We start from the raw sequence: 112,825 nt of genomic DNA on the forward strand, positions 1-112,825 counted from the left end.
GGCGTGCGCCCATCAGGGGGTCGAAGCCCTTCTTGGCCAGGTGCTTGCGCAACGTGTCGGAGAAGGTGACTTCCACCTTCTTCTCGGCCAATTGGGTTTCCAGCTGGAGCAGGAACTTGTCCACCACGCGCAGGATGATCTGCTCGTCCAGCGCCTTGAAGCTGACCATGGCGTCCAACCGGTTGCGGAACTCGGGCGTGAACAGGCGCTTGATGTCACCCATCTCGTCGCCCGCCTCGCGCGGGTTGGTGAAGCCGATGGTGGCCTTGTTCATGGTCTCGGCCCCCGCGTTGGTCGTCATGATGATGATGACGTTGCGGAAGTCGGCCTTGCGCCCGTTGTTGTCGGTCAGCGTGCCGTGGTCCATGACCTGCAACAGCACGTTGAAGATGTCCGGGTGGGCTTTTTCGATTTCGTCAAGCAACAGCACGCAATGCGGCTTCTTGGTGATGGCCTCGGTCAGCAGGCCACCCTGGTCAAAGCCCACATAACCGGGAGGCGCACCGATCAGGCGGCTGACGGCGTGGCGCTCCATGTACTCGGACATGTCGAAGCGGATCAGCTCAATGCCCAGGATGTAGGCCAGCTGCTTGGCGGCTTCGGTCTTGCCCACGCCGGTGGGGCCGCTGAACAGGAAGGCACCAATCGGCTTGTCGGGCTTGCCCAGGCCGGAACGCGCCATCTTGACGCTGGCGGCCAGCACCTCCAGCGCCTTGTCCTGACCAAACACCACGCTCTTCAAGTCGCGCTCCAGCGTCTTGAGTTTGCCGCGGTCGTCGTTGGACACGTTGGCCGGGGGAATGCGGGCGATCTTGGCCACGATTTCCTCGACCTCGGTCTTGCTGATGGTCTTCTTGCGCTTGGACGGTGGCAGCACACGTTGGGCGGCCCCTGCTTCGTCGATGACGTCAATGGCCTTGTCGGGCAGGTGGCGGTCGTTGATGTACTTGGCACTCAACTCGGCCGCGGCCTGCAGGGCGGCCACGGCGTACTTGACGTTGTGGTGCTCTTCAAAACGCGATTTCAGACCCTTGAGGATGTCCACCGTCTGCTCGACGGTGGGCTCCACCACATCCACCTTCTGGAAGCGGCGGGACAGCGCAGCGTCCTTCTCGAAAATGCCCCGGTACTCGGTGAAGGTGGTGGCCCCGATGCACTTGAGCGCCCCGCTGGACAAGGCGGGCTTGAGCAGGTTGGAGGCATCCAGCGTCCCGCCCGAAGCCGCACCCGCACCGATGAGGGTGTGAATTTCGTCAATGAACAGGATGGCGTGGGGCTTGTCCTTCAGGGTCTTGAGCACGCCTTTCAAGCGCTGCTCGAAGTCACCGCGGTACTTGGTGCCCGCCAGCAACGCACCCATGTCCAGGGCGTACACATTGGCCTCGGCCAGCACATCGGGCACCGTGCCCTGGGTGATGCGCCAGGCCAGCCCTTCGGCAATGGCGGTTTTGCCCACGCCGGCCTCACCCACCAGCAACGGGTTGTTCTTGCGGCGACGGCACAAAATCTGGATGACACGCTCCACCTCGTAATCGCGACCGATGAGCGGGTCGATCTTGCCGTCCTTGGCGGCCTGGTTCAGGTTCTGGGTGAACTGCTCCAGCGGTGAGGCCTTTTCATTGGCTTTTTCACCCTGCTCTTCGGCCTCGGGGGCGTTGTCCGCCGACTTGGTGGGCTCGGGTGGGTCGGACTTGCGGATGCCGTGGGCAATGAAGTTGACCACGTCCAGGCGCGTCACGCCCTGCTGGTGCAGGTAGTACACGGCGTGGGAGTCCTTCTCGCCAAAAATGGCCACCAGCACGTTGGCACCGGTCACTTCCTTCTTGCCGTTGCCGGTGGACTGCACGTGCATGATGGCGCGCTGGATCACGCGCTGGAAGCCCAAGGTGGGTTGGGTGTCCACTTCATCGGAGCCCGCCACCTGCGGCGTGTTGTCCTTGATGAAGGTGGTGAGCGACTTGCGCAGGTCGTCGATGTTGGCCGAGCAGGCCCGCAGCACCTCGGCGGCACTGGGGTTGTCGAGCAGGGCCAGCAGCAGGTGCTCGACCGTGATGAATTCGTGGCGTTGTTGACGGGCCTCGACAAAGGCCATGTGCAAGCTGACTTCAAGTTCCTGGGCAATCATGGGCTTTTCCTCGGTGGATGGGATGGAGACTGGAAGTCTTCAAACAGGGGGAACTCGATGGTGGGGACAAAAAACACTTATTCAATCGGCTCGTGCATGCATTGCAAGGGGTGACCCGCCTGACGGGCGGCATCCAACACTTGTTCGACCTTGGTGGCCGCAATGTCCTTGGGAAACACCCCGCAGACACCCCGCCCTTCCAGGTGGATTTTGAGCATGATCTGGGTGGCAGATTCCCGGTCCTTGTTGAAAAACTCCTGCAGGACCAGCACCACAAACTCCATGGGCGTGAAATCGTCGTTGAGCAGCACCACATGGTGCATGCGCGGCGGCTGGGTGCGCAACGTCTGGCGCTCCAGCACCGCAGAATCCGAGCTCCCGCCGTCGGGCGGCAGGGGGGTGGTGCGAGGGATCTTGGTGGCCATGAAAACCATTCTATCCACGGAAGAATGCCCTCATGGGCCAAGCCGTCCGCAGAAGCAAAAAGGCCGCGTCAACGGGCGTTGACCGCGGCCTGCAAGACACGGAGATCAAGGGTTTTCCCTCTGGGAACGCCCCCTTTTTCCCCTCGTCACATGTTGTCGATCATCACCTGACCAAAACCCGAGCAACTCACTTGGGTAGCCCCTTCCATCAAGCGGGCAAAGTCGTAAGTGACCCGTTTGGACGCAATGGACTTTTCCATGGACCGAATGATCAGGTCTGCCGCTTCCTTCCAGCCCATGTGGCGCAGCATCATCTCGGCTGACAGGATTTCCGAGCCGGGGTTGACGTAGTCCTTGCCCGCGTACTTGGGGGCCGTGCCGTGGGTGGCCTCGAACATGGCCACGGTGTCGGACAGGTTGGCCCCGGGCGCAATGCCGATGCCCCCCACCTGGGCCGCCAGGGCGTCGGAGATGTAGTCGCCGTTCAGGTTGAGGGTGGCGATCACGCTGTATTCGGCGGGCCGCAGCAGGATTTGCTGCAGGAACGCGTCGGCAATGCTGTCCTTGATGATGATGTCGCGCCCGGTGCGGGGGTTCTTGACCTTGCACCACGGCCCGCCGTCAATGAGTTCTGCGCCAAACTCCTTCAACGCCACGCCATAGGCCCAGTCGCGGAAGCTGCCTTCCGTGTACTTCATGATGTTGCCCTTGTGCACGATGGTGACGCTGGGCTTGTCGTTGTCGAGGGCGTACTGAATGGCTTTGCGCACCAGGCGCTCGGTTCCTTCGCGGGAAACCGGCTTGATGCCGATGCCCGAGGTGGCGGGAAAACGGATCTTGCGCACACCCATTTCGTTGGTCAGGAAGTCGATGAGCTTCTTGGCCTTTTCACTCTCGGCTTCGTATTCGATGCCCGCATAGATGTCTTCCGAGTTCTCGCGGAAGATCACCATGTTGGTCTTGTGCGGTTCCTTCACCGGGCTGGGCACACCGGCAAAGTACTGCACGGGGCGCAGGCACACGTACAGGTCCAATTCCTGGCGCAAGGCCACGTTGAGGGAACGGATGCCCCCGCCCACCGGGGTGGTCAACGGCCCCTTGATGGACACGACAAAGTCACGCACCGCCTGCAAGGTTTCTTCGGGCAGCCACACGTCGGGGCCATACACCTGGGTGGACTTTTCCCCTGCATACACCTCCATCCAGTGGATCTTGCGTTGGCCGCCGTAGGCCTTGGCCACGGCCGCGTCCACCACCTTCAGCATCACCGGGGTGATGTCCATCCCCGTGCCGTCACCCTCGATGTACGGAATGATCGGCTCGTCAGGCACGTTCAGCGACATGTCGGCATTGACGGTGATCTTCTGACCTTCGGCGGGTACTTTGATGTGCTGGTACATGAAAACAGGTCTCCTGGCGAGCTGCTGGGGGGTGTGAGGCGACAAATTCTAGTCGTGAATGTCGCTGCGAAACCCCTGCCCAAATGGCGCACAATGCTCGCCCAGACCCATCCCAACCGTGCTGTATGTACCGTCAAATCGCCCGTTGTTGCGCCTTGTTGTTGACGCTCAGTGGAACCGCGTGGTCCCAGGGGCAACCCCAGCAGAACCTCCCCCGGGTGACCTTGAAGGCGGGCATGCACCTCATTCAGGCCCAGGTGGCCGCCACCCAGGAAGAGCGGGCCGTGGGCTTGATGCACCGCCAGGACATGGCCCCCAACGAAGGCATGTTGTTTGTGTTTGAGCAGCCTGCGAGCCAGTGTTTCTGGATGAAAAACACCCTGCTGCCGTTGACGGCCGCCTTTGTGGCCGATGACGGCACCATCGTCAACCTGGAAGACATGAAGCCCCAGACGCTGGACTCGCACTGCTCGACCAAACCGGTTCGTTACGTGCTGGAAATGCACCAAGGCTGGTTTGCCAAGCGTGGATTCAAGGCCGGAGCCAAGCTGGGTGGCCCACCGTTCGAGTCAGCTCGCCACTGACCAGCACCAGAACGGGTCACGCCCACAAAAAAAAGCCCGAAGACCAAAGGTCTCCGGGCTTTTTTGTTGGTTGTCGCAGTCAGGCCATGGAGGCGAGCGCCGCATTCAGCGTGGCGCTGGGGCGCATCACCGCCGCCAGTTTCTCTGCGTCGGGCATGTAGTAGCCACCAATGTCCACGGGCTTGCCTTGCACCGCGGCCAGCTCGGCCACGATGGCCTGCTCGTTGTCGGCCAGTTGCTTGGCCAGGGGCGCAAACTTGGTGGCCAGTTCGGCATCCTCGGTCTGCGCGGCCAGCGCTTGTGCCCAGTACAGCGCCAGGTAGAACTGGCTGCCGCGGTTGTCCAACTGGCCGGTCTTGGGGCTGGGGTTCTTGTTGTTGTCCAGCAGTTGGCCGGTGGCGGCATCCAGCGTCTTGGCCAGCAGCTTGGCGCGGGGGTTGTTGTTCTTGATGCCCAAATCTTCCAGCGACACCGCCAGCGCCAAGAATTCGCCCAGCGAGTCCCAACGCAGGTGGTTTTCCTCCACCAGCTGCTGCACGTGTTTGGGCGCAGAACCACCGGCACCGGTTTCGTACATGCCACCACCGGCCATCAGGGGCACGATGGACAGCATCTTGGCGCTGGTGCCCAGTTCCATGATGGGGAACAGGTCGGTCAGGTAGTCGCGCAGGATATTGCCAGTGGCGCTGATGGTGTCCAGACCGCGGATGACGCGCTCCAGGGTGTAGCGCATGGCACGCACCTGGCTCATGATCTGGATGTCCAGACCGGTGGTGTTGTGCTCGTGCAGGTACATCTTGACCTTGGTGATCAGCTGGGCTTCGTGCGGACGGTACTGGTCCAGCCAGAACACCACGGGCATGCCGGAGTTGCGGGCACGGTTGACGGCCAGCTTCACCCAGTCGCGGATGGCGGCGTCCTTGCACTGGCACATGCGCCAGATGTCACCGGCTTCCACCTCCTGGCTCAGCAGCACTTCACCGGTGTTGATGTCGGTGATGTTGGCCACACCGTCTTCGCTGATTTCGAAGGTCTTGTCGTGCGAGCCGTATTCCTCGGCCTGCTGGGCCATCAGGCCCACGTTGGGGACCGTGCCCATGGTCTTGGGGTCGAACGCGCCGTGCCACTTGCAGAAGTTGATCATCTCCTGGTAGATGCGGGCAAAGGTCGATTCGGGCATCACGGCCTTCACGTCCTTCAAGCGGCCATCGGCACCCCACATCTTGCCGCCGTTGCGGATCATGGCGGGCATGGAGGCGTCCACGATGATGTCGTTGGGTGAGTGGAAGTTGGTGATGCCTTTGGCAGAGTCCACCATGGCCAGCTCGGGCCGGTGCTCGTGGCAGGCGTGCAGGTCGCGCTTGATTTCGTCGCGCTGGCTTTGCGGCAGGTTCTCGATCTTGGTGTACAGGTCCACCATGCCGTTGTTGACGTTCACACCCAGCTCTTCGAAGGTCTTGGCGTGTTTCTCGAACGCTTCCTTGTAGAAGATCTTGACGCAGTGGCCGAACACGATGGGGTGGGACACCTTCATCATGGTGGCCTTGACGTGCAGCGAGAACATCACGCCGGTTTTGCGGGCGTCTTCGATCTCTTTTTCGTAGAAGGCCAGCAGGGCCTTCTTGCTCATGAACATGCTGTCGATGACTTCGCGGTCCAACAGCTTGGTCAGGGGCTTCAGGACGATGGTCTTGCCGCTCTTGGTGATCAGCTCCATCTTCACATCACGGGCCTTGTCCAGGGTCAAGGACTTTTCGCCGTGGTAGAAGTCGCCATGGTGCATGTGCGACACATGCGAGCGGGAGGCCTGGCTCCACTCGGCCATGCTGTGGGGGTTCTTGCGGGCGTATTCCTTCACGGCCTTGGGGGCGCGACGGTCGGAGTTGCCCTCACGCAGCACCGGGTTCACCGCGCTGCCGATGCACTTGTTGTAGCGGGCGCGGATGTCCTTTTCTTCGTCGGTCTTGGGGCTTTCCGGGAAGTCGGGGATCTTGTAGCCCTTGTCTTGCAGTTCCTTGATGGCGGCCTTGAGCTGGGAAACCGAAGCGCTGATGTTGGGCAGCTTGATGATGTTGGCTTCGGGCTTGAGCGTCAGCTTGCCCAACTCGGCCAGATGATCAGGAACGCGCTGCTCTTCGCTCAGGAACTCGGGGAACTGACCCAAGATGCGCCCAGCCACCGAAATGTCACTGGTCTCCACCGTCACCCCGGCCGGCGCCGCAAACGTGCGGACGATGGGCAGGAAAGAGCTGGTGGCCAGCAGCGGGGCTTCGTCGGTCAGGGTGTAGATGATGGTGGATGATGAACTGGACATGGGTTGGCTCCGTTGATCGTTGTAGGCATTCGCCTGGCCGGGTGGCGGTCAGTTGAATCGGTGGATCGTGGGCAATTTTGCTTTCAACGCTCTGACCCGAACTTCATTTTTTGAACTGAAATTTCATATTTCGAAATTCCCAGCGAAAAATTTGAGTTTTTTTGCCCCGGCCCCGCTCAACCCGGACAGAACCGGCGTGCGCAGGCAAAAAAAAGCCCGGGAACAAGCCCCGGGCGTTTGGACTGAAGGATCAGCCTGACTGGCCTGGATCAGGCGAAGTTGGCTTCGGCAAAACCCCAGTTCACCAGCTTGTCCAGGAAGGTTTCCACGAACTTGGGACGCAGGTTGCGGTAATCGATGTAGTAGGCGTGTTCCCACACGTCCACGGTCAGCAGGGCCTTGTCGGCGGTGGTCAACGGGGTGCCTGCTGCGCCGGTGTTGACGATGTCCACCGAGCCGTCGGCCTTCTTGACCAGCCAGGTCCAGCCCGAGCCGAAGTTGCCCACGGCGCTCTTGACAAACGCTTCCTTGAACGCGGCGTAGCTGCCCCACTTGGCGTTGATGGCGGCAGCCAACGCACCGGAGGGTTCACCGCCGCCATTGGGCTTCATGCAGTTCCAGAAGAAGGTGTGGTTCCAGATCTGCGCGGCGTTGTTGTAGATGCCGCCGCTGGAGGTCTTGACGATCTCTTCCAGGGTCTTGGTTTCGAACTCAGTGCCTTTTTGCAGGTTGTTCAGGTTGACCACATAGGCGTTGTGGTGCTTGCCATGGTGGAACTCCAGCGTTTCCTTGCTGTAGTGGGGTTCCAGGGCGTCAATGGCAAACGGCAGCGGGGGAAGGGTGTGTTCCATGTGGACCTCTCGTGGTGGTGTTCTGCAACTAGGGAAACAAAGATTGTAGGAAAGGCGGTATGGCCCTTCACAACACTCGCAAATCAACCTCACCATCGGCAAGGTGAGCCACCAGGGCTTGCCCAGGGGCGGTCTGCGCCGCGCGGGTCACCGCCTGCCCGTCGGGGCCACTGAGCCAGGCATACCCACGTTGCAGCACCAACGCCGGGTCCATGGCCGCCAGCGCCACACCCAAACGGTCCAGCCGGTGGTGCTGCCCTTCCAAGTGGCGCTGAATTTTGTCAACAAAAACAGGCTCTAGCGCTTTTAAGTATTGGACTTTTTGCTCTGCTTTCAGGTGCACGGCGTGTTGCAGCGATTGCGCCAGCGTTTCCAGCCGCAGCCGCTGGCGCGCCAGCAGTTCGGACGGCTGACGCAAGCGCTGCGCCAGTTGATCCAGCCGCTGAGCCCGCTGATCCAAAGCATCTTCGGTCGCGCGCAGCAACTGCTGCTCAAACGCCTGCACCACGTTGAGCAGCGTGGCCCGGTCGGTGGCACACAACTCTGCCGCCGCGGTGGGGGTGGGTGCGCGAAGGTCGGCCACAAAGTCCGCCAGCGTGAAATCGGTCTGGTGGCCCACACCACTCACCACAGGCATGGGGGCTCGCGCCAGGGTGCGCACCAGTTGCTCGTCATTGAACGCCCACAGGTCTTCCAGCGACCCGCCGCCACGCACCAGCAGCAACACCTGCGGGTGGCCGGTCTGTGCATGGCATTGGTAGGCTGCCTCCAGCGCGGCGCACAGCTCAGCCGGTGCCCCCGCCCCTTGCACCGTGGCCGGAAACACCGACACCGGGATGTGTGGCACCCGCCGCTGCAAGGTGGACGACACATCGCGCAACGCCGCCGCCCCCAGCGATGTCACCACCCCGATGGAGACCGGAACGGGGGGCAAGGGGCGTTTGCGGTCGTCGTCGAACAGCCCTTCCGCCTCCAGCTTGGCTTTCAGCCGCAAAAACCGCTCCAGCAATGCGCCCTGCCCTGCGGGCACCAGCTTCTCCACGATCAGCTGCAGGTCACCGCGGGGGCCATACAGGTCCAAGCGCCCGGTGACCTCCACCCGCTCGCCGTCGGCGGGCAGGCGAGCCAAGGTTTCGGCAGCCCGGCGAAACATGGCGCAGCGCAGCTGGGCGTCATCGTCCTTGAGGGAAAAATAGCAGTGCCCGCTGCCAGCCCGGGTGAATGACGACACCTCCCCCACCACCCGCACGGGATTGAAGCGGGCCGCCAGGGTGTCGGCCACGGCACGGACCAGCGTCCCCACCGGCCAGGCGGCTGAAGACAAGTCGGGGGGCATGGGGGCGGAAAAACTCATGTTCAAAACGGGCTGTGCAACGGAAAAAGGAGCATGAAAGTGTGCGGCCACGGGCATCGGGCAAGGGGCTCTGTCCACAGCCAAGGCTTTGCGGCGGTTCAGAAAGCAGAGCAGGCGATACAGCCCGAACCGTGATCCTAAGCTATTGTTTTTTAAGCGTTTTACCTTTGCCTGTTTTTTAACCAACGTGTTCAAACCCGCGCAAATGCTGGCTTTGAAGCGGTTGTTCTGAGGGTTTTCAACAAAGTTATCCACAGAAAATGGGGAGCATGTCCTCGACCGGGGTGGGGCATGCCGTGGGCCATAATCCGCGCAGCTTCATGCACCCGGAGAGAGTCCCTTGCTGTCCATCATCCAAGCCGCTGGCTGGCCCATCTGGCCCCTGATTCTGTGTTCCATCGTGGGCTTGGCCCTGGTCATTGAGCGCTTTGTCAGCCTCAAGACCAGCCGCATCGCCCCCACCAAACTGCTGGACGAGGCTTTGACAGTGTCCGAACACCGCCTGCCACCGTCCGACATTGTTGACCAACTGGCCGCCAACTCGGCGTTGGGCGCGGTCCTGGCCGAAGGTTTTCGCGAGTGCATTCGCAACCCCCGGGTGGACGAAGCCAGCCTGCGCTCCACCATGGAAGGCAAAGGCCGGGAGGTAGCCGCTGACCTTCAGCGTTACCTCGGAGCCTTGGCCACCATTGCCTCTGCCGCCCCGTTGCTGGGTCTGCTGGGCACGGTGGTGGGGATGATTGAAATTTTCGGTGCCCAGGTGGGCAGCGCCGCGGCCGGACAAGGCACGGCCAACCCCATGCAGCTGGCCAGTGGCATTTCCATTGCGCTGTACAACACCGCGTTTGGCTTGATGATTGCCATCCCCACCCTGCTGTTCTGGCGCTACTTCCGCTCTCGCGTGGACCGCTACTTGCTCACCATGGAGCTGTCGTCCGAACGGCTGATGCGCCACCTGCTGCTGATCAAGGGGCACTGAGCCATGAACTTCCGTTCAGGCCACCAGGATGAGCCCGAGCTCAACCTCATTCCCTTCATCGACATCCTGCTGGTGGTGCTCATCTTTCTGGTGCTGACCACCTCCTACAGCCAGTTGTCCGAGCTGCAAGTCAACCTGCCCGTGGCCGATGCCGAGCAGACCCGTCAACGGCCCCACGAAATCAACGTGCAAGTGGGGCGGGACAACCGCATTTCGGTGGACAAGACCGTGCTGGATCGCCCCTCCGTGGCCGCATTGTCCGAGGCCCTGGCGGAAGCCGCCAAGGATGACCGGGCGTCCGTCATCGTCATTGCGGCCGATGCATCAGCCACCCACCAGGCGGTGGTGAGCGTCATGGACGCGGCCCGCCGCACGGGGCTGAACCAAATCACCTTCTCCACCCAGTCGTCAGCAGAGTCGTCGTCGGTCGGCCATCGGCCCTGACCCCCCCTCCCCCAACGCCATGCCCGACCACCCCACCTGGCAATCCGGGTTGCTGAGGGCTTGGCAGCGCCGCGGCGGCCTGGCCCGCCTGTTGTGGCCGCTGTCGCAGGTCTACCACGCGCTGTGGCGGCTGCGCGAATGGCGTTACCGCATGGCCTCCAGGCCGCAGCCCCTGCCCGTGCCCTTGGTGGTGGTGGGCAACGTGGTGGTGGGCGGCGCAGGCAAAACCCCGACCACCATCGCCCTGGTGCAACACTGGCTGCGCCAAGGGCGCCGCCCGGGCGTGGTGTCCAAAGGGCATGGTCGCCAACGACCCGCGGGACAACCTGATGTCCCCGTCCTGGTCCGCACCGACTCGCCCGCGGTGCAAGTGGGTGACGAGCCTTTGCTCATCCACCAAGCCACCGGGGTGCCCGTGGTGGTGGGCCCCGACCGGACGACCTCGGCCCAACACCTGCTGGCCCAACACCCTCAGGTGGATGTGCTGATTTGCGACGATGGCCTTCAGGACCTCTCGCTGCAACCTGACGTGCGGATCTTGGTGTTCGACGACCGCGGTATTGGCAACGGCTGGTTGCTGCCCGCCGGGATGCTGCGGCAACCGTGGCCCACGCCCACCACCCGCCCGGGTGATGTGGCACTGTTCGCGCCCACCGACGCCCCTGGCTTACCCCCCAACGCCACCGAAGCCCCCCCGCTCCCCCCTGGCATGCCGCTGTTCCACGCCCGCCGCGCACTGGCCGACACGGCACGCAACCCCCTGGGGCAGCGGGTGGCGCTTCAAACCCTTCTGGACGACGCCCCATGCCACGCATTGGCGGGCATCGCCCGCCCGGATGCGTTCTTCGACATGCTCCGCGCCCGCGGCGCACGGCTGTCACACACCTGGGCCTTGAACGATCACCACGCTTTTGATTCCGAATTCAATAGCAAACTATTCAATCAAATAAAGAGCGAGAGGCTATTTTTGACTGAAAAGGACGCGGTCAAACTGTTCCCGTTCCTGTCCTCCACGCCTGCCCATGGGCCGGGCTCAGCCCCCCTCGGCCCGGACGCCTGGGCGGTGCCGTTGGTGCTGGAGCCTGAAACCGACTTTTATGCCGCGGTGGACGCACGGCTATCATCGCCCCATGGACCCCAAACTGCTTGAACTCCTGGTCTGCCCGGTGACCAAAGGCCCGCTGCGTTTCAACGCCCAACGCACCGAATTGCTCTCGCTCAGTGCCCGGCTGGCCTACCCCGTGCGCGATGGGATTCCCATCCTGCTGGAACAGGAAGCGCGATCCATCAGTGACGACGAAGCCGAGTCCGTGCGTCAGGGCGGCAGCGCCTCCACCGCCCTGCCTGCGGCCTGACCATGGTGAGCGACGCTCAGGGCCACTGCGCCGCTGCCTCGGATTTCTGTGTCCTGATCCCGGCACGCCTGGCCTCCACCCGCCTGCCCGACAAGCCCCTGGCCGACATCCACGGCTTGCCCATGGTGGTCCGGGTGGCCCGGCAAGCCGCCTTGTCAAACGCGTCACGCGTGGTGGTGGCCACCGACCACCCCCGCATCGTCGACACCTGTCAGGCCCACGGGGTGTCCGTGGTCATGACCCGCGCCAATCACCCATCCGGCAGCGATCGGCTGGCCGAAGCCTGCGACCTGCTGGCCCTGCCTTCCGACGCCACAGTGGTCAACGTCCAGGGCGACGAGCCCCTCATCAGCCCCGCCCTCATCAACGCCGTGGCCCGCACGTTGCAGGAACAAGTGAACTGCGTCATGTCCACAGCAGCCCATCCGGTGGCCGACGGGCAGGATTTCATCAACCCCAACGTGGTCAAGGTGGTCACCAACCGGCACGGGCATGCGCTGTACTTCAGCCGCGCGCCCATCGCCTGGTGGCGTGACGGCATGCAGCCCCCCAATCCGCCTGTATGGACGGCCGATTCGGCGCCCCGCCTACGGCCGTTGCGGCATGTGGGCATCTATGCCTACAGGGCGGGTTTCCTCCGACAGTTTCCGTCGCTGCCCTCGTGCGACCTGGAACACACCGAGATGCTGGAACAGTTGCGCGTGCTGTGGCATGGGGAGCGGATTGCCGTGCACCTGTCCGACACCGCGCCCGCGCCCGGCGTGGACACGCCCGAAGACCTGGCACGGGTTCGTGCATTGCTGGCCCCCCTCGCCTGACCGGTTCCGCGGCATTCCCTGCCCATGCCGTGTAAGCCTCCTCTGTGGAGAGGCGTGTTAAGCTGCTTTTTGATAGCTACGCTGACAAACTCACAAGGACACACATGAGACTCATTCTTTTGGGGGCTCCCGGTGCTGGCAAAGGCACCCAGGCCGCGTTCATCTGCCAAAAGTTCGGCATTCCCCAAATCTCCACCGGCGACATGTTGCGCGCCGCCGTCAAGGCGGGCACGCCCCTGGGCCTTCAGGCCAAGGCCGTGATGGAATCGGGCGGTTTGGTCAGCGATGACCTCATCATCAACCTCGTGAAGGAACGCATTGCCCAGTCCGACTGTGCCAATGGCTTCCTCTTCGACGGATTCCCCCGCACCATCCCCCAAGCAGACGCCATGAAAGCGGCCGGTGTCAAGCTGGACTATGTGCTGGAAATCGACGTGCCGTTCGACGCCATCATCGAGCGCATGAGCGGACGCCGCTCGCACCCCGCATCGGGCCGCACTTACCACGTCAAGTTCAACCCCCCCAAAACCGAGGGTGTGGACGATGTGACCGGCGAACCCCTGGTGCAACGCGAAGACGACAAGGAAGAAACCGTCAAGAAGCGCCTGGACGTCTACAGCTCACAAACCCGCCCGCTGGTGGACTACTACCGCAACTGGGCAGCCGCAGAACCGGAGGCCGCACCCCAATACCGCGCCATCAGCGGCATGGGCTCGGTGGAAGACATCACGGCCCGCGCATTCGCTGCATTGAGCAACTGAAGCGCTCACCCTGACGCCACAAGGCGCCACCCCGGCAACGGGGCGGCGCCTTTTTTTCATGGGCGTTGCTGGGCCAAGTGCAGCACCAGTTCCAACCTGGCCTTGAACGGCGGCAAAGCCACCGCAGGAATGGCCGCCCCCGCCCCCTCCACCACGGAGCCCGCTGTGCAACGGGTCGTCCGCCACACCGTCACCCCTCGCACCATCGCGCGCGTCAACCCAGGCATCCACGCCTGGTGAATGGTGCCGTTGCCCGTTCCGGCCACCACCAGGCCTTGCACCGCATCCGCGGCACCCGTCGGCGCGGCATCCACAAGGGATGCCAACATCGAAGCGCTCGCCCCTCCATGGCTGAACACCACCTCCACCCGGGGCCACGGCGGGTCCAGTTTCGCCAACGGCACACAGGTTCGTGACACGCGAGGTTGGTCGCCAGACCACCGCACCTGCGCCTCTTCCACCCAGCCCACAACGCCCGCTTCACCGGAGCTGAAGGCATCCACTTGGTAAGGGTGTACTTTGGTCACGCGGTCCGGCGCGTGAATGCGTCCCGAGGCCACCACCCACACCCCTTGGGCCTCGTCAGACACCGCCACCGCCAGCGCATCCAACAGATTTTGCGGGCCATCTGGACACAATGCCGAGGCAGGCCGCATGGCGCAGGTCAGGACCACGGGCTTGTCCGCGGGCACCACCCGAGACAGGAAATAGGCGGTTTCTTCCAGGGTGTCGGTGCCATGCGTGATCACCACGGCCCCCACGGTGGGGTCTGTCACAGCAGTGTGGACGGCATGCGCCAAGGCCATCCACGTGGTCTCGTCCATGTCTTTGCTGTCCAGCTGTGCCACCTGAACAGCCTCAACCGTCCATCCGTCCAACAGGCTGAGGTGTGCTTGCAACGGGGTCAGCAAGTCGTCCACCGACACCTCGCCCGCCCGGTAACCCACGTTGTCCCCCGCCACAGTGGATCGCCCCGCAATCGTGCCGCCCGTGCCCAAAACCAGCAAACGCCGTTGTTTCATGCTGTCTCCATTTTCAAAGCTGTTAAAAAATACAGATACTGTATAAAATCACAAAACACCCACCCCATGGAGCCCCATCATGGACGAACCGTCTTGCGCCACCGTCAAGCTGACCAGCCGGCAGCAGCAAATCCTGGACCTCATCCAAAACGCTGTCAGACGCACTGGAGCCCCCCCCACTCGCGCCGAAATCGCCGCGGAGTTGGGCTTCAAATCGGCCAACGCTGCAGAAGAACATTTGCAAGCACTGGCCCGCAAAGGCGTCATTGAACTGGTCAGCGGAACGTCACGTGGCATCCGCCTCAAGTCGGACACACTCCGATCCATCCACGAGTCCAGGCTTCAACAGATGACCCTACCCGCGCCCGGGCTGATGCAGCTGGTCCTGCCATTGATTGGACGGGTTGCAGCGGGGTCGCCCATTTTGGCTCAAGAGCACGTGGATCAAACCTACCATGTGGAAAGCAGCCTTTTTCCGCGCAAACCCGACTACCTGCTCAAGGTCCGAGGCATGTCCATGCGAGATGCCGGCATCATGGACGGAGACCTTTTGGCCGTCTCCATGACCAAAGACGCCAAAAATGGCCAGATTGTGGTGGCCCGTTTGGGTGACGATGTCACGGTCAAACGCTTCTGGCGTGGCGCAACGGGCATTGAACTGCATGCCGAGAATCCTGATTTCCCCACCATCCATGTTCAAGCCAACGATTCGTTCGAGATCGAAGGCTTGGCCGTGGGGCTCATCCGCAACAGCATGCTGATGTAACAAACAACAGTCTCTGAGCCCTTGGGTCGTGAAGGCAACCCCAGCAAGGCACAATGTGACACATGAACATTGTGATCCTGGATGACTACCAAGATGCCGTGCGAAAGCTCGCCTGTGCAGAGAAACTGGAGCAATATCCCGCCAAGGTCTTCACCAACACGGTCAAGGGCGTGGGACAACTCTCCGTGCGGTTGCGTGATGCAGACATCCTGGTTCTCATCCGAGAACGGACCCCCATCACACGGCAACTGGTCGACAAACTCCCCAAACTGAAGTTGATTGCGCAAACAGGGCGGGTGGGACGACACATCGATGTGGCCGCTTGCACCGAGCGGGGCATTGCGGTGGCTGAAGGCGTCAGCTCACCGGTTGCCCCTGCCGAACTCACGTGGGCATTGATCATGGCAGCCAGCAGACGGCTGCCACAGTACATTGCCAACCTCAAACACGGTGCGTGGCAGCAAGCAGGCCTGAAATCCCAGTCCATGCCAGCCAACTTTGGCCTGGGCCAAGTGCTCCGAGGCAAGACGCTGGGCATATGGAGCTACGGCAAGATTGGCTCCATCGTTGCTTCTTACGGCATGGCATTCGGAATGCGCGTTCTGGTTTGGGGCAGCGAATCTTCACGCGAACGTGCCATGGCCGATGGGTATGCCATCTGTGACTCCAAAGCACAGCTTTTTGAAGAGAGCGATGTCTTGTCTCTTCACCTTCGTCTCTCTGAAACCACCGAACACTGTGTCACCGCAGACGATTTGGCACGCATGAAACCCACCAGCCTGTTGGTCAACACCTCTCGTGCCGAGATCATCGAAGCCGATGCACTGTTGACGGCACTCAACCGAGGCAACCCCGGCATGGCGGCCATAGACGTCTTTGAGACTGAACCCATTCTCCAGGGGCACGCATTGTTGCGATTGGAAAACTGCATCTGCAGCCCCCACATTGGCTACGTGGAACAGCAGAACTACGAGTTGCTGTTCAGTCACGCCTTTGACAACGTGGTGAACTTCATCAAAGGCACACCCACGAACATTGTGAATCCGGGAGCCATGCAACTCAGTCGCCGAACACCTTGAAGTCGGCAGTCCAACCACATCGACACGGGAAAGAGCTCTTCCTCCGCGGAATCCTTTGTCACCTCACAAGCGTTCACCACTCTTGCGAATGACCAACGGTTGGTCCACGAGCGCCGAAAAGTCCAGCCCACCCAGGGACGCATCGTCCCGCCCGGAGGTTGGTTCAGCAGGTTGAGCTCCCCCCACGCCACCACCATGCACATTCGCTCGGCGTGGCACAGAGGCGCCTGACGCCGTCAAGCCATTTGCGGAAATCTCAGCACCCAAATCCAGATCAATGACGCCCGCCACGGGTAAAGATGCGTCCGGGAGGTCGAATGCAGTCGACAAATCAATGTCCAAAGGGGCATTCACGACGACAGGCGCTGACAACACGAGATCGCCGTGAACGCTGTTCGACAATCCGTCACCCCGAATCACCTGCGACTCGGGTCGAGCTGCAGACGTGGGCACAGAGATCGGCAACGGAGAAAGCTCTGTTTCTTCTCCGGACTCTGTGACTCCGCTTTCACCTGCGACGGCTTTGTGACTCTTTGCCTGCCCCCCAACGGCGAGTTCGTCGTGGGGCACATTCAACTCACGGGCCACCGAGTACAACAACAGCAACTCGCGATACGCCTCCAAATCGAACACCATGTCTTGATCGGCCATTTCTTGGCGAAAAATGGACCTTTCAATGACATCCAAGACCTCGGGACGGGGCCACAAGCTCTGTATGCGGCTCATGGCTGACTCATAGCGCTCCAACCCCCGTCGCGAGTGAGAGTAAGAATCAAACCCCGGAGCCCCACCGCGAAACAAGCGGTTGAACTCCGTGCGAAGACTTTCATACTCGTCACGACGACCCAACTCGTGGTAGAGCTTCAACAAGTCAAGATACGCCAGCGGGCTGGGCTCATGGCTGTCGGAGAGGTGATTGACAAGCACCTCAACCGCATGGTCTGCCTGCCCGAGAGAAATGAAGAACTCAACCTGCTGCTGCAGATCCAGCAGCTCCTCGGTCGCCACCGAGCGTCCACCGTCCGCCAACGTGCTGGCCAAGAAGTCTGACGGAGAAGAAACATCAGGCCGCGACTCAAGAAACTCCGATGGGTGCCCCGTCTCCAGTTCATGCTCCCTTTCAAAAGGGGTGGCTCCAGGGTCCGGCAACAGGGTGTCGATGTCAATGTCAATCTGCGACTCACCGCCCCCCCTCTTTGGGGTCGATTTCGCCAAGCCCATTAATTTTGCGGATACCCTCGCACCCAGGCCTGCGGTTTGGACATTCTCTGTATTTTTTGGCACACCGGGACGCTGCCACCAAACGCTCCGGCCACCGGCATCCCGTTGACGACGCCACAACAACCCCATGCCCAATGCAGCGGCCACAAATCCGAAGATCGCGGACAACGTGAGTGGATGGGTATACACCGCATTTTTTGCCTCTTCCGCTTGCAGCAGGGCGTTTTGTTCTGCTTGACGAGCAGACGCAATGGCTGCCTTCAGTTGGCGAGTTTCGGCTGCTGATGCTTGTGCCTGAGCTTTGACTTGTACCACCGACTCAGGCGAGTCGTTCAATGCGTTCCATAAGGCCGCTGCAGCCGAACGACGGTTTTCCAATGCAGGAGAAGACTCCTCAGCATCGGTTGCGCCCAGATTCAACTCCGGGGACATCCGCAAAACGGGGGTCGAGCCAGACACAGCGGTCAGCAGTTCAAGCGGATCCAATGTCAAGTGCGCCACGGCAGCCCCGGGGGTTGCAGGCGAATTGGATGGACGACGCTTGACGCGACCATCCAGCCCCGCGCCTTGCCGTGCCACAGGAGCCCCCACAGAACGATCACCAGACTCCGATCGATTTCTCGCGCCCATCCCGATGGGAGCAAGTAACGGTGATTGACCCGGACCAGACGCAGTGGGAGAAATCGCCGCACCCGTTGCCCCAACCCCAGGGGCCTTAGGAACAGGTGTTGACCCCAAATCCACCGAAGGCAATTCAGCAAGCAACGTGTATGAGCGGGAGTACTGATTCCCACACCCTGCCACGGCTTCCAAGCGGACAAACGGCTCCAGCAACGGCGTTAAAGTTCTGACCTCCACGCGTGTGGCAGAACCACCACCCGACGAATCGGCCAAAGCTTCAATCCGAACTTGGGCTGCAGGCAGCAAATTGTCAGCAAAATAGACCCTGACAACTGGGCACAACGGACTGATTGACTCCGATGCCGCAGCAGTGACAGGCAACACCACCCTCAGCGGACGCCCAATGACCGCGTGGCCCTCAAGCGCCCCCAGAGACAGTGCAGAGCTACCGGCAGAAGCCAAGCACACCCAACTGCCGACCAGCACCTTTCTCACCATAGACCCTCGCCCTTCATATGACGGGATTCTGACACAGTAGACCTGCACGGACATGTGCAAGGTTGGCCTTGTTGACGAAAAGGAGAGATCAGGGGGCCGTTCTCCGCATCACTGACACCCTCGAGACACCAAACCTCGTCCTCTCAGGGGTAACGCGATGGTCTCGATGGTGACAATCCAAGGAACCCACAGTCACAGACAGGACAGCACATGGATGAACCCATTCTGACAATGGAAGAACGCGAGGCCATCAACTCCGGTCGGTGGTTCTGCGCACTCTCCCCCTCACTTCGACACGACATCCTCCGATGCGCTTACGTCAAACGATACAAAGATGGCGATCTTATAACCGCCAGGGGCGACCCGCCCTCGGAGTGGACCGCTGTTGCCAAAGGCGCCGTCCGAGTGAGTTCCACATCCCTGTCGGGGAAGCAAATCACACTGACCTATGTCGAGCCAGGCGTGTGGTTTGGGGACGTGGCCATCTTCGACGGCAATCAGCGCACGCACGATGCCTATGCACACGGAGTCACCACACTTTTGTGTGTCGCTCGAACGGATTTCCAAAAGATTCTGGCCACCCATGTGGAGCTCTACGAAGCGCTGATGCGCCTTCAAGCTCGGCGCATTCGAACCCTGTTCGGACTGGTGGAAGACCTGAACACGTTGCCGTTGAGATCCCGGCTCGCCAAGCAGCTTCTGCACTTGGTCAGGAGTTATGGCGTTCCTTGCTTGGCCGACGGAAGCGAAACCCGGATTGGCCTGCAGCTGGCACAGGAAGAGTTGGCGCAACTGCTGGGAGCTTCAAGGCAAAGAGTGAACCAGGAACTCAAAGCAATGGAAAGAGAAGGTGCCATTCGGATAGAGCCAGGGGGCTTGGTGGTACGGCAGCGGGAACGACTGTTGCAGATTTCAGAAGCAGAAACCTGAGTCACCTCCGTCCTTACACCAGCGGAAATGCCGCATGACGACTGCTCAACACCCCCTTTCGAGAACTTGCCAACGTGAAAACCTTTGACTCCATCCACCTCGAAAAGTGGCTTCAGAAACATGTGCCCTCATTTCAGGGCCCACTGAAAATTGAGTCTTTTGCAGGAGGGCAATCCAATCCAACCTTCAAACTCATCACCCCGAGTCAGTGCTATGTCATGAGGTCAAAGCCGGGCCCAGCATCCAAGCTACTGCCCTCTGCACATGCAATTGAGAGAGAGTTCCGAATCCTTCAAGCGCTGCATGGATCGACTGTCCCGGTCGCACAACCTTATGCCCTTTGTGAAGATGAATCTATCATCGGTCGTGCGTTCTATGTCATGGAATTCTTGAATGGGCGCGTTCTTTGGGATCAAGGACTTCCTGGGCTACCTCAAACGGAGCGACGTGCCATTTACCTGGAGATGAACCGGGTAATGGCTGCGTTGCACACACTAGACCCTGCGTCAATGGGCTTGGCAGACTTTGGAAAACCCGGCAACTATTTTGAACGGCAAATCAGTCGGTGGACCAAACAATACCAATCGTCAATCACCCACCCCATAGAAGCGATGGACGCGTTGATCGATTGGCTTCCCAGACACATTCCAGCCAGCGCACGCGATGAAGACCTGATTTCAATCGTGCATGGGGACTACCGATTGGACAACCTGATGTTTGCGGTAGACCAACCGAAGGCCATGGCGGTGTTGGACTGGGAACTTTCGACCATTGGACACCCCTTGGCGGACTTCAGCTATCACTGCATGTCTTGGCACATTGAGCCAGGTGCTTTTCGAGGCATTTTGGGACTGGATCTTCCTGCACTTGGAATTCCTCAGGAAGATGAATACATCCAGCGCTACTGCGATGCCACCGGTTTTGTGACACCCCACACGCTGCAAGCCGACTGGAACTTCTACCTCGCTTACAACATGTTCCGCATCGCCGCCATTCTGCAGGGCATTGCCAAACGAGTCGAAGCGGGAACGGCCTCCAGCGCACAAGCATTGAAGTCTGCCGCCGGAGCCCGCCCATTGGCTCAAAAGGCTTGGCAGTACGCCCAACGCTTTGGCGCTTAAATCACCTCATTTCCACTCCGCAAGAGAACATCATGAATTTCGACTACACCCAAAAAGTCAAAGAACTGCAATCCAAGTTGCTGGCGTTCATGGATGAGCATGTTTACCCCAATGAAGGCCGTTTCTTTGCTGAAATTGCCGCCAATCGGGCCACCGGCAACCCGTGGATACCGACCACATTGATTGAAGAGCTCAAGCCCAAAGCCCGAGCCGCAGGCTTGTGGAATCTGTTTCTTCCCCAATCCAAACGAGCACCAGAAGGTCTGTCGAACCTGGAATATGCGCCGCTGTGTGAAATCATGGGAAAGGTTCCGTTTGCAGCGGAAGTCTTCAATTGCTCCGCTCCTGACACGGGCAACATGGAAACCCTAGAGCGCTACGGTACGGACGCACAAAAAGACGCGTGGTTGGAACCCTTGCTGAAAGGCGAGATTCGTTCGGCATTCCTCATGACCGAGCCAGAGGTAGCCTCTTCCGATGCAACCAATGTTCAATGCCGCATTGAGCGCGAAGGCGATGAATACGTCATCAACGGACGCAAATGGTGGTCTTCTGGTGCGGGAGATCCGCGTTGTGCTGTGTACATCTTGATGGGCAAGACCAATCCGGATGCAGGTCGACACGAACAACAGTCAATGATCCTGATCCCCTCCAGCGCCCCAGGGGTGGAGGTGGTTCGCCCCCTGAACGTGTTTGGCTACGACGACGCCCCTCACGGACACATGGAAGTCCTGCTGAAAAACGTCCGCGTGCCGGTGAGCAACCTGCTACTGGGAGAAGGCAGAGGATTCGAAATCGCTCAAGGCCGACTGGGTCCAGGCCGAATCCACCATTGCATGCGATCCATCGGTGCAGCAGAGCGTGCATTGGAGCTCATGTGCAAACGACTCAACACAAGGGTAGCCTTTGGAAAACCCATTGCGGCACAGTCCGTCTGGCACGAGCGCATTGCCGAGTCTCGGTGTCTGATCGATCAAGCGCGCCTGCTCACACTGAAAGCCGCCTACATGATGGACACCGTGGGCAACAAGGTTGCACGAACTGAAATTGCAATGATCAAAGTGGTCGCCCCGTCCATGGCAGGAAAGGTGATCGATTGGGCAATCCAGGCCCACGGCGGAGGGGGGGTGAGCGACGACTTCCCGCTCGCTTATGCATATGCCAATCAACGAACACTGCGCCTGGCAGACGGTCCTGACGAAGTCCATAGAAACGCCATTGCCAAACTTGAGCTCGCCAAGTACCTGGTGAATCCCAAAGAGGTTCAGATGCCTATTACCCGGGGCTGCTGATGTAACAGGAGTTGGCCCTCTTCCGACTCCCGCCCAACTCATCTCGTTGGGCAATACCAGCGTGATTTGGGACACACAAATCAAAAGGGCTTAGCTTCTTTCGAAGCTAAGCCCTTGATTTCTATGGTCGGCGTGGCGGGATTCGAACTCGCGACCCCTTGCACCCCATGCAAGTGCGCTACCAGGCTGCGCTACACGCCGTCAAGCCTCATATTATAGCCATGTTTTTTCCATCTTTTCAACTTTCAGGCCAACAAGTCTCGAATTCTTTGCAACTCATCCACCAAGCCTTGAAGACTGGTGCTGGCCGATGCAGAACTTGACTCAGCCCCCCTCCCGCACACATCCGTAGAGGAAGAGCCGCCTCCTCTAACCCCATGTGATTCCACCTCCTCATGCACGGGAGTAGCCCATTCTTGGAGCTGATTGCGCGCGCCACTGATGGTGAAACCCTGCTCGTACAGCAGTTCTCGAATCCGGCGCACCATCAACACCTCATGGTGCTGGTAATACCGGCGGTTGCCGCGCCGCTTCATGGGTCTCAGCTGGCTGAACTCCTGCTCCCAATAGCGCAACACATGCGGCTTGACACCACACAATTCGCCAACCTCACCAATGGTGAAGTAGCGCTTGGCAGGAATGGGAGGTAGTTCGTTGGAGGTCATCGAAGCTCGCTCTTCACAACAGAGGAGTCTGCAACGGTCTACATGACATGCAATCAGTGGTCACCCTGCACAAACTCCTTGAGTTTTGGACTGCCATGGAAGGTGACGACACGCCGAGCCTCAATCGCCACAGGAGCCCCTGTTCGAGGGTTGCGGCCGGGCCTTGAAGCCTTCACCCTGACTTGGAAATTCCCGAAACCAGAGATTTTGACGTCCTCCCCCTCAACCAAGCTCTTGGCAATCAGGTCAAAGAATGCATCCACCATGTCCTTGGACTCCCGCTTGTTCAGCCCAATGTGCTCGAACAGCAACTCAGCCAGCTGCGCTTTGGTCAACGCGGGGGTTTCAAGGCTTTCGATTGAAAAGTCCATCAGGGCTCCCCTGTCCAGCATCAGGCTCGAATGCGAGCATCGACCTGCTGCCCCAAGTGGGCAATCAACTGGGTCATTGCTGCGTCAATTTCGACATCGGTCAACCCGCTATCTTCACGATTGAACACCAACCGCAAAGCCATGCTCTTATCGGAGGACTGGATTGACGACAATGCCTCCACCTTAGGGCGATAGATGTCGAACAAGGTTGCGGACTGCAGCAGACCTTGCAGAGGCGCGGAATACACAGCTGCCATCAGTTGATCGTGCGTGACCGACTCAGAAACCCACACCGCGACATCTCTCTCAACCGCCTGGAATTTGCTGTACGGGTGGAACACCGCCACCGGACGCTCGATGACAGCATCCAAGTTCAACTCAAACAGAATGGGGGCCTGTGGAAAGCCCAATGACTGGCGCCACTTCGGATGAAGCTCCCCAACATGTCCGACAACCACCCCATCGCGAATGACCTTGGCACATCGACCCGGATGAAACGTCGGGTGAACCGCCGCCGCAAAGTCAACCGGAACAGGAGAAAACAATTTCTCAACGTGCCCTTTCACATCGAAGAAGTCGTGCAAACGCCGATCTCCCTCCCAGTTCAAGGCTTGAGCAGTGCCATAAACCAAGCCAGCCACGTTCATGGGTTGACTGAATCCTGCAACCGTGGTGTCAGAGTCAACAATCGATGCGTCCTTCGAGAAAACCCGTCCAACCTCAAACACACACACGCGATCGGCTTTCCGGTCCAGATTGAACTTCGCAACCTGTAGCAAAGACCCCAGAAGAGACGAGCGCATGACGCTCATTTGGCTTGCAATCGGATTCAGGAGCCGAATGGGTGAAGCGTTGCCATGCAACTCAGTTTCCCAACGCTCGTCGACAAAACTGAAGTTGATGGTTTCCTGATAACCCAGGTCCGCCAGTGTGCGCCGAATGGTGTGCGGCGAGCGACGGCATTCTTTCTGCATCCGAGCCGAGATCGGAGCCTTCGGGGCAGTCGTGGGCAGGTTGTCATACCCAACCACACGCGCCACCTCTTCGATCAAATCCTCTTCAATCTGGAGGTCAAAACGGTAAGAAGGCGGCTGAACAGTCAACACACCTGCACCTTCGGTCACGTCCAATCCCAAGCCACGCAAAGCGGCTGCACAGACACTTTGCGACAGCGACATGCCAATCACCTTGCAAGCCCTGTCCACACGCAGTGTCACTGCCTTGCGCTCAGGCATGCACGGCTGCTGGTCGTCCACGGGACCAGGCTCACCACCGCAGATGTCCAAAATGAGCTGGGTGATCCGCTCAATGTGCTCCACAGTGCCTTGTGGATCCACTCCGCGCTCAAAGCGATGGCCTGCATCGGTTGAAAAGTTGAATCGTCGCGAACGGCCAACGATCGCCTTGGGCCACCAGAAAGCAGCTTCGACATACACATTCCGTGTGTCGTCCGAAACAGCAGTGGAGTCGCCCCCCATGATGCCTGCAAGCGACTCGACTTGCTGCGCGTCAGCGATCACACCAACATGTTCATCCAGCTGCACCGTGTTACCGTTCAGAAGCTTGAGCGACTCACCCTCTCGAGCCCACCGGACCTCCAAGCCACCCTGGATGCGATCAAGATCAAAAATGTGAGTGGGACGCCCCAGCTCAAACATCACGTAATTGGAAATGTCCACAAGCGCACTCACACTGCGCTGGCCACAGCGTGCCAAGCGCTGCACCATCCACGCAGGTGTTGCCGCCTTGGGATTGATGCCCCTGATCACGCGCCCGGAAAAGCGCCCGCACAAATCAGGCGCCTTGACTGACACGTCCAAACGCTGGTCATGCAACGGAGGCACCGTGGTGAACTCAAGGCTGTTCAAGGGTGCCCCGGTCAGCGCTGACAACTCGCGCGCGACACCAAACACACTCAGGCAATGAGCCAAGTTAGGCGTCAGTTTCAAGGTAAACAGCACGTCATCCAACATCAGATGCTGGCGAATGTCCTGTCCGATGACGGCATCTGTCGCCAACTCCAACAGACCCCCTTGGTCCTCAGACAAGCCCAGCTCGGAGGCAGAACAGAGCATGCCGTGGCTGTCGACACCGCGCAACTTGCCCAACTTGATTCGAAACGGTTGCCCATCGGCACCGGAAGGAAGTTCTGCACCCACCAGCGCACAAGGGACGCGGATTCCCGCGCGGGCATTCGGTGCCCCACAGACGATCTGCAATGGCTCGATTGCGCCCACGTTGACGCGGCACACCCGCAAACGATCGGCATTGGGATGCTGCTCGGCAGACAGGATTTCACCAACGACGATGCCGGTGAACGACGGCGCGGCGGGGACAAGCTCTTCAACCTCCAAACCCGCCATGGTCAGCGTGTCGGCCAGTTGCTGTGTCGACAAGGGCGGGTTGCAGAAGGTTCGCAACCAAGACTCGGGAAATTGCATGATCAGACTGAAATTGGTTTACTGGAATTGCCGCAAGAAGCGTACATCGCCATCGAAAAACAAACGCAGATCACTCACGCCATACCGAAGCATCGTGAGTCGATCCGTGCCCATCCCGAACGCAAAACCAATGAATTGCTCGGGATCCAAGCCCATGTTGCGCACCACGTTGGGGTGAACTTGACCCGATCCTGCCACCTCAAGCCAACGCCCTGCCAATGGACCCGTCTGGAACTGGATGTCCACTTCTGCACTGGGCTCAGTGAAAGGGAAAAAACTGGGACGGAACCGCAACACCAAATCATCCGTTTCGAAGAACGTGCGATAAAAGTCTGTGAAAATGACCTTCAGATCCTTGAAGCTCACTGCTTCACCGATCCATAGACCTTCGCACTGATGAAACATGGGCGAATGGGTTGCATCGCTGTCCACCCGATAAGTTCTGCCTGGTGCGATCACCCGAATCTCGGGCATGCCTTGCCCTGCATCCAGGCGGGCACGGTGTCTCTTCACATGCTGAACAGCGTATCGAACTTGCATGGGACTGGTGTGCGTCCGCAGCAGCAGCGGCTGGCTTTCAGTTCCACCTTCCACGTAAAACGTGTCATGCATGGACCGAGCAGGGTGGTCTTCCGGAGTATTAAGCGCCGTGAAATTGAACCAGTCGGTTTCAATTTCGGGACCCTGTGCCACATCAAACCCCATGGACCCAAAAATCGATTCGATTCTCTCCAAGGTCAAGGTCACAGGATGCAGCCCCCCGCTGCATGCCTGCCGGCCAGGCAGCGTCACATCCAAGGCCTCCGCCTTGAGTTGCCGCTCCAGTTCCGCATCAGCCAAAGCCTGGCGACGCTCAGTCAGCGCATGTTCAATCTGCAGCTTGGCTTGATTGATGAGCGCGCCACGTGCCTTCTTCTCATCCACCGGCAAGGATGCCAAGCCCTTCATCCATTCCGTGATCTGACCCACCTTGCCCAGAAACTGAGCCTTGGCGTTTTCGAGATCTGCTGGGGTCTGCGCATGGGCAAAGAGAGCCCGCGCATTTTGGACAACGGTATCCAACTCGTTCATGTGATCACTCATCAAAGAAAAAGGGCCAGTGCATGTTCAGCCCTGGCCCTTGTTCAAGGCGCGTGAACTGCGGCAAAGAAGCCGCAGACGCGAAATATCAGGCTGCAGCCAACTTGGCCTTCACCTGAGCCACGATGCTGGCAAAAGCAGCCTTGTCATTCACCGCGAGGTCAGCAAGCACCTTGCGATCGATTTCAATGGCAGCCTTCTTCAGACCATTGGCAAACTGACTGTAGGTCAGGCCCAGCTCACGAGCACCGGCGTTGATACGGGCGATCCACAGCTGACGGAACACACGCTTCTTGGCACGACGGTCACGGTAAGCGTACTGGCCCGCCTTCATCACCGCCTGCTTGGCGATGCGGAAAACGTTACCACGACGACCACGGAAACCCTTGGCCAGAGCGAGAACTTTCTTATGACGGGCACGGGCCGTCACACCACGTTTGACGCGAGGCATGTATTACTCCTTGTTCGTCAGTTGATCAAATGCCCATGCCGGGCAGCATCTGTGCCATGTGACCCATGTTGGTCTCGTGGACAGTCACCGCACCACGCAGGTGGCGTTTGTTCTTGGTGGTCTTCTTGGTCAGAATGTGACGTTTGAAGGCTTGGCCGCGTTTAACGGTGCCACCGGGACGAACGCGAAAGCGTTTCTTCGCGCTGCTCTTGGTCTTCATTTTGGGCATTGAATGCTCCTTTTAACGTTGTGCTCGTGAGGCGCCGCGAACCTGACGCGGACTTGCTGGCCCCGAGCCACTGATTGACAACCCGACATTGCGGGCTGCCTTGGTCAGGGCAACATACCCCCTGACCATTCGGAGCGGGTGACCTGCCCCACTCCAAATTCTGATCACGCCACGGTTGCCGCCACCGGCACATCCGTCGTTTTTGCAGCGACAGCACCCGGCTTCTTGCGCCCCGGGGCAATCATCATGATCATCTGCCGACCTTCAAGCTTGGGGAATTGCTCTACCAGAATGGTGTCGCCCAAGTCATCACGAATCCTCTGCAGCAAAGCCAAGCCCAACTCCTGGTGGGTGATTTCACGGCCACGAAACCGCAAGGTGATCTTGCACTTGTCACCATCCGCCAGAAAACGGCGGATGTTGCGCATCTTGATGTTGTAGTCACCGTCATCGGTACCAGGGCGAAATTTGATTTCCTTGATCTCGATGACCGTCTGCTTGGCCTTGGCTTCTGCAGCCTTCTTCTGCTCTTGGTACTTGAACTTGCCGTAGTCCATCAGCCGACACACCGGCGGATTGGCCGTGGCCGCGATTTCCACCAAATCAACATCCAGATCACCCGCCATCCGCAAGGCTTCTTGCAGACTCACGATGCCCAGAGGCTCGTTCTCTGGACCTGAGAGACGAACCTCGGGAGCCATGATTTCACGGTTCAGGCGGTGTTGTCGCTCTTCCCGCTGTCGGCGGTCACGAAAATTGGTAGCTATGGTGGTACTCGCTTCTGGTCAACTGATGAAAACTCGTGCGGAACCGCTGGATGGCTTCAGGCCTTATCCTGAATGTGTTCGACAACCAACCGCACAAAATCCTGCAGAGGCATAACCCCCAGGTCTTTGTTGCCACGGGCGCGAACGGCGACAGTCCCAGTTGCCTTTTCTTTGTCGCCTGCGACCAAGATGAAAGGCACCTTCTGCAACGAATGCTCCCGTATTTTATACGTGATCTTCTCGTTGCGCAGATCAGCCGCCACCCTAACACCTTGATTTCGCAGCGTTTTGACCACATCTTGGACGTAGTCCGACTGCGCATCCGTGATATTCAGCGCCGACACCTGCACTGGAGCCAACCACACAGGCAACGCACCCGCATGCTGCTCAATCAAAATGCCGATGAAACGCTCCAAACTGCCGACAATGGCCCGGTGCAGCATCACCGGTCGATGCCTTACGCCATCTTCACCCACGAACTCGGCATCAAGCCGCTCCGGCAAGTTGGGGTCCACCTGAATGGTGCCACACTGCCAGGGGCGACCCAACGCATCCTTGAGCGTGTACTCGATTTTGGGGCCATAGAAGGCCCCCTCACCCGGGAGGTACTCGAACTCACAACCAGACGCCCGCAGCCCCTCAGCCAGAGCAGCTTCGGCACGATCCCAGCTTTCCTCTGATCCGATTCGCTTTTCAGGCCGGGTTGAAAGCTTGTAGATGATGTTGGTGAAGCCGAAATCCCGGTACACCTTTTGAAGCAACGACGTGAAGGCCTTCACCTCAGACTGAATCTGGTCTTCGGTACAAAAAATATGCCCGTCATCCTGGGTGAAACCACGCACCCGCATGATGCCATGCAACCCACCTGTGGGCTCATTGCGGTGGCACTGGCCAAACTCTCCGTAACGCAGCGGCAAATCGCGATAGCTCTTGATGCCCTGCTTGAAAATGAGGATGTGCCCCGGACAGTTCATCGGCTTGAGCGCGTAATCCCGCTTTTCTGACTCGGTCGTGAACATGTTCTCACGGTACTTGTCCCAGTGACCCGTCTTTTCCCAAAGCGCCTTGTCCAGGATTTGAGGCCCCTTCACCTCCATGTAGCCATTCTCACGGTACACCCGGCGCATGTACTGCTCGACCTCTTGCCACACAGTCCATCCCTTGGGATGCCAGAACACCGTTCCGGGTGAGTGCTCATCCAGATGGAAGAGATCCAGCTCGCGCCCCAACTTTCTGTGGTCACGCTTTTCAGCCTCTTCAAGCATCGTCAGATACTGCTGCAAATCATCCTTGGTAGCCCAGGCTGTACCGTAGATTCGCTGCAGCATCTCATTGCGGTGATCCCCACGCCAATAGGCACCGGCCACCTTCATCAGCTTGAAATGCTTCAGCTTGCCTGTGCTGGGCACGTGGGGTCCACGGCACAAATCCTCGAACGCCCCCTCCCGGTACAGACTGACATCCTCACCAGAAGGAATGCTGGCAATGATCTCAGCCTTGTAGTGCTCCCCCAAGCCTTTGAAATACGCCACCGCCTCATCGCGAGGCAGTACTCGACGAACAACCGCCTCGTCTTTGTTGACCAACTCCACCATGCGCTTCTCAATGGCAACCAGATCGTCTGGCGTGAACGGGCGTTTATATGAAAAGTCATAATAAAAGCCATGCTCAATGACCGGACCAATGGTCACCTGAGCATCGGGAAACAGATCCTTGACTGCGTAGGCCAACAGGTGCGCCGTGGAGTGCCGAATCAACTCCAGGCCGTCTGAATCCTTGGCCGTGACAATGGCCAAACTGGCGTCTTGGTCGATGCGAAACGAGGCATCCACCAACTTGCCATTCACTCGCCCTCCGAGTGCAGCCTTGGCCAAACCAGCACCAATGGATGCGGCAACCTCGGCCACGGTGACAGCCTCAGGAAACTGGCGTTGCGAGCCATCGGGAAGCGTGATGTTCAACACAGAAAACTCCAGAAAACAAAAACGCGGCTCTGGGCCGCGCTGATTGGAAGAACGAGCAGGCGCGAACTGCAACCCTTACCGGGCAGTGCCAATCTCCAGGGTAGTTCGCGGTGTCATAACCAGATTGCCTTTCTCGCTCTTACAAAGTTCTATGCGCAGATTGTCCCACAAAGTCGCACCGCGCCACGCGAGTCATCAAAATACATAGCAGCGAATTCAATCAAACAAAGCGTAAACCGCCAAAAACACCAAAAGCCACCGCAAAGGGTGGCTTTCAGGTCTCCTCCCCCTCACAGATGGAAGGGGATTCAGATCAGTGGAATTGCTCTTCTTCTGTGGAACCGGTCAGGGCCTTCACGCTGGAGGAACCGCCTTGGATCACGGTGGTCACGTCGTCGAAGTAGCCAGCACCCACTTCTTGCTGGTGAGACACAAAGGTGTAACCCTTGTCGCGTGCAGCGAACTCGGGCTCTTGCACCATGTTGGTGTAGTGCTTCATGCCTTCGCCGCGAGCGTATGCGTGAGCAAACTGGAAGGTGTTGAACCAGTTGATGTGGATACCAGCCAGCGTGATGAACTGATACTTGTAACCCAGAGCCGACAGTTCCTCCTGGAACGAAGCAATCTGGCTGTCGGACAGGTTCTTCTTCCAGTTGAAAGAAGGTGAGCAGTTGTAGGACAGCAGCTTGCCAGGACAGGAAGCGTGCACGGCTTGGGCAAATTCACGAGCAAAGCCGATGTCGGGCACACCGGTCTCACACCACACCAAGTCGGCGTAAGGAGCGTAGGCCACTCCGCGGCTGATGGCTTGTTCCAGACCATTCTTCACGCGATAGAACCCTTCCTGGGTGCGCTCACCCGTCAGGAACGGTTTGTCATTGGCATCATGATCAGAAGTCAGCAAGTTGGCTGCCTCTGCGTCGGTACGAGCCAACACAATGGTGGACACCCCCATCACGTCGGCAGCAAAACGAGCAGCAATCAGCTTTTCGATGGCTTCTTGCGTGGGAACCAGCACCTTGCCACCCATGTGACCGCATTTCTTCACGGCGGCCAGCTGATCTTCGAAGTGAACGCCTGCGGCACCCGCTGCGATCATGTTCTTCATCAATTCAAAGGCATTGAGCACGCCGCCAAAACCGGCTTCCGCATCAGCCACGATGGGGAGGAAGTAATCCACAAAGCCTTCGTCGCCGGGGTTGATGCCACGGCTCCATTGGATTTCGTCGGCGCGCTTGAAGGTGTTGTTGATGCGACGAACCATGGTGGGCACCGAGTCGTACGCGTACAACGACTGGTCGGGGTACATGGTTTCCGAGGTGTTGCCGTCAGCGGCGACTTGCCAACCGGACAGGTACACAGCCTCCAGACCGGCCTTAGCCTGCTGCATGGCTTGGCCTGCGGTGATGGCGCCGAAGGCATTGACGTAGCCCTTCTTGGCGCCGCCGTTCACTTTGGCCCACAGCTTTTCTGCGCCGTTCTTGGCCAAGGTGTACTCAGGTTGCAGGCTGCCACGCAGGCGAACCACATCAGCAGCGGTATAACCGCGCTTCACAAGTTTCCAGCGGGGGTTCTCAGCCCAGTCTTTTTCGAGGGCAGCAATCTGTTGTTCGCGGGTCAGTTGGGTCATGGTCAAACACTCCTGAAGTTGAAAATTGACGTTCACAGCAGCGTGGCTGCATGGGCTCTACTTTAAGTCTTATAGAAGACCTTGCCGCATCTTCTATCTTATATAAGACATAAGATTTATCAAAGAAAAATCAAAGACTTGGCACGTTATTTTCTCAATGCAAAATCAAGATCGTATAGAGAAATAAAGAGAACCCACTTGCCCTCTGCAAAATTTCACTATGTGGCAAACATCCGCCGATATGAAAAATGAACACTGACACTTCAAAATGGGTGGCCTACGGCTCCCTGGCGCTCAGCATGTCTCTGGTTGGCAGCTACGTTGCGCTCTCAAAGCCGCTCTTGGCGACCTTTCCGGTTTTTTTGCTGGCACTGCTTCGCTTCGGCATTGGCGCCATCGCGATGGCGTCATGGATGAAAAAACCTGCACATGAACGTCCCCTGCCCTCATCCACACGATGGCTGCTCTTTCTTGAAGCGTTTTTTGGCAACTTTCTGTTCTCGGTTTGCATGCTCTTCGGCATGCGTCACACCACCGCCGTTGCAGCAGGCATCATCATGTCGGCCATTCCTGCAGTGGTCGCCGCATTGAGCTGGCTGTGGCTGAAGGAGCGCATCAGCTGGAGGAGTTGGTCCGGCATTGCCTGTGCCGCTGTCGGCGTGGCGCTCTATTCCGCCACCAAACACCCCCAGCCCTCCGACGAACTCAGTCCATTGGATGCGCATTCCACATGGTTGGGCAATCTTTTGATCCTCGGTGCGGTGGTCTGCGAGGCCACCTATGCGGTGATCGGAAAGAAACTGACTGGAAGCCTGAGTGCCAAGCGGATCTCAGCCATCATCAATCTCTGGGGACTGTTGATGGTCTTGCCCGCTGGACTCTGGGCAGCACGTGAGTTTGCCTTTGTGTCAGTGACCCCTGGTGTCTGGACCTTGCTTGCGTTCTACGGTCTGGCCGCCAGCATGTGGACGGTTTGGCTTTGGATGACAGGATTGAAGTCGGTCGACGCCAGCCAAGCAGGGATCTTCACCGTCATGTTGCCCATCAGCTCAGCCCTGACGGGTGTCCTGGCGCTCGGGGAAGAACTCTCAATGGGTCAAATCGTGGCGTTCTCCATTGCGCTGGCAGGCGTCACGATCTCCACGCTCCCCACCGACAAGCCGAAACCAGCGCAACACTGACGCCCAATCAAGCGCACCACAGGCCCGACGGCTGGGTGATCCCCATCCAAAGGGCCCAACCAGAGGTGGCAACCAAGGCCAAACCCGCTAGCCGGATTCCCCAATCGCCAGAACGGCCTCGGCCACTGAGACGCAACAGCAACCAAGGCCCCACTGTGAGCGACAGCGAAGTGCCCAAAGCGAATGCACTCATGATCACGGCCCCGTCCACCACGTCCGCAGACAAAGAGGCGACAAGCAACGCCGAATACAACAGCCCGCAGGGCATCAACGCCCAACCAAATCCCAACACAACGGGGGCACGGTGCCCCAACTGCATGAGCGTCGGCTTCACATGGCGCCAAACCGTTTGAGCCAGACCATCAATCCACACGGGCTGACGCCCCAGCCACAACAGCACCCCTCCGAGCACAAAGGCGGCAACATGCAAGCTCGTCCAAACCGGACGCAGCACCGCGGTGTTTGAGCCAAACCATGCAAGCCCTTGCACCGTTCCGGCGGCCATTGCCCCCATGAACGCATAGCCAAATGTTCGGCTGATTTGAAAGAGCAGCAGGGACGCAGTCGAATGAGGCCCCGCCAAACGAGAGATCCCCGCACATGCTGCACCACACATGGCCACGCAATGGGGACCCCCAACCAATCCCATGGCCAAGGCTGAAATCAACATGGAAGCCTGCATGGCGCGACTGTACCGGACGGGGGACTCCCGTGATGGGAGAGAGGACGTTCAGATGATCTTGGAAAAGCGAGCCCGGTCTTGATCAACTTGGATGTAGCGATCAAAGGTCATGGCAATGGCTCGAACGAGGTACCACCCAGAAGCAGTCACCTCGATGCCACTGTCATCCACGTTGACCAACCCATGCGAAGCCAAGTCAGCCAGTTTTTCCAACTCTCGAGCAAAGTACGACTTGAAGTCAATCAGGTGACCCAACTCAATGGACTCAAACTGAACCCGACCTTGACACATCAAGGCCATGATCACGGACCGCCTGACCAGGTCATCGCGAGAAACCGCGAGACCTCTCACGATGGGCAAGCGCCCTTGATCCAGGGCATCGTAGTACTCGTCCAAAGTTTTGGCATTCTGGCTGTATGTCGCACCAATACGCCCAATGGCCGACACCCCCAAGGCAATCAAATCACAATCTGGCTGCGTGCTGTAACCTTGAAAGTTTCGATGCAACCGTCCCTGCCGCTTTGCAACCGCAAGAGCGTCATCCGGCAGGGCAAAGTGATCCATCCCCACATAGACATAACCACTCTCGGAGAAAGCGTCTAGCGATGCCGACAGCATGGACAGCTTGTCAGCTGCACTGGGCAATTCGGCCGAGACGATGCGCCGTTGTGGTTTGAAACGAGTCGGCAAATGTGCGTATGCATACAGTGCGATTCGATCCGGACGCAACTGGTTGACCTGGGCCAAGGTCCTTGCAAACGACTCGGGGGTCTGCATGGGCAGCCCATAGATCAAATCCACGTTCAGTGATTCGAATCCAATGTCCCGCGCAGCTTCAGCCAAAGCAAACACCTGTTCGGCAGGTTGAACCCTGTGAACAGCTTTCTGCACGGCCGGGTCAAAGTCCTGGACGCCAAAACTCAGTCGATTGAACCCTAGCGCATGCAAATGCCGCAAGCGTTCCACGGTGACCGTACGGGGGTCCACCTCAATGGAGTACTCCCCCCCCGGAACAAACCCAAAGCTGCGCCTCAACATGGCCATCAGATCGGCCAGCTCTGCATCACTCAAGAACGTGGGGGTCCCTCCGCCGAGATGCAACTGGGATACGCTGTGCCCTTTGCCGAAGTGGGACACATGCAAGTCAACCTCGCGGGACAGGTAGCGAATGTACTCGGCTGCCTTGTCATGGTGCTTGGTGATGACCTTGTTGCAAGCGCAGTAGTAGCACACCGACTCGCAAAAAGGAATGTGAACATAGATCGACAAAGGGAGCGCCATGGACCCAGCCCGCCTCTGCTCAAGCGCCTGAATGTAATCTGTCTCAGTGAACGCCTCTACAAAACGATCTGCCGTAGGGTATGACGTGTACCTGGGACCAGGCACATCGAAGCGCTTCAACAATTGTTCAGAAATGACATGAGTCACGTGTATCTCCAACTGCCTCAAATGTGCCAGCTGTGACAGCAAGCTCACTTGACGTGCATCAATGCACTGCAGCGAAGACAACCCTTACGCAAACCTTATCTGCCAGTTTTGTCCGGTCATGACACTGTGCGACACCGTTTCACGGTACGATGCCACCCAGTGACTTGATGTACGCTTGACCTGAATCAAGGCTCTCCATGGATCTAAACACAATCAAAGTTGCCTGTTCAAGCTGTAATTTGCGTGAACTGTGCCTGCCAATGGGGCTAAACCCCGAAGAACTCGACAAGCTGGACTCGGTCATTTCGGCCCGCCGCCGAATCAAACGAGGCACCGCACTGTTCAATGCCGGTGACAAGTTCACTTCTTTGTACGCGGTCAGGTCTGGTTTCTTCAAGACCTGCATCACCACGGCGGATGGCCGCGACCAAGTCACCGGCTTCCAAATGACGGGAGAAATCATTGGAATGGATGGAATCGTCAGTGATCACCACTCCTGTGACGCCATTGCCCTGGAGGACGCTGAGGTTTGCGTCATGCCCTTTGACCAAGTGGAGCAACTTTCCCGCGAGTTCACCACACTTCAACACCATGTTCACAAGATCATGAGCCGTGAGATTGTGCGCGATCACAGCGTGATGCTTCTGCTGGGCAGCATGCGAGCTGAAGAGCGGTTGGCAGCCTTTTTATTGAACTTGGTGCAGCGCTTGCATGCCCGTGGATTCTCCCAGTCTGAACTGGTGCTGCGAATGACACGGGAAGAAATTGGAAGCTATCTGGGCATGAAGCTTGAAACCGTGAGTCGGACCTTTTCCAAGTTTGTGGAAGAAGGCATCATTGAAGTCAAGCAGCGCTACGTTCACATCAAGAACACCAATGCCCTGCGCCAAATTGTGAATCCCCCAAGCAGCAACTGTCGATGACGCACAGAGTGAGCCTTCTTGTGTAAGGAGTCTCCGCGGAGGCTTTATGCCCCCTCGCATCGCGGCCCCTTGCTGCAAGCGTCGGGCCTGTCATCCACAGGCACCGGGCACCGATTCACCTCAAATGGAGACTGCGCCAGCAGTGTGGTCAGACTGCTTGAAACAAACGTGAGTGTCCAAAACACAAAAAAACTCACTGTGTAGACCGCCGACCTTGACCAGCCCAACTCAGATTGGCCCCAATGCAAGTCACCGGGGTCAACAAAGGCAAAAACTGCCATTTCCAGCACCCCTGCCATCAAAAATGCAGGCCATGCAATCCACATCAGTCGTTGGGCGAGCATCGTCGTCTCCTTCATGCCGCCCCACGGCGGCTTAATTGTTTGGTTTCACTTTGGGCACGACCGGAGAAGCTGCGTGGTTCCGGGCTTGCTGAGCTGGCTGCAACTTCACCAACTCGTCATCGGAAACCTTGCCATCCGTTCCTGCCTTGGTGAGAGCTTCCCGCTGAATTTGATTTTTGTCAATCACTGGGTCAGGGGCACTCATGGCGATGTAGGCGGTGGCCAGTGCCGCCACAACCACGACAGCAGGGCCACCAATCACCATCCACACGTAGGGCTCTCGCCACCAAGTGCTTGTGGGAAGTGGCGTGGAACCTGAAGCAGCTTGTGCAGATGTAGAACTCATGGCAACCCAAAAAAATACAGGGGAAACAGCCCGCAACCGAGGGTATTTTGACTCAATGCAGGCATCTACAAACAAAAAGGGGGCTAAGCCCCCTTTTTGTTCAAAACTCCGACATGTGCAAACTCAGTTGGCACCTTTTGCCGACTTGCTCAACACATAGGCGGCCAACACATGAATTTGAGCTTCGTTCAGCAACCGACTTTGTGAAGGCATGGCATTGTTCCAGCCTTCGTTGATGGCCTTGGTCACCACCTCGGCTCCCCAGCCATGCAACCAGATGTTGTCGGTCAGGTTGGGGGCACCCAAAGCTTGGTTGCCTTTGCCGTCTGCGCCGTGGCAAGCCGCACAAGCCGCGAACTTGTCCTTGCCCAGAGCAGCCTTGACAGGATCGTGCGGGCTGTTGGACAGACTCAACACATACTGCGTCAGGTTGGCCACGTCCTCGGGGGCGCCCACAGCGGCGGCCATAGGGGGCATCACACCATTGCGACCGTTTGTGATCGTTTCCTTGACGGCCTCAGGGGTGCCACCATACAGCCAATCATTGTCGGTCAGGTTGGGCGCCGCCAGGGTTTGGCTGCCGCGTGCATCCGAAGCGTGACACTGCGCACAGTAGTTCATGAACAGGCGCTCACCCACGGCCATGGCCTTGGGATCAGCAGCCAATGCCACGACGTCTTTTTTGACAAAGTCTTCGTACACAGGCGCGATGTTCCCTGCGACTTTCTTCACTTCAGCAGCATGCTGCCCTTGAGAAGACCAGCCCAGTTGCCCCTTGAAAGAGCCAAACATGGGGTACATCGCGCCGTAGACCAGCCCGAAGACCACCGTGATGACGAACAGGTACACCCACCATTTGGGAAGGGGGTTGTTCATCTCGCGCAAATCACCATCCCACACATGACCGGTGGTGTTGTCGGCCGTGGCGGCCACCTTGGTGGTCCCCGAAATCCACAGCAACACGGCGCAAGCCAAGATGCTGACGATAACGGCAACGGCCACATACATCGACCAGAAGTTGCTTACAAAGTCGCTCATGATGTTTCTTTCTATAGCTCTGGCGAATCAGTCTTCGTTGAAAGGCAGCTGAGCTGCCTCGTCAAAACTCGACTTGTTCCGCTTGGACCACGCCCAAGCCACGATCCCGATGAAGGTCAGCAAGCTGACCACGGTCATCGCACTGCGCATGTCATTGATGTCCATGGAGCACCTTTCGAGTTGGTTACTTGACTGCCGTACCCAGGTTCTGGAGGTAAGCGATGACGGCTTCGAGTTCGGTCTTGCCCTTCACCTCTTCGGTGGCTTTGGCGATTTCCTCGTCGGTGTAAGGCACCCCCAACTTGCGCAGCGTCTTCATCTTCGCGGGCAGTGAAGCGGCATCGGCTTGTCGCTTGCCCAGCCACGGATAGGCTGGCATGTTCGACTCCGGCACCACATCGCGAGGATTGTTCAGGTGGATGCGATGCCACTCGTCGCTGTAACGGCCACCCACGCGGTGCAGGTCAGGACCGGTGCGCTTGGAGCCCCACTGGAACGGGTGGTCGTAGACGAACTCACCGGCCAGAGAGTAGTGCCCATAACGAAGCGTTTCAGCTTGGAAGGGACGAACCATCTGGGAGTGGCAGTTGTAGCAGCCCTCACGGATGTACACATCACGCCCAGCCAATTGCAGCGCTGAATAAGGCTTGAGACCTTCAACAGGCTGAGTGGTCGACTTCTGGAAGAACAGAGGAACAATCTCCACCAGACCGCCCACCGAAATGACCAGAACGATCAGGAGAATCATCAAAAAGTTGCTGGTTTCGATCCGCTCGTGGGTGAAACCCTTGATTTCGTGGTTTTGAGCCATGTTGGTTCTCCTCAGGCGTGGCTTGCAACAGCGGGGATGCGGACGTCAGCGACCTGACCCTTGACAGCGGTCATGATCGTGTTCCACAGCATCAGCAGCATGCCGCCCAGGTACAGCAGACCACCCAACAAACGAATCACGTAGAAGGGGAAGGTGGCCTTCACAGACTCAACAAAGGTGTAGGTCAGGCTGCCGTCGGGGTTGACCGAGCGCCACATCAGACCTTGCATCACACCGGCAATCCACATTGCGGCGATGTACAGCACGATGCCGATGGTGGCCACCCAGAAGTGCAGTTCCACGGCCTTGACGCTGTGCATTTGCTTTTGACCGAACAGACGCGGAATCAGGTAGTACATGGAGCCGACGGAAATCAGACCCACCCAACCCAGGGCGCCGGAGTGCACGTGACCCACGGTCCAGTCGGTGTAGTGAGACAGTGCGTTGACGGTCTTGATGGACATCATCGGACCTTCGAACGTGGACATGCCGTAGAACGACAGCGACACGATCAGGAAGCGCAGGATGGGGTCGTCACGCAGCTTGTGCCATGCGCCGGACAGGGTCATGATGCCGTTGATCATGCCGCCCCAGCTGGGAGCCAGCAGGATCAGGGAGAACACCATGCCCACGGACTGCGTCCAGTCAGGCAGCGCGGTGTAGTGCAGGTGGTGAGGACCCGCCCACATGTAGGTGAAGATCAGCGCCCAGAAGTGGACGATGGACAGGCGATAGGAGTAGACCGGGCGGCCTGCTTGCTTGGGAATGAAGTAGTACATCATGCCCAGGAAGCCGGCAGTCAGGAAGAAGCCCACGGCATTGTGGCCGTACCACCATTGCACCATGGCATCCTGAACACCTGCGTAGGCAGAGTAGCTCTTGGTCAGGCTGACAGGCAGTTCAGCGCTGTTGACCAGGTGCAGCACGGCCACGGCCAGGATCATGGCGCCATAGAACCAGTTGCCCACATAAATGTGGCGGACCTTGCGGATGCCGATGGTCCCGAAGAACACGATGGCATACGCCACCCACACCACGGTGATGAGGATGTCAATGGGCCACTCCAGCTCGGCGTACTCCTTGCCGGTGGTGAAACCCGCGGGCAGGCTCAGGGCTGCCAACAGGATGACCAGTTGCCAGGCCCAAAAGGTGAAGGCGGCCAAGCCGTCAGAGATCAGACGTGTCTGGCAGGTCCGCTGGACAACGTAGTAGCTGGTGCCGAACAGGGCACAGCCACCAAAGGCAAAGATCACTGCATTGGTGTGCAGGGGGCGCAAACGCCCGTAAGTCAAGAACTCAATCCCGAGGTTCAGCTCGGGCCAGGTGAGCTGGGCGGCAATGATCACCCCCACCAGCATCCCGACCACACCCCACACCACAGTCATGACGGCGAACTGGCGTACAACGGTGTCGTTGTACGCCGTCGCCTGACTGGCCTTCGTTATCACAGACATACGGAACTCCTCTTAAAAGTCGTGGGGCGAAGTGTCATTGGACACTAGGGTTTCTACCTTGACTTAAGTCAATCGCCCCGAAGAATACGGCCACCTTCACGGTCGATGTTGTCGAGCTGGCCCGACTCCAAAGCCCACCAAAAAATGACGATGATGGCCAACACGATCACCACCGACAACGGTATCAAAAGATATAGCACTTCCATGGTGTCACTCCGCCCCTGAATCGGGTGAAAAAACAGAAGGTGAAGCGTTCAGCCTGAGTGCATTCCCAATCACCCAGAACGAACTCACCGCCATGCCCAGGCCTGCGGCCCAGGGAGGCATGTATCCCGCCAACGCCAGTGGCACGCTGATCGCGTTGTAGGCGGCGGCCCACGCCAAATTCTGACGCACCACACGCATGGTCAGGCGCGCCTGTATCAAGGCCTGAGGCACCTCCAGCAGCCGCCCGGATTGGATCACGAAGTCGGATTGCGCCTGAGCCAACGGCGCTGCATTGCCCAGCGCAAAAGACGTGTCGGCACGGGCGAGAACAGGCCCATCGTTCAGGCCATCACCCACCATGGCCACGCGGTGTCCCGACGCCTGCAACGCAGCCAACTCGGTGAGCTTGGCCTCTGGATTCGCTTCGGACACCACCCGGTCTACCCCCACCCCCTGGGCGATGCGCTGGGCAGCCTGGGGCTTGTCCCCCGACAACAGCCAGGTTTGAATGCCCGCTTCCTTCAAAGCCTTCACGGTGGCCGCAGCGTCGTCCCGCAGCCCTTCGTCCAAAACGAAGGTGGCCAACCACCCGGATGCATCGGCCAGATGCACTTGCGGACCGGAGGACTGGGCACGGTGCGCCTCAGTCACCCCGGCAAATGCCGCCGACCCCAATTTCAGGGGGCCATGCACGGCACTCACCCCGGCCATCCCCTGCCCTGCCAGTTCCTCCACATGGGTCAACGCGGCGCAGCTCAAACCCTGGTCGGAAGCCGCTGCGGCAATGGCCTTGGATGCCGGGTGCAGCGACACCGAAGCCAAACCGCCCGCCAATTGCAGCACCTGATCGGCCGTCCAGCCGTCCCGCACCGTCACCTGGGACAGCTGGACCCGGTCGTGGGTCAGGGTGCCTGTCTTGTCGAAAATCACCGTGTCGATGCCCGCCAGGGCCTCAAAGGCCTGCAGCCGTCGAACCAGCACACCGCGGCGCGCCAAAGCCCCGGCTGAGGCCAACATGGCGGCAGGCGTGGCCAGAGACAAGGCACAGGGGCAGGTCACGATCAACACCGCCACCGCCACCGCCAACGCCCGGGAGTGGTCCACGCGCCACCAGAAAAACGCCGCCACCAGGGCCGACAACAGCACCAGCACCAAAAATGGGGCCGCGATCTTGTCTGCCAGGATGGCCAGCCGAGGTTTGTCGGTGGACGCCTTTTCCATCAGGGCCACGATCTGGGCAAAGCGGGTGTCGCGGCCCAGCTTGTCGATGCGAACCTCCACAGGCCCCGACAGGTTGAAGCTGCCGGCAATCACCGCCTCTCCCTGCACCTTGGCGATGGCGTCGGACTCCCCCGTCAACAACGCCTCGTCCACCTGCGCGCGGGCGCTCAGCAGCGTGCCATCCCCCGGAAATGCCTGACCCGCCTGCACACGCACGGTGTCCCCCACCACCAGGCGACGGACCGAGACGGACTCGTAAGCCCCATCCCCGCGCAAGCGGTCACACACCTCGGGCAGCCGGTTCATCAGGTCGTCCAACGCGCCTGCCGTGCGGTCACGGGCCTTGAACTCCAGGTAGCGCCCCCCCATGAGGAAGAACACGAACATGGTGAGTGAGTCGAACCACACCTCATGGCCCCAAGGCCCGCCCCGGTCAAAGGTGGCCAGCGTGCTGGCGACAAACGTGACCAAAATGCCGATGGACACCGGTGTGTCCATGCCCACGCGGCCCTTCTTCAGGTCGCGCCAGGCACCCGCAAAAAACGAACCGCTGGCAAACAGGATGACCGGCAGGCTCAGGATCCAGCTGGCCCAACGCAGAAGCTGCTCGATGTCGGGAGGAATGTCCCCAGGTTCGGTGATGTACGCAGGCCATGCGTACATCATGACCTGCATCATGCAAATGCCGGCCACAAACAAGCGCCACAACACGCGGCGGCCTTCGGCAAGACGCTGCGTCACGCTGAGCGCCTCGCGCATGGGCAGCAAGCGGTAGCCGGTATCGCCCACGGCCCGGGCCAGCACCGAAACCTGTGTGGCCGCGGGGTCCCATTGCACCGTGAGGCGACGGGTGGCCGCGTGCACCTCGGCCTTGATCACCCCAGGAAGGTCGCACAGGGCACCCTCCACGGTGTCGGCACACGCGGCGCAGTACATGCCCTGGACCATCAACACCGACGATGCGGTGCGCCGTCCATCGGCATCGGTGTAAGTGGTGAACTCGGATTGCTCGCCTGGGTCGTCGAGCACAGAAAAGTCATCGGAGACCTCCAAGGGGCCCTTGGGTCGATCCACGGTGAACAGATCGGCAGCCGTGGCGCTCTGTCGAGCCCCCGCGCCAGCCCAGGTATCCCCCGATGGGGGCGCGGTCTCAGCTTGATTCATTGCGGCGAGAGTATGTCAGCAGGTGGTTGGATCGGTTGACATACGTCAACCCCCCAAACGAGGTTTGAAGTAGCCTAACTGCACGACGGTTCCGCACAGGAGAAACCCTCTTGAAAAGGCGTCTTTTCCCGTGCCGAATCCCCCAAAACTCAATCAGGAGATTTCACATGTACAAGCGCATCATGGTGGCCACTGACGGCTCTGAACTGTCCGAAAAAGCCGTTGAGCACGGGTTGATGTTGGCCGACTTGACCGGCGCGGAAGTGGTGGCCGTCAAAGTGGTGCCGCGTTACCCGCAAACCTACTTCGAAGGCGGTGTGGCCCTGGGCGCGGACGAGATCGCCAAGATCGAAAAGCAGTGGAACGACGAAGCCATGGAGGCCGTCAACGCCGTCAAGGCCAAAGGGCAGCTGCAAAGCGTCAAGGTCAAGGCCACCACCGTGAAGTCCGACCTGATTGCCGAGGCCCTGATTGCCGCGGCCAAACGCCACAAATGCGACCTGATCGTGATGGCCTCCCACGGGCGTCGGGGACTCAAGCGACTGCTGCTGGGCAGCGAAACCCAGCAAGTGCTGACGCACTCCCACATTCCCGTGCTGGTTTTGAGGTAAAAAATAGGCTCTACCGCTTTATTCATAAGCGGTAGCAGCTATTAAATCAGGACCTGGCTACCGCCCGGTTCCCGGATTCAACCGGGCACAAAAGACGCCTTGTGCTGGTCCCTCAGCAGGTTCTTTTGCACCTTGCCCATGGTGTTGCGGGGCAGTTCAGGCACCACCACGCACTTCTTGGGGATTTTGAAGTTGGCCAACGTGGCCTTGAGCTGGGCCAGCACCGCATCGGGGTCCACCGTGGCACCTGAACGCACCGTGAGCACCGCCACCCCCACCTCGCCAAAGTCGGGGTGCGGCACCCCCACCACCGCACTCTCGGCCACCCCCGGCAACTCGTTGATGTAGCCCTCGATCTCCGCCGGGTACACGTTGTACCCGCCGCTGATGATGAGGTCCTTGCTGCGGCCCACGATGGTCACGTAGCCTTGGGCGTCCACGCGCCCCACATCACCGGTCTTGAACCAGCCGTCGGCCGTGAATTCTTCGGCTGTTTTTTCGGGCATGCGCCAGTAGCCCTTGAACACATTGGGCCCCCGCACCTGGATGCCGCCGATGTCCCCCACCTCGACCGGCTCGCCGTGGTCACCCACCACGCGCAGCCCCACGCCGGGCAACGGAAAGCCCACCGTGCCGCCCTTGCGCAAGGTCAGCGCCTGCCCCTGGGCGTCCAGGTGCCGCACATCGCCCTGGCAGGGGTTGGAGGTGAGCATGATGGTTTCGGACATGCCATACCGCTCCAGGATGGTGTGCCCCGTGCGGGTCTGCCATTCCTTGAAGGTCTCCAACAGCAGCGGCGCCGAGCCACTGATGAACAACCGCATGTGGCCGCACACCGCCTGGGTGAGTGACGGCTCGGCCAGCATGCGGGTGTACAGCGTGGGCACACCCATGAACACGGTGGCGCGCGGCAACCGCTCAATGACGGCCTTGGGGTCGAACTTGTTGAGCCACAACATGGGGCTGCCATTGAGCAAGGCCGCGTGGATGGCCACAAACAGCCCATGGACGTGAAAGATGGGCAAGGCGTGCAACAGCACATCCCCGCCTTGGGCGGGCGTGCGCCATCCCCAATAGGTCTTGAGCACCTCGGCATTGCTCAGCAGGTTGCCGTGGGTCAGCATGGCCCCTTTGCTGCGCCCGGTGGTCCCGCTGGTGTAGAGGATGGCCGCCAGGTCATCCGGCCCACGCACTGCGGGCTCTTGGGTCTTGGCGTGGTGGGCCGCACGCTCCAGCAGGCTGCCCGTGCGCTGGTCTGACAACGTGAACACGTTCTGGGTGCCCGCGCGGAATGCAATCTGGCTGACCCAGCCGAAGTTGCCCGGGGTGCACACCACCACCGCCGGCTCGGCATTGCCCACGAAGTACTCGATCTCTGCCGACTGATAGGCCGTGTTGAGGGGCAGGAACACGTGCCCGGCACGCAGGGTGGCCAAGTACAACATCATGGCCTCGACCGACTTCTCCACCTGCACCGCCACCCGGCTTTGCGGGGGCAGGTTCAACGAGGTGAGCAGGTTGGCCATCATGGCGCTGGCCTCGTCCAGGTCGCGCCAGCTGTAACGCAGGCCAGAGTCGGTTTCAACGGCCCAGGTGTCCAGGTCGGCAGGGAATTGAGCGCGCAGTGCAGCAAACAGGTTCATGGGTGACTCGTGGAGAGAACGGAGGTCAGAAACAGCACATCAAAACTGGGGGGAACGCTTGGCCAGGAAGGCGGCAATCCCCTCCTGGTGTTCGGCATGGTCGGCATAGGTGTAGGCCTGCGCCGCCAGGGCATCCACGGGCACGCCACGCCCCAGGTCGCGCAAGGTGCGCTTGTTCAAGCGGGCGGCCAAGGGGCTGAGAGAGGCCATTTGCGTGGTCCACGCCTGGGCGGTGTCGAACACCTCGGCGTCGGGCACCAGGCGGTTCAGGAAGCCGCGTTGCCACAGGGTGCGGGCATCCAGCACCGCAGCGGCCAGCAACATTTCACGCGCGGTGGCCAAGCCGACGGCACCGGCCACCAGTTGCGCCTCCCTCGGGGCCATGGGGAAACCCAGCTTGGCGATGGGGGCGCCAAAACGGCTGCTTTCCCCCGCCACACGGAGGTCGCAACAACTGGCGATTTCGACCCCGGCCCCCATGCAATTGCCCTGGATGGCCGCCACCACGGGCACGTCGCACTGCAGGATGGCATCCAAAGCCCCCCACACCTCGTCTTCGTGAAAACGGGTGAGTGCTTCCTCGTCATGGCGAAACCCAGGGTACTCGGCGATGTCACCACCGGCGCAGAAATGCCCCCCCTGCCCCCGGATCACCACGCTGCGCAAGCCCTCCTCCGCAGCCAGCGACACGAACACAGAGCGCAACTCGCGCCACATGGCACGGGACATGGCGTTGAACTTGCCCTCGTGCACCAGCACCACCGTGGCCAAAGACCCCTCACGAACACACTCGACACGACCTGACATGAACAGTTGACTTTCTGATGTGGAACCTCAATCGAGCTTGGCCCCGGATGCTTTCACCACAGCGGCCCATTTGCGCAACTCCGCCTTGATGAACCCCTCGAACTGAGCCCCGATGAGGTTGGGAAACTCGGCCCCCTGATTGGCCCAGACCTGTCTGGCCTCGTCGGTTTGACAGGCCCGACGGATCTCTTCCACCGCCTTGGTCTGGGCATCCACCGGGGTGCCTTTGGGCGCCCAGACACCGTACCAAGTGGCCACGGTGTAGTCTGGCAAGCCCAGTTCGGCCGAGCAGGGCACGTCAGGAAAGGCCGGACTGCGTTTGGAACCCGACACCATCAGAGCCTTGATCCGACCGCCTTTGATGTGCGCGGCTGATGAGCCCAAGCCATCGAACATCATGTCCACATTGCCGGCCATGAGGTCTTGCAATGCCGGACCCGCTCCTCGGTAGGGGATGTGGGTGATGAACGTCTTGGTTTGCAGCTTGAACAGTTCCCCGGCCAGGTGATGTGACGTTCCACCCCCTGCTGAACCGTAGTTCAGCTTGCCGGGGTTCCTGTGAACATGGTCCAGAAACGCCTTGAAATCCATGTTGGGCAGGTTCTTGGGGTTGACCACCAGCACCTGCGGCACGCTGGCCACCTGGATCAACGGCACCAGGTCACGCTCCAGGTCGTAATCGAGCCGCGGGTACATGGCCGGGGCAATGGTGTGGTGCACTGCGCCCATGAACAACGTGTACCCGTCGGCAGGGGCCTTGGCGGCAATCCCCGCCCCCAGAGTACCCCCGGCCCCACCACGGTTGTCGATGACCAGCGTCTTGCCCACCAGCCGGGAGAATTGAGCCGAGAGGGGGCGTGCAAATGCATCCGTCCCGCCACCGGCGGGGAAGGGCACGATCAGGGTCACCGGCTTGGCGGGCCATGCAGGCTGCGCCCCCGAGGGCAGCACCACCGTCCCACTGCCCAATGCGGCCAACGCCTGGAGGCACTGCCGCCGGGACCAATGCCCATCGGCCCCCACACTGGGTGCAACAGGGAGGGAATGAGGGGTCAGGAAGGTGCGTGCGGTCATGCCATGGGCCTCCGGTCGGTGAGAGCTGCACACCTTAGCGTGCCCCCACCGCCACACACCACCCCTGAAAACCCCAGATCAACGTCGCCGACCGAACCCCCACCACAACACAGCCCCGCCCAGGATCATGGGCACGCACAACCACTGCCCCATGCTCATGCCCAGAGCCAACAAGCCCAGATGGGCGTCGGGCTCGCGGAAATACTCGGCCGTGAAACGAAGCACGCCGTATCCGAACAAAAACGCCGACGCCACCTGCCCTTGGGCGCGCTCGCGCCGGGCGTACACCCACAGCACCACGAACAGCAGCAACCCTTCCAGCAAGAACTGGTAGACCTGGGACGGATGGCGCGGCATGTCGCCCGCCCCGCGGAACACCATGCCCCACGGGAGCGACGGGTCGGCCACCCGGCCCCACAACTCGCCGTTGATGAAGTTGCCCACCCGCCCAGCGGCCAAGCCCGTGGGTACGCAGGGGGCCACAAAATCCATCACCTGCAAAAACGGGCGCTGGCGCGAACGGGCAAACCACACCATGGCCGCCATCACCCCCAACATGCCCCCGTGAAAGCTCATGCCCCCCTGCCAAACGGCAAACACCTCCAGCGGGTGGGTGGCGTAGTACAGGGGCTTGTAAAACAGGCAGTACCCCAGGCGCCCGCCCAGCACCACGCCCATCACGCCCAGAAACAGGATGTCTTCCACATCCCGGCGAAACCACTGCCCCTGCTGCACCAGGCGGTCAAACGGGGGGTGCCCCAGTCGGCGCAGGCCCAGCCACATGAACAGACCAAAGGCGGCCAGGTAGGTCAGCCCATACCAATGGACGGCCACCGGGCCGATTTGCAAGGCAACGGGATCAATCTGCGGGTGCATCAGCATGCGCATCTCCAGGGGGAATGAAGGGGGCGGAGTTTCGCAGACTCCGCTCATCGGCCTGTGACAGATGGCCTGACGCCCGCACAAGTTCCAACACATCGGGTCGGTGGGTGGCGGTGACCTTCAGGCTCATGTCCCGGCGGAACCGGGCAATGCGGGCATGGTCACCGCTGAGCAGCACCGACGGCACCGGCAGCGATTGCCCCTCGTGTGTCCACACCTCGGGGCGGGTGTAGTGGGGACAGTCCAGCAAGCCATCCAACGCCGGGTTGAAGCTGTCCTGCTGGTGGCTGCCCTGGTCGTTCAGCACGCCGGGCTGCAAGCGCGCCACGGCGTCCAGCAAGGCAATGGCGGCAATCTCACCGCCCGACAACACAAAGTCGCCCAGGCTGATCTGCTGGTCCACACACTGGTCGATGAAGCGCTGGTCAATGCCCTCGTACCGACCGCAGATCAACACCCCGCCCTGCCCTTCGGCCCAGCGCTGCACGCCGTCGTGCTTGAGCGTCTGGCCAATGGGCGAAAACAGCACCACGGGGGCTTGGGCATCGGGGGCTTCGGCCCGGGCTTCGCGCACGGCCCTCAGGCAGCGGGACAGCGGCTCCGCCATCATCACCATGCCAGGCCCGCCGCCAAACGGACGGTCGTCCACACGGCGGTAGTTGCCATCGGCAAAATCGCGCAGGTTCCACAACACCACCTGCACCAACCCGGTGTCGAACGCGCGGCGGTTGATGCCCTGCGTCAGGAACGGCCCGAACAGCTCCGGGAACAACGTGATGACGTCAAAACGCATGGGCGGCAACCTTGGGTCGAGAGCGGAATCAGTAATCGGGCTGCCAGTCCACGGTGATGCGGCGCGCCACCTTGTCCACCCCGTCCACGTAGGCCGACACGAACGGAATCAGGCGTTCGGCGGGTTTGTCGTCGTGGGTGTAACCCACCACCAGCACGGACGTGGGACCGGTGGCCAGCAAATCGGTGACAGCCCCCAGTTCAACGCCCTCGCGGTTGACCACGGTCAGCCCCACCAGGTCCACCCAGTAGAACTCGTCCGGGTCGGCGGACTCGGGGAAGGCGCTGCGCGGCACCCAGATGCGTGCGCCACGCAAGGCTTCGGACGCATTGCGGTCGGCCACACCCGCCAAACGGGCCACCAGGGTGTCGGCGTGGGGTTTGATTTCGTCCACCGCCACCCGCACCGTGCCGGAAAAGGCCTTGAAGTTGCGGTCGTGCGGCGGCACTGGGGTTTGCAACCACCATTGTTCGGCGGACAGCAAGGCTTCAGGATCGGTGCTGTACGGGTGGACTTTGATCCAGCCCTTGATGCCCCAGGCATCGCCCAAGCGGCCCAGTTCCACCGCGTCCTCGGGCAGAGGCTCTTGCGTCCAGGTGTCAATCGTCATGGCTCATCCCCAACAAAAAAGCGATGTGCCCCTCGCTTTGGACGAGTGGGCACATCGCTTGGTGCATGGTGTCTGGCGCCGATGCGCCAGAATCCATCCAGAAAAATCAGGCAGCGGCCTTGGCGGCGTCAACCTTGATCAGGCGGGCCACGGTGTCGGAAGGCTTGGCGCCGACGCCCAGCCAGTAGGTCAGGCGGTCAGCGGCAATGCGCAGAGACTCTTCGCCACCCTTGGCAATGGGGTTGTAGAAACCGATGCGCTCGATGAAACGGCCATCGCGGCGGTCACGCTTGTCGGCGACCACAACGCTGTAGAACGGACGGGCTTTGGCACCGCCGCGGGAGAGTCGAATGACGACCATGTTGAATCCTTCGGTGAGTGGGCCGCTGCCAAAAGGGTGAGCGAGGCGGCCCGAGCGATGTTTCGCCATCGTTTGAGACACCGACTGACCACCCGGTCAGCGAAACGCGGCAAAGCCCGCAATTATAGCCATGCGCAACAGGATGCCCGCACGACTGACAGCCAGCGCTTGGCATGAGAATATGCGCATCCAAATGTTCATTTGTCCACAGCCATGACCGCCCCCACGACCAGCGTCATTGTGCGCCCCAGTGTCGACGCCGACATCCCGGCCATCACCCGAATCTATGCCCACCACGTGATGCACGGGACGGGCACCTTTGAGACCAGCGCGCCGTCCGAAGACGACATGCGCACCCGCCGCGCCGACGTGCTGGGCAAAAACCTGCCCTGGCTGGTCATCGAACAGGCCGGGCACGTCATGGGATTTGCCTATGGCAACTGGTTCAAGCCCCGCCCAGCCTACCGATTCTCGGTGGAAGACTCCATCTACATGGCCCCCAACGCCGCAGGCAAGGGCCTGGGCAAGCAGTTGCTGACCGAATTGTTGGCGCAATTGGAACGCCGCGGCATCCGCAAGGTGATGGCCGTGATTGGCGACTCGGCCAACGCGGGCTCCATTGGCGTGCACCGATCCCTGGGCTTCACGCAGGTGGGGGTGGTGAGCTCGTGCGGCTGGAAGTTTGGGCGCTGGCTGGACATCGTGATGATGGAAAAACCCCTGGGCGCTGGCGACTCCACCCCACCCGAAGGCGCGGCATGACGCGCCACAAGACGGTGGCCGCCGCCCTGGCGCTGGTGGGCGGTTGCCTGGGCCTGCATCGGTTTTACCTTCACGGCCTGCGCGACACCGTGGGCTGGCTGTTCCCGCTGCCGTCGCTGCTGGGCCTGTGGGGCGTGATGCGGGTGCGTGCACTGGGTCAGGACGACCCGCTGTCCTGGGTGCTGATTCCGCTGCTGGGGGCCACCCTGGCGGTGGGCGGGCTGTTTGCCGTGGTCTATGCCCTCACGCCCAAGGAAAAGTGGAACACCCGCCACAACCCGGGCTCCCCGCCCGACCACCCCGCGGGATGGACCACCCCGCTGACCATCGCCGTGCTGATCGCCGCCATGCTGGGCGGCACCATCGCCTTCATGAGCACCCTGGCGTTCAGCTTCCAGCGGTATTTCGAGCACCAAGTGGCGCAGGCCCGCACCATCAGCCAACCCGTCAGCCCGTGATCCAACCTGCAATGAGCATGACGGCGCTGAGCGTGACCAAGGCCAGCAGGGTGGACAGGCCAATGCCCGCCGTCACCAGCGCGTGCGCCACGTTGTAGCGCTGAGAGAACAAAAACACGTTGGCCCCCACGGGCAAGGCGGCGGCCACCACCATCACCACCCAGGGCAGGCCCTGGATGCCGCTGAACCAGGCCACACCGCCCACCAACAGCGGCAGCGCCACGTTTTTGCACAGGCTGATGAGCAGGGCATCCCGCCAGTGCGCCCCTAGCGGGCTGCGGGCCAATGTCACGCCCACCAGCACCAGCGACAGCGGCCCGAACGCATTGCCCAGCAAGGCCAAGGGCTTGTCAACCACGGCGGGCAAAGCCCAACCCGTCTGCGCAAACAGCAGCCCCGCCATGATGGGCAGCGGGATGGGGTGCAGCACCGCGCCTCGCAAGGCCCGCCCGGCCGCCCGCAGCAGCGGCGGCAACCGCCCCACCCCTGGGTGTGTCGGCGCACCACGTTCGCGGGCCACCGCCAGCTCCAGCACCACGGTGGAGACGGTCAGCAGGATGAGCGCATGCACGGCCACCAGCGTGAGCAGCGTCACCAGCCCCGCCTTGCCGTAGGCCAGCTCCACCAGGGTGATGCCGATCATCACCATGTTGGAAAAAATGCCGCCCAGCGCCATCACCACGCCCCGCGCGTGAAAACCGAACACGCCCACCAACACACCAAACAGCCCCAGCGCCGCCGGAAAGTAGGCGGCAATGGGGCGCAGGTCCAACTGCTCCACGTGCACCGCGCTCATGGTGCGAAACAGCAAGGCCGGGATCAGCAGCATGAAGGTCAGGTTGGACAGGTCGGTGACCGCCGCCTGCCGCACCCAGCCCGTTCGCCCCGCCAGCACACCTGCGCCGATCAGCAAAAACACCGGGGCCAGGGCGGCCCACACGGGTTGCGCGGCCTGCCAGTTCATGGAACCTGCACGCCGTCAGTGAGGCGGTAGAACAGTCCTTGCGGGTCGTCCTCCAGCACCTGCAAACGCCCTTCCACCACCACACCCTCCATGCTGTAGCGCACGGCACGGCGGGTCTTGACCTCCACCATGCTTTCCGGCCCGCCCGGGGTGCAGAAGGCGCAGGTCAGTGGCACTGACGACAGCAAGAAGTGCGACTGCTTCTCCCCCGGGGCCAGCGGTGTCATGAAACCCTGCACCCTCACCGTGGTGCCGTGCAGGGCACGCACATTGGCCGGAAAGTCGGGGAGCAGGCGCTTGCCGACTTTCTTCAGGCTCACCTGGGTGAGCGTGGACCACGGCACCACGTCGTCACGCACGGGCAACACGGCAAAGGGGCTGTTGGGGCTGTGCACCCCGGGTCCGCTGCCCGCCATGGCCCCCGGCGGCAGCGGGGACGACAGCATGGGCTGCGGCACGGGGGCCGACGGGGATGCGGCGGGCGCTCCCGCAGCGGTGGCAGACGCCTTGGGCTTGGCCGGGGTCTGCGCCAGCGCCCCCCCAGCGGCGCACCCCAGCAGCGCGGCGCACAGCAGCCCGCTGCCCAACGCCCATGGCCTTGGGCGAGGCTCAAACACCGCGTCAGTGCACATGTTTCATGCCGCAGTACTTGCCGATGCCCAGCCCCTTGCAGGCAGCTTGAAGCTCACCCAGGCATTGGTTTTCGTCCTTGCCGGCCTCCAGGCAACGGGCAGCGGCCTCGTGCGCGGCGGCCATGGCCTTGTGGCGGGTCACGTCTTCGGCCCGCTCCTTGTCGGAGTGGGTGCTGGCGGCGAATGCGCCAGAGCCCACCATGCCCCCGACGGCCAGCAGCACCGCAGCACCAAACCGAGCGGCCCAACGGCACCCCGCCCGATGGGCGGAGTTTCCAAGCGACAGGATGGAAGGAGGAGAAACAGCCAGCATGGTTCGTCCTTGAAAGTTGAAAAATTCAGGCATCGAGCAGGGGCACCACGTCGCAGCGGTAGGCCGACCACGCGGGCAAGGCTGCCGCCAGCAGCGCCACGCCCAGCACCAGCGCGGGCACCGGCCAGACCACCGCCCACGGCATGCCACCCAGCACCAGGGCCGATGCGTCGGCGGCCAACCAGTGCGCCACCGCCACCGTGGCGGCCCAGCCGCCCAACACGCCCAGCACGCCGCCCAGGGTGGCCAGCCACAGCGACTCGGCCAACAACAGGCCCGCCAGCCGCCAGGGCGGTGCGCCCAGCATGCGCAGCAAGGCCAGGTCAGGCCGACGCTCGCGCACCGCTTGCCACAGTGCCATGAACACACTCAACCCCGCCATGCCCACCAAGGCGGCCCCCAGCATGCGCAACACGTCGGTGCCCACGCCCAGCATGCGCAACAGCCGCGTCAGCTCCAGCGCCGGGGCGGCGGCCTGCAGGTTGGTGGCGGCATTGACCCAGCGCGGGAAAGTCACCGCCGCCAAGGGGCTGCGGTAGCGGATGAGCAGCAGCGTCAGTTCGCGCTCGGCCTCCAGGGCGGCGCGGTCCTCGTCGTCCAGTGCGGTATCGTCTTCGTGCACCGCCCAGACCGACTCGGTGGCGGTGAGCACCAGGCCATCCACCACGCCGCCCGTGGGGGCCAGGATGCCCACCACCTCGTAGGGGTGGTGGCCATGTTCATGCCCGCCCGCGGTCAGGCCGTGCTGGCCCGTGAAGTGGCTGCCCAGCTCCAACCCCAGTTCTTGCGCCACCCGGGCACCCAGCACCGCCTGCATGGGGGCGTGCCACACCGTGCCCAGGCCAAGTTCGGCCCCGTACCAGTCCAGGTAGGCGGGTGTGGTGCCCACGATGCGGTGGCCGCCCACGCTGTCGCCCAGGCTCAGCGGCACCCACTCGGCCACCTCCGGGCGCTGCACCAGGGCCTTGGCCTCGGCCAAGGGGATGTTGCCGGGCGGCACGTCCAGGTGGTACAGCCCGGCCAGGATGAGTTGCAGCGGGCTGCCTTTGGCCCCCACCACCAGGTCGGTGCCCGCCACGTCACGGGTGAAGGCGTCGCTCAGGCGCTGCTGGGTGAGCAGGATGACCGTCAACGCCGCCACCCCCACCGCCAGCAGCAGCACGTTCAGCACCACCGACACCGGGCGGTGCCAGGCGTAGCGCCAGGAGAGATATGCAAAATTCATAGCGCACTTTCCTTATCAGAAAAGCGCTGGAGCACCAAAAAATCCAAAACACAAAAACCCAGAGCCGCACGCCGGGCCAGCTCGCTCACCATGCGTTCGTCGTGTGTGGCCACCACCAGCGTGGCCCCGGTGGCCTGGGCGGCCTCCAGCAGCAGGGCCATGGCCTGGTGGGCGGCTTCGTCGTCCAGGCTGGCGGTGGGTTCGTCGGCCAGCAGCAGCGGAGGCTGCAACAGCGTGGCGCGGGCCAAGGCCACGCGCTGGGCCTGCCCGCCCGACAGGGTGTGGGGCTTGCGCCCGGCCAGCTCGGCCACGCCCAGGGCCGCCAGGCGTTGGGTGATGCGGGCCTCGTCCACCGGCAAGCCTGCCGCCCAGAAGGCCAGGCGCAGGTTGTCCTGCACGGTCAGCGCGGGGCTGAGGTGCAGGCGCTGGGGAAGCCAACCGATGTGGCGGGCCCGCCAGGCGTCGCGCTGCGCCTGGGTGCGCAGGGGGGTGGTGTCCGCAGGGGCCAGGCGGGTTTGCGCCACCGTCAGCTGCCCCTGGTCGGCCTGCAACAGCCCGGCCACCAGCGACAGCCAGGTGGTCTTGCCACTGCCCGAGGGGCCGCGCAGCAGCAGCACACCGCCGGGCTGCACCTGCACGTCGGCAAACCGCAGGGTCTGGCCCGCGCGCTGCACCGCCAAGCCGTGGGCCTGGATCACGGGGCCGGGGACGCTGCGGAGGCGTCGGGTTGGGCGCAACCGGCACAGGTGCCGTGCACGGCCAGGTCCACCCGCTGGCCCTGGTGGCCCAGGCTGGCCAGGGCTTGCAGCAGCTGTTCGGCCACGGCCTGTGTGGGGGGGCTGGCGTCGGTCAGGCGGAACTGACGGTGGCAGGCGTCGCACTCGAAGCGCGGCACCACAGCGGCGGCCCCCTCTGCACCAGCGGCACCGGGTTGGGCGGCTTGCAGCACACCGTCGGCCAGGGAAAAACGCCAGGTGCGCGTGGGGTTGTCGGCGTGGCGCACCAGCAGGCCCGACTGGGCCAGCCGGTCGAGCAGGCGGTACAGCGTGACGCGGTTGACCTCCATGCCCTTGCCGTGCAGGGCCTGTTCCACCTCGGCATGGGTGGCCGACCAGGTGGCGTCGGACGCAAACAGCTGCACCACCGCCAAGGTGGCCCGGGTGCGGCGCAGCCCGGCCTGGGCCAGCCAGGCATCCAGTGCGGGCAGCACTGGGGTGTGGAGCAGGTCTTCAGCGTCGGTCATGGACAAAAGGGGTTGGCGCGTTATTAATGCAACACGGTTGCGATATGATCACTCGCATCAACGCAATTGAGTTGCAATAGTTCAACGCCCCGCATGTTACCCGCAACGCCCGCCCCTGACATCCGCCTGCGCAACCTCACCCTGGGGTACGAGCGCCACCCGGCGGTGCACCACGTGAGTGTGGAGCTGCCCGCGGGCGCCCTGGTGGCCGTGGTGGGGCCCAACGGTGCGGGCAAGTCCACCCTGGTCAAGGCGCTGGCCGGGCTGCTGCGGCCCATGCAAGGGCTTGTGGAGGGACTGCCCACGCGCCAGCCCCGCCTGTGGGGCCGACGGGCGGCCAGCGACCTGCGGGTGGCCTACCTGCCCCAGCAAGCGGAAATGGACCGCAGCTTTCCCATCACCGTGACCGACATGGTGGCCATGGGCCTGTGGCACGAGGTGGGTGCCCTGGGGCGGCTGTCGGCCACCCAGCACCATCGGGTGCAACACGCGCTGGAAGGCGTGGGCCTGAGCGGTTTTGGCCACCGCACCATTGCCACGCTGTCGGGCGGGCAGTTTCAGCGGGCCTTGTTTGCCCGGCTGTCGCTGCAAGACGCGCCCGTCATCCTGCTGGACGAGCCCTTTGTGGGTGTGGACAGCCGCACCGTGCGCGACCTGATGCAACTGCTGCTGCGCTGGCACGCCCAGGGCCGCACCGTGCTGGCCGTGCTGCACGACATGGACCTGGTGCAGGCCCACTTCCCCACCACCTGGCTGCTGGCCCGCGAGCTGGTGGCCGCAGGCCCCACCGCCCAGGTGCTGACCGAGGCGCACCAGCAGCGCGCCCGCGAACTGAACGAAGCCTTTGACGAAGACGCCCCCGCCTGCGACGTGCCGGACGAACCCGCCACCGAGCACCACCACGACCACCCGGAACACACCCATGCCCACTGACACCCCGACCGAGGCCCTGGGCCTGTGGGGCTGGCTGGTCCAGCCCTTTGTGGAATTCGGCTTCATGCAAAACGCCCTGCTGGGCTGCGTGCTGCTGTCCGTCAGCGCCGCGCCGGTGGGCGTGTTCCTGATGCTGCGGCGCATGAGCCTGACGGGCGACGCCATGGCCCACGGCATCCTGCCCGGCGCGGCGCTGGGCTACCTGTACGCGGGCCTGTCGCTGGGGGCCATGACGGTGGGCGGCCTGCTGGCCGGGGTGGCCGTCGCCGTGGCCTCGGGCCTGGTGGCCCGGCACACCGTGCTGCGCGAAGACACCAGCCTGGCCGCGTTCTACCTGCTGTCGCTGTCGCTGGGCGTGCTGATCGTCTCCACCAAGGGCAACAACGTGGACTTGCTGCACGTGCTGTTCGGCACCGTGCTGGCCCTGGACGATGCCGCCCTGTGGCTGCTGGGTGGCGTGGCGGCGGTGACCGTGGCCACCCTGCTGCTGCTGTTTCGCCCACTGGTGCTGGAGTGCCTGGACCCGGCGTTTCTGCGCTCGGTCAGCGGTTGGAGCCCGGTGGCGCACTACGGTTTCCTGGTGCTGCTGGTGCTCAACCTGGTGGCGGGCTTTCATGCGCTGGGCACGCTGATGGCCGTGGGCCTGGTGGTGCTGCCGGGGGCCGCGGCGCGGTTCTGGGTGCGTGACATCCGGCCCCTGCTGGGCCTGTCGGCCGTGCTGGCCCTGGTGGGCGGCGTGGTGGGGCTGCTGGTGTCCTACCACGCCGACCTGCCCAGCGGCCCGGCCATTGTGCTGGCCCTGTCGCTGCTGATGCTGGCCTCGCTGGTGGCCGGACCGTTTGGGGTGCTGCGCAGCCGCATCCAGCCTGCGCGGCACCTTCGTGCCTGAGTTGCAAGCCTGATTCATGGGCCTGATGTGCGGGCCCGCCCCGGTTTTTCTTGTCATTTGGAGAGAAGTTCCATGCACCAACCCGCGTTTGTGTCCCTGAAACGGCTGTCCGCGCTGCCCTTGGCGGTGCTGGGCTGCGCCCTGTCCACCTTGACCACATTCACCGCCCTGCCCGCGCATGCGGCGGACGCGCCCGCCGTCAAGGCTGTGGCCACCTTCAGCATCCTGGGTGACCTGGTGCGCCAGGTGGGCGGCGAGCGGGTGCAGGTGGACGTGCTGGTGGCCCCGGGCGGCGACGCCCATGTGTTCCAGCCCAAACCCACCGACGCCAAGACCGTGGGCGCGGCCCAGGTGGTGTTTGCCAACGGCCTGGGTTTTGAGGGCTGGATGGGTCGCCTGCTCAAGTCCGCCAACCAGAAAAAGGCCCCGGTGATCGTGAGCGAGGGCATCAAACCCCAAAAGGGTGAAGACGAAGACCACGGCCACCAACATGGCGGCGGCCATGCCCACGAAGCCACCGACCCCCATGCCTGGCAAAGCGTGCCCAACGCGGTGGTCTACGTGGGCAACATCGCCAAGGGCCTGTGCAGCGTGGACGCCGCCGGGTGCGACGGCTACCAGAAACGCGCCGCCGACTACAGCGCCCAGCTGCAAAAGCTGCACGCCGACAACCAGGCGGCCTGGGCGGCCATTCCCCCGGCGCAGCGCAAGGTCATCACCCACCACGATGCGTTTGGCTACTACGCCACGGCGTATGGGGTGCAGTTCCTCTCGCCCCAGGGCGTGAGCACCGAAAGCGAAGCCTCGGCCAAGGCCGTGGCCAAGCTGATCCGCCAGATCAAGCAGGAAAAGGTGCGGGCGCTGTTTGTGGAGAACGTGTCCGACCCGCGGCTGATTGCGCAGATTGCGCGGGAAACCGGCATCCAACCCGCGGGCGAGCTGTTCTCCGACTCGCTCAGCCCGGCCGGTGGGCCCGCCAGCACCTACGTGGACATGATGCGGCACAACACCCGCCAGCTCACGCAGGCGATTGCGGGCCATTGAATTTAGAAAGAAAAATAGTCTCTAGCGCTTTATTTGAAAGCGCAAGCAGCTATCAATTTTGAACTAACCCTGCCCCCGGCAATCCACAAACGCCCGGGGGGCCACCATCTCGGTGGGCAGCAGGTCGAAGTAGCGCCGGATGGCGCGGGTGGCGTGGGAGGCGTCGTAGAACCCCCCCGCACTCACCAGCTCGGTGGCGCTTTGCGGCAGGCCGCGTCGCTGGGCGTCACAGGCGTTCACCGCCACCTGGTACAGCCGCACCCACGCCTGGTAGCTGGACAAGGTCATGCCCACCTGCTGGCGAAACAGCTTGCGCACGTGTTCGGCGGACAGCCCCAGCTCGGTGGCCATGGCCGCCGGGTCGGCCCGCCCTTCGCTGTGCTGGTGCAAGCGGCTGCGCAGCCGCATCAGGCGGGGGTCCAGGCGCACACAGTCGGCGGCACCGGTCGTCACCTCGCCCAGCACCGCCGACACCCAGTGGCACACCTCGTCGGGCTGGGGCTCACCTTGGCACAAGGCCTGCAGCTGCATGCCGTGGCGCTGCATCAGGTCGGTCTCGGGCCAGGGGACCACATGGGCCAGGGCGCGGCGTTGCAGGCACACGCCCCGGTCGGACAGCGGGTCCACATACAAAAACGCCATGGCACTGCGTTCGGCCAGCTGGCTCCACACCCCGCTGGCATGCAGAAGCACAGGGGCCGACACCTCGCCCCCCTTACGCAGCACCAGGGATGCAGGCTGCGCCGCCGACCCGAACACCAAGGCCGGGGCCACGTTTTCCGACCATTGGAACAACAGGCTGGGGTCGGCGTACAGCAGCCAACCGCTGCCCAGATAGACCACCCCGGAAATGGCATGAAAACCCGACATCAGTGATTTCCCTCGGTTCCCCGTGACGTACAAGACGCCGTGCGCCCCCGTTCCTAGCATGGACCATGCCCATCGCACGGGGCTGGACGCATGGGGCAGTCCAGCGGTGCGCCAGCGGGCATACCCAGCCAAGGAAGCACTTTGATGACGCACCCATTCTGCACAACACCCGCCGCGGCGCAGGCCCCGGTTGCCTGCGAACCGCTGCCCACCACCCGCCCCCGAGGCCAGACCGTTGCCCTGCTGGGGGCCCTGGCCGGCACCCTCACCCTGGGGGCCTGCGGTGGCAGCGACACGCCACCGCCCGCGGCCCAGCCCCTGGCCCAGTCGTGTGCCACCTACGTGCCCAGCAACCTGCCGGTGAACGCCCAATTCGTCAAGACCGAGTTGCGCGCCGCCCAGACCGTGACCGAAACCCACTACGGCACCGGCGAGCCCATTGCCATGCCGCGGGCCTGCATCGTGCGCGGCACCATCACCTCCGGGCCCGGCTCCACCATCCACTGGGCGGTGGAACTGCCCGAAGGCACCGACTGGAACGGCAAGACCCTGACGCTGGGCGGTGGCGGCTTTGACGGCTTCATGCCCACCGACGACCCCTGGCACGTGAAGTACGTGTCGGGCAACGCCGCCCTGCCCTTCGTGCGCATCAGCTCCGACTCGGGCCACCAGACCGAAGACTTTGCCTGGGGCAAGGACGACGTGGCCCTGAAGAACCACGCCTCCGAAGCCAACCACCTGGCCCTGCAGGTGGGCACCCACATTGCCAACCAGTTCTACGGCAAGGCCCCCACCCGGCGCTACATGGTGGGGCATTCCAACGGCGGGCGCTCGGGCCTGATGGCCGCCAGCACCTACCCCAACGACTACGACGGCGTGCTGGCCATGTCCCCCGCCATCAGCCAGCAGGCCCACCAGGTGAACATGGGCGAGTTCAACCGCTGGATCTACGGCCACAACGCCGACGGCAGCAAGAAGGCCAACCTGCCCGACCAGGCCAACTGGATCAGCCCCGGCAAATCGGCCCTGTACGCCGCCGCCGAACTCAAGGCCTGCGACAAGCTGGACGGGCTGGAGGACGGCATCATCGGCAACGTGGAAGCCTGCAACTACGTGCCCACCGACCTGCTGTGCAAGGACGACGTGGCCGGTGCCAAGGACGACACCTGCCTGACCACGGGCCAGGTCGAAGCCATTCGCCTGAACTACGCCAACAAAACCGTGCCCCTCACCCTGGCCAACGGCATGACCGGCTACGAGCGCTACGGGCGCGGCGGTGCCGCCACCGGCGACTGGCAGGTGTACGCCTTCGGGTTTGAGTTCAACGGCGACTTTTTGCGCAAGGGCTTCAGCTACATCGCGCCCACCTCGGTCATCCAGACGCTGACGGGCTCCATGCAGGCCGACTCCATCAGCCACGACCCGCTGACCCTGGCGTCCAAATGGCAGGCCCTGTCCAGCGTGATGGAGCCCAAGGCGTCGCTGTCGGAGTTTGGCAAGCGCGGCAAGCTGCTGGTGTGGTACGGGCTGGCGGACACCTGCGTGTCGGTCTACCGCACCGCGGCCTACCTGGACCAGGTGCGCAAGGACAGCGGCAGCGCCGCGTTTGACGGTTATGCACGCTTCCTGACCTCACCCGGCGTGGGCCACGACCTGACCGGCCCCGGTGCCGCCAATGCCGACCTGGTCACCGCCCTGGTGAACTGGGTGGAAAAAGGCGTGCAGCCCGACCAACTGGTGGCCACCGGCATCACGGCGTCGAACGCACCCTTCGAACGCCCGCTGTGCGCCTACCCCAGCTTCCCCAAGTACAAGGGCAGCGGTGACCCCACCAAGGCCAGCAGCTTCAGCTGCTCGGTCAGCTGAACGCCCGCCGGGGGCTCAGGCCCCCGGCTGTCAGCGGTGTCTGCCCATGGCTTTGGCCTGGTACATGGCGTCGTCAGCCGCGCCCAGGAGCTGGTCGAGCGTGTCCCCGTGAAGGGGTGTACGGGCAATGCCAATGCTGGCCTCCAACTGGAGGATCAACCCTTGGTGCTCGATGGGCTGACGGATGGACTCTTTGAGCTTGGCGGCCAGGGCTTCCAATTGGCGGTTTTCACCACAAGAGTCCACCAGCACCACAAATTCGTCCCCGCCCAGGCGTGCGGCCGTGTCCACCTCCCGGGTGTGCTTCAGCAACCTCTGGGCCACGGCCTTCAGCACCACATCGCCCGTTTCGTGGCCATGGCGGTCATTGATGGACTTGAATTCATCCAGGTCGATGAACAGCAAACCCACCTCGCCACCCTGCCGACGGCGGCGGGCCAGGGCGGCCAACATCCGCTCCTCGAACAACCGCCGGTTGGCCAGCCCCGTCAGGCCGTCGTGTTGCGCGAGCTGTGCCAGCTCCAGGCGGCTTTGCTCCAGAGCCTGCATTTGCTGGCTGATCTGTTCCTGCATGCGATGAAAACTGCGAGCCAATTCGCCAATTTCGTCTTGGCGTGTGAGGGGCAATTCAGAACCGACCTCACCCCTTGCAAATGAACGTGCTGCACGGGTCACCGCATCAATGGGACGTGCCAGGGCACGGGCCAGCACGACCGCCACCACCAAAGCCCCCAGCGACAACACCACCACGATTCGCACGATCTTCCAGCGCAGTGTTTCAACGTCCTGCAGCACGTCACTCACGGGCTGAATGAGCCCCAGGACGATGCGCGAATCTTCGTAGGTGACCTTCAGTCCGCGCGACAGGAATGCCGCCACCACGGGTGCCTGTGCGTACTCGCCCTGGCTCCATTCGAACAGCGCCTTCTCCGACCAGCCTTGGACCAGGTCGGCCACGGGCGGCATGTGCTCCTGGATGAACTGACGTTGCCCGCGGTCGAACCCAAAGGTGAGCGACTCATCCGGGTGGATGAGGATGTCCCCACTGCCATTGGCCAGAATCAGGCTGGAGCCCGCTGGCAAGTCGACCTTCAAGGTTCGGAACAGATCCTCCAAATCCTGGTTGATCACCACCACACCCCAGACACCGCCCGCCGCATCGACCACAGGCATGGACATGACCACCGAAGGCTTGCCTTCCGAGCGGTGGGATCCGCGCTCGTGGTTGATGGCCACCCGCGAAACGTAGGTCTGTCCGGCAGACAGCTTCAGGGCTTCGGACACGTAGGCAAAGTGCCCCTTTTCCTGCAGCTCATCGCCCTCCACATCCACGATGCCCGCGTGATCCCGGTCAAGCCGCACCGATTCAAGGCCATGTTCACGGGCCGCGATCAACCGAATCTGGTCATAAGCCGGGTGCGCCTCCATCAACAGCCTGAACAGCGTGGCCACGCGCTGTGGACTGTGCCCTTGAGGTTGCTGAAGACTTTGCAGCGCATCGGGATGCTGCGCCAGGATCTGCAAGTTGCGCGTGGTCAGTTCACGCACGGACGACAGGCGTCGCACAATGGATTCGGTCGAAGTCAGCAACTCGGCCGCCGCCGACTGCAGCATCAGTTCTCGGCTGTCTCGGTAGACGTAGTAACCGGTCAGGCCAGCGGCAAGGGCGCCCACCAAGGCCAGAACCACAGCCAAACGTGCCGCCAGGCCTGCTTTCATGGCGACAGCACCTTTTGCAGGCGATCGCCGGACACGATCCGTGACCACAGCGCGCTGCGCCGAGGTTCGTCCTCGGGTGTTTCCAGCCACACCAGCTTGTCGCTGGGATGGGTCTCCATCGAATCCGTGATCGTGCTGGAAAGCCCTTGTCGGTTGACCAGCAGATCGCTGGCCTCTTTGCCCAGCAGGTGGTTGATCCACGCCGCGGCCAGTTCAGGATGTGCCGAACCACGCCGGATGGCCCAACAGTCCAGCCAGGCCAGGGCTCCTTCTTTGGGGATGGCGTAACCCACATCCAGTCCCGCACGCCTGAACAGGCTCAGCTGCTGTGACCCATAGTTGGCAAACAGCAACACCGCCCCCCGGCGACGAAACAGGTTGAGCGACTCATCGGGGTAGGTGTAGAACGCCGCCACATTGCGCCTCAGCTCGATGAGCTTGGCCACCACGCGAGACCATTCGGAGGCTTTCAGCCGAAAAGGATCGGCCACCCCCAACGCCTGTGCAGCCAGGGAAAAGTTGTGCGTCCCACCGTCGTACGCCAACACCTTGCCCCGGTAACGGGGATCCCACAGGGCATTGACGCTGGTTGGCGCCTCGACCACGGCATTTCGGTCGTAGATCAACCCCATTTCGGCGTGCGTGAACGGCACCGCCATCACCGCCTGACCCCGAACCCAGGCCTTGGGGCTGCCCCCCGGCTGAAACCGGGGCAGTTGGCGCTGCATCTGAGGGACCAAATCCACGGGAACGGGCGAAACCACGTCCGCCTGGATGTAACGCTGCAATTCGGCGGTATTGGCCGCGAACACGTCGCAATGCTGCTGATCGTCGGGCGACATGACGCGCTTCCACAGGGCCTCGTCGTTGTCCACGGTGATGACTTCCACCGACACCTGATGCGCCTGCTCGAAGGACTTCACCACCTCGGGTTCGGCATATCCGGGCCACGCCAGCACCCTGAATTTGCGTCTCCCCGATTTGTCGGCCCCAGCGGGGGTCGCCCGAGAGGGGTCACTCAAGCCCACTGCCCCCAGGATCAGTGCACTCCAGAGCTTCAGTTGGGAACGACGGTCCATTGGCATCATGAAACAGGTGGGCACCGCTCGCGAGCGGTCGCCGAAAGTCGCGATCCGCAATGGCCTACAGGTTACCGCAACAAGTTGCGGAACGTTTCGGAAAACTTGCTGACCTTGGGTCCAACCACAAAGGCGCAGTAGCCTTGATGCGGGTGTTGTTCAAAGTAGTCCTGGTGGTAGGCCTCGGCGGCCACGTAGTGCTGCAGGGGCTGCACCTCGGTCACCGCCCCCGGCACCTCGGTCAGCAGCGCCCGGGCCACGGTCTCCTGTTCGGGCGTGCTGACGTAGATGCCACTGCGGTACTGCGTGCCCACGTCGTTGCCCTGGCGGTTGAGGCTGGTGGGGTCGTGGATGGCGAAAAACACCTCCAGCAGCTGTCGCGTGCTGACCTGCGCCGGGTCGTACACCAGCTTGACCACCTCGTTGTAGCCCGTCTGGCCGGAGCACACGTCTTCGTAGCTGGGGTGGGGGAACCGCCGGGCATCGCCATTGGCGTAACCCGACTCCACATCCAGCACGCCGCGCACGCGCACAAACACCGCCTCGGTGCACCAGAAGCAGCCACCACCCAGGGTGAGGGTTTGAACATTGGCAGGAAAAGACACCGGAAACCCTCCAGAAGCTCAATGCAAAACAGCACCCCCAACCGGGGGGGGTCACTCGAACCGATCCCACAGCGCCGACTTGAACCAGGCGGGCATCTGGTCGGTTTTCATCTCAATTTCGACCCCACCGGTGACCTCTGCCACCCAAACGCGCTCAACGCCCGAGTTGTCAAAGATGTACGCCCGGTCGGATGCAGACACCGCCGACAACAGCAATGCCAATGAACGTGCGTAGCGGCTGCGGATCTTGTCTTCTGGCACGGCGTGCCCACCCGTCTGCACGCGATACTGCACCCGCGCCACGTTGATCTCAGGGTCTTCCGTGGCCACAAAATACAGGTAGGTGCGAAACCCGGCCTGCTGCGCCTTGCAGAGAAACGCCACCTTGTCGGGGGACGACATGACCGTTTCAAACGTGAAAGACACCCTGCTTTCCAAAAGCTTGTGCCGGATGAAATCGGCCAGCACCGAAGCCATGTACGAATCCACCGCGACGGCACCCACCAGCAGCCGACCATCAAGCACCTCCAACCGCGGCACTTGATGCCCCCAACCCACCCTGGCCAACAAGGGGGATGCCCGAAAAAAGGCTTGCAACTCCTCGGTGCAGGTGTGCACTTCAAAATCGGCCAAGTTCAGGAGGCCCTCGGCCCTGACGGTTTTCTCCAACTCGTCGGCATTGACATAGACCCCCAACCACTGCGGCGGAAGCATGTCTTTGATGGTGCTTTTCCCCGAGCCATTGGGCCCCGCGAACATGCGCACACGCGGAACAAGCGCCGTCATGCCTTGTGGGTCCGCACCCGCTTGGCCCCCAAGGTCACGGCATAGGGTTTGGCGATGTCGCGGATCACACGCACCGTTCCTTCGACAGAGGTCTCAATCAGTTGCCCGTCACGGGCCTCGACCACCTTGCCGCTGACCGTGAGGGCTTGGTAATACGCCCGCTTGACGGCGTTGCCCGCCAACTCGGGAATGCGGGCCTCCATGCGCAGCATGGACTCTTCATTCATTCGGGAAGGGGTTTTCATCAGGTGCTCCGGTGTCCAGCGCCACTTATACCCGATCACCCCGAGCCCTGTCGCCACGCCAGCGGCGCACTGCCGCCCACCACCACAGCCACCGTCCAGAACACCCAGGCCGCGCCCACCGCCGCCCCCACCGAGCCAAACAGCAGCGGCATGGCCACGCTGGAGGCGTTGATGGTCATGGCCCGCAGGGCCAGGGCCTCGCCGTGGCGGTGGTGGGGCGTGATCTGGTGCAGGGTGCTCATGATCATGGGCTGCACCGAGCCCAGCGCAAACCCCAGCGCCATGGACGCCAGGCCCATGCCCCAGGCCGAGGTGAGCCAGGGGTACAGCGCCAGCAAGGCGGCCGTGAGGGCCATGGCCCCGGCCACCACCTTCATTTCCTGCAGGCGCTCGGCCCAATGGGGAATGGCCAGGCGCACCAGCGTGGCCGCCACCGCAAACACCCCCAGGATGGTGCCGATGGCGGTGGCACTGAAATCGCGCTCGTGCCCCAGCACGGGCACCAGGAAGGTGTGCACGTCCCAGCATGACGACAACACCCAGTTGACCGCCATCAGCCGGGTGAAGGCGGGCTGGCGCAGCAGCGTCCACGACGACTCCGGGGCATGGGCCTTGGGCGTGGGATGCAAATGCCCCGGCAGGCTCAGCCGCCCCACGTTGGCCCAGGCCAGCAAGGGCAGCAGGGCCAGCAGCGCGTAGGCGGCGCGAAAGCCCGAGGCATCGATCAGCACCCCCGCCGCCAACGGCCCCAGGAAGTTGGACACCGACGGCCCCAGCGCCAGCCAGCTGAACACCTGGCGCAGCTCGGTGGCGTCGGTGGCCAGCAGGCCCACGGTGCGCTGCAGGGCAATGAGGGCCAGCCCGGTGGCCGCGCCACAGGCCAGCGCCGTGAAACACAACACCCCGAACACCGGCCACGCCGTGGCGGCCAAACCCCCGGCCACGGCCACGGCCACCGCCCAGCCCATGGGGCGATGCAGCCCGTGCCGGTCCACATACCGCCCGGCGGGCAGCGACAAAAACACCTGCGACAGCGCAAACAGCGCAATCAGCACGCCCACCGACGCCGCGCTTTGCCCCTGGCGCAGGGCCATGAGCGGTGCGGCCATGCGAAACCCCGTCATGCATGCATGCAGGCACACCTGGGCCGCCACCAGGCGCAGCAACAGGCGGCGGGTGGCGGGGCTCATGTCAGTCCGCGTCCCCGGCCCCCAGCAGGCCCTGGGCCTGCTCGGTGGGCAGGGCTTCCACCGACTTCAGCACCCGGCCCATGGCGCGGCTGCGGACTTCGGCGCTGTCCAAGGTGTTGAGCACGGTCTGGGTCTGGGTTTTCACCTTGGCCAGCACGTCGCCGAACTTGCCAAACTCGGTTTTCACCGCCCCCAGCACCTGCCACACCTCGCTGCTGCGCTTTTCCAGCGCCAGCGTCCGAAAACCCATGTGCAGCGAGTTGAGCATGGCCATGAGCGTGGTGGGGCCGGCCAGGGTGACGCGGTGTTCGCGCTGCAAGGCTTCCATCAGCCCCGGGCGGCGCAGCACCTCGGCGTACAGGCCCTCGGTGGGCAGGAACAGGATGGCGAAGTCGGTGGTGTGCGGCGGCTCCAGGTACTTGTCGGCCATGCTCTTGGCCTCCAGCCGGATGCGCAGCTCCAGCGCCTTGCCCGCGGCGTCGGCCTCGGCGGCGTCGGCGCGCACCTGGGCGTCGAGCAGGCGCTCGTAGTCTTCGTTGGGGAATTTGGCGTCGATGGGCAGCCAGCAGGGCTGGCCGTCGTCGCCCCGCCCGGGCAGGCGGATGGCAAAGTCCACCACGTTGCGGCTGCCGGGCCGGGTGGCCACCTGGGTGGCGTACTGGTCGGGGGCCAGCACCTGCTCCAGCAGCGCGGCCAGCTGGGCCTCGCCGAACATGCCGCGGGTCTTGACGTTGCTCAGCAGGTGCTTCAGGTCGCCCACGCCCTGGGCCAGGGTCTGCATTTCGCCCAGGCCCTTGTGCACCTGCTCCAGTCGGTCGGCCACCTGTTTGAAGCTCTGGCCCAGCCGGGTTTCCAGGGTGGACTGGAGTTTTTCATCCACGGTGGCCCGCATTTCATCCAGCTTTTGGGCGTTGCTCGCTTGCAGCGTCTGGATTTGTTGCTCCAAAGTTTGACGCAACTGCTGCTGCAACTGCTCGATGGCCTGGCGCTGGGCCTGCTGCTGGCGCTCCAGCATGGCCTGCACGTCGGTCAGGCGGCGGGCGTTGGCCTCGCTCAGGCTTTGCAGCTGTTGGGTGAGGGTGTCACCCACCACGCCGCGCAGTTGCACCAGTTGCTGGGCAAAACCGTCGAGCTGGGTGTTCTGGGTGCGGTTGGCGTCCTGAGCCTGGCGCGAGAGGGTCTCGCCAAAGGCGGTGAGGGTCTGCATGACCTCTTGCCGCCCGCCGCGAGCGCCTTCGGTCAGGTCGTGGCGCACGTCGCGTTCCAGCCGGTCCAGGCGGTCCAGCAGCAGCTGTTGCTGGCGGCCCAGGGTCTGGGCCAGTTCCTGCGTTTGCAGCAGCTGCCGATCCTGGGCGGCCAGCCAATCGGCCGCGGTGGGGCCAGCGGGTTTGCGCAGCACCAGCACCAGGGCCAGCAACACGGTCAGCGCGGACAGGGCCAGAACGGCCCACAGCAAGGTGTCAGGGGTCATGCGGGGGTGGCGGTGACTTCGGGGTTGATGGGCGTGAGCGCCCTGCCCTCGGTCAGCCAGGCAATGAGGTTGTCCGCCGCCAGGTCGGCCATGGCGCGGCGGGTTTTGAGGGTGGCGCTGGCGATGTGGGGCGTCAGCACCACGTTGGGCACGGTCAGCAGATCGGGGTGAACCTGGGGTTCGCCCTCGAACACGTCCAGCCCGGCGGCGGCAATGCGGCGCTCTTTCAGGGCCTGGGCCAGGGCGGCGTCGTCCACGATGCCACCGCGGGCGATGTTGACCAGCGTGGCCGTGGGTTTCATCTGCGCCAGCTCTGCCGCCCCAATGGCGTGGTGGTTGTCGGCGGTGTAGGGCAGCACCAGCACCAGGTGGTCGGCCTGGGCCAGCAGCTCGGCCTTGCTGACGTAGCTTGCACCGCAGGTGGCCTCGGTGGCAGCGTCGAGCTGGGACCGGTTGTGGTAGATGACCCGCATGCCAAAACCATGGTGGCCGCGGCGGGCCATGCCCTGGCCGATGCGGCCCATGCCCAGGATGCCCAGCGTGCTGCCGTGCACCTCGGCCCCCGCAAACATGTCCACGCTCCAGCGGTTCCACAGCCCGGCGCGCAAAAAGTGCTCGGCCTCGGCCATGCGGCGGGCGGTGGCCATCAGCAGGGCAAAGCCGAAGTCGGCGGTGGTGTCGGTGAGCACGTCGGGCGTGTTGGTGGCCAGCACGCCGTGGGCGGTGCAGGCGGGCACGTCGAAGTTGTTGAAGCCCACGGCCATGTTGGCCACGATCTTCAGGCCCGGGCAGGCGGCCAGCAGCTCGGGTGTGATGCGTTCGCTGCCGGTGGTGAGGGCACCCGCCTTGCCTTGCAGGCGGCGGCACAGTTCGTCGGGGGGCCACACCTCGTCGGTGGCGTTGGCGTCCACCTCAAAGTGCGCCTGCAGGCGCGCCAGCGTCTCGGGAAAGATGCGGCGCGCCACCAGGATGGCCGGACGGGTGAGGCAGGTCATGGGGTGTCAGACGCCCAGCAGTTCCACTTCGAACAGCAGGGTGGCGTTGGGCGGAATCACACCACCGGCACCGCGGGCACCGTAGCCCAGGTTGGCGGGGATGACCAGGCGACGGGTGCCACCGATGGCCATGCCTTGCACGCCTTCATCCCAGCCCTTGATGACGTGACCGGCACCCAGGGGGAATTCGAAGGGCTGACCGCGGTCCTTGCTGCTGTCGAACTTGCTGCCTTGCTCACCGTCGTTGTAGAGCCAGCCGGTGTAGTGCACCTGCACGTAGTCGCCGGCCTTGGCGACGGCACCGCTGCCGACCACGGTGTCTTCGAACTGCAGGCCGCTGGGGGTGGTGTTCATGGTGTGTCCTTTGAAAGTGATGAACAAAAATGAGCTCTTGCGCTTTCACATAAAGCGTGAGCAGCTATCAAAACAATAGTATCGCATTCACCCGTCATGCCACCGTCAATCCACCCAATGGGTGAACTCGGCGGCGGGCACGCGGGGGGTGCGGAAGGTGTTGACCACGTCGGCCTTGTCGGCGTAGCCCAGGGCCATGCCGCACACCAGCATTTCGTTCTCGCCCGCGCCCACCAGGGGCAGCACGATCTTGGCAAACCCGTTCCAGGCGGCCTGCGGGCAGGTGTGCAGACCGTGGGCACGGGCGGCCAGCATCACGTTCTGGATGAACATGCCGTAGTCCAGCAGCGAGCCGCGACCCATCACGGTGTCCAGGGTGAACATCAGGGCCACCGGGGCGTCGAACAGCCGGAAGTTGCGCTGGTGCTGCTGGTGCATCTTGTCGCGGTCGGTCTTGGTGATGCCCAGCAGGCCGTACAGGCTCCAGCCGTTTTCGCGGCGGCGGTCGATGTAGGGGCTGACCCACTTTTCAGGGTAGTAGTCGTAGGGTTCCGGGTACTGGCTGGCCAGCGATGGGTCGGCCCGCAAGGCGTCGTGGGCGGCGCAGGCCTGGTCCACCAGTTCGTCGCGCTTGGCCCCTTGCACCACGTACACCTTCCAGGGCTGGGTGTTGGTGCCCGAGGGGGCGCGGGCGGCCAGTTCCAGGATGGCCTGCACGGTCTCGCGCGGCACGGCGTCGGGCTTGAAGGCGCGGATGGACTGGCGCGACTGGATGGCCTCTTCCACCGTGACGGCGGGGCGGTGGATGTCCACGGGGGGCGGGTTGGTGCTCAAGCGAGTGTCTCCAGGGTGGTTCTGAGGGGGGTGGGCAGCGGCACCGGGCGGCGCGTCTCCCGGTCCACATACACATGCACAAAGTGGCCACGCGCGGCGCACAGGGGCTCGCCTTGGGCAAACAGGCCCACTTCGTAACGCACGCTGCTGCCGCCCAGGCGGGCCACGCGGATGCCAGCCTCGATGGTCTGCGGGAAAGCCAGCGGCGCAAAGTAGTTGCACTGGGTTTCGATCACCAGGCCGATGGTCGGACCGCCATGGATGTCCAGCACGCCCTGCTCGATCAGCCAGGCGTTGACCGCCGTGTCAAACCAGCTGTAGTACACGACGTTGTTGACGTGGCCGTACACATCGTTGTCCATCCAGCGCGTGGGGATGGGGCGAAACACCTTGTAGGCGCTGCGGGGCTCGGGGGCCATGCGGGCTGGGGCTGGTGCTGGCGGGGGATTCATGCGGCTTGATTCTGCCAGCGCAGGGCATGTCGGTATGCCTCGCGGTAGGTATTGACCTGCACCGCCACGGTGGCATGGATGTCGTGCCCGTAGCCGCCGCCCATCACCAGGGCCACGGGCAAGCGACGCGCCCAGCACCAATCGAACACCCGGCGGTCGCGCTCGGCCACACCCTCAGCGGTGAGCTTGAGCCGCCCCAGGCGGTCGCCCTCGAACACATCGGCCCCGGCGAGGTAAATCACCAGCCCTGGCGCAAAGCGCCGGTCCAGCTCGGCCAGGGCAGCGTCCAGCGCCGTCAGGTACGGGGCGTCTGCAGTGCCATCGGGCAGACCCACATCGAGGTGGCTGGCCTCCTTGCGAAACGGGAAGTTCTTGTCGCCGTGCATCGACAGGGTGAACACATCACTCACCCCCTGGAAAATGTGCGCCGTGCCGTTGCCCTGGTGCACGTCCAGGTCGATGATGGCCACGCGCAGCGGCTGGCCCTGGGCCTGGTGGCCGTGCTCGGCCTGCATCACCCGGGCCGCCACCGCCACGTCGTTGAACACGCAAAAGCCGCCGCCCTTTTCGGCGTAGGCATGGTGCGTGCCCCCCGCCAGGTTGGCGGCAATGCCCTCGCCCGCCAACGCCGCCCGACAGGCTTGCACCGTGCCCCCGACCGAACGGCGCGCACGCTCGGCCATGGCGGGGCTCCACGGAAAACCAATTTCACGCTGCGCGGCCGACGCCAACCCCCCCTGGGCCACGGCCTGGATGTAGACCGGGTCATGCACGGTCGCCAGTTCAAGGTCGGTGGCCGCCAGCGCTTCGCACAGGGTCAGCCCCGGCAAGGCCTGGGACAGGGCTGCACGCAGCAGGCCGTACTTGGCCATGGGGAAGCGGTGGCCCTCGGGCAAGGGCAGCACAAAGTGGTCGGCGTAAAAGGCGCGCATCTAGAGGTTCGGCACTATTTTGTTGCAGTGCAGCAAAAATAACTTGCGCTGCATCGGGAAATCCCTATACTTGAGGCCATGTTGCAGTGCAGCAAAAACATTCTGCCTCGTGGGACGGCACTCAACTGTTTCTCAACCTCATCTTTCGGAGTATCACCATGTTGACCGCAGAACAAGTCGTCGCCGCACAAAAAGCCAACCTCGAAACCCTCTTTGGCCTGACCCAAAAGGCTTTCGAAGGCGTGGAAAAGCTGGTCGAGCTGAACATCCAGGCCACCAAGGCTGCCCTGGCTGAAACCGCCAACCACACCCAAGCCGTGCTGAGCGTCAAAGACGCGCAAGAACTGCTGGCCCTGCAAGCCGGTCTGGTCCAGCCCCTGGCTGAGAAGACCGCCGCTTACAGCCGCCACCTGTACGACATCGCCTCCGGCACCACCGGCGAATTCGCCAAGGCCGCCGAAGCCCAAGCCGCTGACGCCCAAGCCAAGTTCATGTCCGTGGTGGACAACGCCGCCAAGAACGCCCCCGCCGGTTCCGAAACCGCCGTGGCCGTGATGAAAAGCGCTGTGTCCGCCGCCAGCAACGCCATGGAATCGGTGCAAAAGGCTGTGAAGCAAGCCACTGAAATGGCCGAAGCCAACTTCAACTCCGTGGCCGCCACCGCTGTGAACGCCGCCAAGACCACCACCGCCGCAAAGAAGCGCTGATCGTCTGAGCTGAGTTTTTCCGGTTGTCTCCTCGGGTCCTTCTCGAAATTGCATTTCCCGGACCCCTTGGGCCTCGTCGCAAGACGAGGCCCTTTTTTTTGCCCCCGCCGAATCAGCGTTGCGTCAGCGGGATGCGCCGGGCGGCCAACAAAGCCTTGAGCTGCGGCATGGCGGCCTCCATGGCCGCACGCCCGGCGGCCATGGCGCGTTGACGCTCGCCAAAGGCTGCACTGCCCACCCCTTTCAGGTCTGGGCGGACCACCACCTGGGCCGCCTTGAGCTCGTGCTGGTTGATGCTCTGCCCCATGATGGCAAAGGTCTGCAGCATCACCGACAGCGTGTCGGTGGCCGCCGTGGCCGTGGGCGGGCTGGATATGTCCACCGCCATCACAAACTCCGCCCCCATGCCAAAGGTCTGGCTCACGGGCACGGGGGCCACCAAGCCGCCGTCCACATACTCCCGGCCTGAAATCGGCACCGGCTGAAACACACCGGGCACCGCGCTGGACGCCCGCACGGCGGTGCCCGTGTCTCCCTGGCGAAACACGATGCCCTGCCCAGTGGCCAGGTCGGTGGCCACGATGCCCAGGGGCAGCGCCATGGCCTCGATGGGTTTGCCCTGGGTCTGGGTGCCGATGTAGCGAGCCAGCGCCTGACCCTTGAGCATGCCGCGGTTGGCAAAGGGCAGCGTCCAATCGGTGAGCGTGGCCTCTTCCATGGACAGGGCCATTTGCTCCAAGGCCTTGCCATCCAGCCCGCTGGCGTACAACGCGGCCACCACACTGCCCGCCGAGGTGCCCACCACCAGGTCCGGGCGGATGCCATTTTTTTCCAGCACCTGGATCACGCCCACATGGGCAAAACCACGCGCCGCGCCCCCGCCCAGGGCCAGGCCGATGCGGGGCAAACGGGTGGGCACGGGAAGCGCCGGGGCCTGTGTCGGCACGGCAACGTCGGGAGCCGAGGGGCGCGTCACCGACACCGACCCGCAACCCACCATCCCCACACCCAGCGCCAACAAACAAGCCCGGCGACGCCACAGACCACCCGTTTTCACGGGCTTAGCCAAATATTCAATAGGAATCATTCTCGTTAGTGATAAGATGCCAATCATCCACTGTACCCGCCCTTCACTGCCATGAACCGCTTCACCGTCATCGCGTCATCCCTGGCCCTGGCCACCCTGGTGTCCACGTCGGTCCACGCCCAGGACAAGGTCCTGAACCTGTACTCCGCCCGTCACTACCAGACCGACGAAGCCATGTACGACACCTTCACCAAGAACACCGGCATCAAGATCAACCGCGTGGACTCGGACGACGCGGGCATTGTCGCCCGCCTCAAGGCGGAAGGCTCGGCCTCTCCGGCCGACGTGATCATGCTGGTGGACGCCGCCCGGCTCGCCTCCGCCGATGCCCAGGGGCTGTTCCAGCCCATCAAGTCAGCCAAGCTGGACCAGCTGATTCCCGCCAACCTGCGTGCCACACCCACGGCGGACGGCGTGGCCTGGACGGGTTTCTCCACCCGCGCCCGCGTCATCGTGTACGACCCGATGCGTGTCAAAGCCGCCGATGTGGCCACCTATGAACAACTGGCTGACCCCAAGCTCAAAGGGCTGCTGTGCGTTCGCTCTGGATCGCACCCCTACAACCTGTCGCTGTTTGCCACGGTGGTGGAGCGTTTGGGTGACGAGAAGGGCGAAGCCTGGCTCAAAGGCATGGTCGATAACATGGCCCGCCCCCCCAAAGGCGGTGACACCGACCAGATCAAGGCCGTGGCATCGGGTGAATGCGGTGTGGCGCTCACCAACACCTACTATGCCGCCCGCCTCATCAAGTCCAGCAAGGCCGACGAAAAAGCCGTGATGGAAAAGGTGCGCGTGGTGTTTCCCAACCAAGGCACTTCGGGCACCCACGTCAACATCGCAGGCGCGGCCGTGGCCAAACATGCCAAGCACAAGACGGAGGCCATCCAGTTCATGGAATACCTGGCCAGCCCATCGGCGCAGGAGTACTTTGCCAACGGCAACAACGAGTACCCGGTGGCCATGGGATCGAAAGTGGACAACACGGCACTGAAAGCCATGGGCGGCGAGCAGTTCAAGGCCGAGAACATTCCCCTTGCGGTGGTGGCCAAGAACCTGACCAAAGTCCAGCAGATGCTGGACCGCGTCGGCTTCAAGTGATCTGCGACAGTGTTCTCCGCGCATAATTGACGTTTACGTTAACGTCAATCACGGAGACTCACATGGAAATTGCAGGCAAGGTGTTCATCGTCACCGGTGCAGCGTCGGGGCTGGGCGAAGGCACGGCGCGGATGCTGGCGGCCAACGGCGCCAAGGTGGTGCTGGCCGACATGCAGGTGGAAAAGGGTGAAGCCGTCGCCAAGGACATGGACGGCGTTTTTGTCAAATGCGATGTCAGCAGCGAAGCCGACGGCCTGGCGGTGGTGCAGGCCGCCACCGCCTTGGGCAAGCTGATGGGTTTGGTCAACTGCGCAGGCATCGCCCCGGCTGAAAAAACCGTGGGCAAAAACGGCCCCCACGCATTGGCCACCTACACCAAGACCCTCATGGTCAACCTGGTGGGCACGTTCAACATGATCCGTCTGGCGGCTGACGCCATGTGCAAGAACGAGCCCGAAGCCACGGGCGAGCGTGGCGTGCTGATCTCCACGGCCAGTGTGGCCGCTTACGACGGGCAAATTGGGCAGGCGGCCTACGCTGCCTCCAAAGGCGGCGTGGTGGGCATGACCCTGCCCATTGCCCGTGACCTGGCCCGCAATGGCATCCGCAACATGACCATCGCCCCCGGCATCTTCGGCACCCCCATGCTGTTCGGCATGCCCCAGGAGGTGCAGGACGCGCTGGCCGCGGGAGTCCCATTCCCCAGTCGACTGGGCACGCCGCAGGACTACGCCAAGCTGGTCAAGCACATCATCGAAAACGACATGCTCAACGGAGAGGTGATCCGCCTCGATGGCGCCATTCGGCTGGCCCCCCGCTGAATGCCCACTGTGGCGTGGACGGCCACAAACCCACCGGCAAACGGTCCGTGACCACGGAAGAGTGAAAATTTCTTCATGAATTGCGTTCACAATGTCGGGGGTGTTTAATGCGTTGGGCACCGCAGAGTGCTACCCCCCGTCCCATGACCCCCAAAAAGCCTGCCGAAATCGCAAAGGAAGCGTTCAAGCTGTTGGCTGAGCGCAGGCTGTTGCCCACCCCGGACAACTATGAATCGGTGTACCTTGAAATCCAGGGCACACCGGGGACCCCGCATTTCCCTGAGGACGCCCTGCGCAAGGTGGTGCTGGCACTGCCGGCCCACGACACGACCTTGGCCAAGGCGGTGGCCTCTGTGGAAGACGCCATCTCCCAGCACAACTGGGCGGCCATGCGCAACAGCCTGCTGGACTACGTCACCAAGGTGGAGCACCTGGGGGCAGAGGTGGGCAATGGGGACAGCAAAGTCAGCATGGAGTTGCGAGAACAAATCGCGCGGCTGGTCGAGCACGTGAGTCCAGCCCTGGGCAGCGAGGACGAGCGCTTCAACGGCCAGATCAAAGACCTGTTGCAGGTGCTGCGCAATGCGTCGGCCGACACGGTCCAGGTCAAAACGGTGCTATCCAACTTCAACCTGCGCGTGTCGTTTGTCGGCGAGGAGCAAGGCGCCGTCCGTTTGACCTTGCTGCACCTGCTCAACCTGGTGTTCGAGAACATTTCAGCCTTGGGCATCGAGGACCGCTGGCTGGTGGGTCAGGTGGACGCGCTGATGGAGGCCACGCGCCCTCCGCTCAACCTCAAGCGGCTGGACGACGTCAAACGCAAGCTGCAGGACGTGATCGTCAAGCAGACCGAAGCCAAACAACGGTCGCTGGAGGCACAAGCCCAGATCAAGATGATGCTGGCGACGTTCATTGAGCGTCTGTCCCAGATGACCGACACCACGGGCCAGTTCCGCAACGAAGTCGATCACTTTGCGAAGGTCATTGAAAAGGCCGAAGCCTTTGAGGAAATTGGTCCTGCGCTTCAGTCGGTGCTGAGCGCCACCCGCAGCATGGAAGAAAGCGCCCGTCAGGTGGGGGACGAACTCAAGTCCATCCGTGACCGTGCCATGCGGGCCGAGGAAGAAATCATCAAGCTCCAGTCCGAACTGGACAAAGCCAGTGTGCAGGCCCGCCTGGACCCGCTGACCGGCGCCCTGAACCGCCGTGGGCTGGACGAAGCCTTTGCCCGCGAGGTGCTGGGGGCCCGCAAACGGGGCTCAAACCTGTGTCTGGCCATGCTGGACATCGACAACTTCAAGCAGCTCAACGACCAGTTGGGGCACGAGTCGGGGGACGCGGCGCTGTCCCACCTGGTGTCGGTGGCACGTGCCAGCATCCGCCCCCAAGACACCTTGGCCCGCTATGGTGGCGAAGAGTTCATCGTGCTGCTGCCCGACACCGTCCTCCAGCACGGGGTGGAAACCGTCCAGCGCTTGCAGCGGGAGCTGACCAAACACCTGTTCCTGCAAAACAACCAGCATGTGCTGATCACCTTCAGTGCAGGTGTGGCGCAACTGGGCGCGGAAGAATCGGCCGAAGATGCCATCAAACGGGCCGACCACGCCATGTACCTGGCCAAGCGGGCGGGCAAGAACCGGGTGTTTGCGGCGGGCTGATACAGTCCCCGCATCGCAGCCGCGCCGCCTGGCGGCAAGCACCTGAATCGCCTCAGGTCGGACCAGTGCCCGGGCTGCCTCGCCCCAACTCCCCGCCATGAGCATCCCCCAATCCTTCCTGCAGGACCTGCTGGCCCGCACCGACGTGGTGGAGGTCGTGGGTCGCTACGTGCAGCTCAAGAAGGGCGGGGCCAACTACATGGGGCTGTGCCCGTTCCACGGGGAAAAGTCGCCCTCCTTCAGCGTCAGCCCGGCCAAGCAGTTCTACCACTGCTTCGGGTGCGGGGCCAACGGCAACGCCATTTCCTTCCTGATGGAACACGCGGGCATGGGCTTTGTCGAGGCGGTGAAGGAACTGGCCCAGCAGTGTGGCCTGCAAGTGCCCGACGACGACGTGGCCCCGCAGGACCGTGAGCAACAACGGCTGGCCCGCGAACGCCAGACCAGCCTGACCGACCTGCTGGCGCTGGCGGCCAAGGCCTATCAGCGCCAGCTCAAGGTGTCGCCCCGTGCCGTGGCCTACCTGAAAGGACGGGGCCTGTCCGGCGAGGTGGCCAAACAGTTCGGCCTGGGTTATGCCCCCGAAGGCTGGCGCGCCCTGGCCAGCCTGCTGCCCGACTACAGCGACGACCGGCTGGTGGAATCGGGCCTGGTCATTGCCAAGGACGAGGCCGACGGTGCCGCCGCCACGCACGCAGCGGGCGACAACGACCGTGGACAACGCCGGTACGACCGTTTCCGCGACCGCATCATGTTCCCCATCCGCAACGTCAAGGGCGAGACCATCGGCTTTGGCGGGCGTGTGCTGGACAAAGGGGAACCCAAATACCTCAACAGCCCTGAAACCCCCGTGTTCAGCAAAGGACACGAGCTGTATGGTCTGTTCGAGGCGCGCACCCCCATCCGCACCCAGGGTTATGCCTTGGTGACCGAGGGCTACATGGATGTGGTGGCCCTGGCGCAGCATGGCTTTGGCAACGCCGTGGCCACGCTGGGCACCGCCTGCACCGCCGACCATGTGCACAAGCTGTTCCGGTTCACGGAGTCGGTGGTGTTCAGTTTTGATGGCGATGCCGCCGGGCGTCGGGCCGCCGTGAAGGCCATGGTGGCCGCCCTGCCCCATGCGCAGGACACACGCAGCATCCGCTTCCTGTTCCTGCCCACCGAGCACGACCCGGACAGCTACATCCGCGACCTGGGCGCCGACGCCTTTGCCCAGCGCGTACGCGAAGCCATGCCCCTGAGCCAGTTTCTGCTGCAAACCGCGGCCGACGGCCTGGACTTGGCCGCCCCGGAGGGACGCGCCCATTTCGCCAGCAACGCCCGCCCGCTGTGGCAGGCCCTGCCCGACGGGGCCTTGAGGCGCCAGTTGCTGTCGGAACTGGCCCAGCGCATCCAGCTGACCCCCACCGACCTGATGGACCTTTGGCAGGGCGCACCGCAGCGCACCCCGCCCGAAGAGTTCCAAAAACATAGCAACAGGCCCAATCAGGAAAAGCGCGAGGGTCGTTTTTTCAACAAAGGACAAGAGGGTTCCGGGTTTCGCCGCCGCAAAGCGTTCGGCACCGATGGCGAGCGCCCGCCATGGCGCCCCCCCGTCATCCGCCCGGCCATGGCCGCACGCGCGGAACTGGTGGCACGCATCCTGCTGTCTCACCCCGATGCCTGGAGCCAACTCACCGCAGAAGACCACGAGTTGCTGGCCGAGCTGGACTCCCCCGTGGGTGCCTTGCTGGGCTGGCTAGAGTGCCAGTGGAACGAACACGGCACCGTGCCCTGGGCGGTGCAACAGCAGGCGCTGGCCAGCCAACCGTTCGCCGCGCTGGCCAACACCCTGATGGACCAGGCCCTGGCCTTGCACCGCGAGGACAACACCGAGGCCACCGGCGATGCCCTGCGCGAGCTGCGCGACGTGCTCACGCGCATGCAGGTGGATCGCCTCAGCGCCCTGGAAAACCAGGCGGTGACCGAAGCGGCCCACAACCCCGAAGCCCTGAAGCAGCTGCGCCTGTGGCAGGAACGGCGCAAGACCCTGCTGCAAGCCCTGCAAGCCAAGCCGCCCACCTGAGCCCTTGGCACCGAGCGGTGCCATACCGCTTATAATTTCCGGTTGATTTCGCAGGCGCGACAGCAGCACCTCCGGCCCGGCCCACTTCCGCAATGGATTTCTGGACCCTGTTCCACGGCCAATTTCCGCAAGGACTGCACCCCAAATGTTCGCCCCACAGCCTGCGAGGCGACCTGCTGTCCGGTCTGGCAGGTCGCTTTTTGCATTTCCCAACGCGTTTGGTTGCAGGCATGTCACGGTGCCCTCGCAACAACGGGGCGTTGGGGTTGTGTTCGCGCCGGTGACGAATCAGACACACACCCAAGAGGTATTCATGACGGCCAAGAAGCCCAGCACCCCCGCAGCCGCGCCTGCCATCGTGGTCAAGAAATCGCTGAAGTCCAAACTTGCGGCAGCAGCCCCGGTGGTGGACGAGCCAACCCCCGTGGTCGCTGAACCCGCGCCAGTGGTCACCCCCGAAGTCAAGGCAGGCAAGGTGCGGCGTGTGGGCGCGGCCAAAGACGACGGTGCCGCCGCCAAACCGGCCCGCAAGGCCGTCGTGGTGGCCACCACCGACGTGGCGGCTGACGAAGCAACCCCCGCCGAGAAGAAAAAGGCCGGGCGTCCCGCCAAGGCGGCGACCAAACCTGCCGCAGGTGCCAAACGTGGCGCCAAGGCCAAGGCAAAAGGCAAGGATGAGGACCTGGACGACACCGACCTGTCCGACCTGGAAGAAGACCTCGAAGGTGAACCCGAAGTCGTTGAAGAAGTGGCCGCAGCCACCACCGAAAAGGTCAAGCCGCTGCGCATGAAGATCAGCAAGGCCAAGGAGCGCGCGCTGATGAAGGAATTCGGTCTGGACGAAACCGTCCTGTCCGAAGAAGAAGTGGCCCAGCGCCGCCAACGCCTCAAGACCCTGATCAAGCTGGGCAAGACGCGCGGCTACCTGACCCACAGTGAAATCAACGACCACCTGCCCGACAAGCTGATCGACGCCGAGACGCTGGAAGTGGTCATTGCCATGCTCAACGACATGGGCGTGGCCGTGTACGAGCAGACCCCGGACGCCGAGGCGCTGATCATCACCGACAGCGCCCCCACCGGCTCCAGCGAAGAAGAGGCCGAAGAAGCCGCCGAAGCCGCCCTGTCTACCGTGGACAGCGAATTCGGCCGCACCACCGACCCCGTGCGCATGTACATGCGCGAAATGGGCACCGTGGAGCTGCTGACCCGCGAAGGCGAAATCGAAATCGCCAAACGCATCGAAGGCGGCCTGAACGACATGATGGCGGCCATCTCCGAGTCGCCCGCCACCATCGCCAGCGTGCTGGCCATGTCTGAAGAGATTCGTGAAGGCAAGGTGGTCATCTCCACCGTGGTGGACGGCTTTGCCGACGCCAACGAAAACGACGACTACGTGGCCGAAGAAGACTTCGACGAATACGACGAAGCCGACGACGACGACGGCAAGGGCGGCTCCAAGGCCCTGACCAAGAAGCTGGAAGAACTCAAGCGCGAGGCCTTGTCGCGCTTCGACACCATCCGCACCCACCACGACAAGCTGCAAAAAATCTACGACAAGGACGGCTACGGCGGCCCAGCCTACCTCAAGGAGCAGCAGGCGCTGACCGCCATGCTGATGAGCATCCGCTTCACCGCCAAGACCATCGAGAAGCTGTGCGACCAGCTGCGCGGCCAGGTGGACGATGTGCGCAAAAAGGAACGTGAGCTGCGCCGCATCATCGTGGACAAGTGCGGCATGCCCCAGGACCGGTTCGTGGCCGACTTCCCGCCCAACCTCATCAACCTGAAGTGGGTGGAAACGCAAGCCGCGGCCGGCAAGCCCTGGAGCGCGGTCATGCAGCGCAACATCCCCCCCATCCAGGACCTGCAGCAAAAGCTGATCGACCTGCAAAAGCTGGTGGTGGTGCCGCTGGACCAGTTGAAGGACATCAACAAGCGCATGAACGAAGGCGAGCGCAACAGCCGCGATGCCAAGAAGGAAATGATCGAGGCCAACCTGCGCTTGGTCATCTCCATCGCCAAGAAGTACACCAACCGTGGCCTGCAGTTCCTGGACCTGATCCAGGAAGGCAACATCGGCCTGATGAAGGCGGTGGACAAATTCGAATACCGCCGGGGTTACAAGTTCTCGACCTACGCCACCTGGTGGATCCGCCAGGCCATCACCCGCAGCATTGCGGACCAGGCGCGCACCATCCGCATCCCGGTGCACATGATCGAGACCATCAACAAGATGAACCGCCTCTCGCGCCAGCACCTGCAAGAGCACGGCTACGAGCCCGACGCCTCTGTGCTGGCCGAGAAGATGGACATCCCCGAGGACAAGATCCGCAAGATCATGAAGATTGCGAAGGAGCCGATCTCGATGGAAACCCCCATCGGCGACGACGACGATTCGCACCTGGGCGACTTCATCGAAGACCAGGCCAACACCGCGCCCATCGAGGCGGCGATGCAGGCCGGTCTGCGCGAAGTGGTCAAGGAAATCCTGGACAGCCTCACCCCCCGCGAAGCCAAGGTGCTGCGCATGCGCTTCGGCATTGAAATGTCCACCGACCACACGCTGGAAGAGGTGGGCAAGCAGTTCGACGTGACGCGCGAACGCATCCGCCAGATCGAAAGCAAGGCGGTGCGCAAGCTCAAGCACCCCAGCCGCAGCGACAAGCTGCGCAGCTTCATCGACTCGCTGTGATGCATCCAACAAAAAGGGACCTTCGGGTCCCTTTTTTCATGACGAAATTACTGCCTAGCGCTTTTTCTGCTTGAACTGTCAGCTATCAAAATTCTCAGCATCCACTTCCTGGGTCTGCTGCGGGTTGTAGCGGGGGCCGCAAATCTGCTCCGGGTGAAACACCCGCTCCAGCCGGGCCATCAGGTCCGGACCGATGGGCACCTGGGTGGCCGCCAGGTTCTCTTGCAAATGCGCCAGATTGGTGGTGCCGGGAATGGCCACGGTGTGCGGGGCCTTGTGCAGCAACCACGCCAAAGCCAACTGCGCAGGCGTGCAACCGGCCTCGTCCACCAGCGGGGTGAAACGGTCCAACACCCGCAGGTTGGCCGCGTAGTTCAGCACGTCAAAACGGGGCATCTGGCGCCGCATGTCGGTCTGGTGAAGGCGGGAGGTGTCCAACAGCTTGGTGGTCAGGTAAGCCCGCCCCAAGGGGCTGAACGCCACCAAGGCCACCCCCAACTCACGGCAGGCCTCCAGCACCGCGATTTCCGGGTTGCGTGTCCACAGCGAATACTCGGACTGCACCGCGGCAATGGGGTGCACCGCATGCGCTTTGCGCAAGGTGGCCGCAGACACCTCGCTCAGACCCAACGCCCTCACCTTGCCAGCCTGAACCAGCTCGGCCATGGCCCCGACGCTGTCTTCAATGGGCACCTGCTTGTCCCAGCGGTGCAGGTAAAACAGGTCGATCACATCGGTCTGCAAGCGCTGCAGGCTGGCCTCACAACTGGCGCGGATGCTTTCCGGGCGTCCGTCGATGCGGCGCTCCAGACCGGAAGCCGGGTGGTTGATCCCACATTTGGTGGCCAGCACAAACTGTTGCCGCAACGGCCCCAACACCTCACCCAACAGGGTTTCGTTGGCACCGTTGCCGTACAGCGCCGCCGTGTCGAAGAAGTTGACCCCCCGTTCCAAAGCCTCGGTGAGGACCGCGCGCGCCTGATCGGGCGCACACGCCGGGCCGTAGCCGTGGCTGAGGCCCATGCAGCCCAAACCCAGGGGGCGAACCCGAAAAGGGCCAATGGTTCGGTCGGAAGAAATCGAAGTCATCTGAGGCACACACCGTGGAAAATGCACCACAATGTACCAAAGGCAAACCGGGGGTTCACGCTGACATCCATGCATTTTCAGCTACCAAAGTGGAAGCAACGTCTGTTTTCACTTATAGTCTCGGCTAAACTGCATGCACCCCCTCGACCGGGCTTGACCCGGATCAAGCCGATGCGGTTTTGACTCCCAGACAATGGCCCTTTGCGCCGCTGCCCCCGAGTCCCCGCCTGACGCTGCACGCACTGCCACAACACGCCAGATCCTCTGAGGAGAGACGCCTTCATGAGTCCCAAAACCAAGTCCGCGGTTTCCCAGTTGTTCGATTTGCTGGAGTCTCGCTACGCACTGCGGGTGCTCTGGGCACTGAAGGACGGACACCCACAAACCTTCCGCCTGCTGCAAGACAGCGTGGGCGGCGTGACCCCCAACACCCTCAACACCCGACTCAAGGAACTGCGCGCTGCAGGCCTGATCGACCATGGCGGCAACGGCTACAGCCTGACCAAGGTGGGGCTGGACCTGCTCAAGCGGCTCAACGACCTTCAGGCGTTTTCCAACAAGTGGGTGGCGGCACAGGCCAAAACTGGCGCAACCCCTCAGTGACCCGTTGGGCACGCAGGCCCTCTCCCCTGTGTTGTTTGTGCCGCCGTCAAGGCGGCTTTGTTTTTTCAGCCTTGCGTGAAATTTGTGCGGTTGATGGCCCTTGAAAAGCCGCAACGCCACCCCACATCACGGAAGTTTTGTTCACTGTCACTGCCTGATTCATGAACCACGCATCGGATTCCGCCTTCGCCGCCACGCAACCCACGGGCGAGCCACAAGCCCAAACCGCAGCCCCCATGTCCCCCGAAGAACAAGAGGCTGCTGCGGCTGCCAACGAGGCCGACGCCCTGCAAGCCTTCACCCAGGAGCTCGCCACCCTCAAGGCACAAAACGCCGACCTGGCCGACCAGTACCTGCGCGCCAAGGCCGAGGCCGAAAATGCCCGGCGCCGTGCCGACGATGAAATCGCCAAGGCCCGCAAGTTCGCGGTGGAGAGCTTCGCCGAAAGCCTGCTGCCCGTGACCGACAGCCTGGAAGCCGGCCTGGCCATCCAGGAGGCCACGGCCCAGCAGATCCGCGAAGGGGCCGAAGCCACGCTCAAACAGTTGCACAGTGCGCTGGCGCGCCACAAGGTGATGCCCATCGCCCCCGAGGCTGGCCAGAAGTTCGACCCGCACCAGCACCAGGCCATCAGCATGGTGCCCGCCGACCAGGAGCCCAACACCGTGGTGGCGGTGCTGCAAAAGGGCTACCAGATCGCCGAGCGGGTGCTGCGTCCGGCCCTGGTCACGGTGGCGGCCCCCAAATGATTGCAGGCCCCACGAAAAACCCCTCTTGAAATAGGGGCCAGGGGCCACACCTCAGACACATTCAAGCTTTTCACAGAATTCAGGAGTTCATCATGGGAAAAATCATCGGCATTGACCTGGGCACCACCAACAGCTGCGTGGCCATCATGGAGGGCAACACCACCCGCGTGATCGAAAACAGCGAAGGCGCCCGTACCACGCCGTCCATCATCGCGTACCAGGAAGACGGCGAAATTCTGGTGGGCGCGTCGGCCAAACGTCAGGCCGTGACCAACCCCCGCAACACGCTGTACGCGGTCAAGCGCCTGATCGGTCGCAAGTTCACCGAAAAAGAAGTGCAGAAGGACATCGACCTGATGCCCTACACCATCACCAAGGCCGACAACGGTGACGCCTGGGTGGAAGTGCGCGGCAACAAGATGGCCCCCCCGCAAATCAGCGCCGAAGTGCTGCGCAAGATGAAGAAAACCGCCGAGGACTACCTGGGCGAGGCCGTGACCGAGGCCGTCATCACCGTGCCCGCCTACTTCAACGACGCCCAGCGCCAAGCCACCAAGGACGCTGGCCGCATCGCTGGCCTGGAAGTCAAGCGCATCATCAACGAGCCCACCGCCGCGGCCCTGGCCTTTGGCCTGGACAAGAGCGAAAAGGGCGACCGCAAGATTGCGGTGTATGACCTGGGCGGTGGCACCTTCGACGTGTCCATCATCGAAATCGCCGACGTCGATGGCGAGAAACAATTTGAAGTGCTCTCCACCAACGGCGACACCTTCCTGGGTGGCGAAGACTTCGACCAACGCATCATCGACTTCATCATTTCCGAGTTCAAGCGTGAACAAGGTGTGGACCTGTCCAAGGACGTGCTGGCGCTGCAACGCCTGAAGGAAGCCGCCGAGAAGGCCAAGATCGAGCTGTCCAGCTCCGCCGCCACCGACATCAACCTGCCCTACATCACGGCAGACGCCACCGGCCCCAAGCACCTGAACATCAAGATGACGCGCGCCAAGCTGGAAAGCCTGGTGGACGAACTGATCGAACGCACCATCGCCCCCTGCCGCACCGCCATCAAGGATGCCGGCGTGAGCGTGTCTGACATCGACGACGTGATCCTGGTCGGCGGCATGACCCGCATGCCAAAGGTGCAGGAAAAGGTGAAGGAATTCTTCGGCAAGGACCCCCGCAAGGACGTCAACCCCGATGAAGCCGTGGCCGTGGGTGCCGCCATCCAGGGCCAGGTGCTGTCGGGTGACCGCAAGGACGTGCTGCTGCTGGACGTGACCCCGCTCTCCCTGGGCATCGAGACCATGGGCGGCGTCATGACCAAGATGATCGCCAAAAACACCACCATCCCCACCAAGTTTGCCCAGGTGTTCTCCACCGCCGACGACAACCAGCCGGCCGTGACCATCAAGGTGTTCCAGGGCGAGCGTGAAGTGGCCGTCGGCAACAAGTTGCTGGGCGAGTTCAACCTGGAAGGCATTCCGCCCGCACCGCGTGGCATCCCCCAGATTGAGGTGAGCTTCGACATCGACGCCAACGGCATCCTGCACGTGGGCGCCAAGGACAAGGGCACCGGCAAGGAAAACAAGATCACCATCAAGGCCAACTCCGGCCTGACCGAAGCTGAAATCCAGCAGATGGTGAAGGACGCTGAGTTGAACGCGGCCGAAGACAAGAAGAAGGTCGAGCTGGTGCAGGCCCGCAATCAGGCCGAAGCCATGGCCAACAGCGTCAAGAAGAGCCTGACCGAATACGGCGACAAGCTGGACGCAGGCGAAAAGGACGCCATCGAAGCCGCCATCAAGACCGTGGAAGAAGCCTGCAAGGGTGACGACAAGGCCGCCATCGACGAAGCCAACACCGCGCTGATGACCGCCAGCCAGAAGCTGGGCGAGAAGATGTACGCCGACCAGCAGGCTGCCCAGGCCGCTGCCGGTGACGCCGCCGGGGCCGCTGGTGCGGGCGCGTCCGCAAACGCTTCGTCCAAAGCCGACGACGACGTGGTGGATGCCGAGGTGAAAGAAGTCAAGAAGGGCTGATGCCCGCGGGTGGCCCTGGGGTGCCCTCCAGAGCCATCCTGCTGCCCAACCCTCCGCCGCGACCGGGACACCCCAAGTGCTCCGGCGCGGCGTTTGTGTTGACAACGGAACACGGTGAACACAGATGGCCAAACGAGATTTTTACGAAGTGCTGGGCGTTGCCAAAGGCGCCAGCGAAGACGAGATCAAAAAGGCGTATCGCAAACTGGCGATGAAGTACCACCCTGACCGCAATCAGGGGGACGCCGCCAAGGCCGCCGAAGAGAAGTTCAAAGAGGTCAAAGAGGCCTACGAAATGCTGTCCGACGCGCAAAAGCGGGCCGCTTACGACCAGTACGGCCATGCGGGCGTGGACCCCAACATGCGCGGTGGCCCCGGGGCCGAAGGCTTTGCCGGTTTTGGCGAGGCGTTTGGTGACATTTTTGGCGACATCTTTGGCCAGCGGGCCGGGGGTGGACGGGGTGGCCGTCAGGTCTACCGTGGCAACGACCTGTCGTACGCCATGGAAATCTCGCTGGAAGAAGCAGCCAACGGCAAGGAAGCGCAAATTCGCATCCCCTCCTGGGACGATTGCGAAACCTGCAAGGGCACCGGCGCCAAACCCGGCACATCCGTCAAGACCTGCCCCACCTGCCATGGCTCGGGTTCGGTGCAGATGCGCCAGGGCTTCTTCAGCGTGCAACAGACCTGCCCGCACTGCCATGGCACGGGCAAGATCATTCCCGAGCCCTGCACCAGCTGCAACGGCCAGGGCAAGATCAAGAAGCACAAGACGCTGGAAGTCAAAATCCCCGCGGGCATCGACGACGGCATGCGCATCCGCAGCGCCGGCAATGGCGAGCCCGGACACAACGGCGGCCCGTCGGGCGACCTGTTCATCGAAATCCGGCTGCGCAAGCACGACATCTTCGAGCGCGACGGCGACGACCTGCACTGCCAGGTGCCGATTTCCATCACCAAGGCGTCGCTGGGCGGTGAGATCGACGTGCCCACGCTGGGCGGCAAAGCCACCATCGACATCCCCGAGGGCACGCAGCACGGCAAGACCTTCCGCCTGCGCGGCAAGGGCATCAAGGGCGTGCGCAGCAGCTACCCTGGCGACCTGTACTGCCACATCGTGGTCGAGACGCCGGTGAAGCTGACCGAGCACCAGCGCAAGCTGCTCAAGGAGCTGGAAGAATCGTTCAAAAAAGGCGGTGGCAAACACAGCCCCAACGAAGAAAGCTGGTTCGACAAGGCCAAGTCCTTCTTCAGCTGACACCACCCCGATTCTTCGAAATCAATAGCAAAGGCCTCCCGCACAGAAAGCGCGGGAGGCTTTTTTTCTTACAAATTCAAAGGAAGCGATCCAGCAGCTTGCGGCTGTGCCGGTCCAGCGCCATCAGGTCGCGGATGAGGTACTGCACGCCGTGGCTGTCCGACACCAGCAGCGTGTTGCCCGTGAGGCGGCGGATGTCTTCTTCGCCCTTGAGCACCAGCTCGAACGGGCCGCGGTCGGTGTCCACCCGCCAGGTGCTGGGGGTGGCGAAACTGGAGACGCCGTGCAGGCGCTGGATTTCCGGCATGAACTCGCGCTCACGCAGGCCACGCTGCACGGCCTCTTGCTGCTCGGTGGGCAGGTCGCTCAAGCGGTCGATCCAGGCCAACTCGTGCCCATCCACATCAACCAGCGACAGCCCCTCTTCGGCGGCAGACACCGGAAAGGCCCGCACCGGGATCACGCCCACATGGTTCACGCCTTGCACGTCGGTCAGCACCAGCCGACCGGCTTCGTTCCAGAACAGTTGGAATGTCATGCGTTGTCCCCCCCCTCGTTCAACACGTCTTGGTCGGCCTTGGCCTGGCGCGCCTGCGCCTCGTACAGGCGGTGGTAGGCCCCACCACGGGCCATCAGGTCGTCGTGGCTGCCCTCCTCCACCATGCGGCCCTTGTCCATCACCACCAGGCGGTTGGCCTTGCGCAGGGTGGACAGGCGGTGCGCCACCGCAAGGGTGGTGCGACCGCGCACCAGGTTGTCCAGGGCTTTCTGGATTTCCTTCTCGGTCTGGGTGTCCACCGACGAGGTGGCTTCGTCCAGAATGAGGATCTTGGGGTCGATCAGCAAGGCCCGCGCAATGGAAATGCGCTGACGCTCGCCGCCCGACAGGCCCTGGCCCCGCTCGCCCACCAGCGAGTCGTAGCCCTGCGGCAGGCGCAGGATGAACTCGTGCGCGTGGGCCGCCCGGGCCGCGGCGACAATTTCGGCCCGCGTGGCGTTCGGCTTGCCGTAGGCGATGTTGTCGGCAATGGTGCCGAAGAACAGGAAGGGTTCCTGCAGCACCAGCCCGATGTGGCGGCGGTAATCGGCCACCTTCACGGCGCGGATGTCGGTGCCGTCGATCTTGATGGCCCCACCACTCAGGTCGTAAAAGCGGCAGATCAGGTTGACCAGCGTGCTCTTGCCCGAACCGCTGTGGCCCACCAGGCCGATGAATTCGCCCGGCTCGATGGTGAGGTTCAGGTCCTTGATGACGGCGCGGTTGCCGTAGCGGAACTGCGCGTTCTCCAGGGTGATGCGCCCGGTGACCTCGGGCATGGGCACGGGGTTGGCGGGCTCGGGCACGCTGGACACATGGTCCAGGATGTCAAAAATCCGCTTGGCCCCAGCCGCGGCTTTCTGCGTCACCGACACGATGCGGCTCATGGAATCCAGCCGGGTGTAAAAGCGCCCGATGTAGGCCAAGAAGGCCGTCAACACACCCACAGTGATGGCGTTTTGCGACACCTGCCAGATGCCAAAGCCCCACACCACCAGCAGACCGATCTCGGTCATGAGGGTGACGGTGGGGGAGAACAGGCTCCAGGTGCGGTTGAGCTTGTCGTTGACCTGCAGGTTGTAGCGGTTGGCGTCCTTGAAACGGTTGGCCTCACGTTCTTCCTGTGCAAACGCCTTGACCACACGGATGCCGGGGATGGTGTCGGCCAGCACGTTGGTCACCTCAGCCCACACGCGGTCGATCTTTTCAAAACCGGTGCGCAAACGGTCACGCACCAGGTGGATCAGCCAGGCAATGAAAGGCAGCGGCACCAGCGTCACCAGAGCCAGCCAGGGGTTGATGGAAAACAGGATGGCCGAGGTCATCACGATCATCAGCACGTCGGTCGCAAAGTCCAGCAGGTGCAGCGACAAGAACACGTTGATGCGGTCGGTTTCGCTGCCGATGCGGGCCATCAGGTCGCCCGTGCGGCGCCCGCCAAAGTACTCCAGCGACAGGCCCAGCAGGTGTTCGTAGGTGGTGGTGCGCAGGTCCTTGCCGATGCGCTCGGACACCAGCGCCAGGATGTAGGTCTTGGCCCACCCCAGGCTCCAGGCCAGCAGCGCCGCCCCCAGCAGCCCGGCCAGGTACAGGGCCACATGCCCCTGGTCGATGGTTTTGCCGTTTTGGAAGGGAATCAACACCTCGTCCATCAGCGGCATGGTCAGGTAAGGCGGCACCAGGGTGGCCGCTGTGGAGGCCAGCATCAACAAAAAGCCCGCCAGCAGCTGCCACTGGTAAGGCCGTGCAAAGCGCCACAGGCGCAACAGCGTCCAGGTGGACGGGGGTTGCTCCACCTCGGCGGCAAAGCTGGGGGTGTCGTCCTCGTCGTCGGCAGGGGCTGCATCGGCATGCTGGGTGTGAAACAGCTTGACCAGCTTCTGTGCCTGCAAGTTGGCCCCCAGCGTGAAACGCCAGACCGCCAACCGGCGCTCGCCCTGGAACAACTCCAGCATGCCCACACCGGCATGGTCGTGCAGCTGCATGGATTGGTCCGAGGCCAGCAAGACCTCGACAGACGACCACCCTTGGGGATGGACCGATGGCGTGGCGGTCACGATGCGGCGGTCGGTCAACAGCACCACCGAGGGGGAGGAACACAGGTCGTGGTCAAGATCGGTGACCAGCACCGCACGAACAAGCTCTTCGGGGGCCAGCAAGGCATGGAGCGGTTGCAGCCAAGTGGGAGACAGTGCCGACGCACCGGGAACCTGGTCGAGCCAGGAAGAGAGAGAACGGGATTGCATGCCCCGGATTGTCCAGGATGGACAAGCCGCATCCCGCCCGCACACCGAGACACATGCAGCGGTTTGTAAAAAAATGTGGTGTTGTCAGGCGGTGGCCGTGTCGGTCATCGCACAATGCAGGTCATTGGCTATCACACCCACGGACGCATGAGTCACAAGGACATTCGCATTCTCGGGATCACCCACCTGCGTGGCCCCAACATCTGGACCTACCGCCCCACCCTGGAAGCGCTGATCGACATCGGCGACCTGGAAGACTGTCCGTCCAACACCCTCCCCGGCTTTTACGAACGGCTGACCGCCTGGCTGCCTTCACTGGAAGAACACCATTGCAGCCCCGGCGTGCGTGGTGGCTTCCTGCAGCGGTTGCGTGAAGGCACCTGGCCCGGCCACATCATGGAACACGTGGCGCTGGAACTGCAAAACCTGGCGGGCATGCAGACGGGCTTTGGCAAGGCCCGCTCCACCAGCCAACGCGGCGTGTACAAGGTGGTGATCCGAACCCGCGAAGAGTCCGTGGGCCGCGCCGCCTTGCAAGCCGCCCGCGACCTGGTGATGGCCGCCATTGACGACACACCGTTCGACGTGCCCGGCACCATCGCCCGCCTGCGCGACATGGTGGACCGCCGATGCCTGGGCCCCAGCACCGCCCACATTGTGGATGCGGCCACCGCCCGGGGCATCCCCCACATCCGCCTGAACGACGGCAACCTGGTTCAACTGGGCTACGGCAAGGAACAGCGCCGCATCTGGACGGCGGAAACCGACCGCACCGGCGCCATTGCCGAGAGCATTTGCAGCGACAAGGACCTGACCAAAACCCTGCTGTCCACCTGCGGCATCCCCGTGCCGGAAGGCCAGGCTGTGGAGAGTGCCGACGAAGCCTGGGAAGCCGCGCAAGACATCGGCCTGCCCGTGGCCGTCAAACCCGTGGACGGCAACCATGGCCGCGGCGTCACCCTCGACCTGATGACCGAAGCCGACGTCAAGGCCGCCTATGTGGCCGCCGAACGCGAAGGCAGCGGTGTCATCGTTGAACGCTGCGTACCCGGTGACGAACACCGCCTGCTGGTGGTGGGCGGTCGCATGGTGGCCGCCATTCGCGGCCAGACCACCGAAGTGGTGGGCGACGGCGTGCACAACATGCAGCAGCTGGTGGACCAGCAGCTCAACACCGACCCCCGCCGGGGCGAAGAAGAGGAATTTCCGCTGGAGCTCATCGTGCTGTCCAAAGAGCAGCACATGCTGGTGGAACTGCAACGCCAGGGCCTCACGCCCGACAGCGTGCCCGCCAACGGTCAGCGCGTGCGCATCCAGCGCCACGGCAACCTCACGGACGACGTGACCGATCTGGTGCACCCTGACATCGCCGACATTGCCGCCACCGCCGCCCGCGTGGTGGGGCTGGACATTGCCGGGGTGGACCTGGTGGTGACCGACATCGGCAAGCCCCTGGCCCCGCAGCGCGGCGCCATTGTCGAGGTCAACGCTGGCCCGGGTCTGCTGATGCACATCAAGCCCGAAACCGGCACGCCACGCCCCGTTGGCAAAGCCATTGTGGACAACCTGTTTGGACCCGAAGGCGAAGGCCGCATCCCCGTGGTGGGTGTGTGTGGTGACGCCGCCGCCGTTGCCCCCGTGGCCAAACTGGTGGCCGAGCTGTTGAGCCTGCACGGCCTGCACACCGGTCTGGCCAGCGCCCAGGGCCTGTTCATGGACCGACGCCAGGTGCAGAGCATGGGTTCTGACACCTGGGCACAGCAGCAGCGGCTGCTGATCAACCGCCAGATTCAGGCCGCCGTGTTTGAAAACACCCCCCGTGACATCCTGGCCACCGGCCTGGTCTATGACCGCTGCCAGGTGGGTGTGGTGACCGGCGTGCCCAAGGCCCAGGGTCTGGAAGCGTTTTACGTGAACGATGACGAACAGATGTTCAGCATCGTTCGCACCCAGGTGGATGTGGTGCTGTCTCAGGGCGTGGCCGTCATCAACGCACACGACCCCGCTGCCGCCGAACTGGCCGACCTGTGCGACGGCGAAGTGATTTTTTACGCCGCCGATGCCGACCTGCCCGTCATTGCCGACCACCGCGCCGAAGGCGGCCGTGCGGTGTTGTGCCTGGACGGCCAGCTGCAACTGGTGACAGGTTCCCAGGCCAAACCGTTGTTCGAGCAACGCCAACCCGCGTGCCAACCTGCGGATGAACGCACCCATGTGCTGCTTGCCACAGTGGCCGCCGCCTGGGCGCTGGACGTCCCGGTCACGGTCATCCGCGCCGGCATCGAAGCCAACCAGGCGCTGGCCGCAGCCTGAGCCCCCGCGGCCCACTGCTTTTCACCCACGTTTTCAGCCTCAGGTACACCTGTTCGACATGAAAGTCACCCGCATCCGGGCCCTGCGCGGGCCCAACCTCTGGAGCCGCACCACCTGCGTCGAAACCGTCGTGCACTGCACGCCAGAGGAAAGCAACCTCAACGTCCGCCCCGAGATCGAGGCACGTGTGCGTGAGCTGTTCCCCGCCGTAGGGGCCTTTCGGCCCTACCCGCTGAACAAGCCCATGTCGCTGGCGCATGTGTTGTCGCAGACCACGCTGTCGCTCCAAATCCAGGCCGGTTGCCCAGTGTCGTTCTGCCGCACCACCCCCACCACCGAAGAGGGTGTGTACCAGGTGGTGGTGCAGTACAGCGAAGAAGCCGTGGGCAAGAAAGCGCTGGAAATCGGCCAGCAACTGGTGGAAGCCGCGTGGAACGGCACGCCGTTTGATGTGGCCCCGCACATTGCCGAACTGGCCGAACTGGACGAGGACATTCGCCTGGGCCCGTCCACAGGGTGCATTGTCGAAGCTGCCAAGAACCGCGGCATCCCCTTCCGCCGCCTGACCGAAGGCAGCCTGGTCCAATTTGGCTGGGGGGCCAAGCAACGCCGCATCCAGGCCGCCGAAATGGACACCACCGGGGCCATTGCCGAGAGCATTGCCCAGGACAAGGAACTGACCAAGGCCATGCTGCTCGCCGCAGGCGTGCCCGTGCCCGAAGGCCGCCCCGTGACCAGCGCCGAAGATGCCTGGGCCGCCGCCCAGGAAATCGGTGCCCCCAACGTGGCCGTGGTGGTCAAGCCCCAGGACGGCAACCAGGGCAAGGGTGTGACCGTCAACGTCAGCACCCGGGAAGCGGTGATGGCGGGTTTTGACAATGCCCGTAAGTTCCGTGACGACGTGCTGGTGGAACGCTACCTGGTGGGCAGCGACTACCGCATCCTGATCGTGGGCGACAAACTGGTGGCCGCCGCCCGCCGTGAACCCCCGCTGGTGGTGGGTGATGGCACCCGCACCGTCACCCAGCTGGTGGCCCAGGTCAACCTGGACCCCCGCCGTGGCACCGGCCACGCCACGCCGTTGACCCGCATCCGCCTGGACGACATTGCCAAGGCCCGCCTGGCCGAGCAGAACCTCACGATCGACTCGGTGCCCGAGCGGGGCCGCCGCGTCATCCTGCGCAACAACGCCAACCTGTCCACCGGCGGCAGCGCCACCGACGTGACCGACGACGTGCATCCCGCCGTGGCCGCCCGCTGCATTGCGGCGGCCCAAATGATCGGCCTGGACATCTGCGGCGTGGACGTGGTGTGTGAAACCGTCATGCGCCCGCTGGAAGAGCAGCGCGGCGGCATCGTTGAAGTGAACGCCGCCCCGGGTTTGCGCATGCACACCAACCCCTCGTTCGGCAAAGGCCGACAGGTGGGAGAAGCCGTCATCGAGCAGATGTTCCCCTCGGGCCAGACCCCGGCCAACGATGGGCGCATTCCCGTGGTGGCCGTCACCGGCACCAACGGCAAGACCACCACCGTGCGCCTGACGGCCCACATCCTGAAAACCGCAGGGCAGCGGGTCGGCTTCACCGACACCAATGGCGTGCACATCAATGGCCGCCAGATCGACAGCGGTGATTGCAGCGGCCCCCGCAGCGCCCGCAGCGTGCTGATGCACCCGGACGTGGATGCCGCCGTGCTGGAAACCGCCCGGGGCGGCATGCTGCGCGAAGGCCTGGCGTTTGACCGCTGCCAGGTGGCCGTGGTGACCAACATCGGTGAAGGCGACCACCTGGGCCTGAACTACATCACCACGGTGGAAGACCTGACGGTGCTCAAGCGCGTCATCGTCCTCAACGTGGCCGAAACCGGCACCGCCGTGCTCAACGCCGCCGACGCGGCCGTGGTGCGCATGGCCGACATGTGCCCCGGCTCGGTGCTGTACTTCGCCCGGGACCGCCACCTGCCGGTGATGGCCACCCACATTGCCCACGGCAAGCGGGCGGTGTACGAGGAAGACGGGCACATCGTGGCGCAGGAAGGCAACTTCAAGGTGCGCCTGCCGCTGAAAGACGTGCCGCTCACCGCCGCAGGCTCCATCGGTTTCCAGGTGGAAAACGTGCTCGCCTGCGTGGGCGCCGCTTGGGCCCTGGGCACGCCGTGGGAAGCCATTGCCAAGGCCCTGGGCAGTTTTGTCAGCGACGCCAGCAGTGCGCCCGGCCGCTTCAACCTGTTCGACTACAAAGGCGCCACCGTCATCGCCGACTACGGCCACAACCCCGACGCCATTGCCGCACTGTCTGCCGCGGTGGAAGGCATGACGGCCCAGCGCCGCAGCGTGGTCATCAGTGGTGCCGGTGACCGGCGTGACGAAGACATCACCCAGCAAACCATCATCCTGGGCCGGGTGTTCGACGACGTGATCCTGTACGAAGACGCCTGCCAGCGTGGCCGCGCCGACGGCGAGGTGCTGGCCCTGTTGCGCAAGGGACTGGAAGGCGCCAGCCGCACCCGGCATGTGCAGGAAATCCAGGGTGAGTTTGTGGCCATCGACACCGCCCTGGCCCGCCTGCAGCCCGGTGACCTGTGCCTGATCCTCATCGACCAGGTGGAAGAAGCGCTGGCCCACATTGCGCAGCGCTGCGCTCAAGGCTGATGGCACGCCCCAAACTCGGCGGTCGGCCCTCCAGAGGGGACAAACCGGGTTGGGACATGCCCAACTTCTGTGGCTGGGACGGTGATGTGCTGGTGCTCAACGTGCTGGGCCAACCCAGCGCGGGGGCCGATGTCATCGGCCAACCCAAAGGGCGCCAGCTCCACATCAGCGTGACCCCGGCCCCGGTGGCGGGCCGGGCCACCGACCACATGGTCCGCTTTCTGGCGGACGCGTTCGACGTGGCCGTGGGCGACATCGAGGTGGTGTTTGGCCGCTACCACGTGAACAAGCAACTGCGCATCCGTGCGCCCCGCCGCCTGCCGCCGGTCATCGCCCAACACCTGGCCGAATTCGCTTCGGCCAGCCCACCTCAAGCCAGCGCCAACCGCTGACGAGCCTCGGCGTATTCGCGCTTGAGCTGGGCGATGAACTCGCCCGCCGGTTGCACCTTGCTGACCGGGCCAATGCCTTGACCGCAGCCCCAGATGTCCTTCCAGGCCTTGGTGGAGCCACTGCCAAAGTTCATGGCGCTGGGGTCGCTCTCGGGCAGGTTCTCGGGGTCCAGGCCCGCCGCGCGGATGCTGGGGGCCAGGTAGTTGCCATGCACCCCGGTGAACAGGTTGCTGTAGACGATGTCGTCGGAGTTGGACTCCACCACCGCCTGCTTGTAGGCATCAGCGGCACGGGCCTCCTCGGTGGCGATGAAGGCCGAGCCCATGTAGGCAAAGTCCGCGCCCATGGCTTGTGCCGCCAGCACCGCCCCGCCGGTGGCCATGGAGCCGCTGAGGGCCAGCGGACCGTCGAACCATTGGCGGATTTCCTGGATGAGGGCAAACGGGCTCTTCACCCCCGCATGGCCCCCCGCACCCGCGGCCACGGCGATGAGGCCATCGGCCCCTTTCTCGATGGCCTTGTGGGCGAACTTGTTGTTGATGATGTCGTGCATCACCACCCCACCCCAGGCGTGCACGGCCTGGTTGACGTCTTCACGCGCGCCCAGCGACGTGATGACGATGGGCACTTTGTACTTGGCGCACACCTGCAGGTCATGCTCCAGGCGGTCGTTGCTCTTGTGCACGATCTGGTTGATGGCAAAAGGCGCAGCCGGGCTGTCGGGGTGGGCCTGGTTGTGGGCGGCAAGTGCCTCGGTGATTTCAGCCAGCCATTCGTCCAACTGCTCGGCCGGGCGGGCGTTGAGCGCGGGCATGGAGCCCACCACACCGGCCTTGCACTGGGCAATGACGAGTTTGGGGTTGCTGATGATGAACAGCGGCGAGCCGATCACCGGGAAGGGAACGTGCGCCAGAGCGCCGGGCAAGGTGCGGGCCATGGTCAGAACGCCTCCAAAGCCAGCCCGGTGACGCTGTCAGCGCCTTCCACGATGGCGTCGCGCACGCCGGGCGCACGCGCCAGGATGTGGTCGGCATAAAAGCGGGCGGTGGTGACCTTGGCTTGCATGAAGGCGGGGCCGAAGTCGCCGCAATCGCCGCTGGCCAGCGCCTTCTCGGCCACCAGCAGGGCACGCGCCAGTTGCCAACCGGCCATGAGGTTGCCCGCCAGCATCAGGTAGGGCACGCTGCCCGCAAACGCGGCGTTGGGGTTGGCACGGGTGTTGGCGGCAATGAACTTGACCACGTCTTCGTAAGCCTGCCGTGCCGCAGCCAGGCGCTTGGCCACGGCCAATGCCGCAGCGCCGCCTTGGGCAACCAGCTCAGCCTCGGTGGCAGCCACCTGAACGGCCAGGGCCAGGGCCGTCTGGCCGCCGTCACGGGCCGTCTTGCGGCCCACCAGGTCGTTGGCCTGGATGGCGGTGGTGCCTTCGTAGATGGTCAGGATCTTGGCGTCGCGGTAGTACTGGGCGGCACCGGTTTCCTCGATGAAGCCCATGCCCCCGTGCACCTGCACGCCCAGCGACGTGACTTCCAGGCTTTGCTCGGTGCTGTAGCCCTTGACCAGCGGCACCATGAATTCGTAGAAGGTGGCGTTTTGCTTGCGCACCTCGGCGTCGGGGTGGTGGTGGGCCGCGTCGTAGGCCGCGGCCGCGGTCAGCGCCAGGGCGCGGCAACCTTCGGTGCTGGCACGCATGGTCATGAGCATGCGGCGCACATCGGGGTGGTGGATGATGGGAGCGCTGCCGGCCACGCTGCCGTCCACCGGGCGGCTTTGCACGCGGTCACGGGCGTAGGCCACGGCCTTCTGGTAGGCGCGCTCGGCCACGGCAATGCCCTGCACGCCCACGGCGTAGCGGGCGGCGTTCATCATGATGAACATGTACTCCAGGCCGCGGTTTTCCTCACCCACCAGGTAACCCACGGCACCGCCGTTGTCACCGAACTGCAGCACCGCGGTGGGGCTGGCCTTGATGCCCATCTTGTGCTCGATGCTCACGCACCAGGCGTCGTTGCGCTCGCCCAGGGAGCCGTCGGCCTTGACCATGAACTTGGGCACCACGAACAGGCTGATGCCCTTGACGCCTTCGGGCGCACCCTGCACGCGGGCCAGCACCAGGTGCACGATGTTTTCGGCCATGTCGTGCTCACCGTAGGTGATGAAGATCTTGGTGCCGAAAATCTTGTAGCTGCCGTCGGGCTGGGGTTCGGCGCGGGTGCGCACCAGCGCCAGGTCAGAGCCGGCCTGGGGCTCGGTCAGGTTCATGGTGCCGGTCCACTGGCCGCTGACCAGCTTTTCGAGGTAGATGGCCTTGAGTTCGTCGCTGCCTGCGGTCAGCAGGGCTTCGATGGCACCGTCGGTCAGCAGTGGGCACAGCGCAAAGCTCATGTTGGCGCTGTTGAGCATTTCGCCGCACGCGGCACCAATGGTCTTGGGCAGGCCCTGGCCGCCAAAGTCCACGGGGTGTTGCAGGCCTTGCCAGCCGCCTTCGGCGTACTGCTTGAACGCTTCCTTGAAGCCGGGCGTGGTGGTCACGGCCTTGTCTTTCCAGAAGCTGGGGTTCTTGTCACCCTCGAAGTTGAGCGGAGCCAGCACGTCCTGGTTGAACTTGGCGCACTCTTCCAGCACGGCTGCGGCGGTGTCGTAGCCCGCGTCTTCAAAGCCCGGGATCTGTGCCACTTGGTCGATGTTGGCCAGGTGCTTGATGCCGAACAGCATGTCTTTGAGGGGAGCGGTGTAACCCATGACAATTCTCCTGAATTGATAGCTACCAGCGCTTTTACATAAAGCGCTAGAGCACAAAAAAGCATTGAATCCATCCGACCCAGAGGCCCCACGCCAGCCCGAGCCAGGCCCAAAAAAAGGGCGTCATCGCTGACGCCCTGCGATCGCCCTGGTCAGAGGGCCTTGACGAGTTCGGGCACGGCGACAAACAAGTCCGCCTCCAGCCCGTAGTCGGCCACGCTGAAGATGGGCGCTTCGGGGTCCTTGTTGATGGCCACGATCACCTTGCTGTCCTTCATGCCCGCCAAATGCTGGATGGCTCCGCTGATGCCGCAGGCCACGTACAGTTCGGGCGCCACGATCTTGCCGGTCTGACCCACTTGCAGGTCGTTGGGGGCGTAACCCGCATCCACCGCCGCACGGCTGGCACCGATGGCGGCACCGAGTTTGTCGGCCAGCGGGGTGATGACTTCGTTGAACTTTTCGCTGCTGCCCAGGGCACGGCCACCGGAGACGATGATCTTGGCAGCCGTCAGTTCGGGGCGGTCGTTCTTGGCGATTTCGCTGCCCACATAGGCGCTCTTGCCGCTGTCGCCCACGGCGGCGATGCTGTCCACGGCGGCGCTGCCGCCTTGGCCTGCGGCGTCAAAGCCGGTGGTGCGCACGGTGATGACTTTGGTGGCGTCGCTGCTTTGCACGGTGGCGATGGCGTTGCCGGCGTAGATGGGACGCTCGAAGGTGTCGGCGCTGACCACTTTGCTGATTTCGCTGATCTGGGCGACGTCGAGTTTGGCGGCCACGCGGGGGGCGGCGTTTTTGCCGATGGCGGTGGCGGCAAACAGGATGTGGCTGTAGTTGCCTGCGACGGCCAGGACTTGGGCGGCGAGGTTTTCAGCCAGCGCATGGGCCAGCGCGGGGCCGTCGGCGTGCAGGACTTTGCTCACGCCTGCAATCTGGGCAGCAGCCTGCGCAGCGGCGGCGGCGTTGTGGCCGGCCACCAGCACATGCACGTCGCCCCCGCACTGAGCGGCAGCGGTGACGGTGTTGAGCGTGGCGCCTTTGAGGCTGGCGTTGTCGTGTTCGGCGATGACGAGGACGGTCATGGTGTGTGTTCCTTTACTTCTTTTGGTTGTTCAGGTTCAGATGACCTTGGCTTCGTTCTTGAGTTTGTCGACCAGGGCGGCCACATCGGCCACCTTGATGCCGGCCTTGCGGCCTGCGGGTTCGCTGACCTTGACGGTCTTCAGGCGCGGGGTGACGTCCACACCCAGGTCGGCGGGTTTGACGGTGTCCAGCGGCTTTTTCTTGGCCTTCATGATGTTGGGCAACGTCACGTAGCGCGGCTCGTTCAGGCGCAGGTCGGTGGTGACGATGGCGGGCAGGCTCAAGGACAGGGTTTCCAGGCCACCGTCCACCTCGCGGGTGACCTGAGCCTTGCCGTCGGCCACATCCACCTTGCTGGCGAAGGTGGCCTGGGGCAGGTCGGCCAGCGCGGCCAGCATCTGGCCGGTCTGGTTGGCGTCGTCGTCAATGGCCTGTTTGCCCAGGATGACGAGGCCAGGTTGTTCTTTGTCCACCAGGGCCTTGAGCAGTTTGGCCACGGCCAGCGGTTGCAATTCGGCATCGGTCTCGACCAGGATGGCGCGGTCGGCTCCGATGGCCATGGCGGTGCGCAGGGTTTCCTGGCATTGGGCCACGCCGCAGCTGACGGCGATGACTTCCGTGGCCACGCCCTTTTCCTTCAGACGCACGGCCTCTTCCACCGCAATCTCGTCGAACGGGTTCATGCTCATCTTCACGTTGGCGATGTCCACACCCGTGTTGTCCGACTTGACCCGGACTTTCACGTTGTAGTCCACCACTCGTTTCACCGCGACCAGTACTTTCATGCTCTTTGGCTCCTGATTTGATTGTGGAGGGTTGGCTTTACGTTGACGTAAACGTCAATTCTATGAACTCACCCCCAGGGCGGCAAGCCACAAAATCGAACGGTCGTGCTTTTTTGCAAATTATAACGACAAGGACCGATTCATGTGTCAACACCCGCCACCGCTTTGGCGGACGCGGGCACGACCGGGGCCACAGGCCCCGTTTCGGCAGGCGGCACATGGCGCACCACCCGCTGCGGGAACGGGATTTCAATGCCATGGCTGCGCAGCGCCGCCAAAATGGCCATGTTGACATCGGACTTGACGCCCAACTGACCGTTCTCCGGGTCACCGATCCAGTACCCCACGGTGAACTCCAGCCCATCGGCGCCGAAGGCCGACAAGGCCACCGACGGCGCGGGCTCCACCAACACCCGCTTTTGGGCCTGCGTGGCCACCAGCAGCAGCTGGCGCACCTGTTCCACATCGCTGTCGTACCCCACCGACACCACCGTGGACTGCCAGACCTTGGGGTCGGCCAGCGACAGGTTCTCCACCCGGGTGGTGATGAGCGTTTCGTTGGGCACGATGGATTCGCGCCCGGTGAGCGAGCGGATGACGGTGTAACGCGCGGTGATGTCGCTCACCCGCCCTTCGAAGTTGTCCACCCGCACCATGTCGCCAATGCGCACGCTGCGTTCGGCCAGGATGACAAAGCCGCTGACGTAGTTGGCCGCCAGCTTCTGCAGGCCCAGGCCAATGCCCACGCCAATCGCCCCGCCCAGCACCGACAGCGCGGTGAGGTCGATGCCCACCGCCGACAAGGCCATCATCACCCCCACGGTCATCAGCAAGGTGCGGGTGGCGTTGGACACCGCCTTGCGCAGCGACAACTCGCCGCCAGAGGCCGAACGCAGCAGCCGCGACTCGATGGCCGCCGAAATCCACAGCGTGACGATGAGCACCGCCCCCGCAGTCAGCGCCCCTTCCACCACGTTGCGCAAGGTGAGGCGACTGGCCCCCAGCTTCCAGCTGACCTGGTCCATCTCCTCCAACAGCACCGGCAGCAGGCCGCTGACCCACAAGACCGTGGCCCCCCAGGCCAGCCAGGAAATGGTGCGCTCCAGGGGGCGCACCCAGCGCGCCTCGGAAAACGCCAGGTGCAACACCTTCACCCCCACACGAATGACCACCAGCGACAAGGCCGCTGGAATGGCGATCTTGAAGATGGCCAGTGGCACCGCCTTGGCCAGCAATGCCCGTGCCACATGGGCCAGCACCAGCAGCAGCAAAGGGAACAGCACCCCGTCCACCACCTTGCGGCCAAACCACACCGAGTTCTGCTGGGGTGGTGCGGCCAGGGTGCTGCGCAAGCCTACCACCACCAACCAGGCCAATCCCACACACGCGGCCAGTGCCGCCAATTCCCACCACGCACCCTTTTGGGTGAACGTCTCAATCCAGCTCGTCCAATCGTTCATCGTTGCCTGTCAAACATCCAATCGGTCAGTGAGGGGCCCACGCGGGTGGGCGCTTTTCGGTGAAGGCTTTCACGCCTTCCTGGGTGCAGGGCAGCATCATGTTGCACGCCATGGTCTGCCCGGCCAGCTGGTAGGCGGCGGCCAGCCCGGTTTCGCGCTGTTGGTAGAACAACTGCTTGCCCATGGCCAGGGCCTCGGCGGGCTTGGACAGGATGGCCCGCACCAAGTTCTCCACCTCGTCGTCCAGGCGCTCGGCGGGCACCACGCGGTTCACCAACCCGTGGGCCAGCGCCTGCTGGGCGGTGATGAACTCGCCCGTCAGCAGCATTTCCATGGCCACCTTCTGCGGCACGTTGCGCGACAGCGGCACGCTGGGCGTGGAACAGAACAGCCCCACGCTGATGCCATTGACCCCGAACTTGGCCGTGTCCACCGCCACCGCCAAGTCGCACTGGGCCACCAGCTGGCAACCCGCGGCGGTGGCCAGCCCCTGCACCCGCGCCACCACCGGCACGCCCAGGTTCTGGATGGCCAGCATCACCTTGGTGCATTGTGCAAACAGGGCGCGGTGCGCCGCTTCGTCGGGGTAGGCCGACATTTCCTTGAGGTTGTGCCCGGCGCAAAACGCCTTGCCCTGCGCCGCCAGCACCACCACCCGCGCCCGCGGGTCCGCCGCCACGGCCCCCAGTGCCGTTTGCAAGGCGGCCAGCATGGCCTCGCTCAGCACATTGAACGCGCCGGGCCGGTTGAGGGTGAGCACATGCACACCCCGATCGTCACGGGTGTGCAGCAATTCGGTGTCGGTGGTCATGGGGAAAGGTCTTTTGGGTTAAGGTTCCGGGCATGACTGCCCGACCCGCCACCGCCAACACCCAAGACCCCTACCGGCCCGCTGTCCAGCGGCTGCTGAACCAGCTTAACACGGTGATCGTGGGCAAGTCGCGCCAGGTTCATGACGCCGTGGCCTGCCTGCTGGCCGGGGGCCACCTGCTGCTGGAAGACGTGCCGGGCGTGGGCAAGACCACGCTGGCGCACGCGCTGGCCAAGTCGTTCGGGCTGGCGTTTTCGCGGGTGCAGTTCACCTCGGACCTCATGCCGTCCGACCTGATCGGCGTGTCGGTGTACGAGCGTACTTCTGAACGTTTTGTGTTCCACCCCGGCCCGGTGTTTGCCCAGGTGCTGCTGGCCGACGAAATCAACCGCGCCAGCCCGCGCACCCAAAGCGCCCTGCTGGAGGCCATGGAAGAACGCCAGGTGTCGGCCGAAGGAGAAACCCGCCCCCTGCCCGACCCGTTTTTTGTGATCGCCACCCAGAACCCGCAAGACCAGCTGGGCACCTATGCGCTGCCCGAGTCGCAGCTGGACCGCTTCCACATGCGGCTGTCGCTGGGCTACCCCGACCGCGCCGCCGAACGCAGCCTGATGGTGGGTGAAGACCGCCGCCAACTGCTGGCCCAGCTCCCCGCCGTCATCGGCCCCACCGAGCTGGCCGGTCTGCAACGCGAGGTGCTGAAGTTGCACCTGGCCGACCCGGTGATCGACTACATCCAGGACCTGGTGGCCGCCACCCGCAGTGGCCGCTGGTTTGAACAGGGCCTGAGCCCCCGTGCCGCCTTGGCCGTGGTGCGGGCCGCCCAGGCCGAGGCCTACCTGAACGGGCGCGACTACGTGGCCCCGGACGACGTGGCCGCCGTGCTGCCCCAGACCGTGGCCCACCGCATGGTGCCCCTGGGCAGCGCCGGGCGTGGCGCGCGTGAACAGGTGCAGGCGCTGGTGGCCGCCACCCCCCTGCCCTGATGACCTGCAGGCACACCGGCATGCGCTGGCGGCAACGCTTTGACCACTGGCTGGCCGAGCGACGGCCCCGCACCGACCAGCTCACCCTGACCCAACGCAACGTCTACATCCTGCCCACCCGCGCCGGTTGGATGACCGGCATCACCCTGCTGGCCATGCTGGTGGGCAGCATCAACTACCAGCTCAACCTGGGCTACCTGCTCACCTTCCTGCTGGCCGGGGCCGCCGCGGTGGGCCTGCACGTGTGCCACGCCAACCTGCGCGGCCTGCAGTTGCGCATGGCCACCCCACCCGCCTGTTTCCTGGGCCACCCGGTGCGCATGGACGTGAGCCTGCAACACACCAGCCCACGAGACCGCCCCGGCATTGCCCTGCGCGTGGTGGACCACACCGAAGACGCCTGGGTGGACGTGCCCGCCCAAGGCAGCACCACCGCGCAGCTGAGCTGGATGCCACCGCGCCGGGGCCGCTTGCCCTTGCCCACGGTGCATGCCGAAACCCGCTTCCCCCTGGGCATGTTCCGCGCCTGGACCGTCTGGCGCCCCGCGGCCCTGGCCTGGGTGTACCCCCAACCCGAAGCCAACCCGCCTGCCCTGCCCCCCGGCCAACCCCATGCGGGTTCACACGACTTGGCCCACAGCGCCCCCAGCGGCGAACACGACGGCGTGCGCGCCTACCGCCGCGGCGACCCGCTCAAAACCATCGTGTGGAAACGCGTGGCCCAGGCCATGGCCCGCGGGTCTGCCGACCTGGTCAGCCGCGAACAGGTGCAAGCCCCCCAGCAAAGTGACCTGTGGCTGGACTGGCAACACACCGGCCTGACCCAGCCCGAAGCCCGGCTGTCCCGACTCACCGCCTGGGTGCTGATGGCCGACCGCCTGGGCCTGATTTACGGCCTGCGCCTGCCCGGCACCGAACGCCAACCCGACTGGGGCCCCACCCATCGGCAAGCCTGCCTGGAGGCCCTGGCCCTGTGCTGACCGCCCGACCCACCCCCTTGTGGCGCAACGCCTGGGCCGACCGCTCCCTGCCCCGCGACGCCCGCGACACCCTGTTCCTGCTGGCCAACATCGCCGGGGTGGTGGCCTTGCTCTCGCCCCATTTGCCCTGGTGGTGCTCGCTCATGACCCTGGGCGTGCTGCTCTGGCGTGGCCTGCGGGCCTGGCGCGGCCAGCCGCTGCCGGGCCAATGGTGGCGGCTGGGCCTGCTGGGGGTGGCCACCGCCGCCACCCTGGCCACCCACCGAACCCTGCTGGGGCAGGAGGCCGGAGTCACCCTGATCGTGGTGCTGCTGGCCCTCAAGACCCTGGAGCTGCGCGCCCGCCGCGACGCCTTTGTGGTGTTCTTCCTGGGTCTGTTCACGCTGCTCACACACTTCTTCTATTCGCAAAGCCTGCTCACCGCCCTGGGCGTGCTGCTGGCCACCTGGGGGCTGCTGACCAGCGTGGTGCTGGCTCACATGCCCAGCGGCCACCCGCCCCTGTGGAACGCCGCCCGCACCGCAGGCCGCATGGCCGTGCTGGGCGCGCCCATCATGGCGGCGCTGTTTGTGCTGTTCCCACGGCTGTCGCCGCTGTGGGGCGTGCCCGGCGACGGCAAGACCGGGCGCACCGGCCTGTCCAGCAGCATGCAGGTGGGCCACATGGCCGACCTGGCACAAGACACCTCGGTGGCCCTGCGCGTGCGCTTTGAGTCCACCCCCCCCCCCAGCTACCTGCTGTATTTCCGCGGACCGGTGCTGAGCCATTTCGACGGACGCGAATGGCAGGTCAACACCAGCCGCTCGGTGCAAAGCGGGCGCTCCAGCAGTGCGCCGGAGCCGCAGAGCGAGCCCCTGCGCTACGAGGTGACCCTGGAGCCCAACAAACTGCCCTGGGTGCTGGTGCTGGAAGCCACCCCCACCGCCCCCGAGCTGCCCGGTTACACCCTGGTGCGCACCCGCGACCTCCAATGGCTGGCCGACCGCCCCCTGACCGACCTGGTGCGCTACCGCGCCACCAGCCACCTGGACTACCGCCTGGAGCCCCAAGCCCAACCCAACGCCCTGCAACCCTTTGAGGACCTGCCCCCGGGCTACAACCCCCGCACCCTGGCCCTGGCGCAGCAATGGCGGCAGGCACAACCCCAGGCCAGCGCCGAGCAACGGGTGCAACAGGCGCTGACCCTGCTGCGCACCGGCGGCTACACCTACACCCTCGCCCCTGGGGAATACGGCCAACACACGGCAGACGAATTCTGGTTCGACCGCAAAGAAGGCTTTTGCGAACACATTGCCTCGTCCTTCGTCATCCTGATGCGGGCGCTGGACATCCCCGCCCGCGTGGTGACCGGTTACCAGGGCGGCGACATCAACCCCGTGGATGGCTACCTGAACGTGCGCCAGAGCGACGCCCACGCCTGGGCCGAAGTCTGGCTGGCCGGGAAAGGCTGGGTGCGGGTGGACCCCACCGGGGCGGTATCGCCCTCGCGCATCCAGGGCCCGGGTCGGCTCACCGCCCCCCAGGGGGCGCTGGCCGGGGCGCTGACCCAACTCAGCCCCACGCTCATCGAACACCTGCGCAACACCTGGGAAGCCGTCAACAACGGCTGGAACCAGTGGGTGCTGAACTACAGCAAAGGCCGCCAGATGGACCTGCTGAAGCAACTGGGCTTTGAAGCCCCCACCTGGCGCGAGCTGGGCTACGTGCTGGCCGGTGTGGTCACCCTGGTGTCGGCCATCGGCCTGGCCTGGGCGGCGTGGGAGCGGGTGCAGCACGACCCCTGGCTGCGCCTGCTGGACCAGGTGCGCCGCGCCGCCGAACGCCAGGGCGCCACCGTGCCCCCCCAGGCCACCCCCCGCCAACTGGCGGCCCTGCTGCAACGGCGGCCCCGCCCGGTGGCCGACCCCAGCGCCAGCGACCCGCAGGCCCTGATCGACTGGCTGCTGGCCCTCGAAGCCGTGCGCTACGCCCCCCCGCCACGCCAAACGCGCACACTCGCCCAACTGCGCGGCGACTGGCGTCGAGAATCTCGCCGCCGCCTGCGCTGGCCCGACCTGACCTGACCCGACCGATTGCTCCCCCCACCCATGCCCGTGTTTTCCACCGCAAGCCACGTGCGCCGGCACCCCACGCCCGCACCACGCCCCCAATCCCCCGCCCGACCCTGGATGGGTTGGCTGCTGATTGCTTCCTTTTTCATAGCTGCTCCCGCTTATTCTGAAAGCGCTAACAAGCAAAAAAGCTCAAAACAACAACCCGTGGGCACCGCCTATGCGGACGACGCCCGGGTGGCCGCCTTTGCCGCCGACGTGGCCCAGCGCCGCAACCTCGACCCCGACCAGGTGACCACCTGGCTGGCCCAGGCCCGGCAACTGCCCGTGGTGCAAAAACTCATGCTGCCGCCCCCCAAGGCCGAGGCCAAGAACTGGGCCGCCTACCGGGCCCGCTTCATCGAGCCCGTGCGCCTGAAGGCCGGGGCCGCCTTCTGGCAGCAAAACCAGGCCTGGCTGGCCAAGGCCGAGGCCGACACCGGCGTGCCCGCCAGCCTCATCGTGGGCGTGCTGGGCGTGGAAACCCTGTACGGCCAGCACATGGGCAACTTCCGCACGCTGGATGCGCTGGCCACGCTGGCCTTCGACTTTCCCGCCGCCCACCCCCGCGCCGCCGCGCGGCAAGCCTTTTTCCGCGACGAGCTGGAGCAGTTCCTCAGCCTGTGCCAACGCCAGGGCCTGGACCCGCTGAGCCTGCGCAGCAGCTACGCCGGGGCCATGGGGCTGCCGCAGTTCATGCCCAGCAGCTGGGCGCGCCACGCGGTGGACTTTGATGGCGATGGCCGCATCGACCTGTTCGGCCAGTCGGGCAGTGCCGCCGACGCCATCGGCTCGGTGGCGCAGTACTTCAAGGCCTATGGGTGGAAGCCGGGCCTGCCCACCCACGTGGCCGCCACCGTGCGCAGCACGCCCGAACAGCTCGACACCCTGCTGGCCGCCGACATCCTGCCCAGCTTCAGCCTGGAGCGCCTGCGGGCGCTGGGCGTGGAGCCCGCCACCCCTGAAGGTGCGCCCGCCAGCCCCTGGGCCCTCATCGAGCTGTTCAACGGCGACCCGGCCCAGGGCGGCCAGCCCCCCAGCTACGTGGTGGGCAGCGACAATTTCTACACCGTGACCCGCTACAACTGGAGCAGCTACTACGCCATGGCGGTCATCGAGCTGGGCCAGGCCATTGCGCAGCAGCGCCGCGGCGAAGCCGTGGCCCCCACGCTGGCCCGCCCTGCACTGCACTGAGGTTTTGAGGCACACTGACCCAAGGTATCAAAGTTGCTTTCACCGTTCGCCATGCCCCAAGCCCCGCAGACGCCCCCCGCCACGACGCCACACACGTCCGATTTCGAGCAGATGTTTGAACTGGCCCCGGTGTCGCTGTGGCTGGAGGATTTCAGCGGGCTCAAGCAGTTGTTTGACCGCTGGCGGGCCGAGGGCGTGACCGACCTCGACGCCTTCCTGGCCCAGGACCCGGCCCGCGTGGCCCAGTGCACCCACCAGTTCAAGGTGCTGCGCGTCAACCAGCACACGCTGGACCTGTTCCAGGCCAGCAGCCTGCACGAGCTGCAATCGCGCATGGGCGAGGTGTTCCGCGACGACATGCATGCCCACACCGTACGGCAGTTGGTGCAGCTGTGGCAAGGCCACCTCACCTTCAGCAACCAGACCTACAACCACACCCTGGGCGGGCAGCGGCTGGAGGTGCGGCTGCGCGCCCGCATCCTGCAAGGCCACGAGGACACCTGGGACCGGGTGCTGCTGTCGCTGCAGGACGTGACCCGCGAACAGCAGGCCCACCAGCAACTGATGCAGCGCGAAGCCTATGCCCGCAACCTGTTCGAGCTGTCGCCGGTGTCGCTGTGGGTGGAGGACTTCAGCGCCATCCGCCAACTGCTGGACGACCTGCGCCAGCGCGGCATCGACGACTTTGCCACCTTTGTGCAGGTGCACCCCGAGTTCATCAACCGCTGCATGGCCGAAATCCGCGTGCTCGACGTCAACCAGCACACCCTGCAGCTGTTCGGGGCCGACTCCAAGGACCACCTGCTGAGCCAGACCAGCCGCATCTTCCGCGGCGACATGGAGGACTCGTTCCGCGAGCAGCTCCTCGACCTGTGGCATGGCAAGACCTTCCAGCAGCGGGAGGTGGTGAACCACTCCCTCAACGGCGACAAAATGCACATCCACATGCAGTTTGCCGTGATGCCTGGCCACGAGGCCCGGTGGGACATGGTGCTGGTGTCGCTGGTGGACATTTCGGCCCGCAAGAAGGCCGAGGCCTACCTGGAGTACCTGGGCAAGCACGACGTGCTCACCCAGCTGCGCAACCGCTCGTTTTTTGCCGAGGAACTCAACCGCCTCTCGCGCAAGGGGCCGTGGCCGGTGAGTGTGCTGGCCATCGACCTCAATGGCCTCAAACGCATCAACGACGAACAGGGCCACGCCGCGGGCGATGCCCTGCTGCGCCGTGCGGGCGAGGTGCTGGCCAAGGCCACCGACCTGCCCGCCTGCGCCGCCCGCATCGGGGGGGATGAATTCGCCGTGCTGCTGCCCGCCACCGACGAGCGCGGGGCCGCGGCGGTGCAACAGCGCATCCAGTCGGTGCTGGAGCTGAACAACCAGTTCTACCCCGGCAACGAACTCAGCCTGTCCATCGGACAGGCCACCTGCACCGCCGGAGCGTCGCTGGACGCTGCCGTGCAGGCCGCCGACCAGGCCATGTACAAGGCCAAAGCCGAGTACTACCAGGCCACGCAGATCGAGCGCCGCCGCACCTCCGACGCCTGACCTGCTGCTGCCTCCGCTGCCTCTTCCACCAGCCCATGCTCGCCCCCCGCCCCCGGCCCCACACCCCCCGCCAAGCCCCGTCGGTGATCGACCGACTGGTGGACTTTGCATCGCTGGACGGCACGGGCTACCGCTACATGCAGTACCTGGCGGTGGTGGCCATCCTGGCGGTGTGGCTGCTGGACTCCACCACCGGCGTCATCGCCTCGTGGGACCGGGTGGCCTACCCGCTGCTGACCCTCGTGCTGGGCGTGGGGGCGTGGGTGGCCACGGCCCATCCGCAACACATCCCCTGGGTCCGGCTGTCGACGGTGGTCGCCGTCAACGCGCTCATGGTGTTCGAGGTGCACATGATCCTGTGGTACTTGTCGCCGCTGGACATGTACCAACTCAACACCATCCTCCAGTGGTACCCACTGGCCTACGGGCTGTCCTACCTGTTCCTCAACAACCGTGCCGCGGTCATCCTGACCGGGCTGGTGGTGGGTTACGAGCTGGTGAGCTTTTCATTGCGCACGGTGTGGTTTGCCGACACCCTGCAAGCCCCCAGCTACCTGGTGCCGCTGCTGTGGAACACCCTGATCTCGCAGGTGATGTATGCCGCCCTGCTGATTGCCATCATCCACATCAAGCACCAGATGCGCACCATGCAGGCACAGGCGCGGGCCTTGACACGCGAAGCCCAGTGCGACGCGCTCACCGGCGTGCTGAACCGCCGCGGTCTGGACGAACTGCTGGCCCAGCCGGGCGCCGAAGCGGGCCGGGGGCTGGCCACCTCGGTCTTCATGATGGACGTGGACCATTTCAAGACCATCAACGACTGCCACGGCCACCGCGTGGGTGACGCGGTGCTGGTGGAAATGGCCCGGCTCATGGCCACCCAGATCCGCGAGGCGGACACCCTGGGCCGCTGGGGGGGCGAAGAATTCCTGCTGGTGGCGCCCGGCATTGCCGGCTCCCGGGCCACCGAGCTGGGCGAACGCATTCGCCAAGCGGTGGAACAGCACCCCTTTGCCCATGTGGGCCGACTGACCCTGAGCGTGGGCGTGGCCACCTGGCAACCCCAAGGCCCCCACGGCGGGGGAATCGACCATGCCATTGAGCGGGCCGACCAGGCCCTCTACACCGCCAAGAACCTCGGGCGCAACCGCGTGGTGACCGCGCCCGATTGAGCGCAGCAACACGCCAGCTCACCCCGCCTCAGGGCTCGGCGCTGATGCGCACTTCCACCGCCATGGTTTCGTGCCCCCCGCCTTGGCGCAGGCCGCGCACCGGGGCACAGGTGCTGTAGTCGGTGCCCACGGCCAGGCGCACATGGCGTGGGTCGGTGGGGCAGGCGTGGGTCACGTCCAGGCTGAGCCAGGCGCGGGTGTCGGGGTTGACGCACACGTCCACCCAAGCGTGGCTGGCCAGATCGGGCTCGTCGGCGGCGTGGAAGTAGCCGCTGACGTACCGGGCCGGCCAGCCCAGGCTGCGGCACACCGCCACCATCACATGGGCCTGGTCCTGGCACACGCCCAGCTCCCAGTCAAAGGCTTCCAAGGCCGAGGTTTCCACGTCGGTGCGCCCCGGTCGGTAGGCCACCTTGCGGCCCACGGCCTCGGCCAGCGCCAAGGCCAGCGCGGGGGTGGGCTGCGGGGCTGTCGCAGCGGCGTCCATGCCCAGCGCCTCCAGCGCCCAGCGGGCCATGCGGGCATGCGGTTCGGCCACGGGGGTGGAGCGCAGGAACACCGCCGGGTGCGGGCCGCTGGGTTCGGTCCACACGGCGGCGTCCAGCGTGGGGGCGGCTGCGTGGGTTTGCACCGTGCCCGAGGCCACCACCGTCACCTCGCGCACCGGCGGCTGGCGGGGGGACGGGGTGAGGCTGCCGTGGTGCACGCGGTTGCCCAGCGCATCGGTGCGGGCGTGCAGCGCGGCGGGGGAACGCAGGGACCAGGAACGCACCGTCTGGTGCGGGCCGGACACAGGCCACAGGTGCAAGGATTGCACCGCGTGGCGCAGCGGCTCGGTGTAGGTGTAGCGCGTGGTGTGTTGGATGTGCAGGTTCACTGCACCGAAGGTACCAAAAAGTCCTGGCTGATCCGCCAACCCAGGTTGTTGACGCGGTCCAGGAACTGCGTGAGGAAGGCGTGCAGCCCCGTGGCCAGGATTTCGTCGATGCGGCCAAACTGCAAATCGGCCCGCAGCTTGCCCGCCAGGCGCTCGGTTTCCGCCGAATGGTCGTTGGCCACCACGGCCAGGTTGTTGACCAGCTCGTTCATGCTGGCGTGCAGGCTGCGGGGCATGTCGGAGCGAAGGATCAGCAACTCGGCCACCTGTTCGGGCTTGATCACGTCGCGGTACACCTTGCGGTAGATCTCGAACGCGCTCACGCTGCGCAGAATGGCGCTCCAGTGGTAGAAGTCGTACTCCTGGTCGATTTCGCTGGCCGCGCCGTAGAAGTCGCTCTCCACGGCGTGGAACTTCACGTCCAGCAGGCGGGCTGTGTTGTCGGCCCGCTCCAGGAAGGTGCCCATGCGGTAGAAGTGAAACGCCTCGTCCACCAACATGGTGCCAATGGCCACGCCCCGCGACAGGTGCGAGCGGTGTTTGACCCACTCGAAAAACGTGCCCGGGTCGGGCTCGTAATCGCGCGACTTGAGGTGGCTGGCCAGCTTGAGCCAGGTGGCGTTCTGGGTTTCCCACATCTCGGTGGTGAGGGTGCCGCGCACCGCCCGGGCGTTTTCGCGGGCGGCGTACAGGCAGCTCACGATGCTGGAGGGGTTGGTTTCGTCACGCACCATGAATTCCATCACGTTGCGTGGCGTCACCTCGTCGTACTTGGCCTTGTAGGCAGGCATCAGCTCGCTGATGGACAGCAAGCCTTCCCAACCCGCCTGGGCCACCGCGGCGGACTGCGGCAGCAGGCTGGTCTGGTAGTTGACGTCCAGCATGCGGGCGGTGTTTTCGGCCCGTTCGGTGTAACGGGACATCCAGAAAAGGTGGTCTGCGGTTCTGGAGAGCATCTTGCGCTTTCTGTATCTGTATTTGTTGCTATAAATAACGAAGCATCAGGCTTCCAGGATCCAGGTGTCTTTGGTGCCGCCCCCCTGCGACGAGTTGACCACCAGCGAGCCCTCCTTCAGCGCCACACGGGTCAGGCCGCCGGGCACCATCTGCACCGTCTTGCCGCTGAGCACAAAGGGGCGCAGGTCGATGTGGCGCGGCGCAATGCCCTTTTCCACATACGTGGGGCAGGTGGACAGGCTGAGCGTGGGCTGGGCAATGTAGCCGCTGGGGTTGGCCAGCACGGCCTGGCGGAAGTCTTCGATTTCCGCTTGGGTGGACGCAGGCCCCACCAGCATGCCGTAGCCGCCCGCGCCGTGCACCTCCTTCACCACCAGGTCTTTCAGGTTGGCGAGGATGTACTTCAGCTCGTCGGGGTTGCGGCCCATGTAGGTGGGCACGTTGTTCAGGATGGGCTTTTCGCCCAGGTAGAACTCGATCATCTTGGGCACGTAGGGGTAGATGGACTTGTCGTCCGCCACCCCGGTGCCAATGGCGTTGCACAGCGTGACGTTGCCGCTGCGGTACACGTCCAGCAAGCCCGCGCAGCCCAGCGTGGAGGTGGGGCGGAAAGCCAGCGGGTCCAAAAAGTCGTCGTCCACCCGGCGGTAGATCACGTCCACGCGCTTGGGGCCATGGGTGGTGCGCATGTAGACGAAGTTGTCCTTCACGAAGAGGTCTTGCCCTTCCACCAGCTCCACGCCCATTTGCTGCGCCAAAAAGGCGTGTTCGAAGTAGGCGCTGTTGTACATGCCCGGCGTCAGCACCACCACGGTGGGCTGGTTGGCGTGGGCGGGGCTGACGGCGCGCAGGGTTTCCAGCAGCAGGTCGGGGTAATGGGCCACCGGGGCCACGCGGTTCTGCGCGAACAGGTCGGGGAAGAGCCGCATCATCATCTTGCGGTCTTCCAGCATGTAGCTCACGCCGCTGGGCACACGCAGGTTGTCTTCCAGCACGTAGTACTCGCCGTTGCCCTGGGCATCGGGGGCCCGCACGATGTCGATGCCGCTGATGATGCTGTACACCCCACCGGGCACGTCCACGCCCATCATCTCGGGGCGGAACTGGGCGTTCTGGAAGATCTGGTCCGCCG

106 protein-coding genes and 1 tRNA gene (2 of these 107 only partly in view) are annotated in these 112,825 nt (G+C 63.4%); 40 read left to right on the forward strand and 67 right to left on the reverse strand.

What is annotated here, in order from left to right; translation table 11 throughout:
• From clpA to icd, 3 genes are all read right to left on the reverse strand, one after another.
• Positions 1-2,125, reverse strand: the 5' portion of a protein-coding gene (clpA, locus tag ACYVB7_RS10670; protein WP_460507259.1) for an ATP-dependent Clp protease ATP-binding subunit. The gene continues 209 nt to the left of window position 1, outside the view; only the first 2,125 of its 2,334 coding nucleotides appear in the window; the start codon lies at positions 2,123-2,125; the stop codon falls past the left edge of the window.
• A 77-nt stretch (positions 2,126-2,202) separates the two neighbouring features.
• A complete protein-coding gene (gene clpS / locus ACYVB7_RS10675; RefSeq protein ID WP_460507262.1) occupies positions 2,203-2,550 on the reverse strand; it encodes an ATP-dependent Clp protease adaptor ClpS in 348 nt (115 codons plus the stop codon).
• A gap of 146 nt (positions 2,551-2,696) precedes the next feature.
• Entirely contained in the window at positions 2,697-3,950 is a 1,254-nt protein-coding gene (gene icd / locus ACYVB7_RS10680; RefSeq protein WP_460507264.1) for an NADP-dependent isocitrate dehydrogenase, read from the reverse strand.
• 125 nt (positions 3,951-4,075) lie between these two features.
• On the opposite strand from icd, the gene ACYVB7_RS10685 reads away from it, so the two are divergent.
• The gene (locus ACYVB7_RS10685; protein ID WP_460507266.1) at positions 4,076-4,534 is read left to right on the forward strand and encodes a DUF192 domain-containing protein; all 459 of its coding nucleotides are present in this window, start codon (positions 4,076-4,078) and stop codon (positions 4,532-4,534) included.
• Positions 4,535-4,613: 79 nt separating this feature from the next.
• On the opposite strand, the gene ACYVB7_RS10690 is transcribed toward ACYVB7_RS10685, so the two are convergent.
• The 3 genes from ACYVB7_RS10690 to xseA all read right to left on the reverse strand — a co-directional run bounded on the left by ACYVB7_RS10690 (position 4,614) and on the right by xseA (position 9,053).
• Positions 4,614-6,848, reverse strand: coding sequence for an NADP-dependent isocitrate dehydrogenase (locus tag ACYVB7_RS10690; RefSeq protein ID WP_460507268.1), 2,235 nt, complete (start codon positions 6,846-6,848; stop codon positions 4,614-4,616).
• Positions 6,849-7,117: 269 nt separating this feature from the next.
• Positions 7,118-7,699, reverse strand: coding sequence for a superoxide dismutase (locus ACYVB7_RS10695; RefSeq protein ID WP_460507270.1), 582 nt, complete (start codon positions 7,697-7,699; stop codon positions 7,118-7,120).
• Between the two features lie 67 nt (positions 7,700-7,766).
• Positions 7,767-9,053, reverse strand: a complete 1,287-nt coding sequence (gene xseA / locus ACYVB7_RS10700; RefSeq protein ID WP_460507272.1) for an exodeoxyribonuclease VII large subunit — start codon at positions 9,051-9,053, stop codon at positions 7,767-7,769.
• A 340-nt stretch (positions 9,054-9,393) separates the two neighbouring features.
• On the opposite strand from xseA, the gene ACYVB7_RS10705 reads away from it, so the two are divergent.
• The 6 genes from ACYVB7_RS10705 (at position 9,394) to adk (ending at position 13,410) form a co-directional block, all read left to right on the forward strand.
• Positions 9,394-10,032, forward strand: a complete 639-nt coding sequence (locus ACYVB7_RS10705; protein ID WP_460507274.1) for a MotA/TolQ/ExbB proton channel family protein — start codon at positions 9,394-9,396, stop codon at positions 10,030-10,032.
• Positions 10,033-10,035: 3 nt separating this feature from the next.
• On the forward strand, positions 10,036-10,476 hold the full coding sequence (locus ACYVB7_RS10710) for an ExbD/TolR family protein (protein ID WP_460507277.1): 441 nt from the start codon (positions 10,036-10,038) through the stop codon (positions 10,474-10,476).
• Positions 10,477-10,495: 19 nt separating this feature from the next.
• A complete protein-coding gene (lpxK, locus tag ACYVB7_RS10715) occupies positions 10,496-11,626 on the forward strand; it encodes a tetraacyldisaccharide 4'-kinase (protein WP_460507280.1) in 1,131 nt (376 codons plus the stop codon).
• Positions 11,607-11,831 carry a Trm112 family protein gene (locus ACYVB7_RS10720; protein ID WP_460507282.1) on the forward strand — a complete coding sequence of 75 codons (225 nt, stop codon included), beginning with the start codon at positions 11,607-11,609 and terminating at the stop codon, positions 11,829-11,831. The genes lpxK and ACYVB7_RS10720 overlap by 20 nt, the downstream gene beginning before the upstream one ends.
• A 2-nt stretch (positions 11,832-11,833) precedes the next feature.
• Positions 11,834-12,649: a 3-deoxy-manno-octulosonate cytidylyltransferase gene (gene kdsB / locus ACYVB7_RS10725; RefSeq protein ID WP_460507285.1), complete on the forward strand. Its 816-nt coding sequence runs from the start codon at positions 11,834-11,836 to the stop codon at positions 12,647-12,649.
• Positions 12,650-12,753: 104 nt separating this feature from the next.
• Complete coding sequence (gene adk, locus ACYVB7_RS10730; protein ID WP_460507287.1) at positions 12,754-13,410, forward strand: nucleoside monophosphate kinase; 657 nt, start codon at positions 12,754-12,756, stop codon at positions 13,408-13,410.
• A gap of 56 nt (positions 13,411-13,466) precedes the next feature.
• On the opposite strand, the gene ACYVB7_RS10735 is transcribed toward adk, so the two are convergent.
• Positions 13,467-14,432: an asparaginase gene (locus ACYVB7_RS10735; RefSeq protein WP_460507289.1), complete on the reverse strand. Its 966-nt coding sequence runs from the start codon at positions 14,430-14,432 to the stop codon at positions 13,467-13,469.
• 79 nt (positions 14,433-14,511) lie between these two features.
• Between ACYVB7_RS10735 and lexA the strand changes: the two genes are divergently transcribed.
• Together lexA and ACYVB7_RS10745 are read left to right on the forward strand one after the other, a co-directional pair.
• Positions 14,512-15,198 carry a LexA family protein gene (lexA, locus tag ACYVB7_RS10740; protein ID WP_460507291.1) on the forward strand — a complete coding sequence of 229 codons (687 nt, stop codon included), beginning with the start codon at positions 14,512-14,514 and terminating at the stop codon, positions 15,196-15,198.
• Positions 15,199-15,260: 62 nt separating this feature from the next.
• Positions 15,261-16,277, forward strand: coding sequence for a D-2-hydroxyacid dehydrogenase family protein (locus ACYVB7_RS10745; RefSeq protein WP_460507293.1), 1,017 nt, complete (start codon positions 15,261-15,263; stop codon positions 16,275-16,277).
• A gap of 63 nt (positions 16,278-16,340) precedes the next feature.
• On the opposite strand, the gene ACYVB7_RS10750 is transcribed toward ACYVB7_RS10745, so the two are convergent.
• Entirely contained in the window at positions 16,341-17,984 is a 1,644-nt protein-coding gene (locus ACYVB7_RS10750) for a hypothetical protein (RefSeq protein ID WP_460507296.1), read from the reverse strand.
• A gap of 843 nt (positions 17,985-18,827) precedes the next feature.
• Between ACYVB7_RS10750 and ACYVB7_RS10755 the strand changes: the two genes are divergently transcribed.
• From ACYVB7_RS10755 to ACYVB7_RS10765, 3 genes are all read left to right on the forward strand, one after another.
• Positions 18,828-19,547: a Crp/Fnr family transcriptional regulator gene (locus ACYVB7_RS10755; protein ID WP_460507299.1), complete on the forward strand. Its 720-nt coding sequence runs from the start codon at positions 18,828-18,830 to the stop codon at positions 19,545-19,547.
• A 74-nt stretch (positions 19,548-19,621) separates the two neighbouring features.
• A complete protein-coding gene (locus ACYVB7_RS10760; protein ID WP_460507302.1) occupies positions 19,622-20,668 on the forward strand; it encodes a phosphotransferase family protein in 1,047 nt (348 codons plus the stop codon).
• Between the two features lie 32 nt (positions 20,669-20,700).
• Positions 20,701-21,960 (forward strand): acyl-CoA dehydrogenase family protein, encoded by a 1,260-nt coding sequence (locus tag ACYVB7_RS10765; RefSeq protein ID WP_460507305.1) that lies wholly within the window; start codon positions 20,701-20,703, stop codon positions 21,958-21,960.
• A gap of 124 nt (positions 21,961-22,084) precedes the next feature.
• Here the strand turns inward: ACYVB7_RS10765 and ACYVB7_RS10770 are convergent.
• From ACYVB7_RS10770 to aceA, 10 genes are all read right to left on the reverse strand, one after another.
• Positions 22,085-22,161 (reverse strand) — tRNA-Pro (locus tag ACYVB7_RS10770).
• A gap of 44 nt (positions 22,162-22,205) precedes the next feature.
• Complete coding sequence (locus ACYVB7_RS10775) at positions 22,206-22,625, reverse strand: MerR family transcriptional regulator (RefSeq protein ID WP_460507307.1); 420 nt, start codon at positions 22,623-22,625, stop codon at positions 22,206-22,208.
• A 53-nt stretch (positions 22,626-22,678) separates the two neighbouring features.
• Positions 22,679-22,996 carry an integration host factor subunit alpha gene (locus tag ACYVB7_RS10780; protein ID WP_460507310.1) on the reverse strand — a complete coding sequence of 106 codons (318 nt, stop codon included), beginning with the start codon at positions 22,994-22,996 and terminating at the stop codon, positions 22,679-22,681.
• Between the two features lie 20 nt (positions 22,997-23,016).
• Positions 23,017-25,437, reverse strand: a complete 2,421-nt coding sequence (pheT, locus tag ACYVB7_RS10785) for a phenylalanine--tRNA ligase subunit beta (RefSeq protein WP_460507313.1) — start codon at positions 25,435-25,437, stop codon at positions 23,017-23,019.
• A gap of 18 nt (positions 25,438-25,455) precedes the next feature.
• On the reverse strand, positions 25,456-26,508 hold the full coding sequence (gene pheS / locus ACYVB7_RS10790) for a phenylalanine--tRNA ligase subunit alpha (RefSeq protein WP_460507315.1): 1,053 nt from the start codon (positions 26,506-26,508) through the stop codon (positions 25,456-25,458).
• 97 nt (positions 26,509-26,605) lie between these two features.
• Positions 26,606-26,968 carry a 50S ribosomal protein L20 gene (gene rplT, locus ACYVB7_RS10795; RefSeq protein WP_460507317.1) on the reverse strand — a complete coding sequence of 121 codons (363 nt, stop codon included), beginning with the start codon at positions 26,966-26,968 and terminating at the stop codon, positions 26,606-26,608.
• 25 nt (positions 26,969-26,993) lie between these two features.
• Entirely contained in the window at positions 26,994-27,197 is a 204-nt protein-coding gene (gene rpmI, locus ACYVB7_RS10800) for a 50S ribosomal protein L35 (protein WP_066151481.1), read from the reverse strand.
• Between the two features lie 164 nt (positions 27,198-27,361).
• Entirely contained in the window at positions 27,362-27,964 is a 603-nt protein-coding gene (infC, locus tag ACYVB7_RS10805; protein ID WP_460507766.1) for a translation initiation factor IF-3, read from the reverse strand.
• Between the two features lie 56 nt (positions 27,965-28,020).
• Positions 28,021-29,928 carry a threonine--tRNA ligase gene (thrS, locus tag ACYVB7_RS10810; RefSeq protein ID WP_460507319.1) on the reverse strand — a complete coding sequence of 636 codons (1,908 nt, stop codon included), beginning with the start codon at positions 29,926-29,928 and terminating at the stop codon, positions 28,021-28,023.
• A 313-nt stretch (positions 29,929-30,241) separates the two neighbouring features.
• On the reverse strand, positions 30,242-31,558 hold the full coding sequence (gene aceA / locus ACYVB7_RS10815; RefSeq protein WP_460507321.1) for an isocitrate lyase: 1,317 nt from the start codon (positions 31,556-31,558) through the stop codon (positions 30,242-30,244).
• A gap of 248 nt (positions 31,559-31,806) precedes the next feature.
• On the opposite strand from aceA, the gene ACYVB7_RS10820 reads away from it, so the two are divergent.
• The gene (locus tag ACYVB7_RS10820; RefSeq protein WP_460507324.1) at positions 31,807-32,739 is read left to right on the forward strand and encodes a DMT family transporter; all 933 of its coding nucleotides are present in this window, start codon (positions 31,807-31,809) and stop codon (positions 32,737-32,739) included.
• 7 nt (positions 32,740-32,746) lie between these two features.
• Here the strand turns inward: ACYVB7_RS10820 and ACYVB7_RS10825 are convergent, their stop codons facing one another.
• On the reverse strand, positions 32,747-33,421 hold the full coding sequence (locus ACYVB7_RS10825; RefSeq protein WP_460507326.1) for a sulfite exporter TauE/SafE family protein: 675 nt from the start codon (positions 33,419-33,421) through the stop codon (positions 32,747-32,749).
• Between the two features lie 48 nt (positions 33,422-33,469).
• Positions 33,470-34,849 carry an oxygen-independent coproporphyrinogen III oxidase gene (gene hemN, locus ACYVB7_RS10830; RefSeq protein ID WP_460507328.1) on the reverse strand — a complete coding sequence of 460 codons (1,380 nt, stop codon included), beginning with the start codon at positions 34,847-34,849 and terminating at the stop codon, positions 33,470-33,472.
• Positions 34,850-35,046: 197 nt separating this feature from the next.
• Here hemN and fnr point away from each other — a divergent pair, with 197 nt between their 5' ends.
• Positions 35,047-35,772 (forward strand): fumarate/nitrate reduction transcriptional regulator Fnr, encoded by a 726-nt coding sequence (gene fnr, locus ACYVB7_RS10835; protein ID WP_460507330.1) that lies wholly within the window; start codon positions 35,047-35,049, stop codon positions 35,770-35,772.
• Positions 35,773-35,816: 44 nt separating this feature from the next.
• Here fnr and ACYVB7_RS10840 read toward each other — a convergent pair whose 3' ends face one another.
• From ACYVB7_RS10840 to ACYVB7_RS10875, 8 genes are all read right to left on the reverse strand, one after another.
• Positions 35,817-36,116, reverse strand: coding sequence for a hypothetical protein (locus tag ACYVB7_RS10840; RefSeq protein ID WP_460507333.1), 300 nt, complete (start codon positions 36,114-36,116; stop codon positions 35,817-35,819).
• A gap of 31 nt (positions 36,117-36,147) precedes the next feature.
• Positions 36,148-36,381, reverse strand: a complete 234-nt coding sequence (locus tag ACYVB7_RS10845) for a hypothetical protein (protein ID WP_460507769.1) — start codon at positions 36,379-36,381, stop codon at positions 36,148-36,150.
• A 204-nt stretch (positions 36,382-36,585) separates the two neighbouring features.
• On the reverse strand, positions 36,586-37,500 hold the full coding sequence (gene ccoP, locus ACYVB7_RS10850) for a cytochrome c family protein (protein ID WP_460507335.1): 915 nt from the start codon (positions 37,498-37,500) through the stop codon (positions 36,586-36,588).
• Between the two features lie 27 nt (positions 37,501-37,527).
• Positions 37,528-37,665, reverse strand: coding sequence for a cbb3-type cytochrome oxidase subunit 3 (locus ACYVB7_RS10855; RefSeq protein WP_460507337.1), 138 nt, complete (start codon positions 37,663-37,665; stop codon positions 37,528-37,530).
• A 19-nt stretch (positions 37,666-37,684) separates the two neighbouring features.
• Positions 37,685-38,311 carry a cbb3-type cytochrome c oxidase subunit II gene (ccoO, locus tag ACYVB7_RS10860; protein WP_460507339.1) on the reverse strand — a complete coding sequence of 209 codons (627 nt, stop codon included), beginning with the start codon at positions 38,309-38,311 and terminating at the stop codon, positions 37,685-37,687.
• Between the two features lie 11 nt (positions 38,312-38,322).
• Positions 38,323-39,765: a cbb3-type cytochrome c oxidase subunit I gene (ccoN, locus tag ACYVB7_RS10865; protein WP_460507342.1), complete on the reverse strand. Its 1,443-nt coding sequence runs from the start codon at positions 39,763-39,765 to the stop codon at positions 38,323-38,325.
• Positions 39,766-39,833: 68 nt separating this feature from the next.
• On the reverse strand, positions 39,834-39,971 hold the full coding sequence (gene ccoS, locus ACYVB7_RS10870; RefSeq protein ID WP_460507345.1) for a cbb3-type cytochrome oxidase assembly protein CcoS: 138 nt from the start codon (positions 39,969-39,971) through the stop codon (positions 39,834-39,836).
• Between the two features lie 4 nt (positions 39,972-39,975).
• On the reverse strand, positions 39,976-42,357 hold the full coding sequence (locus ACYVB7_RS10875) for a heavy metal translocating P-type ATPase (RefSeq protein ID WP_460507347.1): 2,382 nt from the start codon (positions 42,355-42,357) through the stop codon (positions 39,976-39,978).
• Between the two features lie 167 nt (positions 42,358-42,524).
• On the opposite strand from ACYVB7_RS10875, the gene ACYVB7_RS10880 reads away from it, so the two are divergent.
• Positions 42,525-42,968 carry a universal stress protein gene (locus tag ACYVB7_RS10880; protein WP_460507349.1) on the forward strand — a complete coding sequence of 148 codons (444 nt, stop codon included), beginning with the start codon at positions 42,525-42,527 and terminating at the stop codon, positions 42,966-42,968.
• 77 nt (positions 42,969-43,045) lie between these two features.
• Here ACYVB7_RS10880 and ACYVB7_RS10885 read toward each other — a convergent pair whose 3' ends face one another.
• From ACYVB7_RS10885 to rpsP, 7 genes are all read right to left on the reverse strand, one after another.
• Positions 43,046-44,611: a malonate--CoA ligase gene (locus tag ACYVB7_RS10885; protein WP_460507351.1), complete on the reverse strand. Its 1,566-nt coding sequence runs from the start codon at positions 44,609-44,611 to the stop codon at positions 43,046-43,048.
• Positions 44,612-44,650: 39 nt separating this feature from the next.
• Positions 44,651-45,418, reverse strand: a complete 768-nt coding sequence (locus tag ACYVB7_RS10890) for an enoyl-CoA hydratase/isomerase family protein (protein ID WP_460507354.1) — start codon at positions 45,416-45,418, stop codon at positions 44,651-44,653.
• A 27-nt stretch (positions 45,419-45,445) separates the two neighbouring features.
• Entirely contained in the window at positions 45,446-46,492 is a 1,047-nt protein-coding gene (locus ACYVB7_RS10895) for a Bug family tripartite tricarboxylate transporter substrate binding protein (protein WP_460507356.1), read from the reverse strand.
• Positions 46,493-46,570: 78 nt separating this feature from the next.
• Entirely contained in the window at positions 46,571-47,374 is an 804-nt protein-coding gene (gene lgt / locus ACYVB7_RS10900) for a prolipoprotein diacylglyceryl transferase (RefSeq protein ID WP_460507358.1), read from the reverse strand.
• Positions 47,352-48,167, reverse strand: coding sequence for a tRNA (guanine(37)-N(1))-methyltransferase (gene trmD, locus ACYVB7_RS10905; protein WP_460507360.1), 816 nt, complete (start codon positions 48,165-48,167; stop codon positions 47,352-47,354). The genes lgt and trmD overlap by 23 nt, the downstream gene beginning before the upstream one ends.
• 28 nt (positions 48,168-48,195) lie before the next feature.
• Positions 48,196-48,777 carry a ribosome maturation factor RimM gene (rimM, locus tag ACYVB7_RS10910; protein WP_460507363.1) on the reverse strand — a complete coding sequence of 194 codons (582 nt, stop codon included), beginning with the start codon at positions 48,775-48,777 and terminating at the stop codon, positions 48,196-48,198.
• A 106-nt stretch (positions 48,778-48,883) separates the two neighbouring features.
• Positions 48,884-49,138: a small ribosomal subunit protein bS16 gene (gene rpsP / locus ACYVB7_RS10915; RefSeq protein ID WP_460507365.1), complete on the reverse strand. Its 255-nt coding sequence runs from the start codon at positions 49,136-49,138 to the stop codon at positions 48,884-48,886.
• Positions 49,139-49,351: 213 nt separating this feature from the next.
• Between rpsP and ACYVB7_RS10920 the strand changes: the two genes are divergently transcribed.
• Entirely contained in the window at positions 49,352-49,900 is a 549-nt protein-coding gene (locus tag ACYVB7_RS10920) for a GNAT family N-acetyltransferase (RefSeq protein WP_460507366.1), read from the forward strand.
• Positions 49,897-50,358 (forward strand): TM2 domain-containing protein, encoded by a 462-nt coding sequence (locus ACYVB7_RS10925; RefSeq protein WP_460507368.1) that lies wholly within the window; start codon positions 49,897-49,899, stop codon positions 50,356-50,358. Before ACYVB7_RS10920 ends, ACYVB7_RS10925 begins: the two co-directional genes overlap by 4 nt.
• On the opposite strand, the gene ACYVB7_RS10930 is transcribed toward ACYVB7_RS10925, so the two are convergent.
• The 6 genes from ACYVB7_RS10930 to ACYVB7_RS10955 all read right to left on the reverse strand — a co-directional run bounded on the left by ACYVB7_RS10930 (position 50,348) and on the right by ACYVB7_RS10955 (position 54,735).
• Positions 50,348-51,322 (reverse strand): AEC family transporter, encoded by a 975-nt coding sequence (locus tag ACYVB7_RS10930; RefSeq protein WP_460507370.1) that lies wholly within the window; start codon positions 51,320-51,322, stop codon positions 50,348-50,350. The genes ACYVB7_RS10925 and ACYVB7_RS10930 overlap by 11 nt on opposite strands.
• Positions 51,319-51,954, reverse strand: a complete 636-nt coding sequence (locus ACYVB7_RS10935) for a DUF3299 domain-containing protein (RefSeq protein WP_460507373.1) — start codon at positions 51,952-51,954, stop codon at positions 51,319-51,321. The genes ACYVB7_RS10930 and ACYVB7_RS10935 overlap by 4 nt, the downstream gene beginning before the upstream one ends.
• Positions 51,944-52,156, reverse strand: coding sequence for a hypothetical protein (locus ACYVB7_RS10940; RefSeq protein ID WP_460507772.1), 213 nt, complete (start codon positions 52,154-52,156; stop codon positions 51,944-51,946). The genes ACYVB7_RS10935 and ACYVB7_RS10940 overlap by 11 nt, the downstream gene beginning before the upstream one ends.
• Positions 52,157-52,292: 136 nt before the next feature.
• Entirely contained in the window at positions 52,293-53,492 is a 1,200-nt protein-coding gene (locus ACYVB7_RS10945) for an ABC transporter permease (RefSeq protein WP_460507376.1), read from the reverse strand.
• Positions 53,489-54,190 carry an ABC transporter ATP-binding protein gene (locus tag ACYVB7_RS10950; RefSeq protein ID WP_460507378.1) on the reverse strand — a complete coding sequence of 234 codons (702 nt, stop codon included), beginning with the start codon at positions 54,188-54,190 and terminating at the stop codon, positions 53,489-53,491. Before ACYVB7_RS10950 ends, ACYVB7_RS10945 begins: the two co-directional genes overlap by 4 nt.
• Positions 54,187-54,735, reverse strand: a complete 549-nt coding sequence (locus tag ACYVB7_RS10955; RefSeq protein ID WP_460507380.1) for a Fur family transcriptional regulator — start codon at positions 54,733-54,735, stop codon at positions 54,187-54,189. Before ACYVB7_RS10955 ends, ACYVB7_RS10950 begins: the two co-directional genes overlap by 4 nt.
• A gap of 93 nt (positions 54,736-54,828) precedes the next feature.
• On the opposite strand from ACYVB7_RS10955, the gene ACYVB7_RS10960 reads away from it, so the two are divergent.
• The 3 genes from ACYVB7_RS10960 (at position 54,829) to ACYVB7_RS10970 (ending at position 57,601) form a co-directional block, all read left to right on the forward strand.
• Complete coding sequence (locus ACYVB7_RS10960; protein ID WP_460507382.1) at positions 54,829-55,668, forward strand: metal ABC transporter ATP-binding protein; 840 nt, start codon at positions 54,829-54,831, stop codon at positions 55,666-55,668.
• A 16-nt stretch (positions 55,669-55,684) separates the two neighbouring features.
• Complete coding sequence (locus ACYVB7_RS10965) at positions 55,685-56,557, forward strand: metal ABC transporter permease (protein WP_460507775.1); 873 nt, start codon at positions 55,685-55,687, stop codon at positions 56,555-56,557.
• Positions 56,558-56,629: 72 nt separating this feature from the next.
• Complete coding sequence (locus ACYVB7_RS10970) at positions 56,630-57,601, forward strand: TroA family protein (RefSeq protein ID WP_460507384.1); 972 nt, start codon at positions 56,630-56,632, stop codon at positions 57,599-57,601.
• A 63-nt stretch (positions 57,602-57,664) separates the two neighbouring features.
• Here ACYVB7_RS10970 and ACYVB7_RS10975 read toward each other — a convergent pair whose 3' ends face one another.
• Entirely contained in the window at positions 57,665-58,471 is an 807-nt protein-coding gene (locus tag ACYVB7_RS10975; RefSeq protein WP_460507387.1) for a helix-turn-helix transcriptional regulator, read from the reverse strand.
• Between the two features lie 144 nt (positions 58,472-58,615).
• Between ACYVB7_RS10975 and ACYVB7_RS10980 the strand changes: the two genes are divergently transcribed.
• Entirely contained in the window at positions 58,616-60,337 is a 1,722-nt protein-coding gene (locus ACYVB7_RS10980; protein WP_460507389.1) for an alpha/beta hydrolase family protein, read from the forward strand.
• Positions 60,338-60,367: 30 nt separating this feature from the next.
• On the opposite strand, the gene ACYVB7_RS10985 is transcribed toward ACYVB7_RS10980, so the two are convergent.
• The 12 genes from ACYVB7_RS10985 to ACYVB7_RS11040 form a co-directional block, all read right to left on the reverse strand.
• On the reverse strand, positions 60,368-62,056 hold the full coding sequence (locus tag ACYVB7_RS10985; protein WP_460507391.1) for a diguanylate cyclase domain-containing protein: 1,689 nt from the start codon (positions 62,054-62,056) through the stop codon (positions 60,368-60,370).
• Positions 62,053-63,135 (reverse strand): type 2 periplasmic-binding domain-containing protein, encoded by a 1,083-nt coding sequence (locus ACYVB7_RS10990; protein WP_460507393.1) that lies wholly within the window; start codon positions 63,133-63,135, stop codon positions 62,053-62,055. Before ACYVB7_RS10990 ends, ACYVB7_RS10985 begins: the two co-directional genes overlap by 4 nt.
• Positions 63,136-63,206: 71 nt before the next feature.
• A complete protein-coding gene (msrA, locus tag ACYVB7_RS10995; RefSeq protein ID WP_460507395.1) occupies positions 63,207-63,740 on the reverse strand; it encodes a peptide-methionine (S)-S-oxide reductase in 534 nt (177 codons plus the stop codon).
• 51 nt (positions 63,741-63,791) lie between these two features.
• Positions 63,792-64,526, reverse strand: a complete 735-nt coding sequence (locus ACYVB7_RS11000; protein WP_460507397.1) for a zeta toxin family protein — start codon at positions 64,524-64,526, stop codon at positions 63,792-63,794.
• Positions 64,523-64,771 carry a hypothetical protein gene (locus tag ACYVB7_RS11005; RefSeq protein ID WP_460507400.1) on the reverse strand — a complete coding sequence of 83 codons (249 nt, stop codon included), beginning with the start codon at positions 64,769-64,771 and terminating at the stop codon, positions 64,523-64,525. The genes ACYVB7_RS11000 and ACYVB7_RS11005 overlap by 4 nt, the downstream gene beginning before the upstream one ends.
• A gap of 35 nt (positions 64,772-64,806) precedes the next feature.
• Positions 64,807-65,961, reverse strand: coding sequence for an MFS transporter (locus tag ACYVB7_RS11010; RefSeq protein ID WP_460507402.1), 1,155 nt, complete (start codon positions 65,959-65,961; stop codon positions 64,807-64,809).
• A 1-nt stretch (position 65,962) separates the two neighbouring features.
• Positions 65,963-67,432, reverse strand: coding sequence for a DNA recombination protein RmuC (locus tag ACYVB7_RS11015; protein WP_460507404.1), 1,470 nt, complete (start codon positions 67,430-67,432; stop codon positions 65,963-65,965).
• Positions 67,429-68,427, reverse strand: coding sequence for a 2-hydroxyacid dehydrogenase (locus tag ACYVB7_RS11020; RefSeq protein WP_460507406.1), 999 nt, complete (start codon positions 68,425-68,427; stop codon positions 67,429-67,431). The genes ACYVB7_RS11015 and ACYVB7_RS11020 overlap by 4 nt, the downstream gene beginning before the upstream one ends.
• Before the next feature lie 6 nt (positions 68,428-68,433).
• On the reverse strand, positions 68,434-68,781 hold the full coding sequence (locus ACYVB7_RS11025; RefSeq protein ID WP_460507408.1) for an FKBP-type peptidyl-prolyl cis-trans isomerase: 348 nt from the start codon (positions 68,779-68,781) through the stop codon (positions 68,434-68,436).
• 105 nt (positions 68,782-68,886) lie between these two features.
• Complete coding sequence (locus tag ACYVB7_RS11030; protein WP_460507410.1) at positions 68,887-69,615, reverse strand: nitroreductase; 729 nt, start codon at positions 69,613-69,615, stop codon at positions 68,887-68,889.
• Positions 69,612-70,067 (reverse strand): acyl-CoA thioesterase, encoded by a 456-nt coding sequence (locus ACYVB7_RS11035; RefSeq protein WP_460507412.1) that lies wholly within the window; start codon positions 70,065-70,067, stop codon positions 69,612-69,614. Before ACYVB7_RS11035 ends, ACYVB7_RS11030 begins: the two co-directional genes overlap by 4 nt.
• Positions 70,064-70,999: a histone deacetylase family protein gene (locus ACYVB7_RS11040; RefSeq protein WP_460507414.1), complete on the reverse strand. Its 936-nt coding sequence runs from the start codon at positions 70,997-70,999 to the stop codon at positions 70,064-70,066. Before ACYVB7_RS11040 ends, ACYVB7_RS11035 begins: the two co-directional genes overlap by 4 nt.
• 158 nt (positions 71,000-71,157) lie before the next feature.
• On the opposite strand from ACYVB7_RS11040, the gene ACYVB7_RS11045 reads away from it, so the two are divergent.
• Positions 71,158-71,706, forward strand: a complete 549-nt coding sequence (locus ACYVB7_RS11045) for a phasin family protein (protein ID WP_460507416.1) — start codon at positions 71,158-71,160, stop codon at positions 71,704-71,706.
• A 112-nt stretch (positions 71,707-71,818) separates the two neighbouring features.
• Here ACYVB7_RS11045 and ACYVB7_RS11050 read toward each other — a convergent pair whose 3' ends face one another.
• The gene (locus ACYVB7_RS11050) at positions 71,819-72,706 is read right to left on the reverse strand and encodes a patatin-like phospholipase family protein (protein WP_460507778.1); all 888 of its coding nucleotides are present in this window, start codon (positions 72,704-72,706) and stop codon (positions 71,819-71,821) included.
• A 138-nt stretch (positions 72,707-72,844) separates the two neighbouring features.
• Here ACYVB7_RS11050 and ACYVB7_RS11055 point away from each other — a divergent pair, with 138 nt between their 5' ends.
• From ACYVB7_RS11055 to rpoD, 5 genes are all read left to right on the forward strand, one after another.
• Complete coding sequence (locus tag ACYVB7_RS11055) at positions 72,845-73,891, forward strand: type 2 periplasmic-binding domain-containing protein (protein WP_460507418.1); 1,047 nt, start codon at positions 72,845-72,847, stop codon at positions 73,889-73,891.
• 62 nt (positions 73,892-73,953) lie between these two features.
• Positions 73,954-74,712, forward strand: coding sequence for a 3-hydroxyacyl-CoA dehydrogenase (locus ACYVB7_RS11060; protein ID WP_460507420.1), 759 nt, complete (start codon positions 73,954-73,956; stop codon positions 74,710-74,712).
• 143 nt (positions 74,713-74,855) lie between these two features.
• Positions 74,856-76,370, forward strand: coding sequence for a GGDEF domain-containing protein (locus ACYVB7_RS11065; RefSeq protein ID WP_460507422.1), 1,515 nt, complete (start codon positions 74,856-74,858; stop codon positions 76,368-76,370).
• Between the two features lie 97 nt (positions 76,371-76,467).
• On the forward strand, positions 76,468-78,438 hold the full coding sequence (dnaG, locus tag ACYVB7_RS11070) for a DNA primase (RefSeq protein WP_460507424.1): 1,971 nt from the start codon (positions 76,468-76,470) through the stop codon (positions 78,436-78,438).
• A 313-nt stretch (positions 78,439-78,751) separates the two neighbouring features.
• The gene (gene rpoD / locus ACYVB7_RS11075) at positions 78,752-81,133 is read left to right on the forward strand and encodes an RNA polymerase sigma factor RpoD (RefSeq protein ID WP_460507426.1); all 2,382 of its coding nucleotides are present in this window, start codon (positions 78,752-78,754) and stop codon (positions 81,131-81,133) included.
• A gap of 78 nt (positions 81,134-81,211) precedes the next feature.
• Here the strand turns inward: rpoD and ACYVB7_RS11080 are convergent, their stop codons facing one another.
• Positions 81,212-82,222, reverse strand: coding sequence for an aldo/keto reductase (locus tag ACYVB7_RS11080; RefSeq protein WP_460507428.1), 1,011 nt, complete (start codon positions 82,220-82,222; stop codon positions 81,212-81,214).
• Positions 82,223-82,504: 282 nt separating this feature from the next.
• On the opposite strand from ACYVB7_RS11080, the gene ACYVB7_RS11085 reads away from it, so the two are divergent.
• The 4 genes from ACYVB7_RS11085 (at position 82,505) to dnaJ (ending at position 86,871) form a co-directional block, all read left to right on the forward strand.
• The gene (locus ACYVB7_RS11085; RefSeq protein ID WP_460507430.1) at positions 82,505-82,825 is read left to right on the forward strand and encodes a winged helix-turn-helix transcriptional regulator; all 321 of its coding nucleotides are present in this window, start codon (positions 82,505-82,507) and stop codon (positions 82,823-82,825) included.
• 161 nt (positions 82,826-82,986) lie between these two features.
• Positions 82,987-83,574 carry a nucleotide exchange factor GrpE gene (gene grpE / locus ACYVB7_RS11090; RefSeq protein ID WP_460507432.1) on the forward strand — a complete coding sequence of 196 codons (588 nt, stop codon included), beginning with the start codon at positions 82,987-82,989 and terminating at the stop codon, positions 83,572-83,574.
• Positions 83,575-83,666: 92 nt separating this feature from the next.
• Positions 83,667-85,613 (forward strand): Hsp70 family protein, encoded by a 1,947-nt coding sequence (gene dnaK / locus ACYVB7_RS11095; protein WP_460507434.1) that lies wholly within the window; start codon positions 83,667-83,669, stop codon positions 85,611-85,613.
• A gap of 124 nt (positions 85,614-85,737) precedes the next feature.
• On the forward strand, positions 85,738-86,871 hold the full coding sequence (dnaJ, locus tag ACYVB7_RS11100) for a molecular chaperone DnaJ (RefSeq protein ID WP_460507436.1): 1,134 nt from the start codon (positions 85,738-85,740) through the stop codon (positions 86,869-86,871).
• Positions 86,872-86,947: 76 nt separating this feature from the next.
• Here dnaJ and ACYVB7_RS11105 read toward each other — a convergent pair whose 3' ends face one another.
• A complete protein-coding gene (locus tag ACYVB7_RS11105; RefSeq protein ID WP_460507438.1) occupies positions 86,948-87,409 on the reverse strand; it encodes a DUF1854 domain-containing protein in 462 nt (153 codons plus the stop codon).
• Positions 87,406-89,655 carry an ABC transporter ATP-binding protein gene (locus tag ACYVB7_RS11110; RefSeq protein ID WP_460507440.1) on the reverse strand — a complete coding sequence of 750 codons (2,250 nt, stop codon included), beginning with the start codon at positions 89,653-89,655 and terminating at the stop codon, positions 87,406-87,408. The genes ACYVB7_RS11105 and ACYVB7_RS11110 overlap by 4 nt, the downstream gene beginning before the upstream one ends.
• A gap of 147 nt (positions 89,656-89,802) precedes the next feature.
• Between ACYVB7_RS11110 and ACYVB7_RS11115 the strand changes: the two genes are divergently transcribed.
• Genes ACYVB7_RS11115 through ACYVB7_RS11125 form a run of 3 tightly spaced genes read left to right on the forward strand, consistent with a single transcriptional unit; the run spans position 89,803 to position 95,010 of the window.
• The gene (locus ACYVB7_RS11115; RefSeq protein ID WP_460507442.1) at positions 89,803-91,968 is read left to right on the forward strand and encodes a cyanophycin synthetase; all 2,166 of its coding nucleotides are present in this window, start codon (positions 89,803-89,805) and stop codon (positions 91,966-91,968) included.
• A 58-nt stretch (positions 91,969-92,026) separates the two neighbouring features.
• The gene (gene cphA / locus ACYVB7_RS11120; protein ID WP_460507444.1) at positions 92,027-94,618 is read left to right on the forward strand and encodes a cyanophycin synthetase; all 2,592 of its coding nucleotides are present in this window, start codon (positions 92,027-92,029) and stop codon (positions 94,616-94,618) included.
• A gap of 56 nt (positions 94,619-94,674) precedes the next feature.
• Entirely contained in the window at positions 94,675-95,010 is a 336-nt protein-coding gene (locus ACYVB7_RS11125; RefSeq protein WP_460507446.1) for a DUF167 domain-containing protein, read from the forward strand.
• Here the strand turns inward: ACYVB7_RS11125 and ACYVB7_RS11130 are convergent.
• The 6 genes from ACYVB7_RS11130 to ACYVB7_RS11155 form a co-directional block, all read right to left on the reverse strand.
• Positions 94,989-95,948 carry an NAD(P)H-dependent flavin oxidoreductase gene (locus tag ACYVB7_RS11130; protein ID WP_460507449.1) on the reverse strand — a complete coding sequence of 320 codons (960 nt, stop codon included), beginning with the start codon at positions 95,946-95,948 and terminating at the stop codon, positions 94,989-94,991. The genes ACYVB7_RS11125 and ACYVB7_RS11130 overlap by 22 nt on opposite strands.
• Positions 95,949-95,950: 2 nt before the next feature.
• On the reverse strand, positions 95,951-97,753 hold the full coding sequence (locus ACYVB7_RS11135) for an acyl-CoA dehydrogenase (RefSeq protein WP_460507451.1): 1,803 nt from the start codon (positions 97,751-97,753) through the stop codon (positions 95,951-95,953).
• 152 nt (positions 97,754-97,905) lie between these two features.
• Positions 97,906-98,835 carry an electron transfer flavoprotein subunit alpha/FixB family protein gene (locus ACYVB7_RS11140; RefSeq protein WP_460507453.1) on the reverse strand — a complete coding sequence of 310 codons (930 nt, stop codon included), beginning with the start codon at positions 98,833-98,835 and terminating at the stop codon, positions 97,906-97,908.
• Between the two features lie 36 nt (positions 98,836-98,871).
• Positions 98,872-99,621, reverse strand: coding sequence for an electron transfer flavoprotein subunit beta/FixA family protein (locus ACYVB7_RS11145; protein ID WP_460507455.1), 750 nt, complete (start codon positions 99,619-99,621; stop codon positions 98,872-98,874).
• A 140-nt stretch (positions 99,622-99,761) separates the two neighbouring features.
• On the reverse strand, positions 99,762-101,081 hold the full coding sequence (locus ACYVB7_RS11150) for a mechanosensitive ion channel family protein (RefSeq protein WP_460507457.1): 1,320 nt from the start codon (positions 101,079-101,081) through the stop codon (positions 99,762-99,764).
• A 25-nt stretch (positions 101,082-101,106) separates the two neighbouring features.
• Complete coding sequence (locus tag ACYVB7_RS11155; RefSeq protein ID WP_460507459.1) at positions 101,107-101,892, reverse strand: enoyl-CoA hydratase; 786 nt, start codon at positions 101,890-101,892, stop codon at positions 101,107-101,109.
• A 32-nt stretch (positions 101,893-101,924) separates the two neighbouring features.
• Here ACYVB7_RS11155 and ACYVB7_RS11160 point away from each other — a divergent pair, with 32 nt between their 5' ends.
• The 6 genes from ACYVB7_RS11160 (at position 101,925) to ACYVB7_RS11185 (ending at position 109,859) form a co-directional block, all read left to right on the forward strand.
• Positions 101,925-102,878 carry an AAA family ATPase gene (locus ACYVB7_RS11160; RefSeq protein WP_460507461.1) on the forward strand — a complete coding sequence of 318 codons (954 nt, stop codon included), beginning with the start codon at positions 101,925-101,927 and terminating at the stop codon, positions 102,876-102,878.
• Positions 102,878-103,858, forward strand: coding sequence for a DUF58 domain-containing protein (locus ACYVB7_RS11165; RefSeq protein ID WP_460507463.1), 981 nt, complete (start codon positions 102,878-102,880; stop codon positions 103,856-103,858). Before ACYVB7_RS11160 ends, ACYVB7_RS11165 begins: the two co-directional genes overlap by 1 nt.
• Positions 103,852-105,921 carry a transglutaminase TgpA family protein gene (locus ACYVB7_RS11170; RefSeq protein WP_460507465.1) on the forward strand — a complete coding sequence of 690 codons (2,070 nt, stop codon included), beginning with the start codon at positions 103,852-103,854 and terminating at the stop codon, positions 105,919-105,921. The genes ACYVB7_RS11165 and ACYVB7_RS11170 overlap by 7 nt, the downstream gene beginning before the upstream one ends.
• A gap of 105 nt (positions 105,922-106,026) precedes the next feature.
• Positions 106,027-107,142, forward strand: a complete 1,116-nt coding sequence (mltB, locus tag ACYVB7_RS11175) for a lytic murein transglycosylase (RefSeq protein ID WP_460507781.1) — start codon at positions 106,027-106,029, stop codon at positions 107,140-107,142.
• A gap of 51 nt (positions 107,143-107,193) precedes the next feature.
• On the forward strand, positions 107,194-108,687 hold the full coding sequence (locus tag ACYVB7_RS11180) for a sensor domain-containing diguanylate cyclase (RefSeq protein ID WP_460507467.1): 1,494 nt from the start codon (positions 107,194-107,196) through the stop codon (positions 108,685-108,687).
• Positions 108,688-108,722: 35 nt separating this feature from the next.
• The gene (locus tag ACYVB7_RS11185; protein WP_460507469.1) at positions 108,723-109,859 is read left to right on the forward strand and encodes a GGDEF domain-containing protein; all 1,137 of its coding nucleotides are present in this window, start codon (positions 108,723-108,725) and stop codon (positions 109,857-109,859) included.
• 28 nt (positions 109,860-109,887) lie between these two features.
• On the opposite strand, the gene ACYVB7_RS11190 is transcribed toward ACYVB7_RS11185, so the two are convergent.
• The 3 genes in view from ACYVB7_RS11190 to ACYVB7_RS11200 are tightly spaced (at most 45 nt apart) and all read right to left on the reverse strand, a layout consistent with a single transcriptional unit that may run on beyond the window.
• On the reverse strand, positions 109,888-110,736 hold the full coding sequence (locus ACYVB7_RS11190; protein ID WP_460507471.1) for a transglutaminase family protein: 849 nt from the start codon (positions 110,734-110,736) through the stop codon (positions 109,888-109,890).
• Complete coding sequence (locus ACYVB7_RS11195; RefSeq protein ID WP_460507473.1) at positions 110,733-111,692, reverse strand: alpha-E domain-containing protein; 960 nt, start codon at positions 111,690-111,692, stop codon at positions 110,733-110,735. Before ACYVB7_RS11195 ends, ACYVB7_RS11190 begins: the two co-directional genes overlap by 4 nt.
• Before the next feature lie 45 nt (positions 111,693-111,737).
• On the reverse strand, positions 111,738-112,825 hold the 3' portion of the coding sequence (locus ACYVB7_RS11200) for a circularly permuted type 2 ATP-grasp protein (protein ID WP_460507475.1). Its footprint extends 352 nt past the window's final position; the window shows 1,088 of its 1,440 coding nt (coding positions 353-1,440); its start codon lies beyond the right edge, outside the window — the gene reads right to left on this strand; it ends in the stop codon at positions 111,738-111,740.

The sequence above is a fragment of the Hydrogenophaga soli genome, assembly GCF_054777695.1.

What these genes read in the sequence shown, in the direction of transcription:
- ACYVB7_RS10765 (WP_460507305.1), top strand. Translation starts at nt 20,701, where the DNA reads ATGAATTTCGACTACACCCAAAAAGTCAAAGAACTGCAATCCAAGTTG.
- dnaK (WP_460507434.1), top strand. Translation starts at nt 83,667, where the DNA reads ATGGGAAAAATCATCGGCATTGACCTGGGCACCACCAACAGCTGCGTG.
- ACYVB7_RS11065 (WP_460507422.1), top strand. Translation starts at nt 74,856, where the DNA reads ATGACCCCCAAAAAGCCTGCCGAAATCGCAAAGGAAGCGTTCAAGCTG.
- kdsB (WP_460507285.1), top strand. Translation starts at nt 11,834, where the DNA reads ATGGTGAGCGACGCTCAGGGCCACTGCGCCGCTGCCTCGGATTTCTGT.
- ACYVB7_RS10885 (WP_460507351.1), bottom strand. Translation starts at nt 44,611, where the DNA reads ATGAACCTGTTTGCTGCACTGCGCGCTCAATTCCCTGCCGACCTGGAC.
- ACYVB7_RS10820 (WP_460507324.1), top strand. Translation starts at nt 31,807, where the DNA reads ATGAACACTGACACTTCAAAATGGGTGGCCTACGGCTCCCTGGCGCTC.
- ACYVB7_RS10735 (WP_460507289.1), bottom strand. Translation starts at nt 14,432, where the DNA reads ATGAAACAACGGCGTTTGCTGGTTTTGGGCACGGGCGGCACGATTGCG.
- dnaJ (WP_460507436.1), top strand. Translation starts at nt 85,738, where the DNA reads ATGGCCAAACGAGATTTTTACGAAGTGCTGGGCGTTGCCAAAGGCGCC.
- ACYVB7_RS10840 (WP_460507333.1), bottom strand. Translation starts at nt 36,116, where the DNA reads ATGCTCGCCCAACGACTGATGTGGATTGCATGGCCTGCATTTTTGATG.
- ACYVB7_RS11105 (WP_460507438.1), bottom strand. Translation starts at nt 87,409, where the DNA reads ATGACATTCCAACTGTTCTGGAACGAAGCCGGTCGGCTGGTGCTGACC.
- ACYVB7_RS11055 (WP_460507418.1), top strand. Translation starts at nt 72,845, where the DNA reads ATGAACCGCTTCACCGTCATCGCGTCATCCCTGGCCCTGGCCACCCTG.
- rplT (WP_460507317.1), bottom strand. Translation starts at nt 26,968, where the DNA reads ATGCCTCGCGTCAAACGTGGTGTGACGGCCCGTGCCCGTCATAAGAAA.
- ACYVB7_RS10690 (WP_460507268.1), bottom strand. Translation starts at nt 6,848, where the DNA reads ATGTCCAGTTCATCATCCACCATCATCTACACCCTGACCGACGAAGCC.
- ccoO (WP_460507339.1), bottom strand. Translation starts at nt 38,311, where the DNA reads ATGGCTCAAAACCACGAAATCAAGGGTTTCACCCACGAGCGGATCGAA.
- ACYVB7_RS10825 (WP_460507326.1), bottom strand. Translation starts at nt 33,421, where the DNA reads ATGCAGGCTTCCATGTTGATTTCAGCCTTGGCCATGGGATTGGTTGGG.
- ACYVB7_RS10925 (WP_460507368.1), top strand. Translation starts at nt 49,897, where the DNA reads ATGACGCGCCACAAGACGGTGGCCGCCGCCCTGGCGCTGGTGGGCGGT.
- ACYVB7_RS10895 (WP_460507356.1), bottom strand. Translation starts at nt 46,492, where the DNA reads ATGACCGCACGCACCTTCCTGACCCCTCATTCCCTCCCTGTTGCACCC.
- ACYVB7_RS11125 (WP_460507446.1), top strand. Translation starts at nt 94,675, where the DNA reads ATGCCCAACTTCTGTGGCTGGGACGGTGATGTGCTGGTGCTCAACGTG.
- ACYVB7_RS10985 (WP_460507391.1), bottom strand. Translation starts at nt 62,056, where the DNA reads ATGAAAGCAGGCCTGGCGGCACGTTTGGCTGTGGTTCTGGCCTTGGTG.
- lgt (WP_460507358.1), bottom strand. Translation starts at nt 47,374, where the DNA reads ATGCTGATGCACCCGCAGATTGATCCCGTTGCCTTGCAAATCGGCCCG.
- ccoN (WP_460507342.1), bottom strand. Translation starts at nt 39,765, where the DNA reads ATGTCTGTGATAACGAAGGCCAGTCAGGCGACGGCGTACAACGACACC.
- pheT (WP_460507313.1), bottom strand. Translation starts at nt 25,437, where the DNA reads ATGCAATTTCCCGAGTCTTGGTTGCGAACCTTCTGCAACCCGCCCTTG.
- ACYVB7_RS11040 (WP_460507414.1), bottom strand. Translation starts at nt 70,999, where the DNA reads ATGCGCGCCTTTTACGCCGACCACTTTGTGCTGCCCTTGCCCGAGGGC.
- ACYVB7_RS11035 (WP_460507412.1), bottom strand. Translation starts at nt 70,067, where the DNA reads ATGAATCCCCCGCCAGCACCAGCCCCAGCCCGCATGGCCCCCGAGCCC.
- ACYVB7_RS10970 (WP_460507384.1), top strand. Translation starts at nt 56,630, where the DNA reads ATGCACCAACCCGCGTTTGTGTCCCTGAAACGGCTGTCCGCGCTGCCC.
- ACYVB7_RS11115 (WP_460507442.1), top strand. Translation starts at nt 89,803, where the DNA reads ATGAGTCACAAGGACATTCGCATTCTCGGGATCACCCACCTGCGTGGC.
- ACYVB7_RS11195 (WP_460507473.1), bottom strand. Translation starts at nt 111,692, where the DNA reads ATGCTCTCCAGAACCGCAGACCACCTTTTCTGGATGTCCCGTTACACC.
- ACYVB7_RS11050 (WP_460507778.1), bottom strand. Translation starts at nt 72,706, where the DNA reads ATGGTGGGTTGCGGGTCGGTGTCGGTGACGCGCCCCTCGGCTCCCGAC.
- ACYVB7_RS11135 (WP_460507451.1), bottom strand. Translation starts at nt 97,753, where the DNA reads ATGGGTTACACCGCTCCCCTCAAAGACATGCTGTTCGGCATCAAGCAC.
- ACYVB7_RS10975 (WP_460507387.1), bottom strand. Translation starts at nt 58,471, where the DNA reads ATGTCGGGTTTTCATGCCATTTCCGGGGTGGTCTATCTGGGCAGCGGT.
- ACYVB7_RS11025 (WP_460507408.1), bottom strand. Translation starts at nt 68,781, where the DNA reads ATGAACACCACCCCCAGCGGCCTGCAGTTCGAAGACACCGTGGTCGGC.
- ACYVB7_RS10875 (WP_460507347.1), bottom strand. Translation starts at nt 42,357, where the DNA reads ATGAATCAAGCTGAGACCGCGCCCCCATCGGGGGATACCTGGGCTGGC.
- ccoP (WP_460507335.1), bottom strand. Translation starts at nt 37,500, where the DNA reads ATGAGCGACTTTGTAAGCAACTTCTGGTCGATGTATGTGGCCGTTGCC.
- fnr (WP_460507330.1), top strand. Translation starts at nt 35,047, where the DNA reads ATGGATCTAAACACAATCAAAGTTGCCTGTTCAAGCTGTAATTTGCGT.
- adk (WP_460507287.1), top strand. Translation starts at nt 12,754, where the DNA reads ATGAGACTCATTCTTTTGGGGGCTCCCGGTGCTGGCAAAGGCACCCAG.
- ACYVB7_RS11140 (WP_460507453.1), bottom strand. Translation starts at nt 98,835, where the DNA reads ATGACCGTCCTCGTCATCGCCGAACACGACAACGCCAGCCTCAAAGGC.
- lpxK (WP_460507280.1), top strand. Translation starts at nt 10,496, where the DNA reads ATGCCCGACCACCCCACCTGGCAATCCGGGTTGCTGAGGGCTTGGCAG.
- ACYVB7_RS11005 (WP_460507400.1), bottom strand. Translation starts at nt 64,771, where the DNA reads ATGAAAACCCCTTCCCGAATGAATGAAGAGTCCATGCTGCGCATGGAG.
- ACYVB7_RS10890 (WP_460507354.1), bottom strand. Translation starts at nt 45,418, where the DNA reads ATGTCAGGTCGTGTCGAGTGTGTTCGTGAGGGGTCTTTGGCCACGGTG.
- ACYVB7_RS10945 (WP_460507376.1), bottom strand. Translation starts at nt 53,492, where the DNA reads ATGAATTTTGCATATCTCTCCTGGCGCTACGCCTGGCACCGCCCGGTG.
- cphA (WP_460507444.1), top strand. Translation starts at nt 92,027, where the DNA reads ATGAAAGTCACCCGCATCCGGGCCCTGCGCGGGCCCAACCTCTGGAGC.
- ACYVB7_RS11185 (WP_460507469.1), top strand. Translation starts at nt 108,723, where the DNA reads ATGCTCGCCCCCCGCCCCCGGCCCCACACCCCCCGCCAAGCCCCGTCG.
- xseA (WP_460507272.1), bottom strand. Translation starts at nt 9,053, where the DNA reads ATGAGTTTTTCCGCCCCCATGCCCCCCGACTTGTCTTCAGCCGCCTGG.
- ccoS (WP_460507345.1), bottom strand. Translation starts at nt 39,971, where the DNA reads ATGGAAGTGCTATATCTTTTGATACCGTTGTCGGTGGTGATCGTGTTG.
- ACYVB7_RS11015 (WP_460507404.1), bottom strand. Translation starts at nt 67,432, where the DNA reads ATGACCCCTGACACCTTGCTGTGGGCCGTTCTGGCCCTGTCCGCGCTG.
- icd (WP_460507264.1), bottom strand. Translation starts at nt 3,950, where the DNA reads ATGTACCAGCACATCAAAGTACCCGCCGAAGGTCAGAAGATCACCGTC.
- ACYVB7_RS11160 (WP_460507461.1), top strand. Translation starts at nt 101,925, where the DNA reads ATGACTGCCCGACCCGCCACCGCCAACACCCAAGACCCCTACCGGCCC.
- ACYVB7_RS10780 (WP_460507310.1), bottom strand. Translation starts at nt 22,996, where the DNA reads ATGGACTTTTCAATCGAAAGCCTTGAAACCCCCGCGTTGACCAAAGCG.
- ACYVB7_RS11155 (WP_460507459.1), bottom strand. Translation starts at nt 101,892, where the DNA reads ATGACCACCGACACCGAATTGCTGCACACCCGTGACGATCGGGGTGTG.
- ACYVB7_RS10955 (WP_460507380.1), bottom strand. Translation starts at nt 54,735, where the DNA reads ATGACCGACGCTGAAGACCTGCTCCACACCCCAGTGCTGCCCGCACTG.
- ACYVB7_RS11145 (WP_460507455.1), bottom strand. Translation starts at nt 99,621, where the DNA reads ATGAAAGTACTGGTCGCGGTGAAACGAGTGGTGGACTACAACGTGAAA.
- pheS (WP_460507315.1), bottom strand. Translation starts at nt 26,508, where the DNA reads ATGAACGAGTTGGATACCGTTGTCCAAAATGCGCGGGCTCTCTTTGCC.
- ACYVB7_RS11130 (WP_460507449.1), bottom strand. Translation starts at nt 95,948, where the DNA reads ATGGCCCGCACCTTGCCCGGCGCTCTGGCGCACGTTCCCTTCCCGGTG.
- rpsP (WP_460507365.1), bottom strand. Translation starts at nt 49,138, where the DNA reads ATGGTCGTCATTCGACTCTCCCGCGGCGGTGCCAAAGCCCGTCCGTTC.
- ACYVB7_RS10695 (WP_460507270.1), bottom strand. Translation starts at nt 7,699, where the DNA reads ATGGAACACACCCTTCCCCCGCTGCCGTTTGCCATTGACGCCCTGGAA.
- clpS (WP_460507262.1), bottom strand. Translation starts at nt 2,550, where the DNA reads ATGGCCACCAAGATCCCTCGCACCACCCCCCTGCCGCCCGACGGCGGG.
- ACYVB7_RS10775 (WP_460507307.1), bottom strand. Translation starts at nt 22,625, where the DNA reads ATGACCTCCAACGAACTACCTCCCATTCCTGCCAAGCGCTACTTCACC.
- ACYVB7_RS11110 (WP_460507440.1), bottom strand. Translation starts at nt 89,655, where the DNA reads ATGCAATCCCGTTCTCTCTCTTCCTGGCTCGACCAGGTTCCCGGTGCG.
- ACYVB7_RS10880 (WP_460507349.1), top strand. Translation starts at nt 42,525, where the DNA reads ATGTACAAGCGCATCATGGTGGCCACTGACGGCTCTGAACTGTCCGAA.
- ACYVB7_RS11000 (WP_460507397.1), bottom strand. Translation starts at nt 64,526, where the DNA reads ATGACGGCGCTTGTTCCGCGTGTGCGCATGTTCGCGGGGCCCAATGGC.
- rpmI (WP_066151481.1), bottom strand. Translation starts at nt 27,197, where the DNA reads ATGCCCAAAATGAAGACCAAGAGCAGCGCGAAGAAACGCTTTCGCGTT.
- rimM (WP_460507363.1), bottom strand. Translation starts at nt 48,777, where the DNA reads ATGACGATTGACACCTGGACGCAAGAGCCTCTGCCCGAGGACGCGGTG.
- ACYVB7_RS10855 (WP_460507337.1), bottom strand. Translation starts at nt 37,665, where the DNA reads ATGGACATCAATGACATGCGCAGTGCGATGACCGTGGTCAGCTTGCTG.
- ACYVB7_RS10745 (WP_460507293.1), top strand. Translation starts at nt 15,261, where the DNA reads ATGAACATTGTGATCCTGGATGACTACCAAGATGCCGTGCGAAAGCTC.
- trmD (WP_460507360.1), bottom strand. Translation starts at nt 48,167, where the DNA reads ATGCGTTTTGACGTCATCACGTTGTTCCCGGAGCTGTTCGGGCCGTTC.
- ACYVB7_RS10935 (WP_460507373.1), bottom strand. Translation starts at nt 51,954, where the DNA reads ATGTGCACTGACGCGGTGTTTGAGCCTCGCCCAAGGCCATGGGCGTTG.
- ACYVB7_RS10755 (WP_460507299.1), top strand. Translation starts at nt 18,828, where the DNA reads ATGGATGAACCCATTCTGACAATGGAAGAACGCGAGGCCATCAACTCC.
- ACYVB7_RS10980 (WP_460507389.1), top strand. Translation starts at nt 58,616, where the DNA reads ATGACGCACCCATTCTGCACAACACCCGCCGCGGCGCAGGCCCCGGTT.
- ACYVB7_RS11150 (WP_460507457.1), bottom strand. Translation starts at nt 101,081, where the DNA reads ATGAACGATTGGACGAGCTGGATTGAGACGTTCACCCAAAAGGGTGCG.
- ACYVB7_RS10685 (WP_460507266.1), top strand. Translation starts at nt 4,076, where the DNA reads ATGTACCGTCAAATCGCCCGTTGTTGCGCCTTGTTGTTGACGCTCAGT.
- aceA (WP_460507321.1), bottom strand. Translation starts at nt 31,558, where the DNA reads ATGACCCAACTGACCCGCGAACAACAGATTGCTGCCCTCGAAAAAGAC.
- lexA (WP_460507291.1), top strand. Translation starts at nt 14,512, where the DNA reads ATGGACGAACCGTCTTGCGCCACCGTCAAGCTGACCAGCCGGCAGCAG.
- ACYVB7_RS11060 (WP_460507420.1), top strand. Translation starts at nt 73,954, where the DNA reads ATGGAAATTGCAGGCAAGGTGTTCATCGTCACCGGTGCAGCGTCGGGG.
- ACYVB7_RS10940 (WP_460507772.1), bottom strand. Translation starts at nt 52,156, where the DNA reads ATGGTGGGCTCTGGCGCATTCGCCGCCAGCACCCACTCCGACAAGGAG.
- ACYVB7_RS10720 (WP_460507282.1), top strand. Translation starts at nt 11,607, where the DNA reads ATGGACCCCAAACTGCTTGAACTCCTGGTCTGCCCGGTGACCAAAGGC.
- grpE (WP_460507432.1), top strand. Translation starts at nt 82,987, where the DNA reads ATGAACCACGCATCGGATTCCGCCTTCGCCGCCACGCAACCCACGGGC.
- ACYVB7_RS11020 (WP_460507406.1), bottom strand. Translation starts at nt 68,427, where the DNA reads ATGACCTGCCTCACCCGTCCGGCCATCCTGGTGGCGCGCCGCATCTTT.
- rpoD (WP_460507426.1), top strand. Translation starts at nt 78,752, where the DNA reads ATGACGGCCAAGAAGCCCAGCACCCCCGCAGCCGCGCCTGCCATCGTG.
- ACYVB7_RS11010 (WP_460507402.1), bottom strand. Translation starts at nt 65,961, where the DNA reads ATGAGCCCCGCCACCCGCCGCCTGTTGCTGCGCCTGGTGGCGGCCCAG.
- ACYVB7_RS11045 (WP_460507416.1), top strand. Translation starts at nt 71,158, where the DNA reads ATGTTGACCGCAGAACAAGTCGTCGCCGCACAAAAAGCCAACCTCGAA.
- ACYVB7_RS11180 (WP_460507467.1), top strand. Translation starts at nt 107,194, where the DNA reads ATGCCCCAAGCCCCGCAGACGCCCCCCGCCACGACGCCACACACGTCC.
- ACYVB7_RS10930 (WP_460507370.1), bottom strand. Translation starts at nt 51,322, where the DNA reads ATGAACTGGCAGGCCGCGCAACCCGTGTGGGCCGCCCTGGCCCCGGTG.
- ACYVB7_RS10920 (WP_460507366.1), top strand. Translation starts at nt 49,352, where the DNA reads ATGACCGCCCCCACGACCAGCGTCATTGTGCGCCCCAGTGTCGACGCC.
- ACYVB7_RS10990 (WP_460507393.1), bottom strand. Translation starts at nt 63,135, where the DNA reads ATGGACCGTCGTTCCCAACTGAAGCTCTGGAGTGCACTGATCCTGGGG.
- ACYVB7_RS10960 (WP_460507382.1), top strand. Translation starts at nt 54,829, where the DNA reads ATGTTACCCGCAACGCCCGCCCCTGACATCCGCCTGCGCAACCTCACC.
- ACYVB7_RS11085 (WP_460507430.1), top strand. Translation starts at nt 82,505, where the DNA reads ATGAGTCCCAAAACCAAGTCCGCGGTTTCCCAGTTGTTCGATTTGCTG.
- mltB (WP_460507781.1), top strand. Translation starts at nt 106,027, where the DNA reads ATGGGTTGGCTGCTGATTGCTTCCTTTTTCATAGCTGCTCCCGCTTAT.
- dnaG (WP_460507424.1), top strand. Translation starts at nt 76,468, where the DNA reads ATGAGCATCCCCCAATCCTTCCTGCAGGACCTGCTGGCCCGCACCGAC.
- ACYVB7_RS10845 (WP_460507769.1), bottom strand. Translation starts at nt 36,381, where the DNA reads ATGGTGATTGGTGGCCCTGCTGTCGTGGTTGTGGCGGCACTGGCCACC.
- ACYVB7_RS10710 (WP_460507277.1), top strand. Translation starts at nt 10,036, where the DNA reads ATGAACTTCCGTTCAGGCCACCAGGATGAGCCCGAGCTCAACCTCATT.
- ACYVB7_RS11165 (WP_460507463.1), top strand. Translation starts at nt 102,878, where the DNA reads ATGACCTGCAGGCACACCGGCATGCGCTGGCGGCAACGCTTTGACCAC.
- ACYVB7_RS11080 (WP_460507428.1), bottom strand. Translation starts at nt 82,222, where the DNA reads ATGACTTCGATTTCTTCCGACCGAACCATTGGCCCTTTTCGGGTTCGC.